Annotated in this window: 100 protein-coding genes, 2 pseudogenes and 1 riboswitch (1 of these 103 only partly in view); of the genes and pseudogenes, 49 read left to right on the top strand and 53 right to left on the bottom strand. The window is 73.8% G+C overall.

The genetic code is table 11. The annotated features are described in order from the left end of the window. A protein-coding gene (locus ACZ56L_RS23015) for a TIGR03943 family putative permease subunit (protein WP_471065929.1) crosses the window boundary here: on the top strand, positions 1 to 713 show its 3' portion. 148 nt of this gene lie to the left of the window's left edge; the window shows 713 of its 861 coding nt (coding positions 149-861); its start codon lies beyond the left edge, outside the window; it ends in the stop codon at positions 711 to 713. 24 nt (positions 714 to 737) lie between these two features. Here the strand turns inward: ACZ56L_RS23015 and ACZ56L_RS23010 are convergent, their stop codons facing one another. Then, positions 738 to 1736 carry a GlxA family transcriptional regulator gene (locus ACZ56L_RS23010; protein ID WP_345219625.1) on the bottom strand — a complete coding sequence of 333 codons (999 nt, stop codon included), beginning with the start codon at positions 1734 to 1736 and terminating at the stop codon, positions 738 to 740. A 216-nt stretch (positions 1737 to 1952) separates the two neighbouring features. Between ACZ56L_RS23010 and ACZ56L_RS23005 the strand changes: the two genes are divergently transcribed. The 3 genes from ACZ56L_RS23005 to ACZ56L_RS22995 all read left to right on the top strand — a co-directional run bounded on the left by ACZ56L_RS23005 (position 1953) and on the right by ACZ56L_RS22995 (position 4612). Continuing rightward, complete coding sequence (locus tag ACZ56L_RS23005; protein ID WP_345219624.1) at positions 1953 to 2537, top strand: isochorismatase family protein; 585 nt, start codon at positions 1953 to 1955, stop codon at positions 2535 to 2537. Further along, entirely contained in the window at positions 2537 to 3277 is a 741-nt protein-coding gene (locus ACZ56L_RS23000; protein ID WP_471065926.1) for a cysteine hydrolase family protein, read from the top strand. Before ACZ56L_RS23005 ends, ACZ56L_RS23000 begins: the two co-directional genes overlap by 1 nt. A 204-nt stretch (positions 3278 to 3481) precedes the next feature. Beyond that, the gene (locus ACZ56L_RS22995) at positions 3482 to 4612 is read left to right on the top strand and encodes a hypothetical protein (protein ID WP_345219622.1); all 1131 of its coding nucleotides are present in this window, start codon (positions 3482 to 3484) and stop codon (positions 4610 to 4612) included. 63 nt (positions 4613 to 4675) lie between these two features. Here ACZ56L_RS22995 and ACZ56L_RS22990 read toward each other — a convergent pair whose 3' ends face one another. The 3 genes from ACZ56L_RS22990 to ACZ56L_RS22980 form a co-directional block, all read right to left on the bottom strand. Then, complete coding sequence (locus ACZ56L_RS22990; protein WP_471065924.1) at positions 4676 to 7645, bottom strand: ATP-binding protein; 2970 nt, start codon at positions 7643 to 7645, stop codon at positions 4676 to 4678. Between the two features lie 604 nt (positions 7646 to 8249). Further along, the gene (locus tag ACZ56L_RS22985) at positions 8250 to 8423 is read right to left on the bottom strand and encodes a CsbD family protein (protein ID WP_345219619.1); all 174 of its coding nucleotides are present in this window, start codon (positions 8421 to 8423) and stop codon (positions 8250 to 8252) included. A gap of 139 nt (positions 8424 to 8562) precedes the next feature. After that, positions 8563 to 8931 carry a winged helix-turn-helix transcriptional regulator gene (locus tag ACZ56L_RS22980; protein WP_345219618.1) on the bottom strand — a complete coding sequence of 123 codons (369 nt, stop codon included), beginning with the start codon at positions 8929 to 8931 and terminating at the stop codon, positions 8563 to 8565. Between the two features lie 81 nt (positions 8932 to 9012). On the opposite strand from ACZ56L_RS22980, the pseudogene ACZ56L_RS22975 reads away from it, so the two are divergent. Continuing rightward, a pseudogene (locus ACZ56L_RS22975) lies at positions 9013 to 9363 on the top strand (carboxymuconolactone decarboxylase family protein); the annotation flags it as partial. Positions 9364 to 9642: 279 nt separating this feature from the next. Continuing rightward, positions 9643 to 9936: a DUF1330 domain-containing protein gene (locus ACZ56L_RS22970; protein ID WP_471066289.1), complete on the top strand. Its 294-nt coding sequence runs from the start codon at positions 9643 to 9645 to the stop codon at positions 9934 to 9936. Between the two features lie 90 nt (positions 9937 to 10026). Here ACZ56L_RS22970 and ACZ56L_RS22965 read toward each other — a convergent pair. Next, a pseudogene (locus tag ACZ56L_RS22965) lies at positions 10027 to 10465 on the bottom strand (glutaredoxin domain-containing protein). Here ACZ56L_RS22965 and ACZ56L_RS22960 point away from each other — a divergent pair. Both ACZ56L_RS22960 and ACZ56L_RS22955 read left to right on the top strand, forming a co-directional pair. Beyond that, positions 10464 to 10796 (top strand): hypothetical protein, encoded by a 333-nt coding sequence (locus tag ACZ56L_RS22960; RefSeq protein ID WP_471065921.1) that lies wholly within the window; start codon positions 10464 to 10466, stop codon positions 10794 to 10796. The pseudogene ACZ56L_RS22965 and the gene ACZ56L_RS22960 sit on opposite strands and share 2 nt — an antisense overlap. 109 nt (positions 10797 to 10905) lie before the next feature. Beyond that, positions 10906 to 11484, top strand: coding sequence for a GNAT family N-acetyltransferase (locus ACZ56L_RS22955; RefSeq protein ID WP_345219616.1), 579 nt, complete (start codon positions 10906 to 10908; stop codon positions 11482 to 11484). Here ACZ56L_RS22955 and ACZ56L_RS22950 read toward each other — a convergent pair. The 9 genes from ACZ56L_RS22950 to ACZ56L_RS22910 all read right to left on the bottom strand — a co-directional run bounded on the left by ACZ56L_RS22950 (position 11470) and on the right by ACZ56L_RS22910 (position 21575). Beyond that, positions 11470 to 11856 carry a hypothetical protein gene (locus tag ACZ56L_RS22950; protein ID WP_471066287.1) on the bottom strand — a complete coding sequence of 129 codons (387 nt, stop codon included), beginning with the start codon at positions 11854 to 11856 and terminating at the stop codon, positions 11470 to 11472. The genes ACZ56L_RS22955 and ACZ56L_RS22950 overlap by 15 nt on opposite strands. A 173-nt stretch (positions 11857 to 12029) precedes the next feature. Continuing rightward, a complete protein-coding gene (locus tag ACZ56L_RS22945) occupies positions 12030 to 12698 on the bottom strand; it encodes an SGNH/GDSL hydrolase family protein (RefSeq protein ID WP_345219615.1) in 669 nt (222 codons plus the stop codon). Between the two features lie 195 nt (positions 12699 to 12893). Next, positions 12894 to 13736, bottom strand: a complete 843-nt coding sequence (locus ACZ56L_RS22940) for a sugar phosphate isomerase/epimerase family protein (protein ID WP_401760144.1) — start codon at positions 13734 to 13736, stop codon at positions 12894 to 12896. A gap of 135 nt (positions 13737 to 13871) precedes the next feature. Then, positions 13872 to 15308, bottom strand: a complete 1437-nt coding sequence (locus ACZ56L_RS22935) for a chondroitinase-B domain-containing protein (RefSeq protein ID WP_471065918.1) — start codon at positions 15306 to 15308, stop codon at positions 13872 to 13874. 67 nt (positions 15309 to 15375) lie between these two features. Then, positions 15376 to 16812 (bottom strand): polysaccharide lyase 6 family protein, encoded by a 1437-nt coding sequence (locus tag ACZ56L_RS22930; RefSeq protein WP_471065916.1) that lies wholly within the window; start codon positions 16810 to 16812, stop codon positions 15376 to 15378. Positions 16813 to 16862: 50 nt separating this feature from the next. Next, entirely contained in the window at positions 16863 to 18254 is a 1392-nt protein-coding gene (locus ACZ56L_RS22925) for an alpha-L-fucosidase (protein WP_471065914.1), read from the bottom strand. A 104-nt stretch (positions 18255 to 18358) separates the two neighbouring features. Beyond that, a complete protein-coding gene (locus tag ACZ56L_RS22920) occupies positions 18359 to 19285 on the bottom strand; it encodes a carbohydrate ABC transporter permease (RefSeq protein WP_345219610.1) in 927 nt (308 codons plus the stop codon). Beyond that, positions 19282 to 20250: a carbohydrate ABC transporter permease gene (locus tag ACZ56L_RS22915; protein WP_468689554.1), complete on the bottom strand. Its 969-nt coding sequence runs from the start codon at positions 20248 to 20250 to the stop codon at positions 19282 to 19284. The genes ACZ56L_RS22920 and ACZ56L_RS22915 overlap by 4 nt, the downstream gene beginning before the upstream one ends. Then, the gene (locus ACZ56L_RS22910) at positions 20247 to 21575 is read right to left on the bottom strand and encodes a sugar ABC transporter substrate-binding protein (protein WP_468689556.1); all 1329 of its coding nucleotides are present in this window, start codon (positions 21573 to 21575) and stop codon (positions 20247 to 20249) included. Before ACZ56L_RS22910 ends, ACZ56L_RS22915 begins: the two co-directional genes overlap by 4 nt. Before the next feature lie 200 nt (positions 21576 to 21775). Here ACZ56L_RS22910 and ACZ56L_RS22905 point away from each other — a divergent pair, with 200 nt between their 5' ends. Next, positions 21776 to 22786 carry a hydroxyacid dehydrogenase gene (locus ACZ56L_RS22905; protein WP_471065912.1) on the top strand — a complete coding sequence of 337 codons (1011 nt, stop codon included), beginning with the start codon at positions 21776 to 21778 and terminating at the stop codon, positions 22784 to 22786. 33 nt (positions 22787 to 22819) lie between these two features. Here ACZ56L_RS22905 and ACZ56L_RS22900 read toward each other — a convergent pair whose 3' ends face one another. The 3 genes from ACZ56L_RS22900 to ACZ56L_RS22890 are packed head-to-tail and all read right to left on the bottom strand — an operon-like array spanning position 22820 to position 26197. Next, positions 22820 to 23986, bottom strand: a complete 1167-nt coding sequence (locus ACZ56L_RS22900) for a hypothetical protein (RefSeq protein ID WP_471065910.1) — start codon at positions 23984 to 23986, stop codon at positions 22820 to 22822. 4 nt (positions 23987 to 23990) lie between these two features. Continuing rightward, entirely contained in the window at positions 23991 to 25247 is a 1257-nt protein-coding gene (locus ACZ56L_RS22895) for a glucarate dehydratase family protein (RefSeq protein WP_468689561.1), read from the bottom strand. Further along, positions 25244 to 26197: a 5-dehydro-4-deoxyglucarate dehydratase gene (locus ACZ56L_RS22890; protein ID WP_345219604.1), complete on the bottom strand. Its 954-nt coding sequence runs from the start codon at positions 26195 to 26197 to the stop codon at positions 25244 to 25246. The genes ACZ56L_RS22895 and ACZ56L_RS22890 overlap by 4 nt, the downstream gene beginning before the upstream one ends. Positions 26198 to 26349: 152 nt before the next feature. Here ACZ56L_RS22890 and ACZ56L_RS22885 point away from each other — a divergent pair, with 152 nt between their 5' ends. Further along, on the top strand, positions 26350 to 27153 hold the full coding sequence (locus tag ACZ56L_RS22885) for an IclR family transcriptional regulator (RefSeq protein ID WP_345219603.1): 804 nt from the start codon (positions 26350 to 26352) through the stop codon (positions 27151 to 27153). 47 nt (positions 27154 to 27200) lie between these two features. On the opposite strand, the gene ACZ56L_RS22880 is transcribed toward ACZ56L_RS22885, so the two are convergent. Both ACZ56L_RS22880 and ACZ56L_RS22875 read right to left on the bottom strand, forming a co-directional pair. Beyond that, on the bottom strand, positions 27201 to 28022 hold the full coding sequence (locus ACZ56L_RS22880) for a hypothetical protein (RefSeq protein WP_471065907.1): 822 nt from the start codon (positions 28020 to 28022) through the stop codon (positions 27201 to 27203). A 92-nt stretch (positions 28023 to 28114) separates the two neighbouring features. Beyond that, positions 28115 to 30001 carry an APC family permease gene (locus ACZ56L_RS22875; RefSeq protein WP_471065905.1) on the bottom strand — a complete coding sequence of 629 codons (1887 nt, stop codon included), beginning with the start codon at positions 29999 to 30001 and terminating at the stop codon, positions 28115 to 28117. Positions 30002 to 30285: 284 nt separating this feature from the next. After that, positions 30286 to 30415: riboswitch (TPP riboswitch) on the top strand. Between the two features lie 406 nt (positions 30416 to 30821). On the opposite strand from ACZ56L_RS22875, the gene thiD reads away from it, so the two are divergent. From thiD to ACZ56L_RS22860, 3 genes are read left to right on the top strand one after another with little or no spacing between them, the layout of a single operon-like run. Beyond that, entirely contained in the window at positions 30822 to 31631 is an 810-nt protein-coding gene (thiD, locus tag ACZ56L_RS22870; protein ID WP_471065903.1) for a bifunctional hydroxymethylpyrimidine kinase/phosphomethylpyrimidine kinase, read from the top strand. Positions 31632 to 31636: 5 nt separating this feature from the next. After that, entirely contained in the window at positions 31637 to 32335 is a 699-nt protein-coding gene (tenA, locus tag ACZ56L_RS22865) for a thiaminase II (RefSeq protein ID WP_468689571.1), read from the top strand. Continuing rightward, a complete protein-coding gene (locus tag ACZ56L_RS22860; protein ID WP_401760109.1) occupies positions 32332 to 33714 on the top strand; it encodes a purine-cytosine permease family protein in 1383 nt (460 codons plus the stop codon). Before tenA ends, ACZ56L_RS22860 begins: the two co-directional genes overlap by 4 nt. Positions 33715 to 33783: 69 nt before the next feature. Here the strand turns inward: ACZ56L_RS22860 and ACZ56L_RS22855 are convergent, their stop codons facing one another. Next, a complete protein-coding gene (locus ACZ56L_RS22855; RefSeq protein ID WP_468689575.1) occupies positions 33784 to 34485 on the bottom strand; it encodes a hypothetical protein in 702 nt (233 codons plus the stop codon). Between the two features lie 301 nt (positions 34486 to 34786). Between ACZ56L_RS22855 and ACZ56L_RS22850 the strand changes: the two genes are divergently transcribed. The 7 genes from ACZ56L_RS22850 to ACZ56L_RS22820 all read left to right on the top strand — a co-directional run bounded on the left by ACZ56L_RS22850 (position 34787) and on the right by ACZ56L_RS22820 (position 48885). Next, positions 34787 to 35506, top strand: a complete 720-nt coding sequence (locus tag ACZ56L_RS22850; protein ID WP_345219596.1) for a hypothetical protein — start codon at positions 34787 to 34789, stop codon at positions 35504 to 35506. Positions 35507 to 35956: 450 nt separating this feature from the next. Then, positions 35957 to 37252, top strand: a complete 1296-nt coding sequence (locus ACZ56L_RS22845) for an MFS transporter (RefSeq protein WP_345219595.1) — start codon at positions 35957 to 35959, stop codon at positions 37250 to 37252. A 78-nt stretch (positions 37253 to 37330) separates the two neighbouring features. Further along, on the top strand, positions 37331 to 38677 hold the full coding sequence (locus tag ACZ56L_RS22840) for a condensation domain-containing protein (protein ID WP_471065899.1): 1347 nt from the start codon (positions 37331 to 37333) through the stop codon (positions 38675 to 38677). Between the two features lie 211 nt (positions 38678 to 38888). Then, positions 38889 to 42074, top strand: coding sequence for a non-ribosomal peptide synthetase (locus tag ACZ56L_RS22835; protein ID WP_471065897.1), 3186 nt, complete (start codon positions 38889 to 38891; stop codon positions 42072 to 42074). 29 nt (positions 42075 to 42103) lie between these two features. Then, positions 42104 to 43969: a non-ribosomal peptide synthetase gene (locus ACZ56L_RS22830; RefSeq protein ID WP_471065895.1), complete on the top strand. Its 1866-nt coding sequence runs from the start codon at positions 42104 to 42106 to the stop codon at positions 43967 to 43969. Then, complete coding sequence (locus ACZ56L_RS22825) at positions 43962 to 46034, top strand: amino acid adenylation domain-containing protein (RefSeq protein ID WP_471065893.1); 2073 nt, start codon at positions 43962 to 43964, stop codon at positions 46032 to 46034. The genes ACZ56L_RS22830 and ACZ56L_RS22825 overlap by 8 nt, the downstream gene beginning before the upstream one ends. Further along, positions 46024 to 48885 carry a condensation domain-containing protein gene (locus tag ACZ56L_RS22820; RefSeq protein WP_471065891.1) on the top strand — a complete coding sequence of 954 codons (2862 nt, stop codon included), beginning with the start codon at positions 46024 to 46026 and terminating at the stop codon, positions 48883 to 48885. The genes ACZ56L_RS22825 and ACZ56L_RS22820 overlap by 11 nt, the downstream gene beginning before the upstream one ends. Positions 48886 to 48913: 28 nt before the next feature. On the opposite strand, the gene ACZ56L_RS22815 is transcribed toward ACZ56L_RS22820, so the two are convergent. After that, positions 48914 to 49339 (bottom strand): SgcJ/EcaC family oxidoreductase, encoded by a 426-nt coding sequence (locus tag ACZ56L_RS22815; RefSeq protein ID WP_345219589.1) that lies wholly within the window; start codon positions 49337 to 49339, stop codon positions 48914 to 48916. A gap of 142 nt (positions 49340 to 49481) precedes the next feature. Here ACZ56L_RS22815 and ACZ56L_RS22810 point away from each other — a divergent pair, with 142 nt between their 5' ends. Then, positions 49482 to 49778 (top strand): hypothetical protein, encoded by a 297-nt coding sequence (locus ACZ56L_RS22810; protein ID WP_471065889.1) that lies wholly within the window; start codon positions 49482 to 49484, stop codon positions 49776 to 49778. 111 nt (positions 49779 to 49889) lie between these two features. On the opposite strand, the gene ACZ56L_RS22805 is transcribed toward ACZ56L_RS22810, so the two are convergent. From ACZ56L_RS22805 to ACZ56L_RS22795, 3 genes are all read right to left on the bottom strand, one after another. Beyond that, positions 49890 to 50093, bottom strand: a complete 204-nt coding sequence (locus ACZ56L_RS22805) for a cold-shock protein (RefSeq protein ID WP_345219587.1) — start codon at positions 50091 to 50093, stop codon at positions 49890 to 49892. Between the two features lie 156 nt (positions 50094 to 50249). Beyond that, complete coding sequence (locus tag ACZ56L_RS22800; RefSeq protein WP_471065887.1) at positions 50250 to 51680, bottom strand: GntT/GntP/DsdX family permease; 1431 nt, start codon at positions 51678 to 51680, stop codon at positions 50250 to 50252. Positions 51681 to 51752: 72 nt separating this feature from the next. Then, a complete protein-coding gene (locus tag ACZ56L_RS22795; protein ID WP_401760075.1) occupies positions 51753 to 52289 on the bottom strand; it encodes a gluconokinase in 537 nt (178 codons plus the stop codon). Positions 52290 to 52435: 146 nt separating this feature from the next. Here ACZ56L_RS22795 and ACZ56L_RS22790 point away from each other — a divergent pair, with 146 nt between their 5' ends. Together ACZ56L_RS22790 and ACZ56L_RS22785 are read left to right on the top strand one after the other, a co-directional pair. After that, a complete protein-coding gene (locus ACZ56L_RS22790) occupies positions 52436 to 53137 on the top strand; it encodes a FadR/GntR family transcriptional regulator (RefSeq protein ID WP_345219584.1) in 702 nt (233 codons plus the stop codon). A gap of 22 nt (positions 53138 to 53159) precedes the next feature. Then, positions 53160 to 54284, top strand: coding sequence for an AI-2E family transporter (locus tag ACZ56L_RS22785; RefSeq protein ID WP_345219583.1), 1125 nt, complete (start codon positions 53160 to 53162; stop codon positions 54282 to 54284). A gap of 85 nt (positions 54285 to 54369) precedes the next feature. Here the strand turns inward: ACZ56L_RS22785 and ACZ56L_RS22780 are convergent, their stop codons facing one another. Then, positions 54370 to 56097, bottom strand: coding sequence for an alpha-glucosidase (locus tag ACZ56L_RS22780; RefSeq protein WP_471066285.1), 1728 nt, complete (start codon positions 56095 to 56097; stop codon positions 54370 to 54372). A 119-nt stretch (positions 56098 to 56216) separates the two neighbouring features. Here ACZ56L_RS22780 and ACZ56L_RS22775 point away from each other — a divergent pair, with 119 nt between their 5' ends. Both ACZ56L_RS22775 and ACZ56L_RS22770 read left to right on the top strand, forming a co-directional pair. Next, a complete protein-coding gene (locus ACZ56L_RS22775; RefSeq protein ID WP_471065884.1) occupies positions 56217 to 56699 on the top strand; it encodes a DUF6314 family protein in 483 nt (160 codons plus the stop codon). A 222-nt stretch (positions 56700 to 56921) separates the two neighbouring features. Then, positions 56922 to 58268: an APC family permease gene (locus tag ACZ56L_RS22770; protein WP_401760069.1), complete on the top strand. Its 1347-nt coding sequence runs from the start codon at positions 56922 to 56924 to the stop codon at positions 58266 to 58268. On the opposite strand, the gene ACZ56L_RS22765 is transcribed toward ACZ56L_RS22770, so the two are convergent. From ACZ56L_RS22765 to ACZ56L_RS22755, 3 genes are all read right to left on the bottom strand, one after another. Continuing rightward, a complete protein-coding gene (locus ACZ56L_RS22765) occupies positions 58246 to 59148 on the bottom strand; it encodes a sucrase ferredoxin (RefSeq protein WP_471065882.1) in 903 nt (300 codons plus the stop codon). The genes ACZ56L_RS22770 and ACZ56L_RS22765 overlap by 23 nt on opposite strands. Before the next feature lie 16 nt (positions 59149 to 59164). Beyond that, positions 59165 to 60370, bottom strand: a complete 1206-nt coding sequence (locus ACZ56L_RS22760) for a cupin domain-containing protein (RefSeq protein WP_471065880.1) — start codon at positions 60368 to 60370, stop codon at positions 59165 to 59167. Between the two features lie 615 nt (positions 60371 to 60985). Continuing rightward, positions 60986 to 62161, bottom strand: a complete 1176-nt coding sequence (locus ACZ56L_RS22755) for a metallophosphoesterase (RefSeq protein ID WP_471066282.1) — start codon at positions 62159 to 62161, stop codon at positions 60986 to 60988. 348 nt (positions 62162 to 62509) lie between these two features. On the opposite strand from ACZ56L_RS22755, the gene ACZ56L_RS22750 reads away from it, so the two are divergent. The 4 genes from ACZ56L_RS22750 to ACZ56L_RS22735 all read left to right on the top strand — a co-directional run bounded on the left by ACZ56L_RS22750 (position 62510) and on the right by ACZ56L_RS22735 (position 65613). Next, positions 62510 to 63418 carry a DUF7916 family protein gene (locus tag ACZ56L_RS22750; protein ID WP_471065878.1) on the top strand — a complete coding sequence of 303 codons (909 nt, stop codon included), beginning with the start codon at positions 62510 to 62512 and terminating at the stop codon, positions 63416 to 63418. A gap of 119 nt (positions 63419 to 63537) precedes the next feature. Beyond that, entirely contained in the window at positions 63538 to 64698 is a 1161-nt protein-coding gene (locus ACZ56L_RS22745) for an alkaline phosphatase PhoX (protein WP_345219579.1), read from the top strand. 44 nt (positions 64699 to 64742) lie between these two features. Beyond that, positions 64743 to 65207 carry an MSMEG_6728 family protein gene (locus tag ACZ56L_RS22740; protein ID WP_471065876.1) on the top strand — a complete coding sequence of 155 codons (465 nt, stop codon included), beginning with the start codon at positions 64743 to 64745 and terminating at the stop codon, positions 65205 to 65207. Positions 65208 to 65292: 85 nt separating this feature from the next. Further along, the gene (locus ACZ56L_RS22735; RefSeq protein WP_401760057.1) at positions 65293 to 65613 is read left to right on the top strand and encodes a DUF6401 family natural product biosynthesis protein; all 321 of its coding nucleotides are present in this window, start codon (positions 65293 to 65295) and stop codon (positions 65611 to 65613) included. Between the two features lie 49 nt (positions 65614 to 65662). On the opposite strand, the gene ACZ56L_RS22730 is transcribed toward ACZ56L_RS22735, so the two are convergent. The 3 genes from ACZ56L_RS22730 to ACZ56L_RS22720 all read right to left on the bottom strand — a co-directional run bounded on the left by ACZ56L_RS22730 (position 65663) and on the right by ACZ56L_RS22720 (position 67689). Continuing rightward, positions 65663 to 66496, bottom strand: coding sequence for a mechanosensitive ion channel family protein (locus ACZ56L_RS22730; RefSeq protein WP_345219576.1), 834 nt, complete (start codon positions 66494 to 66496; stop codon positions 65663 to 65665). A gap of 210 nt (positions 66497 to 66706) precedes the next feature. Further along, on the bottom strand, positions 66707 to 67255 hold the full coding sequence (locus ACZ56L_RS22725; RefSeq protein WP_468689602.1) for an EF-hand domain-containing protein: 549 nt from the start codon (positions 67253 to 67255) through the stop codon (positions 66707 to 66709). Between the two features lie 152 nt (positions 67256 to 67407). Continuing rightward, complete coding sequence (locus ACZ56L_RS22720; protein WP_401760050.1) at positions 67408 to 67689, bottom strand: DUF3253 domain-containing protein; 282 nt, start codon at positions 67687 to 67689, stop codon at positions 67408 to 67410. Between the two features lie 302 nt (positions 67690 to 67991). Here ACZ56L_RS22720 and ACZ56L_RS22715 point away from each other — a divergent pair, with 302 nt between their 5' ends. Beyond that, on the top strand, positions 67992 to 68459 hold the full coding sequence (locus tag ACZ56L_RS22715; RefSeq protein ID WP_345219573.1) for a DedA family protein: 468 nt from the start codon (positions 67992 to 67994) through the stop codon (positions 68457 to 68459). Positions 68460 to 68515: 56 nt separating this feature from the next. Here the strand turns inward: ACZ56L_RS22715 and ACZ56L_RS22710 are convergent, their stop codons facing one another. Further along, positions 68516 to 68713 (bottom strand): hypothetical protein, encoded by a 198-nt coding sequence (locus ACZ56L_RS22710; protein WP_345219572.1) that lies wholly within the window; start codon positions 68711 to 68713, stop codon positions 68516 to 68518. Between the two features lie 211 nt (positions 68714 to 68924). Between ACZ56L_RS22710 and ACZ56L_RS22705 the strand changes: the two genes are divergently transcribed. Next, the gene (locus tag ACZ56L_RS22705) at positions 68925 to 69056 is read left to right on the top strand and encodes a hypothetical protein (protein WP_471065872.1); all 132 of its coding nucleotides are present in this window, start codon (positions 68925 to 68927) and stop codon (positions 69054 to 69056) included. A gap of 113 nt (positions 69057 to 69169) precedes the next feature. On the opposite strand, the gene ACZ56L_RS22700 is transcribed toward ACZ56L_RS22705, so the two are convergent. Continuing rightward, the gene (locus ACZ56L_RS22700) at positions 69170 to 69559 is read right to left on the bottom strand and encodes a peptidase inhibitor family I36 protein (protein WP_471065870.1); all 390 of its coding nucleotides are present in this window, start codon (positions 69557 to 69559) and stop codon (positions 69170 to 69172) included. A 517-nt stretch (positions 69560 to 70076) separates the two neighbouring features. Here ACZ56L_RS22700 and ACZ56L_RS22695 point away from each other — a divergent pair. Together ACZ56L_RS22695 and ACZ56L_RS22690 are read left to right on the top strand one after the other, a co-directional pair. After that, positions 70077 to 73229: an RHS repeat-associated core domain-containing protein gene (locus ACZ56L_RS22695; protein ID WP_425578673.1), complete on the top strand. Its 3153-nt coding sequence runs from the start codon at positions 70077 to 70079 to the stop codon at positions 73227 to 73229. 120 nt (positions 73230 to 73349) lie between these two features. Continuing rightward, on the top strand, positions 73350 to 73619 hold the full coding sequence (locus tag ACZ56L_RS22690; protein ID WP_345219568.1) for a hypothetical protein: 270 nt from the start codon (positions 73350 to 73352) through the stop codon (positions 73617 to 73619). A gap of 68 nt (positions 73620 to 73687) precedes the next feature. Here the strand turns inward: ACZ56L_RS22690 and ACZ56L_RS22685 are convergent, their stop codons facing one another. From ACZ56L_RS22685 to ACZ56L_RS22665, 5 genes are all read right to left on the bottom strand, one after another. Further along, positions 73688 to 74521 (bottom strand): PIG-L family deacetylase, encoded by an 834-nt coding sequence (locus tag ACZ56L_RS22685; RefSeq protein ID WP_345219567.1) that lies wholly within the window; start codon positions 74519 to 74521, stop codon positions 73688 to 73690. A 186-nt stretch (positions 74522 to 74707) separates the two neighbouring features. Beyond that, the gene (locus ACZ56L_RS22680; protein ID WP_468689608.1) at positions 74708 to 75331 is read right to left on the bottom strand and encodes a GOLPH3/VPS74 family protein; all 624 of its coding nucleotides are present in this window, start codon (positions 75329 to 75331) and stop codon (positions 74708 to 74710) included. 92 nt (positions 75332 to 75423) lie between these two features. After that, positions 75424 to 75708 carry a hypothetical protein gene (locus ACZ56L_RS22675; protein WP_468689610.1) on the bottom strand — a complete coding sequence of 95 codons (285 nt, stop codon included), beginning with the start codon at positions 75706 to 75708 and terminating at the stop codon, positions 75424 to 75426. Positions 75709 to 75831: 123 nt separating this feature from the next. Further along, positions 75832 to 78147, bottom strand: a complete 2316-nt coding sequence (locus ACZ56L_RS22670) for a SpoIIE family protein phosphatase (protein ID WP_471065867.1) — start codon at positions 78145 to 78147, stop codon at positions 75832 to 75834. Then, positions 78144 to 78518, bottom strand: a complete 375-nt coding sequence (locus ACZ56L_RS22665; RefSeq protein WP_468689615.1) for an STAS domain-containing protein — start codon at positions 78516 to 78518, stop codon at positions 78144 to 78146. The genes ACZ56L_RS22670 and ACZ56L_RS22665 overlap by 4 nt, the downstream gene beginning before the upstream one ends. Positions 78519 to 78864: 346 nt before the next feature. Here ACZ56L_RS22665 and ACZ56L_RS22660 point away from each other — a divergent pair, with 346 nt between their 5' ends. The 3 genes from ACZ56L_RS22660 (at position 78865) to ACZ56L_RS22650 (ending at position 81823) form a co-directional block, all read left to right on the top strand. Then, positions 78865 to 80133, top strand: a complete 1269-nt coding sequence (locus ACZ56L_RS22660; RefSeq protein ID WP_471065865.1) for a hypothetical protein — start codon at positions 78865 to 78867, stop codon at positions 80131 to 80133. Next, positions 80117 to 80896, top strand: a complete 780-nt coding sequence (locus ACZ56L_RS22655) for an alpha-ketoglutarate-dependent dioxygenase AlkB (RefSeq protein ID WP_471065863.1) — start codon at positions 80117 to 80119, stop codon at positions 80894 to 80896. Before ACZ56L_RS22660 ends, ACZ56L_RS22655 begins: the two co-directional genes overlap by 17 nt. A gap of 330 nt (positions 80897 to 81226) precedes the next feature. Beyond that, positions 81227 to 81823 carry an O-methyltransferase gene (locus ACZ56L_RS22650; protein WP_468689620.1) on the top strand — a complete coding sequence of 199 codons (597 nt, stop codon included), beginning with the start codon at positions 81227 to 81229 and terminating at the stop codon, positions 81821 to 81823. A gap of 53 nt (positions 81824 to 81876) precedes the next feature. On the opposite strand, the gene ACZ56L_RS22645 is transcribed toward ACZ56L_RS22650, so the two are convergent. The 3 genes from ACZ56L_RS22645 to ACZ56L_RS22635 all read right to left on the bottom strand — a co-directional run bounded on the left by ACZ56L_RS22645 (position 81877) and on the right by ACZ56L_RS22635 (position 83816). Beyond that, the gene (locus tag ACZ56L_RS22645) at positions 81877 to 82464 is read right to left on the bottom strand and encodes a hypothetical protein (protein ID WP_345219559.1); all 588 of its coding nucleotides are present in this window, start codon (positions 82462 to 82464) and stop codon (positions 81877 to 81879) included. Between the two features lie 101 nt (positions 82465 to 82565). Beyond that, complete coding sequence (locus ACZ56L_RS22640; protein ID WP_345219558.1) at positions 82566 to 83003, bottom strand: VOC family protein; 438 nt, start codon at positions 83001 to 83003, stop codon at positions 82566 to 82568. Between the two features lie 9 nt (positions 83004 to 83012). Beyond that, on the bottom strand, positions 83013 to 83816 hold the full coding sequence (locus tag ACZ56L_RS22635) for an alpha/beta fold hydrolase (protein WP_468689623.1): 804 nt from the start codon (positions 83814 to 83816) through the stop codon (positions 83013 to 83015). Positions 83817 to 83977: 161 nt separating this feature from the next. Here ACZ56L_RS22635 and ACZ56L_RS22630 point away from each other — a divergent pair, with 161 nt between their 5' ends. Then, complete coding sequence (locus ACZ56L_RS22630; protein ID WP_345219555.1) at positions 83978 to 84853, top strand: PhzF family phenazine biosynthesis protein; 876 nt, start codon at positions 83978 to 83980, stop codon at positions 84851 to 84853. Between the two features lie 50 nt (positions 84854 to 84903). Here the strand turns inward: ACZ56L_RS22630 and ACZ56L_RS22625 are convergent, their stop codons facing one another. From ACZ56L_RS22625 to ACZ56L_RS22605, 5 genes are all read right to left on the bottom strand, one after another. Next, the gene (locus tag ACZ56L_RS22625; RefSeq protein ID WP_471065860.1) at positions 84904 to 87255 is read right to left on the bottom strand and encodes a phosphoketolase family protein; all 2352 of its coding nucleotides are present in this window, start codon (positions 87253 to 87255) and stop codon (positions 84904 to 84906) included. Positions 87256 to 87526: 271 nt separating this feature from the next. After that, a complete protein-coding gene (locus ACZ56L_RS22620; RefSeq protein WP_471065858.1) occupies positions 87527 to 88498 on the bottom strand; it encodes a phosphotransferase in 972 nt (323 codons plus the stop codon). Positions 88499 to 88504: 6 nt separating this feature from the next. Beyond that, positions 88505 to 89452 carry an SGNH/GDSL hydrolase family protein gene (locus tag ACZ56L_RS22615; protein WP_471065856.1) on the bottom strand — a complete coding sequence of 316 codons (948 nt, stop codon included), beginning with the start codon at positions 89450 to 89452 and terminating at the stop codon, positions 88505 to 88507. 4 nt (positions 89453 to 89456) lie between these two features. Next, complete coding sequence (locus tag ACZ56L_RS22610) at positions 89457 to 90809, bottom strand: PucR-like N-terminal domain-containing protein (protein WP_345219552.1); 1353 nt, start codon at positions 90807 to 90809, stop codon at positions 89457 to 89459. Next, a complete protein-coding gene (locus tag ACZ56L_RS22605; RefSeq protein WP_345219551.1) occupies positions 90806 to 90958 on the bottom strand; it encodes a hypothetical protein in 153 nt (50 codons plus the stop codon). Before ACZ56L_RS22605 ends, ACZ56L_RS22610 begins: the two co-directional genes overlap by 4 nt. A 196-nt stretch (positions 90959 to 91154) precedes the next feature. Here ACZ56L_RS22605 and pgfA point away from each other — a divergent pair, with 196 nt between their 5' ends. The 8 genes from pgfA to ACZ56L_RS22565 all read left to right on the top strand — a co-directional run bounded on the left by pgfA (position 91155) and on the right by ACZ56L_RS22565 (position 102411). Beyond that, a complete protein-coding gene (pgfA, locus tag ACZ56L_RS22600) occupies positions 91155 to 92108 on the top strand; it encodes a cell envelope lipid trafficking protein PgfA (RefSeq protein ID WP_471065853.1) in 954 nt (317 codons plus the stop codon). A 340-nt stretch (positions 92109 to 92448) separates the two neighbouring features. Continuing rightward, positions 92449 to 93660 (top strand): glycosyltransferase family 4 protein, encoded by a 1212-nt coding sequence (locus ACZ56L_RS22595; RefSeq protein ID WP_471065851.1) that lies wholly within the window; start codon positions 92449 to 92451, stop codon positions 93658 to 93660. Further along, on the top strand, positions 93657 to 94415 hold the full coding sequence (locus ACZ56L_RS22590; RefSeq protein ID WP_345219548.1) for a class I SAM-dependent methyltransferase: 759 nt from the start codon (positions 93657 to 93659) through the stop codon (positions 94413 to 94415). Before ACZ56L_RS22595 ends, ACZ56L_RS22590 begins: the two co-directional genes overlap by 4 nt. After that, on the top strand, positions 94412 to 98587 hold the full coding sequence (locus tag ACZ56L_RS22585; protein ID WP_471066280.1) for an alpha-(1->3)-arabinofuranosyltransferase domain-containing protein: 4176 nt from the start codon (positions 94412 to 94414) through the stop codon (positions 98585 to 98587). Before ACZ56L_RS22590 ends, ACZ56L_RS22585 begins: the two co-directional genes overlap by 4 nt. Before the next feature lie 526 nt (positions 98588 to 99113). Then, the gene (locus ACZ56L_RS22580; protein WP_471065849.1) at positions 99114 to 100397 is read left to right on the top strand and encodes a condensation protein; all 1284 of its coding nucleotides are present in this window, start codon (positions 99114 to 99116) and stop codon (positions 100395 to 100397) included. 70 nt (positions 100398 to 100467) lie between these two features. Then, positions 100468 to 101295: a class I SAM-dependent methyltransferase gene (locus tag ACZ56L_RS22575; RefSeq protein WP_471065847.1), complete on the top strand. Its 828-nt coding sequence runs from the start codon at positions 100468 to 100470 to the stop codon at positions 101293 to 101295. Beyond that, positions 101295 to 102224 (top strand): hypothetical protein, encoded by a 930-nt coding sequence (locus ACZ56L_RS22570; RefSeq protein ID WP_380837949.1) that lies wholly within the window; start codon positions 101295 to 101297, stop codon positions 102222 to 102224. The genes ACZ56L_RS22575 and ACZ56L_RS22570 overlap by 1 nt, the downstream gene beginning before the upstream one ends. Next, on the top strand, positions 102211 to 102411 hold the full coding sequence (locus tag ACZ56L_RS22565; RefSeq protein WP_345219545.1) for a Trm112 family protein: 201 nt from the start codon (positions 102211 to 102213) through the stop codon (positions 102409 to 102411). Before ACZ56L_RS22570 ends, ACZ56L_RS22565 begins: the two co-directional genes overlap by 14 nt. 29 nt (positions 102412 to 102440) lie before the next feature. Here the strand turns inward: ACZ56L_RS22565 and ACZ56L_RS22560 are convergent, their stop codons facing one another. Then, entirely contained in the window at positions 102441 to 102872 is a 432-nt protein-coding gene (locus ACZ56L_RS22560; protein WP_345219544.1) for a hypothetical protein, read from the bottom strand. A 213-nt stretch (positions 102873 to 103085) separates the two neighbouring features. On the opposite strand from ACZ56L_RS22560, the gene ACZ56L_RS22555 reads away from it, so the two are divergent. Together ACZ56L_RS22555 and ACZ56L_RS22550 are read left to right on the top strand one after the other, a co-directional pair. Then, positions 103086 to 104006, top strand: a complete 921-nt coding sequence (locus ACZ56L_RS22555) for an NAD-dependent protein deacetylase (protein WP_401759987.1) — start codon at positions 103086 to 103088, stop codon at positions 104004 to 104006. Continuing rightward, positions 104006 to 104956 carry an aldo/keto reductase gene (locus ACZ56L_RS22550; RefSeq protein ID WP_471065844.1) on the top strand — a complete coding sequence of 317 codons (951 nt, stop codon included), beginning with the start codon at positions 104006 to 104008 and terminating at the stop codon, positions 104954 to 104956. Before ACZ56L_RS22555 ends, ACZ56L_RS22550 begins: the two co-directional genes overlap by 1 nt. Before the next feature lie 15 nt (positions 104957 to 104971). Here the strand turns inward: ACZ56L_RS22550 and ACZ56L_RS22545 are convergent, their stop codons facing one another. Then, complete coding sequence (locus ACZ56L_RS22545; RefSeq protein ID WP_468689647.1) at positions 104972 to 105913, bottom strand: serine protein kinase RIO; 942 nt, start codon at positions 105911 to 105913, stop codon at positions 104972 to 104974. A gap of 345 nt (positions 105914 to 106258) precedes the next feature. Between ACZ56L_RS22545 and ACZ56L_RS22540 the strand changes: the two genes are divergently transcribed. After that, positions 106259 to 106777, top strand: coding sequence for a GNAT family N-acetyltransferase (locus ACZ56L_RS22540; RefSeq protein ID WP_471065842.1), 519 nt, complete (start codon positions 106259 to 106261; stop codon positions 106775 to 106777). On the opposite strand, the gene ACZ56L_RS22535 is transcribed toward ACZ56L_RS22540, so the two are convergent. From ACZ56L_RS22535 to ACZ56L_RS22520, 4 genes are all read right to left on the bottom strand, one after another. Beyond that, a complete protein-coding gene (locus tag ACZ56L_RS22535) occupies positions 106765 to 107931 on the bottom strand; it encodes a spore photoproduct lyase family protein (protein ID WP_471065840.1) in 1167 nt (388 codons plus the stop codon). The two genes, ACZ56L_RS22540 and ACZ56L_RS22535, sit on opposite strands and share 13 nt — an antisense overlap. A gap of 41 nt (positions 107932 to 107972) precedes the next feature. Beyond that, the gene (locus ACZ56L_RS22530; protein ID WP_345219538.1) at positions 107973 to 108221 is read right to left on the bottom strand and encodes a DUF6479 family protein; all 249 of its coding nucleotides are present in this window, start codon (positions 108219 to 108221) and stop codon (positions 107973 to 107975) included. 134 nt (positions 108222 to 108355) lie between these two features. Continuing rightward, on the bottom strand, positions 108356 to 108829 hold the full coding sequence (locus ACZ56L_RS22525) for a DUF2267 domain-containing protein (protein ID WP_345219537.1): 474 nt from the start codon (positions 108827 to 108829) through the stop codon (positions 108356 to 108358). After that, complete coding sequence (locus ACZ56L_RS22520) at positions 108826 to 109251, bottom strand: Hsp20/alpha crystallin family protein (protein WP_345219536.1); 426 nt, start codon at positions 109249 to 109251, stop codon at positions 108826 to 108828. Before ACZ56L_RS22520 ends, ACZ56L_RS22525 begins: the two co-directional genes overlap by 4 nt. A gap of 164 nt (positions 109252 to 109415) precedes the next feature. Here ACZ56L_RS22520 and ACZ56L_RS22515 point away from each other — a divergent pair, with 164 nt between their 5' ends. Next, positions 109416 to 110090: a LysE family translocator gene (locus tag ACZ56L_RS22515; RefSeq protein ID WP_471065838.1), complete on the top strand. Its 675-nt coding sequence runs from the start codon at positions 109416 to 109418 to the stop codon at positions 110088 to 110090. Positions 110091 to 110092: 2 nt separating this feature from the next. On the opposite strand, the gene ACZ56L_RS22510 is transcribed toward ACZ56L_RS22515, so the two are convergent. Then, complete coding sequence (locus tag ACZ56L_RS22510; protein ID WP_471066278.1) at positions 110093 to 110953, bottom strand: oxygenase MpaB family protein; 861 nt, start codon at positions 110951 to 110953, stop codon at positions 110093 to 110095. Between the last annotated feature and the right edge of the window lie 63 nt (positions 110954 to 111016).

The raw sequence follows: 111016 nt of genomic DNA, 5'->3' as shown, positions 1-111016 counted from the left end.
GGCTGGTGGGGGTGGCGCGCGATGTCGTGCCACGGGTGCGGAAGCGGGTCGCCGGGAAGGGCGCCGAGGAGCCGGCGCCGTCCGGGGCGGGCGGCCCGGCTCCCCGCGCGGGCGCGCCTCAGGACGTGCCCGGGCACGAGGGTGACGGCGGGGGCGGAACCCACGGCGAGAAGCACGGCCACGACCACTCCCGCGGGCCGCGGGTGGCCTGGCTGCTGCTGCCCCCGGCGCTGCTCCTGCTGCTCTTCGCCCCGCCCGCCCTGGGTTCGTACACCGCCTCCCGCGACCAGCCGCAACTCGTCCAGGACTACGGGCGGTTCGACCCGCTGCCCGCCGCGGGACGCCCGGTGCCCCTGTCCCTCACCGAACTGGTCGCCCGGCTCCAGCAGGACGGGAGCGGAAGCCTGAAGGGCCGCACGCTGGTCGTGCAGGGCTTCGTCACTCCCGTCCGGGACCCGGCCGGGGACAAGGCCGGGACCTGGCGGCTGACCCGCCTCCTGGTCTCCTGCTGCGCCGCCGACTCCCAGTCCCTGAGCGTCACCGTGCACGGGGCGCAAGCACCGCCCGCCGACACCTGGGTGCGGGTCACCGGCACCTGGCGGCCGGGCGGCACGTTCGGCACCACCTCCGCCTCGCTCGCGCTCGACGCCGCCTCGGTCACCCGCGTCCCGGACCCCGCGAACCCCTACCTGGACAAGGCTCCCGCCCTCTGAACCAGCCCCTCGGCGGGGCGTCGGTCAGGAGACCTGGGGGACCCGGAACCGGCGCCGGTACTCGGTCGGCGTCGTGTTCAGCCGGCGGCGGAAGGCCCGTACGAGCGTGTCGGTGGTGCCGAAGCCGCACAGGGACGCGATCCGGTCGAGGGTGGCGTCGGAGGACTCCAGTTCGTGGCGGGCCTTCTCGACGCGCACCGACTCGATGTACGCGTGCGGGGTCATGCCCAGTTCGGTCTTGAACAGGCGCGTCAGGTGCCGGTCGCTGACGTGGGCGTGGGCGGCCAGGTCCACGACGGTGAGCGGCTCGGAGAGATGACGCAGGATGTGGTGGCGCAGGTCCTCGATGCGCCGGGTCGTGGAGACCTGTTCCAGCGGAACGCTGAACTGGCTCTGTCCGCTGGGGCGTTTGAGGTACATCACGAGCTGGCGAGCCACCCGCAGCGCGACGGCCTCGCCGAGGTCGTCGGCGATCAGGGCGAGCGAGAGGTCCAGGCAGGCGCTGATGCCGGCGCCGGTCCACACATTGCCCTCGCGGATGAAGATCGGGTCGGCGTCGACCTCCACCTCCGGGTGGTCGGCGGCCAGTTGCTGCGCGGTCGACCAGTGCGTGGTGGCCCGTTTGCCGTCGAGCAGTCCGGCGGCGGCGAGCAGGTGCGCCCCGACGCACACCGAGGTGATCCGCCGCGTCCGCGCGGCGAGTTCCTTCACCCGGTGGACCAGTGCGGGCTCGACGAGGGGGTGGACGCGCCCCTCGCCGTCGACCTCCACCGCGCCCGGGACGATGAGCGTGTCGATGCCGCGCGCGGCGACCTGGTCGAAGGTGAGGTCGGGCAGGACGCGGACGCCGGCGCCGGTGGTGACCGGGTCCATGGTCTCGGCGGCGAGGACCACCCGGTACCCGGCCGCCTCGGCGGTCTCGCGTCTGGCCAGCGCGAACACCTCCGGCGGCCCGGTGACGTCGAGCAGGTCCACGCCCTCGAAGATCACGATCACGACGAGCCGTCGCGCGGTGTCCGCCACTGTTTCCTCCTGCTGGTGCTGCGAATCGTGTTGAGGCTGGTGCTGCCGATGCCGGCGCTGCCGCCGTACGGTTCCGGACCGCACGTCGGTATCTGCATGTTAGAGGTCATTGTTGACATCGGGTTGAGCTCGTAGCGTGGTGGACACAGCCGCCCGACCGGCAGATCCGGGGTGGCGGGCTGTGTCTCTCCCACGCGACACGAAGGCGGTACACCCATGCCCAGGACCACGCTGCGCGAGCTGAACGGCTTCGACCAGGCGCCCGCGAAGCTGGCCGAGTCGACGCTCGTCCTGATCGACTTCCAGAACACCTACACCCGGGGCGTGATGGAGCTCGACGGGTGGCAGGAGTCCCTCGACGCCGGCGCGCAGTTGCTGGCCCGGGCCCGTGCGGCCGGCACGAAGGTCGTGCACGTCATCAACGACGGCGGGGAGGGAACTCCGTACGACATCCGCGCGGAGATCGGCCGGATCCACCCGAAGGTCGCCCCCGTCGACGGCGAGCCGGTCGTCGTCAAGGAGGTCCCGAACGCGTTCGTCGGCACCGACCTGGCCCGTCACCTCACCGAGGGCCAGGACGTCGTCATCGCGGGCTGGATGACCCACATGTGTGTCGCGTTCACGGCACAGGGCGCGTTCCTGAACGGCAACCGTCCCACGGTCGCCGCCGACGCCACCGCCACCCGCTCGCTGCCCGTCGCGGGCACCGAGGTCCCGGCCGAGCAGGTGCACCAGGGCGCCCTCGCCACCATCGCCGACCTGTACGGGGTCGTCGTCGCCTCCCAGAAGGAGATCGTCTGATGAAGCCGCTGCGCACGCTCGTCGCCCTGGGCGCCACCGCTCTGCTCGCGGTCACCGTGACCGCGTGCGGCGGGGAGACCCAGGCCGCCACCGGCACCGACCGGCAGAACGCGAAGGCGTCGCCGTCCGCCGCGCCGACCGCCGGCGAGAACGTCGCGAAGAACACCACGACGCTGCGTCAGCTCATGAAGCTCGACGAGACGCCGGCGACGCTCTCCAACGCCACGCTGGTGCTGGTCGACTACCAGAACGTCTACACCGGCGGAACGATGGAGCTCACCGGCTGGAGCGAGGCGGTGAACAACACCAAGGCCCTGCTGGAGCGGGCCCGCAAGGCCAGGACGCCGGTCGTCCACATCGTCGAGAAGGGCTACGACCTCAAGTCGAAGGCCGGGCAGATCATCCCGGCGCTCAAGCCGGTCAGGGGCGAGGCAGTGGTGGAGAAGGCCGTCCCCAACGGCTTCCACGACACCGAGCTCGACAAGGAGCTCAAGAAGACCGGCCGCAAGAACGTCATCATCGCCGGTTTCATGACGCACATGTGCACCCTGTTCACCACCGAGGGCGCCGTCTACAACGGCTACCGGCCGACCGTGGTCGGCGACGCCTCCGCGACCCGGCCGCTGCCGGTCAACGGCAACCCCGACGGCATTCCCGCGAAGCAGGTCCACGAGGCCGCGCTCGCCACGATCCAGGACCGCTTCGGCGTCGTGGTGCCGAAGCAGGCCGACCTCAAGTAGCGCTCCGCGCAGCCGTCCTCGGCGGGGGAAGGGACCTGGTCTCCTTCCCCCGCCGACGGCCGCGGCAGCGCCCCCGCCCCCACACGCCCCCACACACCCCCACTGCGAAGGTCCCCCCATGTTTTCGCTTCCCCCCAACGCGCCAGTTCCCCCCGTGCAGAACCACCGACAACGTCCCGGCAAGACCTTATGGAGAAAACGAAGATGGCTACCCGCAGAGGATTCATCGGCAGTGCCACCGGTATCGGCGCGACCGCCTTGCTCGGCAGCGCCGCGTCGCCGAGCTTCGCGGACGTTCCGCCGCCCGAGGCCGGCGGGGCCGCCGAGGCGGTGAGCCAGCAGACGGCGCGCTCCTCGATGCTCGCCGTCAACGCCGGAATGCGTTCCAACTACGCCACCCTGAAGGCGGAGCTGATCAAGCACCTCTCCCCCGTGGTCGTCGTGCAGAACGACGCCAAGGGCGGCCGGTTCACCCTCGTGACCAAGGACGGCCAGGAGTCCGCCAACCCGGTGTCCGAGACGTTCGAGCTGGCGAAGTCCATCGCTCACGTCCCGCTCGGCATCTTCTCCGTGATCGCCTCCTACCTGGCGGACAAGATCCCGAACCTGCCCAACGCGAACCGCATCGACCCGCACGACCTCGTCATGGTCGCGTTCAACGACGACAAGTCGACCGCGTGGATCCCGCCGCTCCAGGCGTACGCCACCAGGCTCGCCACCGCCCGCCGCCAGCTCGCCTCCGCCGGCCTGCCCCCGGCGCTGGCGACGTCCTGCGGCAACATCCTGACCGCCGGCCTGAAGTTCATCAGCACCTCCGTCGCGGCCAAGACGTTCGACATGGCGTCGTTCGAGGCGTTCTCCGGCAGCGTCTACCCGGACATCCGCGTCAACATGGAGCACGCCTCGCAGGCCCAGATCAAGGGCGTGCAGGACATCATGAAGACCTGGCGCACCAAGGTCGGCGAGGCGGCGTGGGCCGACCTGTACTGCGTGGTGCTGTCGCAGTGGACCACGAGCGTCCTCAACCAGAACACCATCATCCTCAAGGACTGCATGAACGCGGCCAAGGTCGCCACCCACCTGATCGACCTGCCGGGCCTGGAGACGCCCGCGGACCCGGTCTTCACCGCGCTCGACAACCTCGCGCGGATCGTGCAGGACAACGTCGCCGCCGAGATGGTCTTCCCCAAGGACACCAAGGTCGCCGACGCGCTCAAGGGCCAGCAGGACCTGCTGTCCGACGAGATCCTCAACCAGCTCGGCAAGGGCACGGCCCTGCTGGCCGCGCCCAGCTACAACACGGTCGCCTCGGGGGTGTGCCCCGTCCCGCACTGACCCCGCCCCACCGCGCCCGTCCCCCTGCGACGGCGGCTGTGCAGGGGGACGGCCCGGCGGCGCTCAGGCCGAAGCGCCGGACTCCGGTTCGATCAGGCCCTCGCGGTAGGCGATGCCGACGGCCTCGGTGCGGCTCGCGGCACGCAGTTTGGCGAGGATGTGGGAGACGTGGACGCTCGCCGTCTTGCCGCTGATGTACAGCTCTTCGCCGATCTGGCGGTTGGTGCGGCCCCGGCCCAGCAGCCGCAGCACCTCGCTCTCCCGGGCGGTCAGATCGGCGATCCGCTCCCCGGCGGCCGGTGCGTCCGCCAGCCGTCCGCGTCGTACCAGGGCGTCGAGGGCGTCCCGCAGCGGTACGGCGCCGAGCCGCACCGCCGTGTCCCGGGCCGCGTACGCCTGCTCGGCGGCCTCGTCGCGGCGGCCGGCGGCGAGCAGGGCCTCGGCGAGCCGCCTGCGGCAGCGGGCGAGTTCGTAGGGCTCGCCGTAGCCGAAGGCGGTCACCGCCCGCTCCCAGGCGGCGACGTCCGGGCCGGTGGCGGCGCGCACCGCCTCGGCCCGGGCGCGGGCCAGCCAGGCCAGGCCCTCCGGGCCCAGCTCGGTGCCGTCCCCGTGGGCGGCGGTGGTCCGGGCCAGCTCCTCCAGCTCTGCCGCGGTCCGCGTCCAGCGGCCGGCGCCCTCCGCGTCACCGGCGCGGCGGGCCTCCTCCGCGGCGTCCGCGACGGCCGACAGGGCGAGCGCGGCCAGCCGGACCAGCACGTCGGGCTTGTCGGTGGGCACGCCCGCCGCGAGGGTGTCGACCGCGGCGCCCAACTGCCGTACGCACTCCTCGGCGTCGCCGCGCTGCGCGGCCGCGTCGACGAGCACGACGCTCGTGACGAGCGAGACCATCCAGTCCGGGGGGCCGTCCAGCAGTGCGCGGGCGCCGGCGACCGCCGCGTCCGTCTCGCCGCGCGCCAGGGCGACGTACAGCGCGGGAGCGGCCGCGAAACCGGAGGCGGTGAGCTCGGTGACGTCGGCGGCCGCTCGTACGCACGCGTCCCAGCGGCCCAGGGTGTAGAGCAGCAGGGACCGCAGGTAGTGCAGCTCCACGGCGTACTGCGAGGAGAGGAGGCCCGCGCGGCGGGCGCGGTCGAGTCCTTCGCCGACCCGGGACAGGCACGCGTCCATGACGCCGCACTCGTAGCAGCCGAGGGCCAGGTGGTACAGCGCCCGCATCTCCACCTGGAGGTTTCCCGCGGCACGGGCCAGCTCGCGGGCCTCGTCGAGTCGTTCGCGGCCCCGCTCGCTGCGCCGGCCGGGCGGTTCGAGGGCGACCAGTGAGATCATCAGGTCGGCCCGGGCGTCCGCGAGCCCGAGCCGTTCGGCGACGTCCAGGGCCTGTCGGGCGACCCGCCCGGCGTCCGCGTCGCGGCCCACGGACCGGGCGGCGATCACGTGGGTCGCGGCCGCCCACACCCAGGTGCGGGAGGGCGGCTCGGCCGGGATCAGGGCGAGTGCCTCGCTGCTGTAGGCGAACGCGGCCTCCAACTGGTCGATCCTGATCAGGTTGTCCGCGAGGGTGTAGCGCACCCGGGCGGCGAGTTCGGAGTCGACTTCCGAGCCGCCCCGCGCGAGCGCGGAGCGGGTGAGCTGCACCGCGCGATGGGGGTCCCCGGCGTGCGCGGCGGCGGCCGAGGCGCGCAGGGTGAGCGTGACCGGGTCGCTGTGCCCGGGGCGCGCGGACGCGTCCACCACGGCCAGGAGTTCGAGCGCGGCCTCCAGGTGGCGCAGCTCTTCGGCGGGTGCGCGCAGGTGCTGGGCGTGGTCGGCGGCTTCGAGGGAGGCGGCCAGCGCGTCGGGCAGGTCGTGGCCGGCGCGGGAGTGGTGGGCCCGCTCGGCCGCGCTCGCGGGTGAACGGCCCGGCCCGGCGAGGAGCGCGGCGAACACCCCGTGCAGTCGGACCCGTTCGCCGGGCAGCAGATCCGCGTAGACGGCCTCGCGGGTGAGGGCGTGCCGGAAGGAGTACGTCATGGCGTCGTCGGTGACCAGCAGTTGGTGGCCGACCGCCTCGCGCAGCGCCGCTTCCAGCTCCTCCTGCGGCAGTCGCACGGCGTCGCGCAGCAGGTCGTGCCCGACCCGGCGCCCGGCCACGGCCGCCGTGCGCAGGACCTGCTGGGCGGTCTCCGACAGTTGCTCGACCCGGATGAGCAGGACGTCGGCCAGTCCGCTGGGCATGGCGGCCGGGTCCGCCGCTCCGCCGCCCCCGGGCAGCGCGGCGAGCAGTTCCTCGGCGTAGAAGGCGTTGCCCTCGGCGCGCTCCACGATGCGCCGTACCGCGGTGTCGGAGACGGGGCCCGTGCGGTGGGCGTGCACGAGCCGGGCCACGTCGGCGTCGGCCAGCGGGCGCAGTTCCAGCCGGTCGACGGCGGGCAGCCGGACCAGCTCGGCGAGCAGGGGCCGCAGCGGGTGGCGGCGGTGCAGGTCGTCCGTTCGGTACGAGGCGAAGAGCGCGAGCCGGTGGGGCGGGGCGCCGGGCGTGGGCCGTTGCAGGACGCCCCGGCTCAGCAGGAAGCGCAGCAGGTCCCGGGAGGACTGGTCGGCCCAGTGGAGGTCCTCGACGACCAGCAGGAGCGGGGCGAGGGCCGTCAGGTCGGCGAGGAGGCCGGCGATGCCCTCGAAGAGCTGGAGGCGGCCGCCCGCGTCGGGTGCGGGGCCGGTCCCCGTGGCCGTGCCGATCAGCCGCCGCACCGCGGGGTACGCGGCGAAGGCCGGGGCGAGCCGTTCGTCGGCGGCGGCCGCGCCGAGGATCTCCGTGAAGGGGAGGTAGGGCAGGCCGACGTCCCCGAGGTCCACACAGTGCCCGGTCAGGACGGTCATGCCGGTGGCGGCGGCGCGCGCGGCGGCCACGGTCAGGGTGCGGGTCTTGCCGACGCCGGCGTCCCCGGCGACGAGGACGGCGCGCGGGTCGCCGGCCACGGCCCGCTCCAGCACGCCGGTGAGCCGGGCGAGTTCGTCCGTCCGGCCGACGAACGGGGTTTCGGTTGTCTGGGCCACGGGCCCATCCAAGCACGCCCGGCGGAACCCCTTCCGGCCTGGTCCGGTCGGGCGCGGGCGTCCTCCTCGACGAGCCGAAGCACGGTGCGCGGCGTCGAGCGGCGGGCGTCGAACCCGGCCGGGCCAAGGACGAAGCCGACCCGCGGGCCGGTGGCGAAGCTCTTGGGCGGCCCCGAGACGTGGACGGTGATGTCCGGGACGGTCACGGCCGGCGGCGGGGACGGGTCCTCGGCCGGGCGGGCGCAGGGGGTGTCCTGGGTGAGGAGAGGACCGTACCGCCGGGCGATCCCGATCAGGCGGGCGCGGCCGGCGGCCGGTACGACCCGGCCCAGCGGGTCGTGCGGCGTGGGCACGGTGCGGGTGGATCGTCTCCCGCCCCGTGGGCGAGGCCGCCGCCGAGAGCGCGCTGCACCACGTCGCCCCGGTCGGCGAGAAGGAGGACTGCGTCGCGCGCCCGGCGCGCCATCGGGCGCTGCCTGCCCGCTCCCGCGCCCGTGCCGGCCTGACCGACGACCCGGCCCGCGCATGCGTCCGGCCCCCTCCCGCAGCGGGAGGGGGCCGGACGACGGGGCGACGGAGGTCGCCGGTGCCGGGGAGCCGGAGCTCAGCCCTTCAGCGCGTCCTTGCCCTTTTCCTTGGCCTGGCGGGCGTCGCCCTTGGTCTCCTCGGCGCGGCCCTCGTTCTCCAGGCGCTCGTTGCCGACCACCTGGCCGACGGTCTTCTTGACCTTGCCCTTGGCCTGCTCGGACTTGGCCTTGGACTTCTCGTCTGCTGCCATGATCAGCTCCCGGTGGTGTGGTGGACGACTGTGTACTGGTCCGTTGTGAGGTCGGGTGTCCCCGACGAACCGGTCGAAACGTGCGGACGCCCGTAACGGCAGTGACGGTCGTCACGGTCGTTGCGGGCGCGGTCCGCACCTACGCGTCGTGGCGCGGGGCCCCCGGTGCCGGACCGGCGTCCGACTCCGCCGCCCACCGCCGGCTCCACACGAACAGCGGCTGGAGGGACTCGACGAGGTCCTCGCCGAGCCGGGTGAGGTGATAGCCGTCCTCGCGCAGCGCGACCAGGCGGACATCGGCCAGCTCGCCGAGCCGGGTGCTGAGGACGCTGGAGGACATGCGCCCGCACCGGCGCTGCAACTCGCGGAAGCCGCCCGGGGCCTGGCTCAGCTCCCACAGGATGAGCAGCGTCCAGCGCCGTCCCAGCAGATCGAGTGCGGCCATGACCGGACGTCCCGACGAGGACCCCCGCACCGGTACGCCGGGCCGCGGTGTTCCGGCTCCCATGTTCCCCTCTCCTCCCTTGCGCTTCGCTTCTCGAAGCAGCATAGTGATGCGAAAATCGAAGCACCGCCGACGGGAGTGCCGATGTCGCGACTGGCCCTGCTGGAACCGCCGTTCGACGACCGGGCCGGCGCGCTGCTCGCGCGCATGATGCCCGGGGAGGCACCGCCGATCGGGCTGTTCCGGTTGTTCGCTCGGAACCTCCCGATGGCCGGTGCCATGCACGGATGGGGACGCTACGAGCTGGGCCGGCAGCTCACCCTGAGCATGCGGGAACGCGAGATCGCCATCGACCGGACCTGTGCGCTGTGCGGCTGCGAGTACGAGTGGGGCGTGCACATGATGACGTTCGCCGAACGGGTCGGTCTCACCCGTGCACAGGCGGCCTCCCTGGTGCACGGCGGCCCCGCCGACGCCTGCTGGACGTCCGAGCGGGAACGGCTGCTCGTCCTCGCCGTCGACGCGCTGCACGAGCGCTCCGACATCGATGACGCGCTGTGGACCCGGCTCGCGTCCGTCTTCGACGAGCTCCAGCTACTGGATCTGCTGCTGCTGTGCGGGTGGTACCACGCCGTCAGCTTCGCCGCACGCGCCGCGCGCGTACCGCTCGAACCGGGCGCGCCCCGCTTCGCCGACTTCCGTCCCGCCGGGCCCGGGACGTGTCCGCGTACCACTTCACGGCCGGACGGCTCCGGCCGGACACAGGAGGTGTCCATGCCCAAGGGCTACTGGGTCAGTGTCTACCGCACCGTTTCCGACCCCGAGCGGCTGGCCGCCTACGACAGGCTGGCCGGTCCGGCCGTCGAGGCCGGGGGCGGGCGAGTCCTGGCCAGTGGCGGCCGTGTCGCCGCCCGCGAGGCCGGAGACACGCACCGCGTCGTGCTGATCGAGTTCGACAGCCTCGACCGGGCCGTCGCGGCGTACGAGAGCGAGGCCTACCAGAAGGCGCTGGTGGTCCTCGCCGACTGCGCCGAGCGCGACTTCCGCATGGTCGAGGGCCTCGGCTGACCGACGGGCCGCGCGGACGCGTTCAGGGCGGGCGGATACGCCGAACCAGCAGCCGGGACCCGGCAGTTCTCCGAAATCACGCGCGGAGGATCACGCGGAGGAGGAAAGCCGGTCGCGCACCCGGCCGACATCGGGGTCGGTGTGCGGTCGGCCCGCCACCACGACGGTCGGCACGGTCTCGTTGCCGTCGTTGGCCGCTCTCACCTGTGCGGCTCCTTCCGGGTCGCGCCAGATGTCGACTCAGTGCAACTGCCGGGCGCTGCCCCCCCAGCCGGACGCGCAGCCGTATGCAGTACTTGCAGCCCGGCCGCTGGAGGACCACCGGTCGGCCGTCGACCGCGCTGCGGCGTTCGGCCTCGCGCGCACCGATCGACCTCGGGAAGACCAGGGGCGAGTCCACGCCCGCGAGCGCCAGGAAGGCCAGCAGGAGGGCTGCGCCCGTACCGGGGCTCCCCGTGGCGATCTGCCCGGCCGCGACGGCGGAGCCACTGAGGACGAGGAGCACCGGCAGGATCCAAGCGCGCATCATGGTGATGCAGGCTACCCATGCGGCGAACCGCACCGCCGGGCGCTCGCCCCGGTGCACCCGGCCCTGCGACCTGCTCCGCCCCGGCCGCCAGTACGTCGTCGGCTTCCGCCTCGGCGGCGGCTGCGGCGACGCCCACGCCCGCTGCGCGGAGACCACCGCCGGCACCGGCGCGGCAGCCACGGCCGGGACACGACACATCCGCAGCGCAGCGGCGGCAGCGTCGGCGTCGGACATTTCGGAGACCTGGTGGCGTCTCCGCGGTGGCGACGACGACGGAGCCCGTGCCGGTTCGCCGCCGGAGCGGCCCCCGTTCACGGCGAGGTGGCGGTGACGTCACCGTTCCGCGCCCGCAGCAGCACGCAGTCCGCGCCTTGCCGCCCGGCCTGACGGGTGCGAGGCTTTCGGCCCCCGTTCCGTGTCCCGCCGTGGAGGCCCCCCGGATGTTGACCTGGCGTCGGCTCGCCGAGCACGACTTTCCGCTGCTGACGTCCTGGCTGGAGCAGCCGCACGTGGCCCGTTGGTGGAACCACGAGACCTCGCCCGACGCCGTGTCCCGGGACTTCGGGCCCGCCGCCCGGGGCGAGGAGCCCTCGGAGGACCTTCTCGTCCACCTCGGCGACCACCCCGTCGGCCTGGTTCAGCGGTGCCGTCTGTCCGACTACCCCGACTACCTGGCCGAGCTCGCTTCCCTCATCGAGGTGCCGCCCGGGGCCATGACCATCGACTACCTGATCGGCGACCCCCGCCAGGTGGGCCGGGGGCTCGGCCCCCGGATGATCCGGTCGGTCGTCCGGGCGACCTGGAACGACCACCCCGACGCCCCCTGCGTCCTGGTGCCGGTGTCGGCGGCCAACCGGGCGTCCTGGCGGGCGCTGGAGAAGGCGGGGCTGCTCAGGGTCGCCGAGGGCGAGTTGGAACCGGACAATCCCGCGGACGGACGCGCCCACTACCTCTACCGGATCGATCGGCCGGACGCGACCGGACCGGACGCCCTGCGGCACGGATCAGCGCACGGCTGACCGCCCGCACGGTCGGGCCTCGGTGCCGGGGTCGACCTCGGGGTGCGTGAACCGCACCGGCCTGCCCAGCGACCGGGCGTAGGCGATTTCGGCCCGGGTGCTGTCCCCGACGCAGTCGCCGACCACGAGCACCTCGTCGGCGAGCCGGATCTTCGCCCGGTGCAGGTCGTCGAGCCGTGCCTTCAACGCCTCGGCGTCGGCGGGAGCGGACCAGAGCGGGTGCGGTGACTTCATGTCGCAGCCCGGCTTGACGACGATCCTTCCGGCTGCGGTCTCCCGCAGGTCGGCCTCGTTCATCGCGGCCATGAAACGGGTGGAACCGCAGATCACGACGATGCGCGGGAGGCCCGACAGCTTTTTCGCATCGCTCATCGCCCTCTCGGCGGTCGCCGGTCCGACGGCCGGGCCCGTGGCACGGGCGTCCTCGTCCGGTTCGGCCTTCTCGTGCCCGGGCGGAAGCGGCATGCGTCGGGCATCCCCGACGGAGTGCGGGCGGACAAGGGCCGCGCCGGCGGGGTCCGTGCCGGGGCGGCCGGGATACCTCGTCAGGTGGCGTCCGCGGTGAGCGGGAGGGCGGCGGCGAGCCACGCGTCGGCGATCAGCCGGTGACCGAGGGGGCTCGGATGGACGCCGTCCGGGGCGAGTTCGGCCGCCTCATGGTCCCGTGCCGCGTGCAGCAGGGCGAGGTCGGCGCGGACCACCTGGGCCCCGTGGGCCCGGGCCGCCCGCAGAACGGCGTCGGTGCGGGGCAGGAGGTCGTCGAACCAGCGCTCCTGGTCCGGGGTGACGGGAAGCAGGAAGGGGGTGATGACGACCAGCCGCGCCGCGAGGGTCCGCGTGGTGGCCGCCAGGAGGCGGCCGAGGCACGCCTCGAACTCCTGGACCGGGCTGGGGAGATCGCGGTCGTAGCGCCGCCAGGTGTCGTTGATCCCGATCTTGACGGTGACCACGGTGGGGCCGAGGTCGGTGACGTCGGCGGCCCAGCGGGGTTCGAGGTCGTACACGCGATTGCCGTTGAGCCCCCTGTTGACGACCCGCGGGGGCCGCCCGGCCCCGGCGTCCGCCCGCTCGCGCAGGGTCCGCGCGATCTCGTGGACGTATCCGTCGCCGAGGGATGCGGGGTCCGTCCGGTCGCGGCCCGCGTCGGTGATGGAGTCGCCGATGAACAGGAGCGTGTCGTTCTCGGTGAGGTGCGTGGGTTGTGTGAGGCGCATGTGTCCCTCCCCGTGCGTGGGTTGCGTGAGGCGCGTGTGCCCCTCCCCGTGGGTCTGTTGCTCGCGGTGCACAAGATTCTCGCCGTGCGTCTGTTCCTCGTCGTGCATGTGTTCCTCGCTGTGCGTGTCTGCCGTCCGGCATCCGGCGTACTGCGTGCTGCGCGGAGGCGGGCCCTGCGCTCGCGCGTCCGTCAACTATGGCCGAGGCGCCGCCGGTCGGCCCGCGGCCCGCCGCAGCGTCGCGGCCTCGCGGGCCAGTACGGCCGGATCGTCGCCGGGTACGAATTCCAACAGGGCCTCGATCCCCCGGCCGTTCACCCGGCGCAGGGCCGCGGACCACAGGTCCTCGCGAGCGGCCAGCGGCAGGCGGCTGTTGCCCGGCCACCACGAGAAGACGTGCACGGCCGTGACCCGGTCTCCCAGCTCGGCCAGTCCTGCCAGCGCCTCCTCGTCGGGGGTGTCCAGCGGGGGCTGCCAGTAGGTGCGGACGTTGTCCGCGCCCACCTCGTCCAGCAGCCGGACGGTGGAGGCGACGGTGTCGGTCAGCGTTCCCATGTGGAACTCCGTCGCGAGCTCCAGCCCGTGGTCCGCCGCGATCCGCGCCGCCTCCCGCAGGCCGGCCGCGGTCGTACGCCGTGCGTCCGGCGCGGTGGCGGCCGACCCGGTGCCGCCCGCCCAGACCCGTATCCGTGGCGCGCCGAGGAGCACCGCCGCGCGGGCGACGGCCGGGAAGCCGGCCGCCTCGCCGGGCGAGGCGCGGAAGTAGGAACCGTACGAGCAGCAGACCAGCCCGTGCCGGTCGGTCGCCTCGCGGACCGCGCGGACGGTGGCGGGCTCCCCCGGCGGCGCGTGCACATCGGCTCCCCACTCGACCGCCTCCAGGCCCGCCCGCGCGGCGCACCCCGCGACCTCGGCGGCGGGCAGCCGGCGGAAGGTGACCGAGCACAGGCCGAGCGTGGTCGCGCCCGAACCGGGTCCGGCCGGCGGGCGGGCCGGGGTGTCGTCGTCGGTCATGCCGCACCTCTTCTTCTCGGTCATGCCGCGCCTCTTCCACTTCTCGGTCACGTGACTGCCTCTGGTTGTTCCACGCCCGGCGCGACCTCTCGCGGGAGGCGTCCCCGAGGAGCGGGGGACGGGCGGACCGAATCCGCCCGTGCCCCGCTCCGGGGGCGGTCAGGGGGCGTTCGGGCCCACGTCCGCGGGGGTGAGAGGACGCCGGAGGGCGGGAGTGGTCGCGTACTCGTCGGCGCCGATGTCGCGCGCACTGCCGCGCGGGTCGCCGTCGATGTCGTCGGCGACGGTCGTGCCGGTCAGCGTGGCGGCGCCGATGGCCGGGCTGCCCGCCGACAGGCGCAGGACGCCGTCCGGTCCCGCGACGAGCAGGGGGTCGGCCCGGGTGAAGCCGCCGACGGGAATGTTGCCGTTGGCGGCGCTGCCCCAGAGCATGTTGGACTGCCAGGTGAAACGCGTGGTCTCGCCCATCGCGACGAGGCTGGCCGCGTCGGCGACCAGCAGGTTGTCGGCGACGACCACGTCCTGCGGACGGTGGGTTCGGTTCTCGCCGACGAGCGTTTCGGCGTTGTTCAGCAGGGAGTTGTGCACGATCACCGCGCGGTCGACGGCGTCGTTGCCCCTCCGCTCGTCCTTCGTCTCGTCCTTGTGGTGGTCGCGCGTGGAGCCGCTGCCGATCACCAGGGCACGGCCGGACAGTCCGCTGAGGTGGTTGTTGACGATCAGGTGGTCGTTTCCGTAGAGGCGGATGCCCTCCTTGCCGCCGATCAGGTAGTTGCCCTCCACCCGGTTGCGGTTGCCGTGGCGCAGGACGATTCCGCCGAGGCTGTCGCGGACGGTGTTGTACCGGACGGTGTTGCCCGAGGACTTCACCGAGATCGCCTCGGGGTCGCCGTCGCAGCGCTCGAACAGGTTGTACTCCACCTTCGCCGCCGCGTCGGACAGCGCCCGGCCGCTGTAGCCGAGCCGGATCGCCTCGCCGCCGTTGTCCCCCGGGTAGCTGTGGTCGGAGAAGTGGTTCCTGAAGACGTGCAGGTCCTTGGTCATCTCCGTCGAGGTGGAGCCGCCGGGGCCGTCGAGGACGATGAAGATGCCCGCGGTGGTCTTGTCGTGGAAGTGGTTGCGGTCGATCTTCGTGCCGTTCGCCCGTACGGCCACCCAGTCCAGGTCGCTGGTGCCCGCGAACTGGAAGTCGTTGCGGGTCAGCCGGATCGACGAGCAGCTCGCCGGGATCTCCATCTGCGTGCTCTGGCGCAGCGCGAAGCCGCTGATGACGATGTTGCTCGAATTGCTGAGGACGAAGCCGCGCTCGCCGCGCAGCACGGCGCCGCCGCGGGTCCTGGCGACGATGGTGATCGGCGCGGAACCGGTGCCGTTCTTGCCGGATATCTTGATCGAGCTTCCCGACGGGACGGTGTAGGTGCCGTCGGCGACGACGATGCGGTCACCGGGTACGGCGCCGTTGATCGCGCTCTGGAGTTCGGCCAGGGAGGCGACCGGCTTGTCCGCCGCCGAAGCGCTGCCCGACAGCGCGGTGCCGAGGGGCACGGCGGCGAAGGCTGCCAGCGCGCTGCTTCTGAGGAACGTGCGTCGTTGCATGGGCTCTCCTGGGCATACGGGCGGGTACCGGCGGGGAGGCGACCCCGCCGGGGGGCGGCGGGTGTTCTCAGCGGGCCTGCGGACCGACGTCCGCCGGGGTCAGCGGGCCGCGCCTGGGCGCCCACCGCGCGTACTCGTGCGCCCCCACGTCCCGGGCCCGGCCGCGCGGCCGGCCGTCGATGTCGTGGGTGACGCGCGGCCGACGGAGCGTGCCGGCGTTGACCGCCGGGCTGTCGGCGGCCGGTCGCAGGACGCCGTCGCGCCCCTTCACCAGCTTCGGGTCCTTGCGGACGCCCCCGCCGGCGGGCATGTTGCCGTCGGCGGCGGCTCCCCACAGGAGGTTGCCGGACCAGGTGAAACGTACGGTGTTCGCCATCTCGACCAACTGGCCCGCGTCGGCGACGAACAGGTTGTCGGCCACGGTGACGTCCCGCGGCTCGTGCGGGCGGTGGCTCTCGCCGGAAAGGGTGCCCTGGTTGTTCACCAGCGTGTTGTACGCGACGAGGAGCCGGTCGGGGGCGTCGTTGCCGCGTCGCGCCGCGGGTGTTTCGTCGGGTCCGTGGTCGCGCGTGGAACCGCTCCCGATGACCAGGGCGCGGCCGGAGAGACCGACGAGGTAATTGTTGACGACGACGTGGTCGTCGCCGTAGATCCGGACGCCTTCCTTGCCGCCGATCAGGTAGTTGCCGTCCACCCGGTTGCGGTTGCCGTGGCGCAGGACGATTCCGCCGAGGCTGTCGCGGACGGTGTTGTGGCGGACGGTGTTGCCCGAGGACTTCACCGAGATCGCCTCGGGGTCGCCGTCGCAGCGCTCGAACAGGTTGTACTCCACGACCGCGCCGGCGTCGGACAGGGCCCGGGGGCTGACGCCGAGCCGGATCGGCTCGCCGCCGTTGTCGCCGGGGAAGCTGTGGTCGGAGAAGTGGTTGCGGTACACGTGGACGCGCTGGGCCATCTCCCGCTCGCCCGCGCCCTCGATGCCGAGGTAGACGCCCAGCGTGGTCTTGCCGTGGAAGTGGTTGTGGTCGACGACGCTGTCGTCCGCGCGCACCATCACCCAGTGCAGGCCCGCGACGTCGGCCAGGTGGAAGTCGTTGCGGGTGAGTCTGATGTGCGCGCAGTCCGGGGGGATGTCCAGGGTGCTGCTCTGGCGGAAGGAGAAGCCGCTGAGGGTGACGTGGCGGGACCCCTCCAGGACGAAGCTCTGCGCGCCGTCGAGCACGACGCCGCCGGGGGTGCGGGCGCAGATGGTCACGGGGGCGTGCCGGGTGCCGCGCTTGCCCCGGATGGTGAGGGGCCGGTCCGGCGGGACGGTGTAGGCGCCGTCGGCCACCACGATCCGCTGCCCCGGGCGTGCCCGGTCGATCGCGGCCTGGAGTTCGTCCAGCGAGCCGACGGTGGCCGGGCCCGCCGCCGTCGCGGCGGAGGCCGGCCCTGCTGCGACGGGCAGGGCGGCAAGGGCCGCCCCGGTCGCGGTGCCCAAGAGGAACGTACGACGCTGCATGATGCCTCCGTGAGGTGGTGGGGCGGGGGTCGTCGGGGCCGGGCTGCGGGTCAGCCGTCCGCCGGGTCGGACGGGTCGGACGGGTCGGACAAGTCGGCCGGGTCGGCCGGGTCGGCCGGGGTGTCCAGGAAGAGTTCGATGACCGGCACGGGGGTGTCGGGTCGCCGGACCGGGATCTCCAGGGTGAGGGTGCCGGCGGGCTGTCCGCCCATCTCGGTGTTGACCGCGGGCCGGTCCGGGTCGATGTGGACCCGGACGATCTCGGACGCGTCGTGCAGGAGCTGGGCGTAGCGCACCCGTCCGGCGAGGCCCGGCAGGTGCAGATGGCGCAGCGGCCAGGCGAGGAGGTGGACGTAGAGCCGGTCGCCGCGCTGGGTGTACCGGCATTCGGCGGGCGCGGTGTACGGCGAGGGACCGCAGCCGCGTACCGCCCGCTCGTGCGTCCGCGTCCATCGGCCGATCTCCGCGAGGGCCGCGCTGTCGCGCGGGTCGAGTTCGCCGCGCCCGGTGGGCCCCACGTTGAGCAGCAGGTTGCCGCCCTTGGAGACGCCGTCGACGAGCATGCGGATCAGCAGGTCCGCGCTCTTGTGGTCGAGGTTGTCGCGGTCGTAGCCCCAGCTCCCGTTGAGGGTCTGGCAGGCCTCCCAGAGCACGGGAGACCCGTCGGGGGCGGTCATCGGCCCCGACGGCTGGTACTGCTCGGGGGTGACGAAGTCGCCGGGGAGACCGGTCCTGTCGTTGACCAGGATGTGCGGCTGGAGTTCGCGGACCGTCTTCAGCAGGTTCGCGGAGTCCCAGTCGTCGGGGCCCTTGCCGCCCCACCAACTGCGCCCCGCGTAGGAGAAGTCGAAGAAGAGGTAGTCGATCCGGCCGAACGAGGTGAGCAGTTCGCGGACCTGGCCGTGCAGATAGCGCTGGTAGTCCTGGATGTCCCGGTCCGCGTGGGCGGCCTTGAACTCCTCGTCGTCGCGCTGCGGGTGGGTGCCGTCCACGGGGAAGGAGGGGTGGTGCCAGTCGATCAGCGAGTAGTAGAGGCCGACCTTGAGCCCCTCGGCGCGGCACGCCTCGACGAACGGTCCGACGAGATCGCGCCCGTACGGGGTGTGGGTGACCTTGTACGAGGTGAGGGCGGTGTCCCACAGGCAGAAGCCGTCGTGGTGCTTGGCCGTGAGGACGACGTACCGCATGCCCGCGGCCCGTGCCGCCCTGGCCCACTGGACCGGGTCGTAGCGGTCGGGGTCGAAGTGGTCGAAGTAGACCTGGTACTGCTCGTCGGTCAGTCGTTCCCGGCTCTTGACCCACTCGTGCCGGGCGGCGAGGGAGTAGAGGCCCCAGTGCACGAACATGCCGAACCGGGCGGCGGTGAACCAGGCGGTGTCCGGGGCCTCCTCACGGGCGGGGGCGGCGGGCGGGGGCGGCGGGGTGTCGCTGTGCGCGGGCATGGGGAGGTGCTCCTTGTCGTCGCCGTCCGGTGCGGAGGGGGGTGCACCGGAGGGCCGGTGGTGGTGGGGCGGCGGTGGGCCAGCGGGGTGCGGCGGCTGCCGGGTCAGCCCTTCAGGGCGCCGGAGGACAGCCCGCTGACGAAGGACCGCTGGAAGAGCAGGAAGACGATCACCGAGGGCAGCAGGGCCAGCAGGGCCGCGGCCATCACCACGCCCGGGGTGACGTCGGGATCGATCCGCAGCGTCCGCAGGGCCAGCGGGAGCGTGTACGAAGAGGCGTCGACGGAGACCAGGAGGGGCAGCAGGTACTGGTCCCAGATCATGGTGAAGCCGAAGACCCCGATGACGCCGAGAGCGGGCTTGCACATCGGCAGGATGATCTGGAAGAAGATCCGCAGATCGCCGGCCCCGTCGATGCGGGCGGCCTCCTCCAGCTCCCGGGGCACGTCCCGCATGAACTCGGTCATCACCAGGATGGAGAAGCCCCACGCGCCCAGCGGAACGATCATTCCGGCCAGGGTGCCGATCAGGTTGAAGTGCAGGACCGGCAGGTCGGCGAGGATCAGCGACAGCGGGAGGGCGAGGATCTCCTCGGGCAGCATCAGCGTCGCCAGGACGGCGACGAGCACCAGCGTCATCCCCCGGAAGACCTTTCTGGCCAGCGCGTATCCGGCCAGGACGGACACGGCCACCTGGAGCAGCAGCCCGAAGCCGACGACGAAGAACGAGTTCAGCAGGTACGTGAGCACGCCCTGGTCGAAGGCGATGCCGAAGTTGTCCAGCGTGACGCCCGAGGGGACGACGCTGAGCTGCGTCGGGTCCTTGACGTTGCCGAAGGCACTGACGAGCAGCGCCAGCAGCGGTCCGGCGAAGACGAACAGGACCAGCAGGTAGACGACGGCCTTGAGGGCGCGTCCGCCGACGCTGCGGCTCTCGGTGAGCCCCAGCGCGGTCTCGGTCGGGGCGTTCCCGCCGGGCGCGGACCTGTTCGGCGCGGCCTTGGCCGGGGCGGTCTTGATCGGGGCGGTCATTTGCTTTCCCTCCGCCGCAGCAGTTGGACGACGACGGTCAGGATCAGCGTCGCGACGAACAGCAGGACGGCTCCCGCCGCGCCGACGCCGAGCCGGTTCTGCTCCAGGCCGAGCTTGTAGATGAGGGTCATGACGACCTCGGTGGAGCCGTCGGGCCCTCCGTTGGTCAGCAGGAACACCTCGGTGAACACCCGCAGTCCACGGATCGCGGCGAGGATGAACAGGATCGAGAACACCGAGCGCAGTCCGGGCACCGTCACGTACCGCACCCGCTGCCACCGGGACGCGCCGTCGACCTTGGCGGCCTCGTACAGCCCGCGGTCCACGCCCGTCAGACCGGCGAGGAAGATCATCATGTCGTAGGGCGCGCCCCGCCAGATGCCGGTGACCATGATGGAGGCCATCGAGGAGTCGGGGTCGTTGATGAACCCCGAGGGGCCGAACCCCACCAGGCCGAGGAGGGAGTTGAGCATGCCGTCCTGGGTCGGGTGGTACATGATCCGCCACAGTTCGGCGACGACCGCGATGGGCACCACCACCGGCAGGAAGGCCGCGGAGCGCACGAATCCCAGGCGGCGGCTCTGGCCCTCCATCAGCAGCGCGAGGGCGAGGCCGAGCGCCATCGAGCCGGCCGTCTGCCCGGCGGCCAGGACGACGGTGTGCCACGCGGCCTCGCGGAAGCCGAGGGACTGGAGCACGGTGGTGTAGTTCTGGGCGCCGACCCAGGTGTTGCCCAGGTAGGGCTGGACGTCCTGGAAGGACATGGCCAGCGCACTGGCCATGGGGATGAACTTGAAGTACAGGAAGAGCAGCAGGGCGGGAGCGAGGAAGAGCCAGGGCGTCCACCACCGGCCCGACCTGTGCCCGCGCCTCCGGCCGCCGGGCTCCTCGCCCCGGCGGCCCGCGGCGCGGGTGGCGGGGCGGGCCGCCGGGGGTGCGGCCGGATCGGCCTGGTCGAGACTCATGACGCGGCGATCCCCTGCTCCTGGAGAATGCCGGCGAGCTGCTTGTCGAGCTCGCTCAGCTTGGTCCGCAGGTCCAGGCCGCAGTCGGCCATCAGGGCGTTCACGGTGTCCGCCGTCGCCTGGCGCACCGGGGTCCAGTTGGGGATGGACGGCGCGTAGCGGCCGGAGTTGCGGTACGCGTCGGAGAAGGTCTTCCAGCGCGGGTCGGGGCGGACCTGGGTGATGTCCACGGTCTGGTTGACGGGGAGCTGCACGACGAAGCCGGTCTTGCCCTCCATCCCGACCTTCTGGCCCTCGGGGGAGATCGCGTAGTCGAGGAAGGCGTCCTGGCCCGCCATGTTCTCCGAGCCCGCCATCAGGTAGACCGAGCCGCCCTCGGCGAGGACCGTGGCGTCCTTCGGGCCCTTGGGCATCGGCACGACCTCGTACTTGTCCTTGCCGAGGCTCTCGTCGAAGCGCGGCAGCAGGTACGGGCCGACGACGTACATGCCGGCCTTGCCCGCCTCGAACGTCTCGTTCGTCGGCGGGGTGTCCATGGTCACGGAGCCGGGCTGGACGGACTTGTCCCGGCAGCCCAGGTCACGGAACCACTGCATGGTCTCGACGGACGCCTTGCTGGTCATGGCCGGCTTGTACGTGCCCTTGCCGGACTCGGTGATGAAGTCGCCGCCGGCGGCCCACAGGAAGTTGGAGAAGTACCAGGAGGCGTAGCCGCGCTTGGTGGAGAGCGGGGCGGCGAGCCCTGCGGTGTTCGCCTTGCCGTCGCCGTCGGGGTCCTGGGTGGTGAAGGCCTTGGCCATCGCGGTGAAGTCGGCCCAGTTCCGCGGGACGTCGAGCTTCAGCTTCTCCCGCCAGTCCTTGCGGATCAGCAGGGCGGATGCCTGGGCCGAGTACGGGAGGGAGTACTGCTTGCCGTCTCCGCTCTTGCCGGAGTCCAGGCCGCGTTCGATGACGTCCTTGCTGTTCTTGATCCTGCCCAGGTCGATCTCCCGGAGCAGTCCCTGGCTGTGCATCGCGCCGAGCTGCGTCACGTCGTTCATCACGATGTCGGGGAGGTTCTTCTGGGCGGCCCGCTGCTGCAGCTTCGTCTCGAAGTCGTCGAAGATGGCCGTGACCTTGACCTTGTGGCCGGTGGCCTTCTCGAAGCCCTGGGCGAGTTTGAGCGCCCCCTTCTCGCCCGGACCGCCCGGCGTCGTCCTGGTCCAGAGCTCCAGGGTCGCCTTGGTGTCCTGCTTGGCGTTCACTCCGGCGGGACCGGACGTACAGCTGGTGAGGACCAATGACGAGGCGAGGAAGCCCGCGCCGATCCATCGCGATGTGTGCATCACAACTCCTGTTTCGCGGCTGACCAGTTGACCCAGAAAGCGCTTGCTCGGAAGGTAACGGGGTACGAAAGGGCGGTCAATACTCCGATGAATACGAAGATTTCTGTGATCTACGGGTGACTTTCACCCGGACGACATTTCAGAGATCCGATGTATGGTCCCTGCGAGCCGCCCGTGAACAGGCAGAGAAGAGAGACGACATGAGTGAGCCGGCCACCGTCCCGACCGCCCTTCTGGTCATGGAGGAAGAACGCCGGGCGGACGTCTATCCGCCCGAGGCCCTGGCCGGGATCGGCCGGCTGGTGCACTGGCAGGGCCCACCCCGCACCCGGGAGCAGCTCGCCGCGGACCCCTCCGTACTGGACGGGGTCGAGATCCTGCTCACGGGCTGGGGCGCGCCCGTGCTGGACGCCGGCCTGTTGGCGCACGCCCCGGCGCTGCGGGCCGTACTGGTCGCGGCGGGCTCCGTCCGGCACCTGACCACGCCCGCCTTCTGGGAGCGCGGCATACCGATCGTCTCCGCGGCGGCGGCCAACGCCGTCCCGGTGGCGGAGTTCACCCTCGCCCACGTCCTCCTCGGCCTGAAGCAGGTGCACCGGGTGGCGCGGGACACGGCGAGCAGCCGCGCCTTCCCGCGCGACGTGGCCGTGCCGGGCGCCTACCGGTCGCGGGTGGGCCTGCTGGGGCTCGGGCACATCGGGCGGCTCGTCGCGGCCCACCTGGCCCGTTTCGACGTGGACGTCCTCGCCACGGACCCCCTCGCCACCCCGGAGTCCGCCCGGCGGGCGGGCGTGCGGCTCGTCGGCGTCGAGGAGCTGTTCGCCACCTGCCACGTCGTCAGCCTGCACGCGCCCCTGCTGCCCGAGACCCGGGGCACGGTGGGGGAGCGGCTGCTGGGCTCCCTGGGGCCGGGCGCGACGCTGATCAACACCGCGCGGGGCGCCCTGGTGGACGAGGCGGCGGCGGTGCGGGTGCTGCGCGACAGGCCCGACCTCACCGCCGTGCTCGATGTCACCCACCCGGAGCCTCCGGACCACGACTCACCCCTCTTCGACCTGCCCAACGTCGTTCTGACGCCTCACATCGGCGGCGCGGTGGGCGCCGAGCGCAACCGCCTGGGACTGCTGGTCCGCGACGAACTGGACCGCTTCGTCCGGGGCCTGCCGCTCCAGCACGCCATCGACCCCGGCCACGCGGCTTCCCTGGCCTGACCCCGTACGAGCTCGTACGGGGGGCGTGGCCGGTCACGGGCTCCTCCTGCGCGCGGTGCGCGCCGCGCGCGCGGCGGCGCGCAGGTCCCGGTGGCGGCCGGGGCCGGCCAGCCCGAGGTGGTAGAGGTGCAGTTCGTCCGCGCCGGCCCCGGCCAGGTCCGTGACGTACGAGGCCATGTCGGGGACCGCCTGCGCCGCGACGGCGGTGACGTAGCTGCCGACGGCCACGGTGGGCGGAAGGCTGCGGCGGGCGTGCGTGACGGCGTCCGCGCCGGCCGCGCCGGGGGTCCAGTTCTGGAGCACCACCGCGTCGACGCCGGCTGCGGCGGCCGGGGTCAGGCCCGGGAGCGCACCGGTCTCCCACGGGTCGAGCGAGCCGTGCAGGACGATCCGGGTGCCGGCCCCGACGGCGGCGAGCACACCGCGGCGGAGCCGGTCGGTGCTCCGCTGCCGGGTGGCGAGGACCGTGGCCCGCACCGCGGCGGGCAGTTCGTCCCGGGCGGCGAGCAGGTCGCCGCCGTCCATCAGCCGGCGGACCTCGGTCCGCAGGGCCCCGCGCACGTCCTCGGCGCGCGCGCCGGACCCGGCCCAGCCGGCGGCGCAGGCCGGGCAGCAGCACACCGAGAGCAGCCGTGCGACGGCGGGGGACCAGACGCCGTCGGTCTTCTCGTGCTGGTGCTGGTGCACCGCGCCGAGCGGGCCGCAGGCTTCGAGGACGACCGAGGCGAGGTCGAGTCCCGCCACGCACTCGGCGGTCAGCGTCGCCGCGTACGCCCGGACCTCCGGCTGCGCGGGGCACAGCGCCCACGGGTAGCCCTCGCCGAAGCAGTTGCGCACGGCCAGGTGCGGGAAGGCGGTGCCCAGCCGGGAGTTGTGGGTGAGGACGATCCAGGCGGCGGCGGGCATCCCGGCCGCGTTCAGCGCGCGGACGGCGTCCCCCGCGCTGTCGGGGCCCGCGACCCAGTCCGCCGCGGCCGGGCGCAGCGCCGCCGCGCGCCAGGCCTCCTCCCGCACCGGGCGGTAGAGCGCCGCGTGCCGGGCGAGCACCGAGGTGCCGGTGGGCGACCAGGGGGTCGCGGCGCGGGCGCTGTGGTAGGACACGGCGACGGCGACCTCGTCGACGCCCGTCTCCCGCGCCCGCTCCACGAACCCCGGTGCGTCGAGCACGTCCCACGGATAGGCGTAACCGACTACGCGCACCGCTTCACCACCGTGCCGTGTGCGGCTGGAAGGAGGGGTCGAAGTTGCGCATGTACGTCACGTCGTCCCGCTTGGTCTGCCCGCACCGGAGGTAGTCCTCGTGCGCCCTGGCCAGGGCGTCCGGGTCCAGCTCGACGCCCAGGCCGGGCCCGTCGGGGACGGCGACCGCGCCGCCCTCGAACTCCAGCGCGCCGGGGGCGACCACGTCGACCTCGCGCCACGGCCAGTGCGTGTCGCAGGCGTACGTCAGGTGCTCGGTGGCCGCGGCGACGTGCACCATCGCGGCGAGGCTGATGCCGAGGTGGCTGTTGGAGTGCATGGAGAGCCCCACGCCGAAGGCCTCGCAGGTCTTCGAGAGGGCCTGGGTGTCGCGCAGGCCGCCCCAGAAGTGGTGGTCGGAGAGGACGACGCCGACGGCCCCGGCCCGGAACGCGGGTGCGAGGTCCTCGAAGCGCACCACGCACATGTTGGTGGCCAGCGGCATGCTCGCCCGCGCGGCGACCTGCGCCATGCCGTCGATGCCCGGGGTCGGGTCCTCCAGGTACTCCAGGACGCCGTCCAGCTCCCGGGCGACGCGGATCGAGGTCGGCACCGTCCAGGCCGCGTTCGGGTCGATGCGCAGCGGGTGGCCGGGGAAGGCGTCGGCGAGCGCGAGGACGCCGTCCCGCTCCTGGTCGGGGTCGAGCACGCCGCCCTTGAGCTTGATGGAGGTGAAGCCGTACCGGTCGATCATCTGCCGGGCCTGGCGGACCAGCGCCTCGGGGGTGAGGACCTCCCCCCAGTGGTCCTGGGTGCCGTCCGCGTGGGCCCCGTACTTGTAGAAGAGGTACGCGGAGAAGTCGACCTCCTCGCGCACCCGCCCGCCGAGCAGGTCGACCACCGGCCGGCCCAGACGGCGTCCCTGGGCGTCCAGGGCGGCGACCTCGAACAGCGCGTACACGCTGGCGACGGTCTTGCTCACCGAGAAGCCGCCGGTCAGGCCGTGTTCGTCGGCGAACACCGCCCCGCCCAGGGTCCGTGCCACGGTGCGGCGCAGGCCGGGCAGGTCGAACACGTCGCGCCCGGTCAGCTCCGGCGCCACCTTCCTGATCTGGTCGAGGAAGGCGAGGTCGCCGTAGGACTCGCCGAGCCCGACCACGCCGTCCTCGCAGCGCAGTTCGACCACGCTGCGCAGGGCGTACGGCTCGTGCACGCCCATCGCGTTGAGCAGTGGCGGGTCGCGGAAGGCGACGGGGGTCAGGACCACGTCGACGATCTTCATCGGCGCGCCCCGTCCCCGTCCAGGGCGGCGAGCAGCGCGTGGCCGTCCTGGACGATCCTTTCGAGCCGCTCGATCTGTCGCTCCCCCGGTTCCACGAGCGGTGGCCGTACGCCGCCGACCCGGTCGCCGCGCAGTCGTGCGGCGGCCTTCACCAGGGAGACCGCGAAACCGGGGGTTTCGTCCCGCAGCGCCACCAGCGGCAGGTAGAACCCGGCCAGCAGCGCCTCGACGACCGTGTCGTCCCCGGCCGCGAGCGCGCCGTGGAAGCGGACCGCGATCCGCGGCGCGAAGCAGTGCACCGCCGACGAGTAGCGGGGCACCCCGATCGCCTTGTACGCGCGGGCGGAGACCTCGGCCGTCGGCAGTCCGTTGAAGAACAGGAAGTCGTCGGCCCGCGGCGCGCCCGAGCTGCGGATCGAGGTGACGATCCGGGACATCAGCTCGACGTCGCCGACCCCGTCCTTGAGGCCGACCACGGACGGGAGGTCGAGCAGCTCCACCGCCGAGGCGGGGGTGAACGCGCCGTTGGAGCGGTGGTAGACGACGACCGGGACGCCGGTGTCGCGCACCGCGTACCGCACGTGGTCGACGAGGCCGGACGGCGGCCCCGACACGAGGTACGGCGGCAGGAGCAGGACGCCGTCGGCATTGCCCTCCTGAGCCGCCAGGACCCCGGCCCTGGCCGTCGCCGCGCCGCCGCCGGCCCCCGCCCAGACCGGCACCCGGCCGGCAACCACCTCGCGCGCCCTGCGCAGGAGGGCGGCGTGCTCGTCGGCCGTCAGCGCGCTGAACTCCCCCGTCCCGCAGGCGATGAACAGGGCTCCGGCGCCGCCTGCGACGTGCCCCTCGACCGTTTCGGCGAAGGCGTCCAGGTCCAGGTCCAGGTCGCGGGTGAAGGGGGTGAGGGGAAAGGCGAGCAGGCCGTCGAGTTCCGGGGGTGGTTGCGCCATCACGTTGCCGCTCTTTCGTCGGGAGGCGTTCACACGATTCATGTATGTGAACTGCGTCTGCTATCGTGAGCAGTATTCATGGACCCGAATACTGTCCCGGGACGTTAATGTGGCGTGACGTACGTGTCAACGGCTGGCTGGAGGAGCATCCTGTGCCGCAGAAGGCGAGAACCCCGGCGGGCGAGACGGCCGTCGAACCGGCGGGGGTCAAATCGGCGCGCCGCGCCATCGAGCTGCTGGAGACCTTCGCGGCCAACGGCGCCTGGCTGTCGCTGTCCGACGTGCAGACGCGCACCGGCTTTCCCCGGTCGAGCCTGCACGGCCTGCTCCGCACCCTGCTCGACGCCGGGTGGCTGGAGGCGGACGCCCACTCCGGGCGCTACCGGCTCGGGGTCAGGGCGCTGATCTGCGGCACGGCGTACCTCGACCGGGACCCGGTGATCCCGTACGCGACGGAGGCGCTCGAACTGGTCCGCGAGAAGAGCGGGTTCACCGCGCACTACGCGCGCCGCGACGGCGCGGAGGTGGTGTACCTGGAGACGCGCGAGTCGGTCAGGTCCACCCACCTGGTGTCCCGCGTCGGCCGGACCCTCCCCGCGCATGCCACCGCCCTCGGCAAGGCGCTGCTCGCCGAGCTGACGCACGAGGAGATCGAGGCCGTCCTGCGCGGCCCGCTGACGGCGCTGACCCCGAACACGATCACCTCGGTCGAAGCGCTCCACGCCGAGTGCGCCCTGACCCGGGAGCGCGGCTACGGCGCCGAGACCGAGGAGGGCGGACTCGGCGTGCGGTGCGTCGCCGCGGTGGTCCCGTACCGGATTCCCGCGACGGACGCGATGAGCTGTTCCATGCCCGTCGACCAGGTCACCGACGCCGACGCCGCACACGTCGGCGAACTGCTCGCCGAGGCCGCCGCGGATCTGGGACGACGCCTGCGGCGCGCGGGAATCCGCTGAACCGCCCTCCCCCGGGGCCCGTCGTCCCGCACGCGGACCGGCCCCGCCTACGTCCGCGCGAGGCCCTCGGAGGGGTCCGGCAGGACGGCGACCAGGCGGTCGCTGAACGTGCGGGGCGGCCGGGCGGACCCCTTCGCACGGTGGGCGCGTAAGCCGGGGTCGGTGAAGGTGAGCAGGAGGGACGGGCATGCCTCGGCGGGGGCGTCGGCGTCCTCGGCCGAGCAGGCGATCACGTCGAGGGGGGTGCGGCCGGGGCACACGGCCTCGGCGGGCACGTCCACTTTCAGCAACAGGCGCTCGCCCGGGGCGAGTCGGTGCACTCCGGAGGCGGGGGGTTCGGCCGGTGCGGCGTCCGGTCCCTCCTGGACGACCGTCGCGGTCAGGCCGTCCGCCGAGGCGCTGAGACCCGACCCGAACGGTGCGACCACGTCCACCGTGCCCCGGCCCGCGAAGAGCGGAGCCGCCGTCCGCAGCGGCCGCTCCCCGGCACGCAGGGCGGCGAACACCGTCAGCGACACGTCCGCGCCGGCCCGGCCGGCGGCGGCCGTGGGTTCGGGACCGTTCGTGGTCCACGAGAGCACGGTCAGCGCGGGCTCCCCCGACCGCTCCCCGGCACCGCGCGCGGCGGGGCGCACGTCCCCCCGCAGGCCGCACCGCGACAGCCTGGCCGTCGCCCCGCCGGCGAGCTTCCGGTCGGGACGCGGCGCGACGGCGGGCGCGGACCCGCCCCCGGCATCCGCACCATCGCGGGAGGAACGTTCCTCCCGCACCGCGGAGTTCGGCAGTCCCACCAGGAGCAGCAGGGTCGCGGTGAAGACCACGAGGATCAGCCAGGACCGGGGGCTCAGGCCCCGGAAGTGTCGCGCCACTGTTCCCCCCGCTCGGCCGGCGTCCGAGGATTGTGCCAGACCGCAGGCCGGGCCCCGCAGCGGGCGGGTTCCCGTCGTCCGGGCGCCTCTGGTCAGTCGAGGCGCAGGCGCAGGCGGCAGACGGCCGCGTCGGTGTCCCTGCGGACGGCGTGGGCGACGACCGCGCCGCGCTGGTTGTGCAGGAGCCGCTGCCAGAAGTGCGCGGGTTCGGCCTCGGGGATGAGCACGGTGACGCGGGTCCCGGGCTCCGCGCTGCCGAGCTTCTTCGCGTACGAGGCGACCGGCCGCCCGACCGTACGGCGCTCGGAGGTCAGCGTGACCAGGGGGACGCCGGGGTTCCAGCGGGCCCAGTCGCGTTCCAGGGCCTCGGTGCGGGCGCGGTCCTCGGCGTCGGGGTGGCACACGGTGACCGCGTGCACCTCGTCGCCGAGGGACACCGCGGCGCCGAGCGCCTCGCCCGTGAGCCGGGACAGCGAGGAGACCGGAACGAGCACCACGGACCGGGCGCGGCGAGGGGCGCGGGGAACGCGGCCGACCTCCAGGCGCGCGCCGATCTCCTCGTACGCACGGCGCACCCGTGCGAAGAGCGCCGTCAGCAGCGGCAGGGCGACGACGATCAGCCAGGCGCCGTCGTGGAACTTCGTCGCCGTGACGACGACCGCGCTGACGCCGGTCAGCAGGGCGCCCAGCCCGTTGAGCGCCGCCTTCCCGGCCCAGCGCGGCCCGCGGACCTTCCGCCAGTGCAGGACCATCCCGCCCTGCGCGACGGTGAAGCCGATGAACACGCCGATCGCGAAGAGCGGCACGAGGGTGTTGGTGTCGCCGCCGGACAGGACCAGGAGGACGGCGGAGACGACGGCGAGGGTGAGCACGCCGTGCCGGCGGACCTGCCGGTCGGCCTTGAGGCCGAAGACGTGCGGGAGGCAGTGGTCGCGGGCGAGGAGCTCGAGGAGTACGGGGAGCCCGCCGAAGGAGGTGTTGGCGGACAGCGCGAGCAGGGCGACGGTCGCGAACTGGACCAGGTAGAAGGCCCAGTTGTGGCCGAGGGAGGCGTCCGCGAGCTGGGCGAGGACGGTGACGCCCGCCACGGGCTGGAGGCCGAAGCGCGAGATGAGGACGGCCAGGCCGATCAGCATCACGCCGAGCAGCGCCCCGAGGGCGACCTCGGTGCGCTGGGCGCGGCGGGCGGCCGGTGCGCGGAAGGAGGGGACGGCGTTGGCGATGGCCTCGACACCGGTGAGGGCCGAGCAGCCGGACGCGAAGGCCTTCAGCAGCAGGAGCGCGCCGACGGCGGTGGCGTCGTCGCCGAGCACGGAGGCGTGGCCCGCCGACGCCGCGACGGAGACCGGGGCGTCCCGCGTCAGCCCCGCCACGATCATGGTCAGGATCGAGCAGACGAAGACCGCCGCGGGGACGATGAACGCCCGGGCGGAGTCGACGATGCCCCGCAGGTTCACGGCGGTGACCAGGACGAGCACGGCCAGACACAGCCACAGCCGCTCCTCGTGCAGGGCGGGGAACGCGGAGGTGAGGGCGGCGACCCCGGCGGTCACGGCGACGGCCACGTTCAGGACGTAGTCCAGGACGAGGGACGCGGCGGCCAGCAGGCTCGTACGGGCGCCGAGGTGGGCCCTCGCCACCGCGTAACTGCCGCCGCCGTCCGGAAAGGCGGCGATGACCTGCCGGTACGAAGCGACCAGCACGGCGAGCAGCACGGCGATGCCCAGCGTGACGGGAAGCGTGAACCCGAGTCCGTGACCGCCCGCCGCGGCCAGCACCAGGACGATCGCCTCGGGCCCGTACGCCACCGACGCCATCGCGTCGAGGGACAGCGCGGCGAGGCCGGTGACGGCGGTCAGCTTGTGGCGGGAACCGGGGTCCGCCTGGGCGCTCCCCGCCGCTCGCGCACCGGGAGAGCTCTCGGCGCGGCCCGGGGGCGGATGCTCCACGGAGCAGGGGGACAGGGGGCTGGCGGACATGGACGTGCTCCTTCGACGCGAGTGCGCCCAGCATCGGTACGGCTCGGGCGGCGGCCGGCGTTCCTGGCGCGTTCTTGCCGGTCAGGGCGGCTGTCTTCACGGATTCTTGATCCTTGCGCCGGCTCTGCGGTCCGCGGCGGCTGTGCGGTCCGCGGTCCGCGCCGTCTCTGCGGTCTGCGCCGACTGCGCGGTCTGCGCCGTCCGCCGTCGGCCGGACGGCGAACGGGGCGGCCGGGCCGGTGCCCCGCGTGCGAACTCCCGTTCGCGGGGGAGGTACATTGCGTAGCGACCACCGCGGGAGCTCGGGAGCAGCCGGGCTGAGAGGGCGGACGGGAGTTCATCGCTCCCCTTTTCGCCGACCGCATGAACCTGGACCGGGTAATGCCGGCGTAGGAAGGGTGTTGACGATGGCTCCTGTCTCCGTACCTGGCCGATACGGCCCCGCTGTGTCCTCCGACGCCCCGGCGGACGTGATCGCGTCGCCGCGGTCTGCGGCTCTCCTGATGCGGGCGGCCGGGTCCGTCAACCCGGGCTGAGAGCACGGGTGTCGACGGGCCGTGCGGTGAGCGGTGGCGTGAGCTCCGCCCGCTGAACAGCCCTCGCCCGCGCGCGGGGGGACTCCCCCCGCTCCCATGCCCGACGCCGCCCCGCCCGCATGGTGCGGGAACGCCCGTCGGCCCTGCGTGGCCGTCGGCGGAATCGGCACGGCTCCCCGGCGACCGCCCTCCCGGAGCGCGGCACGGCCATGCGGGCAGCGCGACCCCGTGGCCGCGGCCCCTTACCCCTTCCCTGTCCCTGTCCCGAGCCAGGAGTTCGTCCTGTGACCACCCCGCCCATCGCCCTCACCATCGCCGCCAGCGACCCCTCCGGGGGCGCCGGCATCCAGGCCGACCTGAAGGCGTTCTCCGCCAACGGCGCCTACGGGACAGCGGTCCTGACGGCCCTGACCGCGCAGAACACCCGAGGCGTCACCGGCATCCACACCCTTCCCCCGGAGTTCGTCACCGAGCAGCTCGACACGCTCTTCGCGGACATCGCGGTGGACTCGGTCAAGATCGGGATGCTGGCCGACGCCGCCGTCACCTCGGCCGTCGCGGACGCCCTGGAGCGCCACCGGCCCCGGTACGTCGTCCTCGATCCCGTGATGGTGTCGACCAGCGGCCACCGGCTCCTGGAGACGGACGCCGTGGCGGTGCTGCGCGACCGCCTGCTGCCCCTCGCCGACCTGATCACCCCCAACCTTCCCGAGGCCGGCGACCTCCTCGGCACCGCCGCCGCGCACAGCCGTGCCGAAGCCGTCGAGCAGGCCCGCGCCCTCCTGGCCGCCGGCGCCCGGCGCGTCCTCCTCAAGGGCGGCCACCACACCCACGACACCGAGTCCGTCGACGTGCTCGCCGCCGGCGACCGCGTCACCGAGATCTCCGCACCCCGCGTCACCACGCGCAACACCCACGGCACCGGCTGCACCCTGTCCGCCGCGATCGCCGCCCTCCGCCCGCAGCACGACGACTGGCACACCGCCGTCCGCGCCGCGAAGGAGTACCTGACCGGAGCCCTGCGCGCGGCCGACACCCTGCGCGTCGGCCACGGCCACGGCCCCGTCCACCACTTCCACCAGTACTGGAGCTGATCCCCATGCCCACGACGCCCACCCCCTTCTGCGACGAACTCTGGGCCGCCATCGCCGAGATACGCGCGGCCATCGACGAACTGCCCTTCGTCACCGGCCTCGGCGACGGCACCCTGGACCGGGACAAGTTCGTCTACTACCTCGCCCAGGACGCCCACTACCTGCGCGACTACGCCCGCGCGCTGGCCGGCGCCGCCGCGAAGGCGGACCTGCCCGAGGACATCGCGTTCTTCGCGCAGCACGCGCACGACGCCATCGTCGTCGAGAGCTCCCTGCACCAGAGCAACGTCGTCGACGTGGACGCCTGGACGCCCTCCCCCACCTGCACCGGGTACACCTCCTACCTGCTCTCCGTGGCCCACACCCAGGGCTACGCCGAGCTGGCCGCCGCCGTCCTGCCCTGCTTCTGGATCTACGCCGAGGTGGGCCGGGCACTCCTCGAACACGCCGGCGACCTCGCCGCCCACCCGTACGGCGACTGGATCGGCACGTACGCCGACGACGAGTTCGAGGCCGCCACCGCGAAGGCCCGGAGCATCGTCGACCGGCTCGCCGGCCAGGCCGACCCGGCGACCCGCGCCCGGATGCGCACCGCCTTCACCACCGCGTCCGCCTGGGAGTGGATGTTCTGGGACGCCGCCTGGCGCGTCGAGTCCTGGCCCTTCGACCTCTCGCCCGCCCCGGCCGCGGAGCCCGCGAAGTGACGACGAGCACCGGACCCGCCCCGGGCACGGCCCCGGCCAACGAGGCTCCGCTCACCCTGGACCAGCCCACGCCCAGGGTCCTGTCCGGCTGGGACCAGGGGACCTTCTGGGCCAACCTGGGCGTGAGCCTGCTCGGCTTCAGCGGTGTGCTGGTCGTCCTCGACCCCCTGGGCACCGGCAGGCCGACCCTGTCGTTCGCCGCCGCCGTCACCGCGTCCGTCGTCGGCACCCTGATCGGCACCTTCGCCCTCGGCCTCGCCGCCGTCACCGGGGCCCGCACCGGCGCGCCCTCGATGGTGCTGCTGCGCGGCCTGTTCGGGGCGAAGGCGTCGTATCTGCCGACCGTCCTCAACGTGCTGCAGATGGTGGGCTGGGCCGTCTTCGAACTGGTCGTCATCTCCACGGGGCTGAAGATCCTGGCCCGCCAGGTCTTCGGCGAGCCGGGGCCCGGCTGGCTGTACGTCCTCGTGGCGGGCGCGGTCACCACCGCGCTCACGCTCCGCCCACTGGGCGCGCTGCGCGTCATCCGCCGTTACGTGACCGTCGCCGTGGTCCTGGCCATCCTCTACCTGGGGTGGGACCTGGCCGGGCGCGGCGTCCCGATGGAGGGCGGCTCGTGGAAGGACTTCTGGTTCGCCACCGACAGCGTGATCGCCGTGTCGATCTCCTGGCTGCCGCTGGTCGCCGACTACGCGCGGCACTCCCGCAGCGAGAAGGAGGCGTTCGGCGGCCTGGTGGTCGGCCAGACCCTCGCGGGCATCGCGGGCTCGGTCCTCGGTGTGGCCGCGCTCGCCATGATCGCGTTCGACAGCACGGACCCGTACAAGGTCTTCGACCCCTTCACGGCCACCGGTGTCGGCGTGGTCTGCTTCGGCGTCCTGGTGCTGCGCGAGGTCGACCAGTCCTTCGCCAACGTCTACTCCACCGCCGTCTCCGCGCAGAACCTGCTGCCCCGGGCGGACCGGCGCGTCCTGTGCCTGATCAGCGGCGCCCTGGCCACCGGTCTCGCGCTCCTGGTGGACATGGACAGCTTCGCCGGCTTCCTCTATCTGATCGGCGCGGTCTTCATCCCGATGTTCGCCGTGCTGGTCGTGGACTTCTTCGTGCTCGGCGGGCACCGCGACTGGGACGTCTCCGAACAGGCCCCGACCCGCTGGGTCATGCTGCTGCCCTGGGCCCTCGGCTTCGCCACCTACCAGCTCATCGCCCCGACGGGCATCGCGGGCTGGTCCGACGCCTGGGCCTGGTTGCAGGGCGCGGTGGGCCTCACCGTCCAGCCCTGGATGAGCGCCTCGCTGCTGTCCTTCGCGGTGGCCGCGCTCACCACCCTCGCGGTGGGCCGCGGGCACCGCTCCCGTCACCGAACCGGTGCCGGGTGAGGGCGGTCCCGGCACGGACGTCGGCGCGGTGTGCCCGGAGCGGGCGGCGGACCGCGCGGAGGCCGTTCCTCAGTCGGCGTCCGGCGCTTCCGCGGTCCGGTCGCGCGGGCGGGGCGGGCGGGTGACCGGACTGCTCAGTCCGCTTCCGGGCGGCAGCCGCCGGGCGAGGAGGGCGAGCTCCGTGCAGGTGTCGAAGTACTCGGCCCGGTCGCGGAGTTCCTGGTTGCGCACGTCGTCCTCGCCGTCCAGGAAGAGGGGAATGCGGTAGCCGACGACCTGGTCGAACGCGGGGGCCCCCGCCTCGGGCACGGCCTCGCACCAGTGGGCGTACGCCTGCCGCGCGAACGGATCGGGTTCGGCGTCCTCGTCGGCCGCGGCGGTGAGCCAGCCGTCCAGGCCGAGTCCCGTGGCCAGGCCGGTGCCGCTGCCGGGGTCGACGACGAGGACGGGCCGGTCCGCTTCCCCGTCCGGCTCCCGCACGTCGAGGGCGATGTCCAGGGCGAACTCCCTGCCCTGCCAGTCGAAGGCGAAGGGGTAGAACCGCTCCTCGACGTCCGGGACGAGCCGCGTGCACGCGAGGTACGCCTGCCGGGACGACGCCGGGGTGTGGACGCGCAGCAGCCCGCCGGCCAGCGTCGCACCGGCCAGCTCCGCGAACAGGCCGGCCAGCGGGGGCGGTACGTACGCCTCGTCGTCCGGGTCGGCGGAGATCGCGGCGCCGGTACCGGGGGCGGTGACGGGGAAACGGCCGAGGAATGCGGCGAGAGGCATGGGAGGGCTCCTTCACCGGTCGCTTGACGTCCGCGGGCCTCGCGGGCCGTGCGGACCCGGGGACCGGGCGGGCCCGCGGGCTCCGGCAACCGGGTACCCGCCACGCCCGGCGCTCACCCGTCCCGGGGCACCGGTCCCGCCACTTGTTGTCAGGATCACATCACGCATGCCCGGATTCCGGCGCAGGGCGGCACGCACACCGCCACAATGAGGGCCGGAACCGGTGACCTCCGCCCCCTGGGGGAATCCTCGGCGCACACCAGCCGGAGGAGAACTGTTCCTCCGGGAAACGGAGTTGGACATGTCGGCAGCCATCAGTCCGGGTCGAGCCGTTCTTGCCGCCGCAGCCGCCGCCGTCCTCCTGGCGGGCTGCTCCGAGGAACCGCCGCCGGCGCTGGAGTTCGGCACGGCGAAGCCCTCCGGGCCACGGCTCGACGCGCAGGCCCCGAAGGGGGGTTCGCTGCCGCTGGCCCAGTGGCCGGACGCCTGCGAGGTGCTCCGGGAGGAGGAGATCCGCGCGATTCTGCCGCAGGCGAAGGACTTCCAGCGGGACCCGATCAAGGTATCCGTCCTCAACTTCAACCCCCTCGCCAAGCCCGCCCCCGGAACCACGGGAGAGGTGCCCAAGGGCGGCTGCGAGACCGAGTTCGGGCTTCCGAGCACGTACGAGAGCAAGCAGAACAGCAGGATCACCATCGTCTTCCAGGGCCTCGCCGACCCCGCTCTCGTCGCCGAGGAGTACGCGGAGGACCTCGCGTACGAGGTGAAGAACGGCACCAGGTCCAGCGCCAAGGGGGCCGAGCCGTTCAAGGACTTCAAAGCCTCGCTCGGGCCGACGGGCTGCTTCACGAAGCGCTCCTCCGGACTGGTCTGCCACCAGGGTCCCTACGCGTTCGAGGTGGACGGCTCCTCGACCGCGGACGGCGTCGGCCCGTACGCCGAGTCCAGCAAGAACTGGCGCGAGAAGGTCCTGATCCCGGTGGTCCGCACCCTCAGCGCCCGCATGCCAGGCGGCGCGTGACGGGCACGGCGTGACCGGTGCCGGGTACGGCGCGCCCGGTGCCGGTCGCGGCATGACCGATGCCGCTCGTGGCGTGACCGGTACCGGTCGCGGTTCCCCGGCCGGAGGGCGCGGGCCCGGCCGAGGGCGTTCCACGGCCGGACAACTCCGGACGGAAGGCGGGGCGTTGAGGTTGCCCCGGTGATCATCTTTCGATCTCCGCACGGCACCGCATGACTACTTTCGGACATACGTGCCTACGATGCGTGATCGACCCGTTCCGGCCCCTCGGGAGGCGCGCACAGCCCCGCCACACGCCCTCCCTCCCGTGCGGCACATCCTCACCGTTCATCTCCACGTAGCCCATATCTGCCAAAAAATTTGCGGAACTTGGGCTGATCGGCAGGAAGAACGACCGAATTTCTCCGTTCTCTTTTGACTCTGGATCTTCCTTTCGTGAAGGTCTCGTGCATGCCCACCTCATCTCCCGCCGCCTCCCGCGGCCTCCTGCGGCTGCGCGACTTCCGCCTCCTGCTCGCCGGGGCCGCGGCCGGTCAGGTCGGTGCCCAAGTCACTTTGGTCGCCCTTCCGTTGGTGGCGGTGCTCGAGCTCCGTGCGCCCGCCTTCCAGGTGGGCCTGCTCACGGCGGCCGAGACGGCCGCGTTCCTGCTCATCGGGCTGCCCGCGGGCGCCTGGGTGGACCGGATGCGCAAGCGCGCGCTGATGATCCGGGCCGACGTGGTGCGGTGCGCGGCCATGGCGAGCGTTCCGCTCGCCGCGCTCGCCGGTGTGCTGACGATGGCGCAGCTGTACCTGGTGGCGCTGGTCACCGGTGCCGCCACGGTCTTCTTCGACGTGGCGCACCAGAGCTATCTGCCGCAACTCCTGCCCAGGGAGCGCCTGGTGGCGGGCAACGGCGCGCTGGAGACCGTGCGGTCCTCGGCCCAGGTGGCGGGTCCCGGGCTGGGCGGCGGTCTCGTGCAGGCCGTCGGCGCGCACCTGGCGATCGTGGCCGATGCCGTCGGGTACGCGGTCTCCGCGCTGTTCCTGCTGGCCATCCGCACGCCGGAGGACAAGCCCGCACCCGTGCCGGGGTCCTCGGTGCGCAAGGACGTCGCCGAGGGGCTGCGGTTCGTGTTCGGCAGTCCGCTGCTGCGGGTCATCGCCGCCGCGACCGGCCTCGGCAACTTCTTCAGCGCGATGCTCCTGGCCACCCAGACCGTGTTCCTGGTCCGCGTGCTGGAACTGCGGCCCGGCGCGGTGGGGTTGATGCTGTCCGCGTCGGCCGTCGGCGGGCTCGCCGGTGCGCTGTGCGCGGGCAGGCTGGCACGCCGACTGGGGCAGGCCCGGCTGATCTGGCTGTCCTGCCTGGTCACCGGCCCGTTCGCGGTGCTGTGGCCACTGGCGGGCAAGGGGGCGGCGGCCGTTCTGTTCGCGGTGGCGTCCGCCGTGGTCTTCTTCGGCGCCGTGGTCTACAACGTGGCCCAGGTGAGCTTCCGTCAGATGCTGTGCCCGCCGAGGCTGTTGGGCCGGATGAACGCGACGCTGCGGTTCCTGATGTGGGGCACCCTGCCGCTGGGCGCCGTGGTGGGCGGGACCGTCGCCGACGCGTTCGGGGCGCGCGCCGCGCTGTGGGTGTGCGCGGCCGGCTTCCTCCTCGTACCCCTGCCCCTGCTGCTGTCGCGGCTGCGGGGCATGCGGGACCTGCCGGACGCGGAGAGCGAGCCCGTGGACGAGGCCCCGGCCGCGTCGGGGGCCACCCGCTGAGTCGGCTCCCCCCCCAGCCCCACCTCCCCCCCCACTCGAACCTGTCCGAAGACCTTCCGAGTTCCGAGAGAGGATCCCGTGCACCGCAGCATCACCGGCTCGTACCTGGACCGCTACCAGCGCCTCGCCGGGGGCGGTGACGGCGCGGACCTGCTGCCCGTCACCGGCGCCCAGCGCCGCTTCGTCCTGGTGCGGGCCATGGACCCCACCGGACGGCCCGACACCGTCCCCCTGTTCTTCGCCTTCCCGTCCGGCAGCGTGGACGCCGGACGGCTCCGGGACGCCGCCGAGCACCTGGCCGCCCGGCACCCGGTGCTGCGCGCACGGGCCGGGGTGTTCCGGGGGACGCCCGTACTGCGGGCCACTTCGCCGTCCGTACCGCTGGAGGAGGTGCGTCCGGCCCCCGGCGAGGGGGTGCGGGACGCGCTGCGCCGGGCGCTGGGGGCGTGGCACCCGGACGGGCCGCCGCTGCGGCTGTTCCTCGCGCGGGACACGGGCGTACGGGACACGGGCGTACGGGACACGGGCCTGCGGGACGCCGACGCGAGGGACGCGGGCGAAGCGCACCCGGCGGAGGACGTGGTCGCGGTCGTCCTGGACCACGCCGCCTGCGACGGGCAGTCCCTGGCCCGCATCGTGGCGGACCTCGGCGAGGCCTACCTGTCCCGGCTCGGCGCGGCCGACGTACCGGCGGACGAACAGGTCTCCGGGCTCGCCGAGTACCGGGAGGCGGTCCTGCTCCAGTTGGAGGCGGAGCACCGGGCCAGCTCCCCGGACGCCCTCGCGTACTGGGGGGAGCGGCTGCGCCCGGTGGGCGAACGCGCGCCCCGGTCCGGCAGGCCCCTGCCCACCGGCGCCGCCGAACGCGACGTCGCAGGCGATCCGTCGGGCGTCCCGTTCGCCACCCTGCTCGACGCCTGCCGGTCCGCCGCCCGCGTGCTGTACGGCGCGGGGCATGTGCCGCCGATCGGCTATCCCTGGGGCGGCCGGCCCGCCGGGGCCTCCCCCGTGGTGGGCTGCTTCCTCAACACGGTGGTCTTCCCCGCCGGTACGGACGAGGCGCGCCCCGCCCCCGAGCTGACCGCCACCCAGTGGTGGGACGACCTGGACCGCGCCGACACCCCCTTCGACGAGGTCGTGCACGCGGCCCGCACCGCCGGGTCCCGCTGGTCGGGGGCGCTGGACGGCCTGCTGACCGTGGACGACGCCCGCCGCCGGCCCGCGCTGCGCCTGGGCGGGGTGACGGGCCGCGAGACGTACGTCGACGGGCGGCCGGTGCGGGCCCCGTTCGCCGTCTCCGTGGTGCAGGGGCCGACGCTGCGGCTGCGGATGGTCTGGGACCGCGCCGTGCTCGACGACGATCTCGCCCAGGACGCGTTCGCCGCGCTGGCCGGGGAACTGCGGGCGGGGCTGCCGGTCGGCTGAACCACCGCACGCCTCCCGCACCTCCACCCCGCACCCCGACACGACCTCACGACTTCACGACTTCGCTCCGGCGGACCCCGCGCGACCCGCGGGACCGCCGAAGACCGCCGGGCGGCCCGGGTGACACCGCGCCGCCGCCCACCGGGCGCAGGGCCCGCATCCGTGCCCTCCCGCCCTCCTGTCCCACGACCCGACAACCCCAGGGATCGCCATGCTCCCCCTCTCCTCCTCGCAGGAGATCGTCTGGCTGCACGAACAAGTGCAGCCCGGCAGCCGCGCCTACAACTTCACCGCCTCCCTCGACCTGTGGGGCGACCTCGACGCCGACGCCCTCCGCGCGGGCCTCGCCGCCACCCTGAACCGGCACCCGGGCCTGCGCCTGGAGCTGGTGCCGGTGCCCGGCGCCATGCCGGGGCAGCGGGTCGCCGCCGAGTGCCCGACCCGGCTGCACCGGGCCGACCTCGGCGACCACACCGACCCCGAGGCCGCCTTCCAGGAGCTGCTGCGGGCGGAGGCCGAGCGTCCGCTCGACACCTTCGAGGCGCCGCTGCTGCGCTGGACGCTGGTGCGGATGGCCGACGGCCACCACCGCCTCATCCACGTCGAGCACCACCTGATCCACGACGGGCACTCCTTCGCCATCCTCCTCGCCGACGTCTTCGGCACCTACCGCGCCCGGGTCCTCGGCGAGCAGGCCGCGCTGCCCCCGGCGTCCTCCTACGCGGACCACGTGCTCGCCCAGTCGGGCCCCGGCCGCGCGGACGACGTACGGGCGGGCCTGGAGTTCTGGACGCGGGAGCTGGCGGGCGCCTCGTTCGACCTGCCGCTGCCGGGGCTGCTGCAGCCCGGGGCCGCCCGGCGGCACCACGGCGGTCAGCTCCGCCAGTCGATCGGCGCCGACCTCGCCGAACGGCTGCGGGCGCACGCCAAGGAGCGCGGGCTGACCCCGTTCGCCACTCTGCTGGGGCTGTTCGCGGAGCTGCTGCGGCGGCACTCAGGGCGCTCCGAGATGGTGGTCGGCACGGCCGTCGGCAACCGTCCGCTCGGCTTCGAGGACGCCGTGGGGATGTTCGTCAACACCATCCCGCTGCGGCTGCGGCTGGACCCCGACGCCCCGGCCCAGGACACGATGGACGAGGTGACGGACACCCTGGTGCGGGCGCTGCCGTACCAGGAGGTGCCGGTCCAGGAGCTGACCCGCTCGCTGGGGCTGCACACCTCGGGGGCGGACAACCCCCTGTTCGACGTGATGTTCAGCGCGCACGACGCGGTCCTGCCCGACCTGGAGGTGCCGGGCCTGGAGGTGTCCCTGTTCGAGGGGTTCAACACCGGGACCACGCGCTTCGACCTCGATGTCGTCCTGCTGCCGGACGACCGGCGCGGGGTGGGCCCGCGACCCGGCGCCGGGGGCATGACGCTGGTGTGGGACTACGACGTGGACCTGTACGGCGAGGACGTGGCGAAGCTGCTCGCCGCGCGCTTCCTGGACCTGCTGCGCGCCTACCTGGACTCCCCCGGCACCGCGCTGGCCGCCCTCGCCCCCTGTGCCGTCGCCCCGCTCCCCGAGCCGGCGGCCGCGGCCCTGCCCGGCCGCGACCCGCTGGACCCCCTCCCCGCCCACGACCCGGCGCTGCCCGCCCTGCTGGTGGGGGCCAGGCGGATCACCTACGGCGAGCTGGACGCACGGGTGTCCGCTCTCGTACGACGGCTGGACGCGGCCGGGGTCACCGCCGGGCAGCCGGTGGCGGCGGTGCTGCCGCGCGGGGTGGACTCGGTGGTGACGCTGCTGGCGTGCCTGCGCAGCGGCGCGGTGTACTGCCCGCTGTCGCCGTCCGATCCGCCCGCCCGGCTGGAACTGCTGCTGGAGCGCCTGGCCCCGGCGGTGGTGCTCACCGCGCCGGACACCGGGGTGCGGATTCCGCGGGGGCTGGCGGCGGGGTCGGTCGTGGACGAGGTGCTGCCGCCCGCGACGCCCGCCGAGGCGGTGCCGTCGGCCGCGTACGTCATCCACACCTCGGGCTCGACCGGCGTCCCCAAGCCGGTCGCGGTCGGCCACGGCGCGCTGCGCGCCTATGTGACCGGGGTCGCCGAACGGTTCGGTCCCGCGGCCGGGGACCGGGTGCTGCTGTTCGCGCAGCCGTCCTTCGACGTGGCGCTGGAGGAGGTGCTGCCGTCGCTGTACGCGGGGGCCTGCCTGGTGGTGCCCGAGGTCGAGGTGCCGACCGGCGCGGAGCTGGTCGGACTCCTCGCCGCCGCCCGGGTGTCGGTGGCCAATCTCCCCACCAGCTACTTCCTGGCGACGCGCGAGGAGCTGCGGGCGGCGTTGTCGGAGGGCCGCTGGTCGCCCCGGCTGCTCGTCCTGGGCGGTGAGCGCCTGCCGGCCGACGTGCTGCGGGAGTTCGTGCGCGGCGTCGACGGCGGGGGCGACGGCGGCGTACGGGTGTTCAACGCGTACGGCGTGACCGAGGCTTCGGTCAGTTCCACGGTGTACGAGATCGACCCGGCGGCGCTGCCGGGCCTGGCCGAGGTACCGCTCGGCCGCGAGCTGCCCGGTGAGCGCGTCCACGTGCTGGGCGCGGGACTCCAGCCGCTGCCCGACGGCGCGGTCGGCGAACTTGCCGTCGCCGGAGCCGGGTTGGCGGAGGGCTACCTCGGCAACCAGGAGGCCACCGCCGCACGGTTCGTGCACGTTCCGGCCCTGGACGGGGCCCGGGTCTATCTCACCGGAGACCTCGGGTACCGCGGCCGGGACGGTCTCCTGCGCTTTCTGGGGCGGCGCGACAACCAGGTCAAACTGCGCGGCCACCGCATCGAGTTGGAGGAGGTGGAGGCGGCCGCCTCCGCCGTGCTCGGCGGCCGCTCCTGCGCCGTCGTCCTCGACGCGTCGACCCCCGGCAGCCCCCGGCTCGTCGGCTTCCTGGAGGACGGCGGGCCCGAAGAGGCGTGGCAGGAGCAGGAGTTGCACCGCGCGCTGAGCGACAGGCTGCCCGGCGCGCTCGTGCCCGGCGCCTGGGTGCGCCTGCCCGCCATGCCGACGCTGCCCGGCGGCAAGCCGCACCGTGCGGCGCTGGCGGAGCTGGCCGCCGCACAGCCCCGCGCGGCGGAACCCGCCGGGGCCCCGGACTCCGCGCCCGCCCTCGCTCCGGACGCGTCCCCCGCGCTGAAGCTGCTCGCCGACGGCTGGCGCGAGGTGCTCGGGCACGGCAGGTTCGCGGAGGGCTCGCACTTCTTCCGCGTGGGCGGGCACTCCCTGCTGGCCGCGCAGCTCGCCGCCTGGCTGGAGCCGCGTCTCGGCAGCCGCCCGCCACTGCGGGTGCTCTTCCAGCACCCGGTGCTCGCCGATCAGGCCCATGCGCTGACTGCCACGACCGCCGCCACCGCTTCGCCGAATTCATGAGGACCCCCATGCCGAAAGGACATCAGGACGTGACGCGAAGTGTGCTGTACGGACCGGCCGTCGACCCGGACGGGACGGAGGTGCTCGGCCGGTACGAGGAGTGGGTGCGCCGCACCCCCGACGCCCCGGCGGTGCTCGACGGCCCGCACTCCTGGACGTACCGGGAGATCGACGCGGCGGCCGACGCGCTGATCCGGGCCTGGGGCAGCCGGGTGCGCCCCGGTGACCTGGTCGGCGTCTGCCTGGACAGGTCCGCCGCGCTGGTGGTGACCGCCGTCGCGCTGGCCCGCGCCGGCGCGGTGTACCTGCCGCTGGGCCCGCGCCCCGGGGAGCGCAGGCTCGCCGCCGTCGGCGAGGACGTCGGCGTCTCCTGCCTGATCGGGGCGCCCGAGGTGCTGCCGGCCGCGCACCGGGCGGCGGAGCAGCTCGCGCTGCCGCTGCCCGGGTCGGGGGTGAACGCGGCGGCCGGTGCGGTCGCGGCGTTCCTGCCGCCCGCGCCCGGCGCCCACCCGGCCCCCGAGGGCGCGCTCTACGCGGTCCTGACCTCGGGTTCCACCGGCCGCCCGAAGGCGGTCGCCGTGGCGGAGGCCGCGCTGGCCCCGCTGCTCGCGTGGTACCGGCGGGAGACCGGGGTCGGTCCGGGCGAGCGGCAGTCGCTGCTCATCGGCGTGGCCTTCGACCCGCACGTGCTGGAGCTGTGGGCCGGGCTGACCTCCGGGGCGGCGCTGGTGCCCGCGCCGGACGCGGTGCGCTGGGACCCGGCGGCGCTCGTGGACTGGTGGCGCGCGGCGGAGGTGACGGTCGCGGTGACGGCGACGCCCATGACCGAGCCGCTGCTCGACGCACCGTGGCCGCAGGACCTGGCGCTGCGCCAGCTCGTGGTCGGCGGCGACCGGATGCGCCGCCGTCCGGGCCCGGACGTGACCGCCGTGGTGCACAACGCGTACGGTCCCGCCGAGGCGACGGTGATCACCACCGTGCACACCATGCGGGCCACCGACGCCGACGCGCACCAGGACGCGCAGCCGCCGATCGGTGTTCCGCTGCCGGGGGTGGGCGTGCTGGTGACGGACCCGGAGGGCCGGGTCGTACCGCGCGGCGAGGACGGCGAACTGCGCATCGCGGGCGTCCAGTTGGCGCTGGGATACCTGGACGCCGAGCTGACGCGGGACCGGTTCGTCACGACGCCCGGAGGGGCCGGTGACGGCGAGCGGGTGTACCGGACCGGGGACCGGGTGCGGATGCGCGCCGACGGGGTCGTGGAGTTCCTGAGCCGTCTGGACGACCAGGTGAAGATCAGCGGCGTACGGATCGAACCGGCCGAGGTGGAGGCCGCGTTGGAGCAGGACCCGGCGGTCCGCAGCGCGGTGGTGGTGGCCCCGAGGGACGCGGAGGGCCGCGCCAGGCTCGTCGCGTTCGTGCTTCCCGTCGCCGGGGCCGCCGCGCCGCCGGACCCGGGGGCGCTGCTGGCCGCCGCGCGCACCTGGCTGCCGGAACAGGCGGTGCCGTCGGCGGTGGAGGTCGTGGCGTCCTTCACGCTCGACGCCAACGGCAAGGTCGACCGGGCGGCCCTCCTGAAGGAGCTGCTGGAGCGGGAGGAGGCGGGCGCCGGCCCGGTCGCCGCCGACCAGGACGGCGCGTCCGCGAACGAGCGGCTGGTGCTGGGCACGGTACGGGTACTGCTCGGCCGCGCCGACGTGGCACTGGAGGACAACTTCGCCGACATCGGCGGCACCTCCCTGGTGGCGGCCCGGTTGCTCGCCGCCGTCGAGCGGGAGACCGGGGTGCGGCTGCGCGCGCCCGAACTGCTGCGCCAGCCCGACCTGAAGTCGGTCGTCGCCGTGCTCGACGCACGCTGCGCGGCGGCCGGGACGACGGAGGCCCGCGATGTCTGAGGCGTACGCGTCCCCCGGGACGCCCCCCGATCTGACCGCCCTGTTCGCCGAGCGGGCCGCCCGGACACCGGACGCGCCGGCCCTGATCGACGGCGACTGCTTTTTGACGTACCGTCAGCTCCTGTGTGCGTCGAGGAACTTGGCGGCACACCTCGCGCACCACGGGGTACGGTCCGGTGAGCCCGTGGCGCTGCTGACCCGGCGGTCGGCCCGTACCGTGGTGGCCCAGCTCGCCCTGTGGTGGGCGGGCGCGGTGTGCGTCCCGCTCGACCCGGCGCACCCGCAGGCCCGCACGCGGGCGGTCCTCGCCGACTCCGGGACCGTGCTCACGGTCGGGGACGGCGACCTGCTGGACGCCTCGGGGGTGAGCGGACCACGGCTGCCGCTGCCGGCCGGCGCGCTCTCGTACGACACCCTGCACGACGACGCCTCGTCCTCGCTGCCGGGACCGGTTCCCGACGCGACGGCGTTCATCATGTTCACCTCGGGCTCCACCGGCCGCCCCAAGGGCGTGGCCGTCCGCCATCGGGCCGTCGCCTCGCTGGTCACGGAGCCTTCGTACGTCACGGTGGGTCCCCGAGACCGGGTGCTGCTGCACTCCCCCGCGACCTTCGACGCCTCGACCTTCGAGGTGTGGCTGGCCCTCGCGGCCGGTGCGGCCGTGGTGGTCTGCCCCGCCGACCGGCCGTCCTTCGAGGACCTGGCCAGGACCGTGGAGCGGCACTCCGTCACGGTGGCCTTCCTCACCACCGCGCTCTTCCACCAGCTCGCTTCCCGCCGTTCGCGGATCTTCGCGCTGCTGCGGTCGGTGGTGGTGGGCGGCGAGGCGCTGTCGGTCCAGCACGCGGGCTCGGTGCTGGGGGCGTATCCATGGCTGGAGCTGGTCAACGGGTACGGGCCGACCGAGACGACGACCTTCGCGACGGCCCACCGCGTCACGGACGCGGACCTCAAGGGGCCGATGCCGGTGGGCCGCCCGATCGCCGGGGCGAGCGCACACGTCCTGGACGAGGACGGCGGTGCGGTGGCCACGGGCGCGGTGGGCGAGCTGTGGATCGGTGGTACGCGGCTGGCCGCCGGATACGTGGGGCAGCCCGCGCTGACCGCCGAGCGGTTCGTCGAGCTCCCCGGGCTCGGCCGTCTCTACCGCACCGGTGACCTGGCCTCGGTCCGGGCCGACGGGGTGCTGGACTTCCATGGGCGGGCGGACGACCAGGTGAAGGTGCGGGGACACCGCGTCGAACCGGGCGAGGTCGAACACGCCCTGCGGGAGCTTCCCGGAGTGGAGGACGCGGCGGTGACGGTGCGCCGGGCGGCGCGGGACGACGTACGTCTCGCGGGCTTCGTGGTGCTGCGGGCGGGGGCGGCGGACACCGCGGCCCTGCGCGGCGCGCTCGCCGAGCGGCTGCCGGAGTACCTGGTGCCGGACGAACTGACGGCGGTGGACCGGCTGCCGCTGACCGCGTCCGGCAAGGTCGACCGGGGGGCGCTGGCGGGCCGCGGTCCCGCACCGGCGTCGGAGTCGGAGCACTCGACGGAACGCGGGGCCGCGCACGAGGCGGAGCGCGGGCCGGAACGCGATGCGGCGCACGAAGCGGGGCCGATACCGGACACGGGCGAGCCCGCGGGCACCCGCACTGCCACCGGCCTCGTCTCCTCGGACCCCGGTGCCTTGGCACCCGGCTCCTCGGGCCCCGACACCCCGGCCCCCGCCACCCCGGACCCGGCCGCCGCCGTCGCCCCCGGCGCCCCGCCCCCGCTGACACCGCTCCAGGCGGTCGTCGCCGAGGTGTGGGAGCGGTCGCTGGGATGTGCGGTGGGCTCGTCCGACGACGACTTCCTCGCGCTGGGCGGCCACTCGCTGCTCGCCCTCGTCGTCATCGACGACCTCCGTGAGGACCTCGGCGTGGAGCTGACGCCGGCCGAGTTCTTCGCCGCACCCACCGTGGCCGGTCACGCCGCCCTCGTCGAGCGGGCCCTGCTGGCGGCCCACGGCGACCCGCACCCCGCGCCCGCACCTTCCTCCGCCCACCACGACGCGCCGGAGCACACCGATGTCCCCTGACACCACCACCGCCCTCCAGCAGGAACTGCTGCGCCGGGCCCGCGCCCGCACCGCCGCCGCCCCGCCTCCGCCGCAGCAGCGGGCCGGCGCCTCGGAGGCCGAGGCCGTGCCCGCACGCGCACCGCTCTCGCACGCCCAGCGCCGCATGTGGCTGATGGACCGGCTCGGCCGGAGCGACGGCGCCTACAGCGTGCCCTTCGCGACCCGGCTGACCGGCCCGTTCGACCTCGACGCGTTCGGTGAGGCGCTCACCGCGCTCGTGGCCCGGCACGCGATCCTGCGCACGCGGTACGGGCAGCAGGGCGACGAGCCCTACCAGGAAGCGCTGCCCGCGCCGGACGCGGTGCCGGTGCGCGTGGTCGACACGGGGAGCCCGGAGGCGTCGGACCTGGCCGACGTGCTGTCCGCCGAGGCCCTGCTCCCCTTCGACCTCGCCGCCGGAACGCCACCGCGCGCCCTGGTGCTGCGGCACGGTCCCGAGGACCACACCGTCATGCTGACGTTCCATCACATCAACATGGACGGGCACGCGTTGGAGGTCGTCGCCGACGAACTCGCGGTGCTCTATGCACGGGCGACGGGCAAGGCCGTGCCCGCGCTCCCCGCGCCGCCCCAGTACGCGGACCACGCCCGGCACGAGCACGCCGCGGCCGCCGGGTTCGGTGCGAGCCTGGACCACTGGTCCCGCCGTCTCGACGCGGCCGCACCGCCCGCGCTCCCCCGCCCCGCCGCCCCGCCCGCCGACCTGGCGGAGCGTCCGTCGGCCACCTGCCTCACCCCGCTGGGCGACACGGTCCTGGACGGGCTGCGCGGGGTGGGCAGGGATCGCCGGGCGACCCTGTTCACGGTCCAGCTCGCCGCCGCCTTCGCCGCGTTGCACCGGCTGACCGGGGAGAGCGATCTGGTGATCGGCTGTGCCGCCGGACTGCGGGAGGGCCGGGAGGCGGCCGCCCTGGTGGGCCTGTGCGTCAACACGCTGCCCATCCGGGTGGACCTCGGCGGCGACCCGGCGTTCGGGACGCTGGTGGAGCGCGTACGGGACGCGGTGCTGGAGGCACAGCAGCACCGGCACGTTCCGTACGACCTGGTCATGGAACGGCTCGGGGCGGCCGCGCGCGGCGGTGACGGTGCGGCGCTGGTACGGGTGACGGCCGACGTGCTGGGCGAGCCGACCGCGCTGCGCCTGCCGGGCCTGCACGCCGAGGCCGTCGATGTCGCCCTTCCGCAGGCCAAGTTCGACCTGTCCTTCGGGCTGGTGGGCACGGCACAGCCGGCGGGCCTGCTCCAGTACGCGCGGGGCGCGCTCGACGACACGACGGGTCAGGAGCTGGGCCGGTCCTTCGCGGCGCTGCTGACCGCGGTCGCCGCCGATCCCTCGCTGCGGCTCTCCGACCTGCCCGGCGCGGCCTCCCCCGCACCGGACCGGCATCCGGTGGAATCGGCACTGCGCGCGCGGCCCGGGGTCGCGGACGCCGCGGCCCACCGGGCGCCGGACGGAACGCTGTGGGCGTACGCCGTACTGCGGGAGCGGATGGGCCCCTCCCCCACCCAGCTCCGTGCCGCACTGCGGTCGTCGCTGCCCGAGCGGGACATGCCGGTCGCGGTGACGCTGCTGGACTCGCTGCCGCGCCGGGCCGACGGATCGCTCGACCCCGGCGCGCTGCCGGGCGGTCCCGGGGCGCTGCCCGCGCCGGGCGGGCCGCGTGCCGACGCCGTGACGGAGGCGTTCGCGCACGTCCTGCGCCGCCGTCCGGCGGCGGACGACGACTTCTTCGCCCTGGGCGGGCACTCGCTGGCCGCCGTGCGGCTCGCCGAGCGGCTGCGGACCGGGCTCGCGCTGCCCCTGACCGGGCTCGACGTCATGGAGGCCCGTACTCCGCGCGCGCTGACGGCACTGCTGGAGACCCGCGCCGCCGCCCGTGCGGCCGCCGTGGCCGTACGGCCGGCCGGCCGCCGCGCGGTGCGGGCGGGCACCGTCCTGGTGACCGGGGGCACGGGCGGCGTCGGCTCCTTCGTCCTGCGGGAGCTGGCCGCGCAGGGGCGGCCCGTGCTCGCGCTGGCCCGTCCCGAGTCCGCGCACCTCGTGGCCGGTGACGGCGTGGAGGTGGTCGAGGGCGACCTCACCGACCTGGACGGCCTGCGCCGGGCGGTCGCCGGGGCGGACGCGGTGATCCACGCGGCCTGCACCTTCACCCGGCCCGAGGTGGACGTCGCGGCGATGCGGGCGATGACCGAGGCCTGGAGCGGGGGGCCGTTCGTGTTCGTGAGCAGTGTCGACGCGTACGGCCGCCCCGACGGCGCCGAGGTGGCCGAGGAGGCCCCGCCCGGTCCGCCGCTCAGCCCGTACGGGCGGGGGAAGCTCGACTGCGAGGCCCTCCTGCTGGCGGCCGCGGGCACCGGGGGGCGCGGCGGGGCCAGCGCGGTGCGGTCCCCGCTGGTGTGGGGCGCGCACGACCGGCTGCGCGACCAGCTCCGCTGGGGTGCGCTCGGGCTGCTCTACCAGGGGCTGCGCGCGAACACCCCGGTCACGCTGCCCGCACCGGGCACGCACGGCCACCCGTGGTACGGGGCGGCCTGGGTGCACGCGGCGGCGCTGGCCCGCGCGGTGACCGCCTGCCTGGACGCTCCGGTGCACGGCGTGGCCAACGCGGTGAGCGGGCACACCGGCTGGCCGGAACTCACCGCCGAGCTGCGGACCCTGCTGGGCAGCACGAGCGAGGTGCGGTACGCGGACCACGTCCACCCCGACCTCGACCACCGCTGGCACTACGCGGCCGGCCGGCTGGCCGGTGCGCTGCGCGCCCGGCCCGGCGAGGACTTCCGTACGGTACTGGCCGCGATGACCGGCTGAGCACCGCCCCGGCGGCGCGCGGACCGGCCTACCCGGGAAGCTGCTCGGTGTTCTGGTTGGCCGTCAGCAGCCAGCGGCCGTCCTCCTTGGCCATCACGTAGAGCGGCGAGGTCGGGTTGCCGGTCGGCTCGCCGTCCAGCGTCAGGTACTGGCCGCGCGCCTTCACCGCCGCGACGTCGGGGCGGATGAACAGGACGTCGACCAGTTCGTAGCGGACCGATCCGTTCGCCATCGAGCCGGGCAGTGCCCGGCGGGTGAACGCCGCGATCTCGTCCAGGCCGGTGAGCAGCTTGCCGTGGGCGGTCGTCCAGATGGCGTCGGAGCGGAAGAGGCCCAGGAACTCGTCCGGGAGCTCGTGGACCTGGGAGTGCTCGATCGTGGCGACGACCTGCTCGATGGCCTTGAGGTCGGCGGCCCGTACGGATGCGTCGGTGGGTGCTGTCGTGGAGTTCATGCACCGGAGTCTGCTGCCTCAACCGCGGTTGAGGTCAAGGCCGTTTCCCGGGGCCGGCCGGCCCCGCCCGCGGGCGGCGCCCCGCTCTCACGGCGCCACGCGCCGGCATCGCCAGGTCGCGTTCGGCGGCGTCCTTGAGGCGGTGCGCCGGGCGTCCGCCGCCGGGCCGGACGGTGAACGCCTCCTCACCGCAACGGGCCGGCTCCTCGCTGAGCACCGCCGAGACGGCGGCCAGGCCGAGCAGCCCTTCGAGGGCATCCCGGTGGGTGCGCGCCCGCGGCGCGGCCGTGTACCGGGGCGTCAGGGCGTGCGGTTCCTCGCGTACGGAACGGTCGTGTACGACGTCGAGGCCCTGGAGGTGCTGCCCGAGGGCGTCCGTGGCGAGGAGCACGCCGCCGCGCTGATCACGTCCTGCGGCCGGCGCACCAGCGGCTGCTGACACGCGGACGTGCCCGGACCGGCCGAGGCCGGTCCGGGCACGTCCGTGCGGATCGCGTCCGCACCCGCTCCCCCGGCGAGCGGACGGTCGCGGGGGAGCCGGTCGGGAGGGTCAGGCGGGGGTGATGTTCTCCGCCTGCGGGCCCTTCTGCCCCTGGGTCACGTCGAAGGTGACCTTCTGGCCCTCCTGGAGCTCACGGAAACCGGAGGCGTTGATGTTGGAGTAGTGGGCGAAGACGTCGGGGCCCCCGCCGTCCTGCTCGATGAAGCCGAAGCCCTTTTCCGCGTTGAACCACTTCACGGTTCCAGTTGCCATGCTCAATGCCTCTCACGTGTTGCAGAGCCCGCACTGCGCAGGCCCGGGATGGATCATCCCCCGGCAGTGCCCGAAAAAACAGGGCTTCCCGGGGGAGATGCCGAACTCCTCTCCCGTATGGCCCTGCCGGGCGGTCCTGAAACGGGCGGCGCCCGGCTAGAGGACCAGTGACAGCAGGAGCACCAGCGCGCCGGCGACGACGGAGATGATGGTCTCCATGACCGACCAGGTCTTGACGGTCTGGCCGACGTTCATGCCGAAGTACTCCTTGACCAGCCAGAAGCCCGCGTCGTTGACATGGCTGAAGAAGAGCGAGCCCGCACCGATCGCGAGAACCAGCAGGGCGGCGTGCGCGGTGGTCATGTCGGCCGCCAGCGGCGCGACCAGACCGGCGGCGGAGACCGTCGCGACGGTGGCCGAACCGGTGGCCAGACGGATGACGACGGCGATCAGCCAGGCGAGCAGCAGTGCGGGGATCGCCCAGTCCTGGGAGATCTGCAGGACCATCTGACCGACGCCGGAGTCGATGAGGGTCTGCTTGAAGCCGCCGCCCGCGCCGACGATCAGCAGGATGCCGGCGATCGGGGCGAGGGACTTCTCGACGGTCGCGGTGATCCTCCCCCGGGTGAACCCGGCGGCCCGGCCCAGCGTGAACATGGCGACGAGCACGGCGGCGAGCAGGGCGATCAGCGGCGATCCGATCACGTCGAAGACGCGCTGGACCGTGTGCTCGGGGTCGTCCACGACGATGTCGACGAGTGCCTTGGCCAGCATCAGGAAGACGGGCAGCAGCACGGTGGCGATGGTCGCGCCGAAGCTGGGGACCCGGCCGGCGGCCGCTCCCGGCTCGCCGCCGGCCCCGTCGCCCTCTTCGGACGGGCGGCGCGGGATCATCTTCTCGGGGGCCGGGATGTCCACCCAGCGGGCGGCGACCTTGGAGAACAGCGGACCGGCGATGATCACGGTCGGGATCGCGACGAGCACGCCGAGGGCGAGCGTGACGCCCAGGTTGGCGCCGACCGCGTCGATGGCGACGAGCGGGCCGGGGTGCGGCGGGATCAGGCCGTGCATCACCGAGAGCCCGGCGAGCGCGGGGATGCCGATGCGCATCAGCGAGTAGTTGCCGCGCTTGGCGACCATCAGGACGACCGGGATCAGCAGCACGATGCCGACCTCGAAGAACAGCGGCAGCCCGATGACGCTGGCGATCAGCACCATCGCCCAGGGCATGGAACGCCCGCCCGCCCGGGCGAGGATGGTGTCGACGATCTTGTCCGCGCCGCCGGAGTCGGCGAGGAGCTTGCCGAGGATCGCGCCGAGCGCGATGAGTACGCCGACGCCCGCGACCGTCGAGCCGAGCCCGTTGGTGAAGCTGGTGATGGCCTTGTCGAGCGGGGCGCCCGCGAAGGCCCCCAGGGCGAGCGATCCGATGGTCAGCGCGAGGAACGCGTGCACCTTGAACTTCGTGATGAGCAGGACGATGACGGCGATGCCCGCGAGAACGGCGATTCCGAGCTGCGCGTGGCCCGCCGAGGTGATCGGCTCTGCGGCACCCGCTGCCAGCGTCTCGACGCTGAGACTGGTCACGGTTTCTTCCTTGCAGGAGAGGTGGTTCGGGGGGAGGGGTTCAGGAAAGCCCAGGAAAGGGATGGAGGGGGGTTACGGAACACGCAGCGGCGTGCTGCCCGTGTCCGCCCGGGCGCGCAGGGCTGCGGCGGCCCGCTCGGCGATCTCCGCGGGGCTGCCCACGACGTCGACCTCGACGCCCGTCTCGTCGGGGCCCAGCGGCTGGAGCGTGGCGAACTGCGAGTCGAGCAGCGCGGTGGGCATGAAGTGCCCCCGCCGCTGCGCCATCCGGTCCGCGATGAGTTCGCGGGAGCCGGTGAGGTGGACGAAGACGAGGTCCTCCCCGGCCGCGGACCGCAGCCGGTCGCGGTAACTGCGCTTCAGCGCCGAGCTGCTGACCACGCCTCCGCGGCCCGCCCTGCCGCGGATCCAGGCGCCGATGGCGTCCAGCCACGGCCACCGGTCGTCGTCGGTCAGCGGGATGCCGGCCGACATGGTGGCGATGTTCGCCGGGGGATGGAAGTCGTCTCCCTCGGCGTAGGGAACGCCGAGCTGTGCCGCGAGCAGGGGGCCGATCGTGGTCTTGCCGGTTCCTGCCACGCCCATGACGACGACGTGGGGAGTATGCATGCGCTGCCTCGCTGTCTTCTTCGACATTTCGCACGGCGGCCGGTCGTGCGTCACGCCACTGAAACCCATCTGGTCAGACAAATTCAAGAGCCTGTGACTTAAAAGTCATACTTAATCTGCCGGAGGGCGCCTCGTAGTCTGGTGCCATGACTGCACAGGCCCGATGGCTGCACGCCCGCGTTCTGGAGACCCTCGGGCCCGCCATCACCGGAGGCGCGTACCCCCCGGGAAGCGTTCTGCGGACGGACGAGCTCGCCCAGGAGTTCGAGGTGTCGCGCTCCGTGATGCGCGAAGCGGTCCGGGTCCTGGAGTCCATGCACCTCGTGGAGTCGCGGCGCCGCGTCGGCGTCACCGTGCTGCCCACCGAGGAGTGGAACGTCTTCGATCCGCAGGTGATCCGCTGGCGGCTGGCCGGCGCCGACCGGCCCCGCCAACTGCGCTCCCTCACCGTGCTGCGCTCGGCGGTGGAGCCCGTGGCCGCCGGCCTCGCCGCCTCGCAGGCCACCGCCGAGCAGTGCGCGGCCCTCACCGAGTGCGCCATCGGAATGGTCGCCAACTCCCGGGGCGGGCGGCTGGAGGGTTACCTCCTGTACGACATCGAGTTCCACCGGACGATCCTGAAGGCCTCGGGGAACGAGATGTTCGCCCGCCTCGGCGACGTGGTCGCGGAGGTGCTCACCGGCCGCACCCACCACCGCGTGATGTTCGAGGACCCCGACCCGGCGGCGGTCACCCTGCACGTCAAGGTCGCCGAAGCGGTACGGGAGCGGGACGCGGCACGGGCCGAGGAACTGACCCGCCGGATCACCGTCGGCGCCCTGGAGGAGCTGGACGTCCTCGCGCCCTGACCGGCCCGCGGGAGCTGACAGGATGTCCGGCATGCTGAGTTCCGCCAAATCTGCCGCCGCCCTCCGCCGGGTGGCCCGTATATCTCTCGATCTGCTGCTGGTACTGGTGACCGTCGCGGCGGCGCTGTGGCTCGTGGGCCGGATGTGGTCGGTGTTCTGGCCCGTCGTGGTGGCGCTGCTGCTCACCACCCTGACCTGGCCGCCCGTACGTTTCCTGCGCCGTCACGGCTGGCGGCCCGCCGCGGCCGCCGGGGTGGTCACACTGCTCTTCCTGCTGGTGGTCGCCGGTGTCGTGACGCTGATCGCGCTGCCGGTGGCGTCCCAGGCGGGCCAGCTCAGCGACAGCGTGGTCGCGGGCATCCAGCAGGTGCGCGAATGGGCCGCGGGGCCGCCGCTGAACATCGGCGACGACCAGATCACCCGTGCCCTGGACGAGGCGGTCAAGCGCGTCCAGGACAGCGCGGGCAGTGTGCTCACCGCCTTCGGCACCGGTGTCAGCACCGTGGTCAACGGTCTCGTCACCGCGGTCCTCGCCCTGTTCCTGATGTTCTTCTTCCTCAAGGACGGCCCGCGTTTCCTGCCCTGGCTGGGCCGTCAGCTTCCGGGCCGGGCCGCCGTCGACGTCCCGGTCGTGGCGAAGCGGTGCTGGCGCACGCTGGGCACGTTCGTGCGGTCCCAGGCCCTGGTGGGCGCGCTGGACGCCGTCTTCATCGGCGTCGGCCTGTGGGTGCTGGGCGTTCCGCTGGTGCTGCCGCTGGCCGTGCTGACGTTCGTCTCCGCGTTCGTGCCGATCGTCGGCGCCCTGTTCGCGGGCTTCGTCTCGGTGCTGATCGCCTGGGTGTCCAACGGCTTCACGGACGCCCTGATCGTTCTGGTGATCATCGTGGTGGTCCAGCAGCTGGAGGGCAACGTCTTCCAGCCGATGATCCAGAGCCGGGGCCTGGGGCTGCACGCGGGCGTGGTGCTGATGGTGGTGGTGCTGGGCGGCAACCTGGCCGGAGTGGTCGGCAGCCTGCTCGCGGTGCCCGCCGCCGCCCTGCTGGCGGTGGTCTGGGCCTACCTCCGCGAACAGCTCGTCCCCGCCGTGCCCGAACCGGCGGCCGTCGCACCGGGGCCGGGGGACCCCGCCGCGGCGGACGAGGCGTGACCCGGCGGGCCTCCCCGGGGCAGCGGGCGGGTGACGCGCGCCCCGGCCGCTCCCCGGGGACCCCGCCGCCGGAATCAGCCGGAAATCAGATGGTCCGGCGGTGCACCCGGGCCTCCCAGGGGCCCAGCACGTCCGGGGCGCCCCCGAGCGCGTCCCCGGGGACGTTGGTGAGGAGGGTCGGGCTCTGCTCCCAGCCCTCGGGCAGGTCGACGGTGAGGTCGGTCGCCCCGAAGTTCGCCAGGACCAGCAGCTCGGTGCCGGATGCGGCGTCGCGGCGGGTGAAGGCGTAGAGCTGCTCGTGGTCCGGGTGGAGCAGCCGGAAGTCGCCGTGGGTGAGGGCGGGTTCGGTGTGCCGCAGGGCGATGAGGCGCCGGTAGTGGTGGAACACCGAGTCCGGGTCCGCGCGTTGGGCCTCCGCGTTGACGTGCGCGTGGTCGGGGTTCACCGCGATCCACGGGGTGCCGGTGGTGAATCCGGCGTGGCGCGTGCCGTCCCACTGCATGGGCGTACGGGCGTTGTCCCGTCCGCGGTGCCTCAGCCCGGACAGGATGCGCTCCTCGTCGACGCCGAGCGCGGACTGCTCGCGGTGGTGGTTGAGCGATTCGATGTCGCGGAAGTCGTCGAGGGAGGCGAAGGGGGCGTTGGCCATGCCCAGTTCCTCGCCCTGGTAGACGTACGGCGTGCCGCGGTGCAGATGGAGCACGGTGGCCAGCAGCTTCGCCGAGCGCTCGCGGTGGGCGGGGCTGTCGTCGCCGAAGCGGGAGACGGCGCGGGGCTGGTCGTGGTTGTTCCAGTACAGGCTGTTCCAGCCGGTGTCGCCCAGGCCGGTCTGCCAGCGTGCGAGGCTCGCCTTGAGGTCGGCCAGCTCCAGCGGGCGGACGTCGAACTTGCCGCCGGGGCCCTGGTCGAGGCCCACGTGCTCGAACTGGAAGACCATGTCGAGCTCGCGGCGGGCGGGGTCGGTGAACAGCCGGGCCTCCTCGACCGTGACGCCGGGCATCTCGCCGACGGTCAGCAGCCCGCGCGGGTGGTCCGCGAAGACCTCGCGGTGCATCTCCGCCAGGTACGTGTGGACGTGCGGGCCGCAGACGTAGTACGGGCTGCCGTCCCCGTACCGGGCGCCCTCGGGGACGACGCCGTCCGGCAGCCCGGGGGCCTTGGAGATCAGGTTGACGACGTCCATGCGGAAGCCGTCGACGCCCCGCTCCAGCCACCAGCGCATCATGGCGTACACCGCCTGCCGGACCTCGGGGTTCTCCCAGTTGAGGTCCGGCTGCTTGCGGGAGAACAGGTGCAGGTAGTACTCGCCGCTCTTCTCGTCGTACGTCCAGGCCGGGCCCGTGAAGAAGGAGCCCCAGTTGTTGGGCTCCGCACCCGGGGCGCCGGGCTCCTTCCCGTCGCGGGCCGGACGCCAGACGTACCAGTCGCGTTTGCTTCCCTCCCGGCCCCCGTCGCGGGAGGCGGTGAACCAGGGGTGCTCGTCGGAGGTGTGGTTGACCACCAGGTCCATGACGAGCTTCATGCCGCGCTCGTGGACGGCGGCCAGGAGCCGGTCGAAGTCGGCGAGGGTGCCGAAGAGCGGGTCGATGTCCTGGTAGTCGCTGATGTCGTAGCCGTTGTCGTCCTGCGGGGACGGGTAGACCGGGGAGAGCCACAGGACGTCGACTCCGAGCAGGGACAGGTGGTCGAGGCGCTCGGTGATGCCGCGCAGGTCGCCGACGCCGTCCCCGTTCGAGTCGGCGAAGCTGCGCGGGTAGATCTGGTAGACCACCGCCCGGCTCCACCAGGCGCGGCCGGGTCCGTCCTCGTCCATGGGCACGACGTACCTCCTGGTGTTCCTCGGTCCCGGTGTTCGCTCCGGGACATGCCCTCGCCACGGTCGCCGACCGCACCGCCCGCGTCCGCACCCCGCCGGCGCGGGACAATGGGCGGATGCCCCGTGAGCGTACGTCCCAGTCCTCTGCGGGCCGCCGGTATCCGGTGGCCGACGCGGCTGCCTACCTCGTCGGCCGCTGGAGCGTCGAGCGCGTCGTCCGCGACCTGACGGGCGGCGCGGAGGGGCGGTTCTCCGGGACGGCCGACTTCCGCGCCGCCGACGGGGCGGGGACGCTCGCGCACGTGGAGGAGGGCCGGCTCGACTGGGACGGCAGGACGTTCCCGGCCGGCCGTACGCTGCGGCTCCGCCCGCGCGGCGACGGGACGGCGGAGGTGGAGTTCGCCGACGGCAGGCCCTTCCACGACCTCGACCTGCGTGAGGGCCGCTGGCACACCGTGCACCCGTGCGCCGCGGACCGGTACGAGGGCACGTTCACGGTCCGCTCGGCGGACGAGTGGCGGCTGGAGTGGCGGGTCACCGGCCCCGCCAAGGACCAGTTGCTGCGGTCGGTCTACCAGCGGCGGCACACGGGCTGCTGACGGCCCCTCCCCCTCGGTGTGCGGCAGAGGCGTGCGGCACAGGCGTGTGTCAGAGGCGTGGGTCGGGACCGGCGGACATCCGGAGTGCGCGGGCGGGCCGGTGGCTGCCCGGGGGGCGCGGCCGGACGCCCCGGAGGCCGACACCCGGGGGCGGCGGCCAGGTGGCCGATCGCTTTCCCGCCGCACCGGGACAACCGCAGCTCAGCGGGTATACGGCCGTGCGTGACTTCCTCATCCGACCGGCCCGGGACCTCCGAGTCCCCGGCGGCACTCAAGAAGGCGCTGACCACGCCGCTGCTCTATTTCTTCATCCTCGGCGACGTCCTGGGCGCGGGCGTGTACGTGCTGGTCGGGCAGGTCGCCGCCGACAGCGGGGGCGCGGTGTGGGCGCCACTGGTCGCGGCGCTGTGCCTGGCGCTGCTGACCGCGGCCTCCTATGCGGAGCTGGCCACCAAGTACCCGCGTGCGGGTGGTTCGTCGCACTACGCGACGCTGGCGTACGGGCCCTTCCTCGGGTTCGTCGCCGGGTTCTGCATGCTGGCCGCCGGAATCGTGTCGGTGGCCGCGCTGGCCCGGGGGTTCGGCGGGGACTACCTGGCGGAGTTCGTCACCCTTCCCCTGGTGCTGGTCCTGGTGGTGTTCCTGGTCGCCCTCGCGCTGCTGAACGCGCGCGGCATCAGCGAGTCGACCCGGGCCAATGTGGTGGCCACGGTCATCGAGGTGGGCGGGCTGCTGCTGGTGATCGGTCTCGGCGCCTGGATCGTGCTGCGCGGCGACGGCGACCTGGGGCGGCTGACGCAGTTGGGCACCGCCGACAAGGGGCCCGTGGCGGCCCTGCTGAGCGGTGCGGTGCTCGCGTACTACTCCTTCGTCGGGTTCGAGACCTCCGTCAACGTGGCCGAGGAGACCCTGAATCCCCGGCGTTCGTTTCCCCGGGCGCTCTTCGGGGCGCTGCTCACCGCGGGCGCGGTGTACGCGCTGGTCGGCGCCGCGGCCGCCGCCGCCGTGCCGACCGAGAAGCTGGTGCGGTCCAGCGGGCCGCTGCTCGAAGTCGTCCGGGCCGCGGGCGCGGTTCCCACCGAACTGTTCAGCGTCGTCGCCCTGGTGGCCGTCGCGAACGGGGCGCTGCTCACCGGCATCATGTCGTCGCGGCTGGCGTACGGCATGGCGCAGGACGGGCTCCTGCCCGGATTCCTGACCAGGGTGCTGCCCCGGCGGCGCACCCCGTGGGCGGCGATCGGCGCGACGACGGCCCTGTCGCTGCTGCTGGCGCTGACGGGCCAGGTGGACACACTCGCCTCCACCCTGGTGCTGCTCCTGCTGGTCGTGTTCTTCCTCGTCAACACCTCGCTCCTGGTGCTGCGGCGCGACCGGGTCGACCACGACCACTTCCGGGCGCCGACCGCCGTGCCGGTGCTCGGCGCGCTGTCGTGCGTGCTGCTCGCGACGCAGATCGAGGGCGAGGTCTGGTTCAGGGGGCTCGTCGTGCTGGCCGTCGGCTGCGCGCTGGGGGCGCTCGCCGCGTTCCGCAAGCGCCGTCGGGGGGTCACACCGGGCGCAGGCGGGTGATCTCGTAGGTGAGGGCCGAACTGGGGGCCCGTCCGTTGCAGGTGAGCCGGAGCGCCGGGGTGCGCTGGGACCGTACGTCCACGTCGTACGCCGACAGGCCCGGCGCGCGGCCCGCGATGCGCAGGGACCACCGGTCGCCGTCGCGCGTGGCGCGTTGCACCGTGTACGCGTGGCGGCCCGCGGGACCGGCCCGGTGCAGCACTGCCGAGAGGGCGGCCTGTTGCGCCGGCGGGAGGTCGGTGTACCCGCGCAGGTGGGCGGGGTGGATGCGGTCGGCGAGGTGTTCCTCCACGGTGGTGGGGGCCGTACCGGCGTCGAGATTGCCGTAGTACACGCCGTCGGGGGCGACGAGGACGTTGGCGGCGAACCGGTCGCCGCCGACGTGCGTGCACTCCCACACCAGCTCGGGCCAGCGCTCGCTGAGGGCCCGGCCCACCGGGCGGCCGCGCACCGCGCAGCAGGTGTCGTGCACGCCGTGGGTGCACACGAGCAGGACGGGTGGGTGTCCGGTTTCGCCCGGTGCGACGAGGGCGTCGGCGATCGCGGCGAGGTCCTCGTCGCGTTGCCAGGTGCCCCACCGCTGGCGGTGGGCGCCGTCGGGCTCCCCGTGCAGGACCGCCCACCGGCGCGGCGCGTCGGGCCGGCGGCGGCCGTGGCGCCGGATCAGCAGGATGCGGGCGCGCAGGGACTGGGCGGCGGCGTAGACGCGGGCCTTGGTCGCGGGTTCCAGGGCGAGGCCGTCGAAGCCGTTGGCGGGCCAGCCGCCGTGGTACTCGACGAGAACCCAGATCGAGCCGTACGGCGCGGTGCCCGCCAGTGCGTCGCCGCGCCGGCGGGCGGCGTCCGCGCAGGAGAAGCGGGGCGGTGGCGTCGTCGTCATCGCGCGGGTGCCCGCGTCAACCCGTCGCGGGCACCACGACGCCCGCGCGCAGCAGTCGTACGACCAGTTCCCGGCCGAGTTCGTCCGCGGTGTGCTCCCCGCCGTCGAGCAGTCGCCGTACGCGCGGCAGCTCGGGCTCGGAGAAGTCCAGCCAGCCGGCCCGGGTGTTCAGGCGCCGCCCCTCCAGCCGTGCGGCGAGCGCTCCGCGCAGACGGACCGAGGTGTCGGCGGCGAGCTGTTCGGTGGCCGCGAGCTGGGACAGCGGGCCCATCGGCTCCGGACGCCCCTGGCTTCTGCGGGCGCGGTGGAACCGGGGGGCGGGATCGCTCGCGGCGAGGGCGGCGGCGAGCCGCTCCCGTACGAAGGCGAGTTCGTCGTCGGGCGCGTCCACGCCCAGCGGCAGCGAGGTCCGCATCGCGGGGTCGTCGCGCAGCAGCTCCAGGGCGGAGGAGACGAGTTGTTCGGCCAGCGCGTGGCGGGTCCAGTTGTGCACGCCGAGCGTGAGGTGGACGGAGACCTCGCCCTGTGCCTCGGCGGCGTGCAGCCAGCCCCGGGGCAGGTAGAGGACGTCGCCGGGTTCCAGCAGGGTGTCGATGGCCGGCTCGCCCCGGGCGGCTTCGGCGACGGCGGCCCGGTGGCCGGTCCAGGGCTGGTCGCGGAGCGGGTCGGGGTGGACGGGCTCATGGATGACCCAGCGCTTGGTGCCGGCGATCTGGAGCACGAACACGTCGTGCACGTCGTAGTGGGCGTCGAAGCCGCGGTTCTGGGGCGGGGTGACGTAGGCGTTCGCCTGCACCGGGTGGCCCAGTTCGGTGCCGAGGCGGGCGGTGAAGTCGGTGAGCGGCTGCCAGGTGCGCTGGAGCGCTTGCAGGACCAGGGTGGCTCCGTCGGCGAACGCGCGCCACAGGGCCGTGTCGTCCAGTTGGTCGCCGACGGTGGCGCCGACTCCGCCGGGGGCGGTGAAGGCGGAGTCGGGGAGGGTGGTTCCGTTCTTGGCGACCCGCAGGAACGGGGTCCGCAGGCCGCGCCGGGCGATGAGGTCGTCCACGGCGGCGGTGGAGAAGAGGTCGGAGAAGTCGCTCGCCCGGCGGGTGAGGAGGGGGGTGCGGGCCCAGACGTCGCGGGCGAAGTCGGCCGGGTCGAGGCTGATCAGACGCGACTCCAGGACACCGCGGCCGTGGTCGGCCGCGGTGTCCTGGAGGTCGGGGGAACCGATGCTCAACGTGCCCCGCCGTCTGCTCCGCCGTCGTGCACACCCGGAGTACCGGCGGCACCGCCGTCCGCGGGACCCTCGGCCCCGCCGTCCGCGCCACCGTCGTGCACGCCCGGAGTACCGGCGGCACCGCCGTCGGCAGGACCCTCGGCCCCACCGTCCGCGCCACCGTCATGGACACCCGGAGTACCGGCGGCACCGCCGTCCGCGGGACCCTCGGCCCCACCGTCCGCACCGCCGTCGTGCACGCCCGGAGTACCGGCGGCACCGCCGTCCGCGGGACCCTCGGCCCCACCGTCCGCGCCACCGTCATGGACACCCGGAGTACCGGCGGCGCCACCGTCCGCGGGACCCTCGGCCCCACCGTCCGCACCGCCGTCATGCACACCCGGGGTGCCGGCGGCTCCGCCGTCCGCGGGACCTTCTGTCTGGTTGGGGTCCTGGTCGTGGTGGGTCATGCTTCCTCCTGCGCGTCGGGGATACCTGCTGAGGGCCGGATGATGTTCGTCTTCGGCTCCCAGTACCCTTCACAAGCTCGCCCACTCCCGTCCCGGCGGCAACCGGAGATTCCGGGGCCCCCGCACCGGCCGTCGTCGACTCCGGTGGCCGGGCCCGGACCGTGGATCACCCGGCCGGGGCCTCGGCGGTGGGGACGGCGGCTCCCGGGGAGCGCAGGACCAGCAGGGTGATCTCGCTGGGGGCGAAGATCCGGAAGGGCGGTCCCCAGAAGCCGGTGCCGCGGCTGGTGTAGAGCAGGGTGCGGTCGCCGTGGCGAGTGAGGCCCGCGAGGGCGGGCTGGTCGAGGCGGACCAGGTGGTGGAAGGGCCAGATCTGGCCGCCGTGGGTGTGTCCGGAGAGCTGGAGGTCGACGCCGCCCGCCGCCGCCCGGTCGACGAACTTGGGCTGGTGGGCCAGGAGCAGGACGGGGTGCCCGGGGTCGGCGCCGTCGAGCGCCCCGGCGAGGTGCGCGCGGTGACCGGCGAGGCCGGAGGATTCGGCGGTGACGTCGTCCACGCCGGCGACGACGAGGGTGTCGCCGCCGCGTTCCATCAGCAGGTGGCGGTTGCGCAGCGGCTCCCAGCCCAGTTCGTCCATCAGGTCGACCCAGCCCTGGGCCTCGCTGTAGTACTCGTGGTTGCCGGTGACGTAGACCCGGGCCCGGGAGGCCCGCACGGTGCCGAGCGGGGCGGCCTGGGCGCGGCGGCGTTCGGCGGTGCCGTCGGCGATGTCCCCGGTGTGGCAGACGAGGTCGGCCTCCAGGGAGTTGACCGTCTCGCAGACGCGTGCGGACCACCGGGCGCGGTCGAGCGGGCCGTAGTGGGTGTCGGTGATCAGGACGACGCGCGTGCCGTCCAGACCGGCGCCCAGGCGCGGGAGCCGTACGTCGTGACGGCGCACCCGGGGGACCCGGCGGGCCTCCGCGCAGCCCCAGCAGAGCAGTACGACGGCTATGCCGAGGGTCGCCCAGGTGACGGTCCTGGCCCGGTCCTGGCCGTCGCCGACGCCGGTCACGGTCAGGGCGAGCCGCAGCAGGACGCCGAGCAGCACGGACCAGGTGAACAGGACCCAGACGGCGCCCAGCAGAGTGTCCCCGACGATCGCCGCCCGGTCCCGCTGCCGCTTGCCGTGACCGCGCACCATCGCGACCGGCATGCCGACCAGGCCGGCGGCGCACAGGACGGTGCCGGTCAGCGTGACGGGGAACGGCCAGTGCTGGCCCGCGTACAGCAGCAGCCAGCAGGGCACGGCCCACAGGAGCACGGGCGCGATGAGGGGCAGGTACCGCATCAGACGCTGCAACCCGCCGGGGCCTGCGGCGTGCGATGCGTCGGCCGACGCGGTGCCGGGAGACGCGTGCTCGGCCGACGCGGTACCGGGGGACGTGTTGCTGGCCGACGCGGCACCGGCGGGCGTGGCACCGGCCGCTGCGGTGTCGTCGGATCGGGATGCGCTGGTTTCGGTCACCGGTTCCCTCCCTGAACGGCCCTGAACGGCCTGGCTGCCGTCGCGCGCACTGTAGCCGGTCCGTTCGCGCGAGCCCGCAGCCGTCCATGACCGGTCTCCTCCCCCCTCCTCGGGCCGGAAGTCCCCCCGTTCACCTCCGAAAGGTCCGGCACCCGACAGCATCCGCGCTCTTACGGTGGAACCATGACGAATGCCCCGGAACCCCGCATCCTCGATCTCGACCGCGACCAGCTCGCCGCCCTGCGCGGGCGGGCCCTGACCCGGGCGGTGGCCGCCGCCGAGGGGCGGACCATGGTCGCCGAGGTCTTCGCGGAGCGCGCCGCGCTCTCCCCGCACCCCGACGGCCGGGGCGTGCACAACGCCGAGCTGGTGGCCGCCTTCGGCGCGGACGTCGTCGTGCTGAACCTCATCGAGCGCGCCTGGGACGGGGAGCGGCTGACGCTGCCCGGACTCGGCACCTTCAGCACCTTCACCGAGCTGGCCCGGGTCGTGGGCCGTCCGATCGGCGTCAACCTGGAGCCGGGCGACGTGCCGGAGATCCGGCGGGCCAGGCCCGAGTACGCCAAGCGGCTCGTCGACATGGGCGCGGCCATGCTCTGCATCACCGCGAACCCTGGCACCGGCGGGTCCTTCGACGCGATGGCCCGGGTCACCGAAGAACTGCGTACCGGCCTGGGCGACGACGCGGCCCTCTGGTCGGGCAAGATGCACCACGCCGGGCACCCGGAGCGGGTCACCACCGCGCGGCTCACCGCCCTGGTGGACGCGGGCGCCGACGGGGTCGTCATGCCGCTGCCCGGGACCCTGCCCGGCGTGACCCGGGAGCTCGCCGCCGAGGCCGTGGCCGCGGTGCAGGACGCCGGGGCGGTCGTGATGGGCGCCATCGGCACCAGCCAGGAGGGCAGCCACGCCGACGTGGTGCCGCAACTGGCCCTGAACGCCAAGGAGGCCGGGTTCGACGCGCACCACTTCGGGGACTCCTACCTCCCCGGCATGTGCGACCCCGAGGTCATGTACGCGTACTCGGTCGCCGTCCGGGGCCGCCGTCACACCTGGAACCGCATGGCCCTCTCGGGCCGCCGCGCCCGCTGACGGCGGTCCCGGTCCGCGCGCTCTCTTTCCCGGCCGTTCAGGACGCGTTGCCGTGCAGGCAATCCCGGAACCCTAGGTTCTGGGCTGTCAACCGGCCCCGGAACCTGGAGTGATCGCCCATGGAACGACGTACCTTCCTGCGTGCCGCCGTCATCGGTTCGTCCGCGACCGCCTTCAGCGGTTCCCTCTGGCTGGGCGCCGCCCACGCCGACCCGGCGCAGCCGGGCGCGGGTCCCTACGGGGCGCTCGGCAGCGCCGACGCGAACGGCGTCCGGCTCCCCGCCGGGTTCCGCAGCCGCGTGGTCGCCCGCACCGGACAGAAGGTCGCCGGTACGTCGTACACCTGGCACCCGGCCCCCGACGGCGGCGCCTGTTACGCCGACGGCACCGGCTGGATCTACGTCTCCAACTCGGAGGTCGAACCGTCCGGCGGCGCGGGCGCGATCCGCTTCTCGTCGACCGGCGCGATCACCGGCGCGTACCGCATCCTCTCCTCCACCCGGCAGAACTGCGCGGGCGGCAAGACCCCGTGGAACACCTGGCTGTCCTGCGAGGAGGTGGACCGGGGATACGTGTACGAGACCGACCCGTGGGGTGTGAAGAGCGCGGTGCGGCGGGACGCGATGGGCCGGTTCAAGCACGAGGCGGCCGCCGCCGACCCCGACCGCAAGGTCATCTACCTCACCGAGGACGTCTCCGACGGCTGCTTCTACCGCTTCATCCCCTCCACCTGGGGCAACCTGGCCTCGGGCCGGCTGGAGGTGCTGAAGATGGGCTCCGGCACCAGCGGTCCGGTCACCTGGGCCAAGGTCCCCGACCCGTCCGGCGCGTCCAAGTCCACCCGCAGCCAGGTCTCCGGCGCGAAGCGCTTCGACGGCGGCGAGGGCTGCTACTACGCGGACGGCGTCTGCTACTTCACCACCAAGGGCGACAACCGGGTCTGGCGCTACGACGCCGCCGCCTCCACCCTCGCCCTGGCCTACGACGACTCCCTGGTCACCGGCGGGAGCGCCCCGCTGACGGGCGTCGACAACATCACCGGCACCGCCTCGGGCGACCTGTTCGTCGCGGAGGACGGCGGCTCGATGGACATCTGCGTGATCACCCGGGAGAACGTGGTGGCCCCGTTCCTGCGCCTGACCGGCCAGTCCGGCTCGGAGATCACGGGCCCGGCGTTCTCCCCGGACGGCTCGCGGCTGTACTTCTCCAGCCAGCGCGGTACGAGCGGCAGCTCCTCCGGGGGCATCACCTACGAGGTGACCGGCCCCTTCCGCACCTGACCGGCCCGCGGTCCGGAAACCGCCGGAGCGGGTAGGGATCCGGGATGCAGACATTTCTCACGCATCCCGGCTTCTCGGACACGGCGGCCGTCCTGGACGCACGGCGGCTCGGCAAGCAGCGGGTCGAGACCCTCCAGGTGTTCCGCGGTCTCACCGTGCCCGGCTACGGGTGGCGGCGGCACCCGGCCGTGCGGATGTGGGCGGGGTACGAGGAGGCGCTGGTCCGGTACGGCCTGGACGTCTGCGCGGTGTGGACCGCCGGGGACCGCGCCGACACCTGCGCCGCCACCCTCGTCCGGGACTACCTGGCGTGGCGGCCCGGCGGCCCGCCGAGGGAGCAGCGGGACCTCGCGGCGGCCGGGGAGCTGCCGCCCTGGCTCGGCGACGAGGCGTTCCACCGCAGCCACCGGTCCGCGCTCGTGCGCAAGGCCCCGGAGCTCTACCGGGGCCTCTTCCCGGACGTGCCGGACGACCTGCCGTACGTGTGGCCCTCGTCCGACCGCGCCTGAAGGCCGGGGGTTTCGGCCGGAGGGGGGCCCGGCGGCCCGGGCCGGGGCCGGGGCCGCGCGGGGGGTCCTGTACGCTCGCGGGGTTATGTCCTGTGTTCTGACCACGGTGTGCGCCGGTTACGAGGCGCGGTTCGCCGAATTCTCCTTCGAGCCCGGTTTCGCCGCCGCGGTCGATCAGCACGCCGCCGAGATCCGCGACCGGCTCGGGGCGCGTTCGGCGGGCCTGGAGCCCGCCGCCCCGGACCGCGAGGCGCTCGCCGACTACGCGCTCGGCTTCGTCGACGCGCTGACCGAGATCGACTGGCGGGAGCCGGTGGCGTACGACTACGCGGTGTGCCGGCTGACCGCCCTGACGTACCTCGTCCGGCGTCACCGCCTCGTCGCTCCGCGCCGCGGCACCCCCTGACGTGCCCGGACGCCCGGCCCCGAGCGGGGCCGGGCGTCCGGGGCGCACGTCACATGGGGTCGACGCGCTCCGGGTTGACGACGGGCTGGTGACGCAGCGCGTCCTCGCGGCCCGACTGGTAGGCGCCCTCGCGTGCGCTGTCGGAGCCCTTGGCGGCCCGGACCCGGCCGGTCTCGGCCTCCGCGGTGTCCATCCAGCCCTCGATGCGGTCGCGCATCGGCTGGATCAGCGCCCCGCCGACACCGACGATCAGGATGCCCGCGACGGCCGCCAGCGCGGCGATCAGCACCGGCTGGGTGACGGTCGTGGCGATGCCGACCTGGCCGAGGGCCGCGATCACGCCGAGGGCGACGATGACCGCCCAGACGACACGGGCCACCATCGGCCCGTACGAGGCGGCCGACAGCACGCCGGAGACGATGCCCCGCACGGCGTTGGCAATGGCCATGGACACGACCACCAGCACCAGGCCGATCAGCGCCCTCGGCAGCCAGGCGACGATGCCGTCGATCATGCCGCTGACCGGGTTGGGGCCGAACACGCCGAACGCGAGCTGGAGGGTGACCAGCAGCAGCGCGTAGTAGACGACCTTGCTGACCAGGGAGGTCGCGTCGTACTTCGAGTTGTCGAAGATCTTGGCGGAGCCGGCCCGTTCGCTGAGCCGCTCGAAGCCGACCTTGCGCAGGACCCGGTCGAGCACCCTGGCGATCATCTTCGAGACGAACCAGCCCACCAGCATGATCACCAGGAATCCGGCCAGCTTCGGCACGAACTGGGCGACCTTGGACCAGGCGTCGGAGACGCCCTGCTGGAAGTCCACCGCGAGCGCCAGGTCCCCGGGGGACGGGAACGTGGCAGCGGCCACGATCTGGGATGAAAGCACGATCAGACCTTCCGTCGATACGGCACTTCTCCGCTCCGTGCCTATCAACGAACGGTCCGGTCCGCCCCTCGTGGAAGCCGGGGCAGCGCCATTCGGGGGACGAACGAGCCCTATGGCGGATGCCCGCCCCCCGCGGACCCGGCCGAGCCGCCGGCCCCGCCGCGGCGGGCGGGACCGGCGCGGGGGCGGGGCCGCATGGTGCGCGGTGGGTCAGGCGACCGCGCCGAGCAGGGTGCTGCCCGGGGCCTGGGCGTCCTCGTCCAGCAGGAAGTCGCTCCAGCCCGCCACGTACTCGTCCCGGGTGATCCAGCCGTCGCCGTTCTGGTCGAGGCCGGTCGCCGAGGCCCACGCCACCTCGTGCTCCAGGCCCCAGGCGGTGAGGAACGCCGACATCTGCTCCACCGTGGCGACCCCGTCGTCGTCGGCGTCGATCGCGGCGAACTCGGCGTGCAGCCCGTCCCGCAAGTTGCGCTCCAGCAGCGAGGGGTCGCCGAACGCGCCCGACATGGCCCGGTGGAACTCCTCCCGGCTGATCCGCCCGTCTCCGTCGGCGTCGGCGTGCTCCAGCAGCAGGGCCCAGCAGCGCTGCCGCTCCAGCACCAGCGTCATCCCCTTGGGCGAGGAGTCGCCCACGCCCGTGGCGCGGGCGATGGACCGGGCGAGCGTGACGAAGTCCTGCTCCTCCAGCACTCCGTTGAGATCCACATCGAGCATGTCGAACATGCGGTCGTACTTGAGTCCGATCGCGTCAGCGGTCATGGAAGGCCTCCCGAGGGTCGTGCGTCGACTCCAGCAGGATGGGCGTCCGCCGGTCACCACCGGGCCCCGGGACACGAACGGGTCAGTGGATGGCACACGATGGCGGTACCCCGGGGCCGCCGCCTTGACCGCGCGGACCGGCCGCCGCGCGCTCAGCGCAGGCGGCGGACGCGGATCGGGCCGCGGGCCGTGTCCGGGTCGACCCGGCGGCCTCCCTGCGTGATCTCCACCTCGCCCGCCGCGACCAGCCGCCGGGCGGCGCGGCGCACGGGTTCCATGAGGGCGCGCCAGCCGTCGCCCTCGCCGTCGAAGGCCGCCCGGGCGGCGTCCGAGGGGCAGATCGTCGCCGCGGCGTCCCGGCTGTCGAGGAGGTCCAGGACGGCGCGCTCCAGCCGCCGGTCCAGCTCCGGGTCCTCGGGCACGTCGTCGGTCATGCGGCCAGTGTCGCCCGCCCGGTCAGCACCGCCCACCTGGAACTCCTCCGCCGAACTGGCGAACCACCCCTGCGGCATGCACCGTTCCACGCGCCGGAGAGCCGCCAACCGGGCCTGCCCGCAGGGAGGTTGACGTCGGCCGCGGTCCGGGGCCGAAGCGGACCGGCAGGCCCCTCCGCCGCCGCCGGGCCCCCGGCCCTCAGGGCACAAGCGTTCGTTTAACCTTGCAGGGTCAGCCGGCGGTGGTTCCTGGTCGTAGGAAGGCCTCTCTATGCAGCACGCGCCCCCGAGGGCGGCTCGTCATGGGTGAGGTCATGCTCACGGCGGCCGGGCTCTATGTGATCGTCCTGCTGCGGGCCGGCGGGACGTACGCCGTCGGGCGGCTCGCCCACGCCGGGGCGCAGCGCAGCAGGTTCGCCGAGCGGATGGCCGCGCCCAGGTTCCAGCGGGTCGAGCGGGCGATCCAGCGGTGGGGCGCGCCCGTGGTCGCGGTCTCGTTCCTGACCGTCGGCTTCCAGACCGCCGCCAATTTCCTGGCGGGCACCATGCGCATGCCGCTGCCCCGTTACCTGCCGGCGCTGTTCCTCGGCGGAGCGGCCTGGGCGCTGGTGTACGCGACGGTGGGCGTCGGCGCGCTGAAGGTGCTGGGGAAGCTGTTCAGCGAGAACACGGCCCTCGCCGTGGGCCTGGTCGCCGCCCTGCTGCTCCTGGCGGCCGGTTTCGTGGTGCACCGCCGCAGGAACGCGGCACGGGCGACCGACGAACCCTGACCACACGTGTCACCCCGGCCGCCCGCGCGGAGCGCGGCCGGCGCCGTGCGGGCCCTTCAGGTGCGCCGGGCGCGTGCCGCCGCGACGCCCGTGGCCGCCGCCACCGCTCCGGCGAGGGCCAGTGGCACCCAGCCGTTGCGCAGTCCCCGGGCCACGCCCGTGCGGCCCGTCGGCCGAGCGCGGCCGTCCTGTGTCTGGACCGCGAGCCGTTCCACCAGGTAGAAGAAACCGAGATCGTGCACAAGTCCTCCCATACCGCTTCCGCGCGCCCGGCCGGCGGGCACCCTGCGGAATGCACTTCTTCCCGCACACCGCCGGGTGAACCGCGATGGGCGGCAGGGGCCTCCGTTCGGCCTCCCGCGCCGGCCCGACGGCGGCACGGGGAGGTACGGGGATACCGTCCCGGGCCCGGGGCACCCGCACTGCACGGCGGCCCCGGCACGTGCCGGGGAGAGGAGGCGCAGCGTGGAGGCACAGTCGTCTGTCGAGTTGGCCAGGATGTGGACGTCGGGCACGGGCGCGACGGTGTTCGTCATCATCTTCGTGGTGTTCGCGATCGTCCTGGTGACGCTGCTGGTGCGGCGCAGGAACCGGTGACGGAACGCATGGACGGGAACTCGTGATCAGAAACCGGTGACCGGCCGGTCACCGGTGACGCGTGCGCGGGGGCGGTCCCGGGGTCGTCCCCGGGACCGCCCCCGCGCACGGACTCAGCACTCGCCGCGCCAGACCGCCTTCGTGACGGCCGTGCCCTCGGCGAAGTTCAGCTTGTAGGGCTGATCGGGGCCCGGGTTGTAGTGCAGGCACTCCTCGTAGGTGCCGCCGTTGTAGGTCCAGGTCAACTGGATGTGGTCGGCGTTCGGGTAGGCGATGCCGTTGTTGAACACGGAGCGGGCCGCGACGTTTCCGGTCCAGTTGCCCTTGGTCTTGACCAGGAGCTGCCCGGTCTGGCCCTCCCCCGCGTACACGCAGAAGTACTCCTTCTCGCAGCCGGGCGGGTTCGGCTCCGCGGCGGCCGCCGGGGCCAGGGCGAGCGAGGCGGCGAAGAGCGCGGAGAAGGTGACGGGCACCGCGGCGAGGGCGCGGAGGTGCAGGGGCATGCGGGCTCCAGGTGTGAGGGCACTACGGGGGATTGGGTTCCGCTTGTGAACGGCGGACGGTCGCGCCGACTGCGTGACCGCTTTCACGATCCCGGCGGAGGGACACGTTCCGGGGAGCCGATCCCGCCTTTCTCCGGAAGGCCGCCGTCGTGCGGCGGCCCAGGTCAGAGCGTCCCGGTTGGGCGTGCCGGGCTCATGACCTGCTCACGTTTGGCGTGTTCCTGACCACATGGAAAGCAATTCCGGGGGAACGGCGGCGAGTTGACCCGGCGACGGATGTCACTTTGAGGGACGCCTGTGACCACAAGGGCCACAGTTCTTTCATTTTGGGGACGAAGTGTCAGCCTTCCGCAGATCCCGAAGATCCCGCCTCTCCCACACGTCCCGGCCCTCCGGGGTGCTGGCCGCGGCCGCGCTCGCCCTCGCGCTCGGCGCGTCCGTGGTGAGCCCCGCGCTGGCAGCCCCTCCCCCGCCGCCGCCCGACGCCTCGCACTGGGGCGACCGGGGCCGGGCCGCGATGCCTCCCGTGCGCACCGGGAAGACGGTTCCGCCCCGCTCGATACCGTCGGCCCCGCCGTCGGGCGGCATCCAGCGCTACGTCCCGCGCGACCAGGGCGACGTCCCCTGGCACCGGATCTCCAACTTCCGCATCACCGACTCCCTGGTCGGCCGGGTCAGTTACTCCACCGGCAACCTGATGCTCGCGGCCACCGACTTCGAGGTCAGCGGCGTGGGCCAGTCGCTGCGCCTGACCCGTACGTACAACTCCTTCGACGCCCCCTCGGGCCAGGTCTCCTCGCCGTGGTGGCTGGGGTACGAACGCAACCTCGACCTGAGCTTCAGCGGCATGGTCCTGCACTACGACGAGTCCGGCGCCACCGTGGAGTACACCAAGAACGCGGACGGCTCACTGACCACGCCGAGCGGGTACTCCAAGGACCTGGTGCGCAACGCCGACGGCACCCACAGCCTCACCGACCGCAAGTCCGGCACCGTCGACACCTACGACGCGAGCGGCCGGCTCACGAAGACCACCGACCGCAACAAGGGCGAGATCACCGTCGCCGCGCACAGCGCCGACGGCTCCGACACCGGCTTCAAGGTCACCGAGACGCGCTCCGGGCGCTGGGTCGACCTGGTCCGCTCCACCGCCACCCGCTGGCAGGCGACCGACCACACCGGCCGCACGGTGAGCTACGAACTCGACGCCGCGCACGGCAACGTCGTGCGCACCACGGACACCGAGGGCGAGTCGACCCGCTTCGGGTACGACGCGGACGGCCGCCTGATCAAGGTGACCACCCCGGAGAACCGTTCCACCTCCTTCACCTACGACGCCGAGGACCGGGTCACCTCGATCCGCCGGTACGCCGAGGGCAGCACCGGCGGCCCGACGTACACGTACACCTACAGCGCCGCGCAGTCGTACGAGGCGGGCACCACCAAGGTCGCCGACCCCCTCGGCCACACCACGACGTACGACCACAACGCCGACGGCGAGGTCACCAAGGTCCTCGACGGCCTCGGGCACACCCGCTCGACGACGTACCAGAACCACCTGGTGCAGACCGCGACCGACGCCATGGGCACCGGCAGCGGCGGCATGGGCGGCAACGTCACCACCTACGGCTGGGACACCCGCAACAACCCGGCCTCGGCCAAGCTGCCCACCGGCGCGACCGCCACCGGCAGTTGGCAGACGATCGCCGGCACCGAGCGGCAGAAGAGCAGCACCGGCGCGGACGGCGAGAAGACCGACTACACCTACGACGGCGCGGGCAACACCACCTCGGTCGCCACCCTGGGCACCGGCGGCGCGACCGTCACCTACACCTACAACGAGGCCGCCCCCACCTGCGGCGGCTTCCAGGGCCAGCGCTGCACGGCCAGTGACGGCAACGGCAAGAAGACCTCCTTCCGCTACGACGCGAGCGGCAACCTCCAGACCGTCACCCCGCCCGCCCCGCTCGGCGTCACCAAGTTCACCTACGACGCGCTGGGCCGCACCGCGACGGCCACCGACCCGCGCGGCGTGAAGACGCTGTACACGTACGACAAGCGGGACCGGATCACCAAGGTCGACACCTCCGGCTACGCGACCGTCGCGTACGCCTACGACGGCGACGGCAACCTGTCCTCGCGCACGGACGCGACCGGCGTGCAGACCTACCAGTTCGACGCGCTGAGCCGGGAGACGATCCGCACCCTCCAGGACGGTTCGCAGACCGTGCTGGCCTACACCGCGGACGGCGACGTCGACACGTACACCGACCCGGGCGGCGTCACGGACTACGCCTGGGACGCGGCCGGGCGGCTGAGCTCGCTGACGGACCCGCAGGGCAAGAAGACGACGTACGAGTACAACAACAACGACGAACGCACCAAGACCACCTATCCCGGCGGCACGGTGCAGAGCCAGCGGCTCGACAACTCCGGGCGGCCCGAGAACATCCGGGCGATCGCGCCGTCCGGCGTCGTCCTGAGCGACCTCTCGTACACCTACGGATACGTCGCGGGGACCGAGACCCTGGACGGCACCAAGATCCGCTCCCGCACCGACAACCTCACCAAGGCCCGCACCGCGTACTCCTACGACGGCCCCGGACGCCTCTCCCTCGGCGCGGAAACCCTGTCGTCGGGGACCCGCACGTCCTGGCAGTACTGCTTCGACGGGGCCGGCAACCTCACCTCGCAGGGCGACGCGCCGGGCTGCCGGGCGGCCACCCAGTACACGTACAACGACGCCTCTCAGCTCACCGCGAAGAACGGCGTCACCACCGGCTGGTCGTACGACAGGGCGGGCAACGAGACGGCGGGCGCGCCGACGCCCGAGGCCGCGCGCAGTGCGGAGAAGTACACCGACTTCGGGCAGCTCTCGTCCGTGACGGTGGGGGCCACCGCGTACACCGGCGCCTACGCGAGCACCGACAGCAGCGAGCGCACCCGGTTCGGCGACACCGTCTTCCACAACGGTCCGCTGGGCCTCTCGGGCCAGACGGTGGGCGTCAAGGACACCGAGTTCATCCGGGAGCCGGGCGGCACCCTCAACTCGGCGCGCACCGGCGGCAAGAGCTACTACTACCTCACCGACGTGCTCGGTTCGGTCATCGGGCTGGTCGACGAGGCGGGCAAGCGGGTCAACACCTACCAGTACACGCCGAGCGGCGTCGCCAGGACCGGCACCACCGAGACCGTGCCGCAGCCGTACCGGTTCGCGGGCGGCTACCAGGACCCGACGGGGCTCTACCACTACGGGGCCCGCTACTACGACCCGGTGCTCGGCCGGTTCACCCAGCCCGACCCCTCGGGCCAGGAGAAGAACCCCTACCTGTACGCGGAGGGCGACCCGCTGAACCGGATCGACCCGTCCGGTCTGGTCACCGGCTCGATCAAGGGCGAGCTCTGCTACGGCGTCTGCGTCAGCCTCGGCGGCAAGACGGACGGCAACCAGATCAAGCCCACGCTCGGCTTCGGCTTCGGTTCGCCCGGCGCCAGCCTCGGCATCGGCGCGGACAGCGGTGACATGGAGAGCGGCGGCCAGGTCGGCGCGTCCTGCGGCTTCGGCGGCGGCAGCGTCACGGCCGCGACGGACGGGCAGGGCGTGGACGTCGGGGTCGAGACGGGCGGCAGCACGGGCAAGTGCTCGGCGACGGCGGAGTACACCTTCTGATCCGGCGCGCCGGGCGGGAGTCCCGCACGTGAACTCCCGTGCCCCGGGCGGGAGTCCCGCACGCGAATTTCCTTGCCCCGGGCGGGAGTTCTCCGGCCCGCCCGGGGCATCCGGGGGTGCATGAGCACTCACGAGGAACACACCGTGCGGGACCTCGGTCCCATGGAACGCGGCACGTCGCAGCGCGTCGCCTCGCGCCACCGCATGTGGACGGTGGCCTGGAGCGCGCTGTGCGTGCTCGCCGCCCTGTGGTCGGGGGCCTGGGCCGTCGGGGCGATCGCCGGGGACGTCGACGGGTGGGCGTTCGCCCTCGCCGGGCTGGTGCTGCTCGCCGGGGCGCTGTGGGCGCGGCGGTCGGTCGTCCGCAACAGTCCGCCGCGCCACCTGTGATCCCGGCCGGCCCCCGGGCGTCCTCCGGCCGGCCCCCGGGCGTCCTGCGGCCGGTGCCGGGCGGAGGGTCAGCGCAGGCCGGCGAAGAGGTCGGTCTCCGGCACGGCCGCGCCGGTGGAGTCCTTGACCCGTACGAAGGTCTCCGTCCCCATCAGCTCGCCGAACTTCTCCTTGCCCATCTTCAGGAAGAAGATGTTCTCGCCCTGGCTGGCGTGCGCGGCCAGCGAGTCGAACTTCTGGTCACTGAACCCCGCCGTGTCCACCCACGTGGTGATCTCCTCGTCGGGCAGGCCCAGTTCGGCCAGCTCGGCGGCCTCGGCGGGGTCCGGCTCCGGCATGCCCGGGTCCAGCTCGCGCATGGCCTCGCCGAAGCGCCGCATCGCCGAGTGGGGGATCGTGGTCCAGTAGACCTTCGGCGTCAGGTCGGTCAGTTCCAGGGCCGCCATGGTGATGCGGTGGGCCTGGATGTGGTCGGGGTGCCCGTAGAAGCCGTTCTCGTCGTACGTGACGACGACGTCGGGCCGGTAGTGGCGCATGAGGTCCGCGAGCCGGGCCGCGCCCTCCGCCACGGGCGTCCGCCAGAAGGAACCGGGGGCGTCGTTGCTGGGCCAGCCCATCATTCCGGAGTCGGCGTAGCCGAGCGTCTCCAGGTCGCTGATCTTCAGGACCTCGCAGCTCTCCCGCAGCTCCTCACCGCGCATCCGCGCGACGGCCGCCGGGTCGTGCCCCGGCTCTCCGGGCTTGACACCACCGGGTCCGTCTCCGCAGCCGCCGTCGGTACAGGTCACCAGCACCGTGCGGACGCCTTCGGCCGCGTAGCGCGCGAGGACCCCTCCGGTGCTGGTGGCCTCGTCGTCGGGGTGTGCGTGCACTGCCATGAACGTCAAAGGCCGGTCAGTCATGAAAAGGGTCCTCCAGCAAGGCGTACGTACGTATCGCTCGGTCAACCGAGGCGACGGGCTCGGATGTTCCCGGTACGGCCATCCGATTCTCCGTGCGGCGTGCGACATGCGGCGTGCGATGTGCGACGTATGACTGCTGGGCGCGCCCCCCTGCCCCGGCGGCCGGTCCCGGTGGTGCCCGTCGGCTCAGGGGCCGCGCCAGACGTTGGCGAAGGCCGCGTTCTCGATGGAGCGCCGCTGGCGTACCGCCTCCAGCTCCATCAGCGCGTCGAGGACGGCCGCCACCACGGCCGTCGTCGCCTCGTCCGCCCCGAGGTCCGGTTCGTTCCTGGCCTCCGCGCCGTCGGGCTCCGCGGCGTCGACGCCCAGCGCCGAGGCGAGGGCGAGCAGGACGGGTTCCCGCTCGTTCCAGCGGTCGGCCGCCGAGCGCCGCGCGGGCGTGTCGGCGGGCGTCACGCGCTTCGTGCCGAAGAACAGCCGGCCGCCACGCTCCCGCGCCAGCTCGCCGTCCTCCTCCAGGGCCGCCTGGTACGCGGCGGCGAGGCCCTGGCCCCGGCGCCACAGCCAGTCCTCGATCCGCTCGTGCGGCGCCTCCCGGACGAGGCCCGCCGCCGCTTCGTCCAGGACGCGGTCGTACGGCTTCGGGTCCTCGCCCGGCAGGACGAGTTCGCCGTCGACGGCAGCCGCGCCCGCGCCGATCAGGTCGATCAGCTCGGCTCCGGCCAGGGCCAGTGAGAGGTCGCCCTGCCCGACCGGGTCGTCGGGCCTCTGGTCCATGACGGTGATGAACAGGTCTTTCGCCGTGCTCATGAACGGCTCCCCCTCAAGGCGTCGGCAGCAGTACGGCCAGTATCGCCCCGGCGGGTGAAACGCGCCGTAAGGAGCCGCCCGCCCCTGCCGAGCTACTGGAGGGCGCCCTGCGGGACGCAGACGTGTCCCGGGCCCCAGACGTTCGGCTCGACGCGGCTGGGCGGCAGACAGCCGGCCCAGACCTCCCGGTACCGCGGGTTCTGCTCGATCAGCCGCTGCTCGTGGGCGGGGGCGGCCAGGTAGCGCGCGAAGTCCTCATGGGAGAGGACGAGGGTGCCGGCGGGCTCGTGGCCGTCGGCCGGGGCCGGGGCGGCGATCCCGAGGGAGGCCGCCGCCGCGAGGACCAGCGCGGCCAGGGGCGTACGCGTACGGGACATACGGAACACGGGAACTCCGGGGTGGGATCGGGAACGAAGGGTCACCCCTCCAACTGGCCGGGCGTCCGGAGGTCACGTGAACCCCGCCGAGCCCCGCACCGGGCGGCGCGGCGGCTCCTTGCGTCAGGCGCGGGGCGAAGGACTCCGCCCGGTGGCCGTCAGCACCAGGGTCGCCTGGTCGTCGTCCGTCTCGTGTCCGTCGGTGAAGGCCTGGACCGCGTGGCTGAGGGCCTTCAGGATGCCCTGCGCTCCGGACGGCGGCGGCGTGAGGGCCCGGATCAGGCGGTCCTCGCCGAACTGCTCGCCCGCGGCGTCGCGGGCCTCGGTGATGCCGTCCGTGTAGAGCACCAGGCTCTCGCCGGGGGCCAGCCGCAGGCTGCGCGCGGCCAGGGCGGGACTGCCGAGGATGCCCAGCAGGGAGCCCTCGCTGTGCACCGGCCGGGGGCCGTCGGCGGTGAGGTGCACGGGCAGGGTGTGTCCCGCGCGCACGAGTTCGATGTCCAGTCCGTCGGCGGTCGGCGTGAAGTGGCCGTACACGAGCGTCACGAAGCCGGTGTCGTGGCTGTTGTGACGCTTGGTCAGGGCCCGGTTGACGGCGTGGACGACGGCTTCTGGGCCGGGCAGCAGCGGGGCCACGGCGCGGGCGGTGTTGCGCACCAGGGCGGTGGTCGCGGCGGCGAGCGCGCCGCGGCCGCAGACGTCGCCCAGCATGAAGGCCCAGCGGCCGTCGTCGAGGGGGAAGACGTCGTAGAAGTCCCCGCTGATCTCCAGGCCCTCGCCCGCCGGGTGGTACGAGGTGGCCAGCTCGGCGCCGGGCAGGGTGGGCAGGTCCGGCAGCAGGAGCCCGGCCTGGAGGTCGCGGGCGAGGGTGACGCGCTGGGTGTACTGGCGGGCGTTGTGCGCGGCGGTGGCGGCGCGCCGGGCGAGCTCCTCGGCGAGGGTGACCGCGTGCCCGTCGAAGGTGTGGTCGCCGGTGCTGAGCAGGGTGAGCGTGCCGAAGGTCTGGCCGCGGTCGGTGAGCGGGGCGCACAGGTAGCCGGTGACGTTCAGGTCCTGCCAGGGTCCGGGGCCGGTCGGGGTGCGGCGGGCGACCTCGGTGAGGGAGGAGGCCAGGACGCGGGCGACGGCGTCGTCGCCGCTGTCGTAGACCGGGATGTGGGAGGCCAGCAGGGCGCGTTCGTACGCCGTGGGGGCGGCCGTCGCGATACGGCGCACCCGGCCGCCCTCGATGACGTCGACGGCGCAGAGCGGGGCGAGCGTGGGGGCGCACAGGGTGGCGAGGCGTTGCAGGGTCTGGGCGTGGTCGAGGTCGGCGCTCAGCGCGTTGCTGGCCCGGAGCAGGAAGGTCAGGTCGTCGCGGGCGGCCTTCTCGCGGGCCTCGGCGGCGAGGCGGGCCCGTTCGGCGTGGTGGCGCTCGATGGCCAGGGCGGCGGTGCCGGCGAAGATCCCGGCGAGCGCGAGGTCGGACTCGCTGGGGCTGCGCGGGGTGCGGTGGTACATCGCGAAGGTGCCCAGCAGGTGGCCGTCGCGGGCCAGGATGGGCGTGGACCAGCAGGCCGCCAGCCCGGCGCGCACGGCGAGGTCGCGGAAGTCGTCCCAGAAGGGGTCGGTGGCGATGTCGGTGACGACGACCCGGCGGCGGCGGTGCGCGGCGGTGCCGCAGGAGCCGACGCCCTCACCGGTGGCGATGCCGTCGATGGCGCGGTTGTAGAAGCCGGGCAGGCTCGGGGCGGTGCCGTGCCGCAGGTGGCGGCCGTCGGGGTCGGCGAGCAGCACGGAGACGAGCACCCCGGGGGACAGGGTCTCGATGACCTTGGCCATGCCTTCGAGGACTTCGTCGAGCGGGGCCTGCCGGGCGATCTGCTCCAGCAGGGCCCGGTGTTCGGCCGTGAGCCGCTGGGCATGCTTGACCTGGGTGGTCTCCACGCCGATCATCCGTACGCCCATGACGTTGCCGCCGGCGTCGCGGCGCGGTTCGTAGTGGAAGTCGAAGAACGCCTCGCGTGCTGTGCCGCCCTCGCCGAGCAGCACCCGGGCGTCCCGCACGGAGCAGGGCAGGCCGGTGCGGTAGGCCCGGTCGAGCAGGGTGAGGAAGCCCTGGCCCGCCAGCTCCGGCACCAGTTCCGCGAGCGGCAGGCCGGTGCGCGCGTGCTCGGTGCGGCCGATGGCGGCGAAGAACGCCGGGTTGGCCGCCTCCAGGAGGTGGGCGGGGCCCGCGACCGAGGCGAAGACCGCCGTCGACTCGCCGAACAGCGCCCTCAGGTCCTCCTCGGCGCCGGACACCCGGTCGGCGCCGGGCACGTGATCGGCGCCGGGTGCGCGGCCGGTGCCGGGCGATCGGTCGTGCGGCCGGCCGGCGTCGGGCGCCCAGTCGGCGCCGCACACCCGATCGGCGTCGTGCCGCGCCGGAACGCCCGGTCGCCGCGGTGTGCTGGTCATCCTGTCCGCCCCTCCCGAACCACCCCGTCCTCCTCCCCTGCCCCGGGATACGCACAGGCATTCCCCTGGGTCACGTCGGCGAGGGCCGCCCCGGTGCTGTCGTACACCGGGATCGCCCGGTCCAGCCCGGTCAGCTCGAACGCGCGGGCCACCGAGGCCGGTACGGCGGACATCCGCAGCCGACTCCCCGTGTCCGTCAGCCGCAGGTAGAAACGGACCAGCTCGCTGATCCCGGAGGAGTCGCAGAACTCCAGCCCCGCGCAGTCGACCACCACCAGCTCCGGCACAGCGCCGCCCGCGAAGAGGGCCGCCGCCGCCTCCTGGAACTGCACCACGCTCTCGAAGTCCAACTCGCCACGAAACCGGAGCACCGCCCCCGGCCCACCTGCTACGACATCCGCCGAGAACACGCGCCGCCGAACCTCCCGCCCATTTCCACCCGTCCCGATTCGCCCACCTTAAACGTCCGCCGCGCCGTCCCGTGCCCGCCGCTCCGCCGGTGCCGCGCCGTGCCGGACGCGTGCGGCCGACGAGGTCGCCGGCACGGGCCGCCCACGGGGCGGGGCCGCCGCGCTTTTCCCGTTGCCCGCGGCCGAACCCCCGTGAGAACATCACGCCTCGACGGCCCGTCTCCTCTCTCCCGCGCTTTCCGGAACATCCGCGGAAGAGGAAATGCGGGCCATTGACTTGTCCACGGGGAACGGCAGGTGCCGCGCGATGCGTACGACAGAGGCGATCCGTACGACAACAGAGGCGATCCGTACAACAGGGGCGACGGAAGCACGCGTTGACGACGCGGGCCATGTCCTGATCGCCCCTTCGGCGCTCCACGACCACCCGTTGCTGCGGGACTTCTTCGGAGCCCGCGTCGCCCCGGAAGACCTCTCCCCGGGTTCTGCGGACCTCGCGGGGCGGACCGTGTACGCGTGCGGCGACGTTTCCGTTCTCGACGCGGCCCAACTCCGTTCCGCAGCCCGGGTGTTCGTCGTACGGGGCCTTTCGCGCGATGACGACGAGGCCCCCAGCGGCCCCTGGCCCGTCGTCGGCGCCGGCCGGGTCCCCACGCGCGTGCACGGCGCGGGCGTCTACTACCGCCGCTACTTCAGCCCCGACGACGGCCACTTCGGGCGCATCAGCTCGGAGCACGCCTTCCAGTCCCTGACGGAATCCACCAAGCCAGGAACGGCCCACCGCAGCGGAATCTATCTGACGCCCGTCACGCGCGCCGGCGACGCACTGCATTTCCGCCTGCTCCGCTGCTCCACCAACCTCTCGGGCCCGACCGAGAATTTCCGCCGCACCGACACGGAAATCGTCGCGGCCCTCAACCGCGAGGCCGAGTCCGTGTTCCGCCGACACGCCCCGCTCAATCACGTCCTGGCGCAGATCTACCACAACACCGTCGCCACGACCGGGCGCAAGCAGTCCAAGGCCAGGATCTCGGCGCACGCCGACAAGACCAAGGACATGCCGGCCAACGGCGTCATGGCCTTCTGCACCTTCTACGACGGCCTGGACAAGCTGCGGCCCCTGGCCGACGACCCCTTCGACCTCGGGGTGAAGAGCACCAGCGGCCTGACCCGGCTCCGCTTCCGCCGCAAGGACCCGCTCACGGCACGCGACGAGGCCGTGTTCCCGGCGCAGTTCACCGTGACGCTCCACCCCGGCTCCGTCTTCCTGATGCCTCTGTCCACCAACCGCCTCTACACGCACGAGATCCGGCCGTCGTCGCTCGACGCCGAGCTGCTGCCGACCCGCCTGGGCTACGTGGTGCGCTGCTCCGCCACCGAAGCCGTGCACAGGAACGGCGAGACCCATCTCAAGCGGGGCGACTCCCTGGCGCGGCTGGGGGCGCCCACCGAGGAGGGCATGAGGGAATTGCGCAGGCTGTACGCCGAGGAGAACAGGACCTCCTCCCCCGTCGACTACGGCGACGCGTTCCTCTTCAGCATGAACACGGGAGATTATCTTGCCCCCCGCCTCTGATCCCGCGAACGCGTTCACCTCGTGGGCACTGCCGGGCGGCGACGACCTCTTCGCGGAACTGTCCGCTTCGGTGACCTGGGAGGAGCTGGGGAAGGGCCGCCGAGGCGCCGTGCTGACCAAGGTGGACGAGGCGGGCGGGGTGCCCCTCGTACGCACCACGAGCCGCTACCGCAATCCGGCCCAGCGTTTCCTGCCGCTGCACGCACGGCTGGCACAGCGCATTCAGGAGCAGGCCGCGCTGCCGGTCGCCTTCAACAACGCCCTGGCCGAGCACTACACCGACGCCTACCGGACGATGGGCAGCCATTCCGACCAGGCTCTCGACCTGGCCGACGACTCCTTCATCGCTGTCTATTCCTGCTACCAGTACCCCGCATCGGGCTCGTCGAGGAAACTGGTCGTCGAATCGAAGGAGTCCGCCGGCGCCACGGTCGACCTGCCTCTCACCCACCACGGATTCGTCCTGTTCTCGGTCGCGTCGAACCGGCGTTACAGGCACAGAATCGTGCTGGACACCTCCGCCGCGGCACCGGAGAACCCGTGGCTGGGCCTCACCTTCCGCACGTCGAAGACCCTCCTCCGCCATCGCGACGGACAGGCCCACCTCCCCTGCGGCACCCGTCTCTCCGCAGCCGACGACGAACAGCGCCGCGAGTTCTACCGGCTACGACGCCGTGAGAACACGGAGACGGATTTCGACTACCCCGCGCTGACCTGCACGATCAGCGAGAGCGACCTCGTGCCGCCGACCGGGAGCGGCTAGAGCTCTGGTACGGGGCGGGGTGATCCGTACCTCGCCGCACAGCCGCCGTCCTCCGGTCCCGCACAGGAACCCCCGCGCGCCCCGGCGACAGAGGCCGGAGGCCGTACGCTCAGGCGTGTCGGGCGAGTTCGGCCGCGGACACGAGCAGGATCGCGGCCGGCGCCGGGAGGAGGACCAGGTCCGGGATCACGCCGAGGAGCAGTCCGCCCACGAAGGAGACGAGCGAGAAGCCGCTGCCCGGCCGTGCGGCGGGTCGCGGTACGTCGTTGCCGTATCCGGTGAAATGCAGGAAGGTGGCGGCTGCACCGGCCGAACGCCTCTGGGGGGAACATGTCCGTTTCGGGAACAGACGCCTACGCGGGGGAAGTCGGCCTGCCCGATCTCGTGGTGGCGGCCGTCGAGCTCGCCCGGCGGCTGGGTTTTCCGTCCTCGTGCCGCCCCCAGCAGGGCCGTCTGCTGCACGCGTTGGCCGCCGGCGCCGCTCACAGCATCGGCGAGACCGGCACCGGATGCGGTGTCGGGCTGGCCTGGATGGTCGCGGCGCGGCGGCCCGGTGTGCGGGTGGTCAGCGTCGAGCGGGACGAACAGCGCGCCGAGGAGGCCGCGAAGCTGTTCGCGGGCGTCCCCGACGTGGAGATCCTCTGCGGCGACTGGACGCGTATCTACGAACGCGGCCCGTTCGACCTGCTCGTCACCGACGGCGGCGGCAACGGCAAGAAGACGCCGGCCGCGGATCCGCAGCGGCTGCTGCGTCCGGCGGGCACGGTCGTCATCGACGACTTCACGCCCCTGACGCAGTGGCCGCCGCTGATGGACGGCGAGCCGGACACGGCGCGGCTGGCCTGGCTGGAGCACCCGGACCTGCTCGCCACCGAGGTACGCCTGGCACCGGACCTGTCGACGGTCATCGGCACCAGGCGGCCCTGAGCGGCCCCCGTCCCCCGGGCGGGTCCCGCCCGGGGGCGCCGAAGTCCCGGCCGTCAGCCGAAGACGTCCAGGGCGTCCGCCCACGAGCCCCCGTCGGACGTGCGGCGCGGCTGCGGCGGGCGCGGATCGGGGTAGGTCTCCGCGGCCGCCCTCGCGCGGACCGCGTCCGGACCGCCGCAGGCCGCCACCGCGAAGGCGCCGAAGACCTCGGCGAAGGCGGCCGGGTCACGGAACTCCACGCCGAACGCCCGCCCGCCCCGCAACGGCACCCACACCACCCGGTCGCGACGCCGCCACTCCCGCACCGGCAGGCCGTCCAGCGTCGACCGCCCGTCCAGCCACAGCCGTGCCACGTGCAGCAGGTTCACCGTCTCCATCGGCAAGCGCCTGCGGCGCACCCGCAGTTCGCGTGTCGTCAGCAGGACCCGCTGGTCCTTCCTGGGGTACCAGGCGACGCCGATCCCGAACGGCACCCACAGCACGACCCCGATCAGCGGCCAGACCAGGGCGTCGCCCCAGGTCCGCAGCAGCCCGCCGTCCAGCAGGGCCGGAGCCCCGAAGACCACGGCCCACTTCGCCGTCATCCGCCAGAATCCACTGCCCTGCCGGTACAGGACCCGCCGCTTCCCCGAGATCGCCATGCCCGCACGCTATACGCCGCCCCTCGGTCCGCCCGGTCCGGCCCGGCCTCGGCCGGGTGCCGCGCGAGGGCCCCGGCGCGGCGGAGGACGTCAGCTCTTCTTCAGCTCTTCCTCAGCTCCTCGGCGAGCATCACCAGGATGCCGGAGGGACCGCGCAGGTAGGTCAGCCGGTAGACGTCCTCGTACGTCGCCACCCCGCGCAGCGGACGGCATCCGTGCTTCGCGGCGGTCTCCAGGGCCGCGTCCAGGTCGTCGACGGAGAAGGCGACGCGGTGCATGCCGATTTCGTTGGGGAGCGTCGGCGCGGTCTCGATCGCCTCGGGGTGGAGGTACTCGAAGAGCTCCAGGCAGCCGTTCCCGTCGGGTGTGCGGAGCATCGCGATCTTGGCGTGGTTGCCGTCGAGGCCCACGGCGGTGTCGGTCCACGCGCCGCTGACGGTGTCCCGGCCGACGACCGTGAGGCCGAGGTCCACGAAGAAGGCGACGGCTGCTTCGAGGTCGCGGACGGCGATGCCGACGTTCTCCAGTTTGATGCCCATGCCCGCAGGTTACCCAGTCGCCCCCCGCCGGTTCAGGAACTCCGTGATGCGGTCCAGCCAGACATCGGGGTTCTCCGCGAACGGGAGGTGCCCGGTGGGCAGTTCGGCGAATTCGGCGGCGGGGATCGCGGCGGCCGTCGCGCGGTGCAGGTCGGGGGAGACGAGGAGGTCCTCCGTCGTGGAGAGGACGAGGGTCGGCACGGAGACGCGGGCGAGGTCTTCGCGTACGTCGATACGGGTGACGAGGTCGGCGTGGTCGGCCGAGCCGGGCGGCAGGGTCCGGGCCGTCTCCCGTACCACGGCGTCGAGTTCGTCCTCGGAGAGCGCCTCCAGGGCCGAGGCGCCCAGGGCCAGCGGCACGAGGAACCGCGCCAGTTCGACGTGTGCCCCGGACGCGTGGAGGTCGCGCCAGAGTTCGGCGTGCAGCCGCAGGCGGGCGGAGGGCCGGGCCACCGGGGCGGTCAGCACGAGGGCCGTGACGCGCTCCGGGTGGCGGGCCGCGGCCCGGACCGCGACGGCGGTGCCCAGGGAGTAGCCGAGGACGGCGAAGGTGTCCAGGCCCTCGGCGGTGGCGGCGGACACGAGCTGGTCGGCGAGGTCGTCCAGGAGGAGCGGCCGGGTGGAGCGGGGGGTGTCGCCGGTGCCGGGGTAGTCGACGCCGACGACGCGGTGCTCCGCGGCGAGCCGGTCGAGGAGCGGCCCGTAGTTGGCCTCGACGCCGCCGCCGGCGCCGTGCGCGAGCAGCAGCCCCGGGCCCGTGCGGCCGCGCACGGTGCGGGCGAAGGCGGGCGCGGGCAGGGCGAGTTCGGGCATCGGGGTCCCCCAGGAGTTCTGTAGCGGTCGTTACGGATGTGACCGTAGCATATTGTGTAGTGGTCGATACAGAAAGAGCGGACAGAGCCGATGGCCGCCGCCGGGAAGACCGGGCCGCCCCCGCGCGTTCCCCCTCCGTCCCCGCACGAGAGGCTTCACCCATGACGCAGCAGACCACTCCCCCGGCCCTGCCCTCCGACGTGCTCCACTACACGGCCTTCTCCACCGACCCTGGGGGCGGCAACCGGGCCGGGGTCGTGCTCGACGCCTCCGCGCTCGACGACGGCGACATGGTGGCGATCGCCGCCGGGCTCGGGTACTCGGAGTCCGCGTTCGTGACCCCGGCGCCCGACGCGGACCGCGAACGCGCCTTCCGCCTCCGCTTCTTCAGCCCCGAGGCGGAGGTCGACTTCTGCGGTCACGCCACCGTCGCCACCGCGGTGGCCCTGGGCGAGCGGCTCGGCGCGGGCGACTACGACTTCCTCACGAACGCCGGGCACGTGCCGATCACGGTCACCGCCTCGCCGGCCGGGCTGAAGGCCACGCTGACCAGCGTGCCGCCCCGGGTGCACGACGCCGATCCGCAGGACGTGGCCGAGGCGCTGGCCGCGCTCGGCTGGCGGGAGGGCGAGCTGGACGCCGCGCTGCCGCCGCGGATCGCCTACGCGGGGGTCCGCCACCTCGTCCTCGCCGCGGCGACCCGCGAGCGGCTGGCCGACCTGGACTACGACTTCGACCGGCTGCTGGCCCTGATGCGCGCCCTGGACCTGACCACGGTCCAGTTGGTGTGGCGCGAGTCGCCCACCGTCTTCCACGTGCGCGACCCGTTCCCCGTCGGGGGCGTGGTGGAGGACGCGGCGACGGGCGCGGCAGCGGCGGCCTTCGGCGCGTACGCCCGCGAACTCGGCCTCGTACCGGCGCAGGCGGCGCTGACCCTGCACCAGGGGCACGACCTGGGCAGCCCCTCCCTGCTGGAGGTGGAACTGCGCGACGGCCAGCCGGGGGTGCGGGTGACGGGCGCGGCCGTACGGGTCTGAGCCGGCCCCGCCGGTGGGCGGGGCCGGGCGGCAGGAGGGACGGCGGCGGGTCAGCCGGTCCAGGTCCAGTCGGCGACCTCGGGGAGGTCGAGGCCGTGGGCGCGGACCCAGTCGTGGTGGCGGGTCCGCACGTCGGCCATGGCCTGGCGGACGGCGGCGGCGCGGACCCCGAGGCCCGGAACCCGGTCGATGACGTCCATGACCAGGCGGTACCGGTCGAGATCGTTGCGCACCACCATGTCGAAGGGGGTCGTGGTGGTGCCGGACTCCTTGTAGCCGCGTACGTGCAGCTGGGCGTGGCCGGTGCGGCGGTAGGCAAGGCGGTGGATCAGCCACGGGTAGCCGTGGTACGCGAAGACCACCGGCCGGTCGGGGGTGAACAGGGCGTCGTACTCGGGGTCGGTCATCCCGTGCGGGTGCTCCTCACGGGGCAGCAGCCGGGCCATGTCGACGACGTTCACGACGCGCACCGACAGGTCGGGCAGGTGCTCGCGGAGCAACTGGGCGGCGGCCAGCACCTCGTGGGTGGGCACGTCGCCCGCGCAGGCCAGCACCACCTCGGGGCCCTTCGCCGGGTCCTCGGTGCCGGCCCACTCCCAGATGCCCGCGCCCCGGGCGCAGTGCGTACGGGCGTCGTCGAGGGAGAGCCAGTCGAAGGTGGGCTGCTTGCCCGCGACGACGACGTTGACGCAGTCGCGGCTGCGCAGGACGTGGTCGGCGGTGGCCAGGAGGGTGTTGGCGTCCGGCGGGAAGTAGACGCGGACGACCTCGGGGCTCTTGTTGAGGACGTGGTCGACGAAGCCGGGGTCCTGGTGGGAGAACCCGTTGTGGTCCTGCCGCCAGACGTGCGAGGTGAGCAGGTAGTTGAGGGAGGGCACGGGGGCCCGCCAGGGCAGTGTGCGGGAGGTCTTCAGCCACTTGATGTGCTGGTTGACCATGGAGTCCACGATGTGGACGAAGGCCTCGTAGCAGGAGAAGAGGCCGTGGCGGCCGGTGAGATGGTAGCCCTCCAGCCAGCCCTGGCAGGTGTGTTCGGACAGGACCTCCATGACGCGGCCGTCGGTGGCCAGGTGTTCGTCGGTGGGCAGGGTCCCCGCCTGCCAGGCCTTGCCGGTGGCCTCGAAGAGCGCGCCGAGCCGGTTGGACTCGGTCTCGTCGGGGCCCACCACACGGAAGTCGCGGCGCTGCGCGGTGTCCCGCATGACCTGGGCGAGCAGGCCGCCCAGGACGCGGGTGGGCTCGTGGACGGCGACGCCCGGCTTGTCGACGGGTACGCCGAAGTGCTCCAGCGGCGGCAGCGGCAGGTCCCGGGTGAGCAGGCCGCCGTTGGCGTGCGGGTTCGCCCCGAGCCTGCGCGTGCCCTCGGGCACGCAGGCGAGCACCCGCGCGGTGGGCCGTCCGTCGGTGTCGAACAGTTCCTGCGGACGGTAGGAGCGCAGCCATGCCTCCAACTGCCGCAGATGGTCCGGGTTCTCGCGTACGGACGACAGGGGCACCTGGTGCGCGCGCCAGGTCCCTTCGACCGGCACGCCGTCCACTTCGGCGGGTCCGGTCCAGCCCTTGGGCGTACGGAGCACGATCATCGGCCGACGGGTCCGCGCGCGCGTTCCCTTGGTGCGGGCGGCCTGCTGGTCCGCGGTGATCAGCTCCAGGGCCCGGTCCAGGGCGTCGGCCATCGCGGTGTGCACGCTGCGGGGGTCGTCTCCCGTGACGTGGATCGGGTCGTGTCCGTGACCGCGCAGCAGGGAGTCGAGTTCGTCCTCGGGGATGCGGGCGAGGACGGTCGGGTTGGCGATCTTGTAGCCGTTGAGGTGGAGGATCGGGAGGACCGCGCCGTCGTGGACGGGGTCGAGGAACCTGCTGGAGAGCCAGGACCCGGCGAGCGGCCCGGTCTCCGCCTCGCCGTCGCCGATCACGCAGGCGACGAGGAGGTCCGGGTTGTCGAAGGCGGCGCCGTAGGCGTGCGAGAGGGAGTAGCCGAGCTCGCCGCCCTCGTGGATCGAGCCGGGGGTCTCCGGCGCGACGTGGCTGGGCACGCCGCCGGGGAAGGAGAACTGCCGGAACAGCCGGCGCATGCCGTCGGCGTCCCGGCCGATCGTCGGGTACGTGTCGCTGTACGAGCCGTCCAGCCAGGAGTTGGCGAGCACGGCCGGACCGCCGTGCCCGGGGCCCCATACGCACATCGCGTCCAGGTCGTGCTCCCGCACGAGGCGGTTGAGGTGGGTGTGCACGAGGTTGAGGCCGGGCGAGGTGCCCCAGTGGCCGAGGAGGCGCGGCTTGATGTGCTCGGGGCGCAGGGGTTCGGTGAGGAGGGGGTTGTCGAGGAGGTAGATCTGGCCGGCGGCCAGGTAGTTGGCGGCGCGCCAGTGGGCGTCGAGGTCGGCGATGCGGTCGTGGGGCACGTCGGCTTCTCCGTCTTCGGGTGGAAAGGGCGGGGCTCGGTCGTACGGGTTCGGACGGCGCGCCGGAGTGCCCCGTGGGGCGGCGGGCGGTGGTGGCCGGCGGCTCCGTCCACCTCCACCATCAGTGATGCCGTCCGCGATGCGCGCACGCGACACCCCCTTCCCGGGCCGCCCCCGGCGGGGGCCCTGCCGCGGGCCCTGCCGCGGGCCCTGCCGCACGCCGCCTCCGCGGAACGCTTCCCCGCGGGAGGCGACCCCGGCCCCGCCCGGCTCAGCGCCCGTCGGCGGCGAGGACCGCCCGCAGCCGCCGACGGCATTCGGCGACGAAGGCGGGGAGGGTCTCCCCGTAGTGGGCGATGCCGCTGACCCCCACCGCGACGGCCCAGGCGCGAGCGCGGGCCCAGGTCGCGTCGTCGAGGTCCACGGCGTTCCAGTACGCCTCGCGTGCCCGGGGCGGCAGGTCCCAAACGGCGGCGTGTTCGGCGTCCGGCAGCCCGACGGAGAGGCAACCGAAGTCGACGACGGCGTGCAGCCCGCCGTCCCGGACCAGGAGGTTGCTCGGCTTGAGGTCGCCGTGCAGCCAGCCGTGCGGCGCACGGGACCCGGGAAGCGCGAGCGCGCCGCGCCACAGCCGTTCGAGGGCGTCGAAGTCGAGCGGGCCCGCGTCGGGCGGGCCGGAGCCGGGTGCGCCGTCGTCCGGTGCGTCGGCGTCGAGGGCGTCCGCGTCGCCCGTGCCCGCCCGGCAGTCGTCGAAGCAGCCGCTGATCCACCGGTCGCAGGCCCGCAGACCGCCGCCCCGGTACCAGCGGAGGCCGCCGGTGCGCGTGGCGCCCATGAGGTCGGTGCGGCGCAGGTCCCGGACGAACTCCGCCAGGTCGGTCCCGAAGGCGGCCCAGTCCCCGACGGTGTCCGGGCCCGCCTCCTCGCCGTCGATCCAGCGGTACAGGGACCAGGGCAGGGGGAAGGCGTCCGTGGGCGTCCCGGCGTGGACGGGCTCGGGGACGGGGCGCGGGAGACGGGGTGCCAGGCGGGGCAGCCAGGTGTGCTCCTTCTGCACGGAGCGCCCGGTGGCGGCGGTGCGCGGCAGCCGTACGAGAAGGCCGGCGCCCAGCCGGTACAGGGTGTTGTCGGTGCCCGCGCCCCCGGCGGACAACGGCAGGTCCGCCCACTGCGGGCACTGCTCCTTCAGCAGCGACCGGACCAGTGTCGCGTCCCGGGGGACCTCGTCCGCGTGCAGGGGCACGCCGTGTCAGTCCACGTGCCGGGCGACGGCGTCGGCGATGGCCCTGGTGTAGCGGGTGATGCCCGGCGAGGGGGTCGGGCACGGGCGTGGTGTCGTGGAGGTGGGGGCCAGGCAGAAGTGGAGGGGGTCGTCCGTGCGGTGCAGGGCGGCGAGTCCGTTGCGGCAGGCGTCCGGGGTCTTGGTCTCGGCTGCCGTGCACGGGAGTTGGCGCCGCCAGACGTAGCGGGCGCCGGGGGCGCTGACGGCCTTGCCCGCGTCGGCGAGCGCGTCGCCGGAGGCCGCCGCCCGGGCCCGGTAGAGGTCGTTGATGCGGGGGATGCGGTCGGAGGAGAAGGCGTCGGGCCCCTGGAGGACCCAGAGGATCGTGGGGCGCGGGATGCCCGCGCGGCGGGCGGCGGAGGCGATCTGCCCGGTGAGGGCCTCGGCGTCCTGGGCGTACCGCTCGTAGTAACGGGCGCTGGACTGGGGGATGCCGTCCATGCAGGGGGTGTACCCCCAGGCGTTGCCCCAGAACTGGAGGACGACCACCCGCGGGCGGTGCGCGGCGACGAGCGCGGCCGCCTTGTCCCGGGCGGGCACCAGGGAGCGCACGGGACGTCCGGTGAGGTAGTCGCAGAGGGTCGTGCCGGAGTACGGGGCGCTGTGCACGGTCGCCCGTCCGCCGGCGTCGACCTCGTCGGCGAGGGAGAGCTGGCTCTCCATGGCGAGGGAGTCGCCGAGGTAGAGGACGGTGGGGCGCTCGCCCCGGGGCCGTGGCGCGTCGGGTACGGACTGGGGTGCGGCGGCGCGCGTCCGGTCCGCCTCCGGGGTGGGGCGGGCCGCCGCCCTGGGGGCCGGGGGCGGCGGGGGCTCCTCCTGCGGCGGCTCCGCGAAGAAGGCGCACCCGGTGGCGCACCACAGCAGGAGGAGGACCAGCGCGACGGCGCGGGAGCGCCGGGGGCGTCGGGGGCTCATTTCCTCAGCCGCCCGTCGTGTCGTTGCGGTGCGGGGGCTCGGCCAGTTCGCCGCGCAGGCGCTGGGCGCGCAGCACCAGTTCGAGTTCGAAGCGGCGGTCCGGGTCGTCCACTTCGTCTCCCCACAGCTCCCGGATCTGCCGCATGCGGTAGCGGACCGTCTGCGGGTGCACCCCGAGGCGGGCCGCGACCTCCGGGGCGCCACCCCTGATCTCCAGCCAGGCGAGCAGGGTCTCCGCCAGCCGGCGGCCCTGGGTGGGGCCGCAGTGCGCGAGGGGGGCCAGGCAGCGGGCCGACAGGTCGCCGATGAGCGCCTCGGGCGGCAGCAGGACCAGGGCCTGGGTGTGCTCCGTACAGGACAGGAGGCCGTCGGAGGGGAGCAGGCCGCGTTCCATGAGGCCGACGGCGGCGGTCGCCCAGCGCAGGGACGTGGCGGCTTCGCCCAGCGGGACGGAGGGGCCGAGGGCGCCCGTCCAGCCGGCCGTGGCGCGCTTCAACTGTTCGGTGCGGCCCACCTGTTGGGGGTCGGGGACCACCATCAGGGGTTGTTCGCTCTCCATGTCGAGGAGGACTTCGGGGCCGACGGCCGGGGCGACGCTCTCCCGGGAGGGTCGGATCAGCACGCCGACGGCCAGCCGGTCGGGGAGTGTCCAGCCGATGCGGGCGGCGTGCGCGGACAGTTCCGCGAGGGACTTCGTGGCGTCGGAGGCTCCGGCCGCCGACTCGTGCAGGATGGCCTGGGTCAACTTGCGTTGCAGGCGCAGCCGTTCGCCCGCCTGGCGTGCCGCCGCCTCCGCGTAGCCGCGCAGGGACTCGTCGACCAGGCCGTCCAGGAAGGCGAAGCCCGACTCGGCGAGTTCGTACATCGCGGGCGGCGGGATGGCGACCTGCTGGCCGATCTCGGCGAGGCGCCGCCAGGCGAGCCGCACGCCGAGGCGGTAGACCGCCTGGAGGGAGTTGAGGGACCTGCCCTGGAGTCCTTCGCCGCGGCCGAACTCCTGGAAGACCTCCAGGTCGAGGTGGGGGCGGCGGCCGTCCTGGCGGACCAGGTGCCGGACGAAGTCCTCCAGGGCGCGGCGGATGCCGACGAGCGCCATGAGGTCGCCGTGTTCGTCGCGGATCAGCGGCATCCGGGGGTGCTCGCGGCAGATCTCGTCGAGGATCTCGCGGGCCAGGGCGGGCACTTCGGCGAGCGCCAGGTCGGCGAACTGCCGGATCTGGAGCGCGGGCACGTTGGCCCAGGCCGATTCGGACGGCGCGGCGCCGGGAGCCGGGGGGCCGCCCGCGGCGCCGGGCGACCGGGGGCCGCCCGTGGCGCCCGGGGCCGGGGGGCCGGTCGTGGTGCCGGTCGTCTTCATCGTCGCGGTGCCCCCGTCTCGTAGCTGACCAGAGGCACGTTGGGCTGCTCCGGGGTGGCATCGAGCAGGGCCACGATGCCGAACGCCGCGCCCACCGCGAGCGCGGCGGCGACGAGGGAGGTCAGGAGCGCTGAGATCAGTCTGGGCATGGTGGGAAACCTCTCCGACGCTGGTCCCCACCGGCGGCCTGACAGCAAGCCCACAGTCTCACGCGGCCCCGATGGGACGTCAAGGCCGCGCCCGCGGGGGAATTGACAGCCCGTCAAGACCGCGCTTACGGTTCCCGGCCCATACGCACCGTGCACGTGTTCACCTCCGCCATGGCACCCCCCTGGAGCGCCCCGTATGCGTCGCACCGCCTCTCCCCTGTCGCTGATCCTGCTCGGCACCGGCGTGTTTCTGCTGGTCCTGGCCCCGCTGTTGGTTTCGTACGTCAGTCCTCGCGCCAAGAAGAACCCGATCGACATCAGCACCACCACCGTGTTCACCGGCACGGGGAGTTACTTCGACACCAAGTCCCTGGAGCTCGCGCGCGACAAACCGCTCACGATCACCCGGCAGGTGCGCGGCGACGTCGCCGACAGCGTCCGCAGCGGGCGGGCCGTCTGGGACGTGTCGACGTCCATCGACACCGAGGAGACGCTGCCCGCGGCCGACACCACCGACTCGCTCCAGTGGACGCTGGAACGCTGGGTCACCGACCGCAGGACCAATGAGCCGGTGCACTGCTGCAAGGAGCAGCCCGTCTTCGACGGCGAGGCCTACCTGAAGTTCCCCTTCGATGTCGAGAAGCGCACCTACCGCTGGTGGGACGGCACGCTCGGCTCCACCGTCTCCCTCCGCTTCAGCGGCACGAAGAAGATCCAGGGGTACGAGGGCTACCGCTTCACCGGGACGGTGGCGCCCGCGAAGACGGGCACCCGGATGGTGCCGGGACGCCTGGTGGGGCTGCCCGAGCGGGGCCAGGTCCTGGCCGAGGAGTGGTACGCCAACCACGGCGTGGAGCTGGTCGTGGACCGGCGCACGGGACGCATCGTGAACGCGATGATCGGCCCGCGCAAGACGCTGCGGGCCCCCGGCGGGAAGAAGGACGCGCTGGTGCTGCTGGACAGCCGGCGGATGGAGTTCACCCCGGCCACCCAGCGCGCCCAGGTGGCGCAGGCGAGTGCGGACAGCGACAAGCTGCGGCTGGTGGGCGAGACGCTGCCGGTGGGCGGCGGCGCGGCGGGGATCACGCTGGCGGGGTCGGGGCTGTTCCTGGTCGTACGGGGCCGCAGGGACACCCCGGACCAGGGCTGAGCCGTCCTCCGGCGGCCGGGAAGCGCCCCGCGGCAGGGCCGCGCGCGCTCCCGGCCGGGCCGTGGGACGCGGCCGACGTGCTCCCGGGGGGCCGAGGTCAGCAGCATGACCCCGCCGAATGGCTTACCGAGTGCGGGATGTGATGAGGCGTCAGCCGATATCCGTGCGGAATTTGTCACGCACGTGAGTAGCCGCCCCGCACCCGGTGGCGAAAACTGCCTAACCACCCCACCGCACACGCAACGCCGTACGTCCCCACCCGTCAACCACCGCCAGGCCGCCCGCGGCCGCTCATCGGTCAGTCATCGGTTCCGCACCCTCGACACGAGTTGGAGCCCGGATGCCCCAGCACGGACCCCCCACGCCGCCCCTCGCGGCGCCCCCCGCGCCCCGCACGTCCCTGCGGCCCCCACAGCCGCAGGAGCCAACGGTACAGCCCCGCCGCATCGTCTTCCTGTCCCGGCGGGACCTGGGCAATCCCGCCGCCGGCGGCTCCGAGCTCCTCGTCGACCGGCTGGCCGACGGACTCACCGCCCTCGGCCACGAGGTCACCCTGCTGTGCGGCGGCCCCACCGCCCGCCGCAACTACCGGGTCGTGTCGGCGGGCGGCGACCTCGGCCACTTCCTGCGCGCCCGCCGCACCTTCGAGAAGCACATCGGCGGCTGCGACCTGCTGGTCGAGGTCTGCAACGGCCTGCCCTACCTGACTCCGCTCTGGCACCGCGGCCCCAGTCTCTGCCTGGTCAACCACGTGCACACCGAGCTGTGGGGAATGCGCTTCCCCGGCCCCGCCGCCGGACTCGGCAGACGCCTGGAGCACTGGGCCCTGTCCGCCGCCCAGCGCGACAACCTCCTGGTCGCCGTCTCGCCGTCCACCGCGAACGCCCTCGGCGCACTCGGCGTGGACCGCGAGCGCATCCGCGTCGTGCACAACGGCGTCGAGAGCCCGCAGGCCCTCACCGCCCGCTCCCCCGAGCCGCTGTTCCTCGCGGTCGGCCGCCTGGTGGAGTACAAGCGCATCGACCTGCTGCTGCGCCTGTGGGAACGGGTGCGCCCGGTCACCGGGGGCAGGCTGGTCATCGTCGGCGACGGCCCCGAACGCCGCCGGCTGGAGGCGATGGCGGGCCCCGGTGTCGTCTTCAAGGGATACGTCTCCGAGGCCGAGAAGCACGAACTGCTCTGCGCTTCCTGGCTGTTGCTGCACCCGTCGGCCGTCGAGGGCTGGGGCCTGGTGGTCACCGAGGCCGCCACCCGCGGCACCCCGTCCGTCGGTTTCGACGTGCCTGGGTTGCGGGACTCCGTCGAGGACGGGGTCACCGGCGTCCTGGCGCGCGGCGAGAGCTCGTTCGCCGCCGCCTGGTGCGCGCTCGCCCTGAGCGCCGAGCGGCGCACCGCGATGGGACGGGCGGCGATGCGCCAGGCGGAGCGCTACCGCTGGTCGGGCACGGTGAGCGCGTTCCGCGCGGTGGCCGCCGAGGCCGTGGGCGCCGCCGTACCGCAGCAGCCGAAGACGCCGGGGCCGGTGCCGGCCGGGGCGGTCGCCCTGCGATGAAGGACGCCAGCCGCACTCCGCCGCCGCTCCGGGACCCCTCCTTCCGGCGCTCCGCCGCACTCCTGCGGGCCTTCCTGAACGAGCAGGAGGACCCCGAGCACTGCTACACGCTGCTCGCGCGGGACGCCGCCGACCAGGTGCAGCGGTACGTGCCGCTCAAGGACCGGGTCGTGGTGGACGTCGGCGGGGGCACCGGGTACTTCGCCCGGGAGTTCCGGCGGCGGGGCGCGGAGACGTACCTCTTCGAACCGGACCCCCGGGCGCTGACGCCCGCCGGGCACCGGCCGCCGGAGGGCTCGGTGCTGGCCGACGGCTATCTGCTGCCGCTCGCCGACGGGGCCGCCGACGTCTGCTTCTCCTCCAACGTGCTGGAGCACGTCGCCGACCCGCAGACCTTCCTCAGCGAGATGGTGCGGGTGACCCGGCCCGGCGGGCTGATCTACGTGTCGTTCACCAACTGGTTCTCGCCGTGGGGCGGCCACGAGTGGGCGCCCTGGCACTACCTGGGCGCCGACCGGGGCCGCCGCCGCTTCGAGCGGCGCACCGGCCGCAGCGCCAAGCACACCGTCGGCGAGAACCTCTTCCCGATCCACGTCGGGACCACCCTGCGCCAGGTCAGGGAGCGGGAGGACGTCGCCGTCGTGTCGGCGCGCGCCCGCTACTGGCCGCTGCTGCCCTCGCTCCCTCCGCGGATCCCGGTCCTGCGGGAATTCGTCACCTGGAACCTCCTCCTCATCCTCCGGCGGTGTCCATGACCAGCACGCTCCAGGCTCCGCCCGGCCCGCCGTCGCACGCCGCGCCGGTGCCGGACGGGCGCGGCCCCGACGACGCGCCCCGCTCCCGCAAGTGGCTGCTGGGTTTCTGGGCGGTCGTCCTCGTGGCGTTCCTGGCGGTGTCGCCGGGGCGCATGACGTTCGAGACGAAGCTCGGCGTGGCCGCCGCCCCGTTCACCTTCCTCGCCGACCTGGGCGAGCTGTGGCACGCGCGGGCCGGGTTCGGCGGGATCTTCGACCAGTACATCGGCTACGCCTTCCCGATGCTGCCGTTCTACGCGCTGGCCGACCTGGTGCAGCTGCCGGTGTGGCTGGCGGAGCGTCTGTGGCTGTCGCTGGTGGTGTCGGTCGCGTTCTGGGGTGCGCTGCGCCTGGCGGAGCGGCTCGGGGTCGGCTCCGCGCGGAGCAGGCTGCTGGGCGCGGCCGTGTACGCGCTGTGGCCGACGTACACGATCGTCATCGGCTCCACGTCGGCGGCGGCGCTGCCGGGGGCGTTCCTGCCCTGGGTGCTGCTGCCGCTCGTCAACCCGGCGTTCAGCGCCCGGAGTTCGGCGCTGCGCTCGGCGCTGCTGATCCCGTTCATGGGCGGGGTGAACGCCGCCTCCACCCTCGCGGCGCTGCTGCCGGTGGGCCTGTACCTGCTGAGCCGCCCGGCCGGGCCGCGCCGCCGCACCCAGCTCCTGTGGTGGGTGCCGGGGGTGCTGCTGGCCACCCTGTGGTGGGTGGTTCCGCTGTTGCTGCTGGGCATCCACGGCGAGAACTTCATGCCGTACGTCGAGCAGGCGAGCACCACCACCGACACCATGTCCGCCACCGAGCTGCTGCGCGGCGCGGGCAACTGGACGGCGTACCTGAACTTCGGCGAGCCGTGGCTGCCCGCCGGGTGGACGGTCGCGGCCTCCGTGCTCGCGATCCTCGGCTCGGCCTGCGCGGCGGCGATCGGGCTCGCGGGGCTCGCCCGGCGGGACGTGCCCGAGCGGCGCTGGCTGCTGCTGGTCGTGCTCTCGGTCGTCCTCATCACCCTTGCGGGATACGGGGGTTCGCTGGGCGCGCTGTTCCCCGGCACGGTGCAGGACTGGCTGAACGGGTGGCTGGTGCCGTTCCGCAACATCTACAAGTTCCAGTCGGGTCTGGCGCTCGTCCTGGTGCTCGGCCTGGTGCACGCCGTCGCGGTGGTCTCGGAGCGGCACGGAACCCGCCGGGTGCCCGGCCGCTCCCACCTGCCCGCGCTGGCGGCCCTGCTCGTCCTGCCGGGCCTGCTGCTGCCGTACGTGAACGGCAGCATCCTCCAGCCGGGAGCGTTCCGGAAGCTCCCCGACCACTGGGCGCAGACGGCCGCCTGGCTCAAGGAGCACTCCCGCGACACCCGGGCCCTGGTCACGCCGGCGACCGCGCACGGCATCCACACCTGGGGCTCCACCATCGACCAGCCGCTGGACGTGTTGGCCAAATCCCCGTGGGCGCAGCGGGACTTCGTGCCGTTCGGCACCCCCGGCAACCGGCGGGTGCTCGACGCGGTCGAGCAGTCCCTGATGTCCGGCGGCGAAGTCCCGGGCCTGGCCGCCTACTTGAACCGGGCCGGGCTGCACTACGTCGTCGTACGCAACGACCTCGACCCCGACCAGATCGGCTACGTGCCGCCGCAGACCGTGAAGCGCACCCTGGAGTCGTCCGGGTACCGGCGGGTGACCGGCTTCGGTCCGGTCCTCACCGGCGGGCGCATCCCCGACGACACGCCCGTGCAGGTCGAGGGCCTGTACCCGAGGCAGCAGGCGGTCGAGGTGTACGAGCCCCCGTCCGGCACCCGTGACCCGGGGCGGGCGGCGCTCAAGCCGGTGGCCGACACGATGACGCTGGCCGGCGGCCCCGAGTCCCTGCTGCGGCTGTCCGCCGACCCCTCGCTGCGGGACCGGCCCGCCGTGCTGACCGGGGACAACGCCCCCGGGCTCGGCGAGCCCCCGGTGCGGGCGGCGGGCGACGGGCTGCGCCGGGCGGACACCCGGTTCGGGCTGGTGAACACCAACACCTCGTACACGTACACCGAGAAGGAGCGCAATCAGCCGGGCAGCGCGCAGGACCCCGGCCGCGAACCCCGGCAGATCCTGCCCGACGACGATCCCCGCCGCCAGACGACCGCCGTGCTGCGGGGCGCGAAGTCGGTGACCGCGTCCAGCAGCGGGAACTGGCTGTTCCACCTCCCCCAGTACGACCCGGTGAACGCCTTCGACGGCAACCCGGAGACCGCCTGGGCGGAGGGCAGCGCGGCCCGGCCCGCGGGCCAGTGGCTGCGGGTCGACTTCAACGCCCCGGTGACCATGCCCGGGACACTGCGCCTGACCCCGCTGCCCTCCGACGGGATGCGGGCCGCGCCGACGGTGGTCCGGGTGGAGACCGACCGGGGCGGCGCGACCAGCCCGCTCCAGCCGAACGGGCAGCCGCAGACCGTGGACGCCCCGCCCGGTGAGGCCAAGTGGCTGAAGATCACCATCGAGGAGGCCCAGCAGGGCCGCCCCGGCCTGATGGGCGCGGGCTTCAGCGCGGTGGACGTCCCCGGCGTGACGGTGACCCGGCTGCTGTCCCTCCCCAAGGACGCCGCGGACGACGGCACGGACCCGAACGTGCTCTCCCTGCACCGGGGCAGCGACCCCGGCGGGCTCTCCCCGGTCTCGGCGGAGGTGGGGCTGCACCGCCAGTTCACCACCCTGCGGGACGGGGCGTACTCGCTGAAGGCGAAGGCCCTGCCCGTTCCGGGCGAGGCCCTGGACGAGCTGCTGTACCGCCAGGCGCCGGACCAGCGGCGGCAGTTGCTGGTGAGCGCCGAATCCACGGCGAAGCTCGGCACCTCGCTGAGCCCCCGCAACCTCGTGGACGGCGACCTGAGCACCTCGTGGATCTCCGGCAACAAGGCCGTCCTGCACCTGCGGTGGCCGGAGAAGCGGCCCGTCGGGCAGATCGTCTTCGCGGCGGCGGGCGGCCTCTCCACCCGCCCCGAGCAGGTCGAGATCAGCTCCCCGGACGGCGCGGCGACGGCCGCCGTCGACCCCAACGGCCTGGCGAGCTTCCAGCCGATCACCACCGACCGGCTGGACATCACCCTCACCAAGGCGGCGCCGCTGACCATCCACAACCCGGTGGCGCAGGGCGAGCTGCAGCTCCCCATCGGACTGAGCGAGGTGTACGTCCCGGCCCTGGAGGACTACCGGGTGCCGCAGCCCGACCCCTCCCGCGCCTTCTCGCTCCCCTGCGGCCAGGGCCCGGTCCTGTCCGTCGACGGCACGCTGCACGCCACGAGCGCCCGTGGCACCCTGCGCGACCTCACCGAACGCCGCCCGATCGAGGTCTCGCTGTGCGCGGGCGAGCAGCGGGACGGCGTGGCCCAACTGGCCGCCGGCACCCACCGGTTGGAGGCGGGTGACACGGGTCCCCTCGCCATCACCGACCTGACGCTGACGCGGGGCGCGGTCTCCGCGCCCTCCGCCGACCGGCGCGCGCTGGACTTCAAGGACTGGTCGGGCGACGCGCGCGAGGTGAGGGTCGGGGCGGGCGCGGCCTCGTACCTGCAACTGCACGAGAACGCCAACCCCGGCTGGCGGGCCACCCTGAACGGCAAGGAGCTCAGCCCGGTCCGGCTGGACGGCTGGCAGCAGGGCTGGCTGGTGCCGGAGGGCGAGGGCGGCACGGTGCGGCTGGAGTTCGCCCCGGCGCGCTGGTACGTCGGCGGTCTCATCGCGGGCGGTGTCGCGCTGCTGGCGCTGGCGGGCCTGGTGCTGTGGACCCGGCGGGACGCCCGCGAGCCGGACGGGCCCGTGCCGGCGCCGCCCGCCCCCGGTGCCGTGCTCGGCCTGGCGGCGCTGACGGTGATCATGGTCCTGGTGGCGGGGCCGCTGGCCCTGGCCGTGCCCGTCCTGGCACTGCTGGCCCGTTGGCGCCCGGCGCTGCTCCCGCTGGTCGCCCTGGCGGCGATGGCGGGCGCGGGAGTCGCGGCGGCCTGGGGCGCGGGAACGCCGGTGGCGGCCCAGGCGGGCGCCTTCGGCCCGCTGGCCCAGTCACTGGCCGTGGTGGGCGTGGTGGCGGCGGTGGTGACCCTGGGCTCCGCGGCGGCGCCGGACTCCGGAGGCACCCTGCGGTGGCCGTGGCGTCGGAGGGAGGGGTGACGGCACGAGCACGCTCGCGCCGGGGGGACGTCCCACACCGCCGGGCGGGGGTTCCGGCCCGGCGGGCGGGGGTTCCGGCCCGGCGGGCGGGGGTTCCGGCCCGGCGGGCGGACGTCCCGCTCCGCCGGGCAGGGGTTCCGATCCGGCGGGCGGACGTCCCGCTCCGCCGGGCAGGGGTTCCGATCCGGCGGGCGGACGTCCCGCTCCGCCGGGCAGGGGTTCCGGCCCGGCGGGCGGACGTCCCGCTCCGCCGGGCGGAGTCCGTCTGCTTCCGGCGGGCGGACGTCCCGCGCTGCCCGGCGGACGTTCTGGTCCGGCTCGCGGACGTTCCGCTCCGCCGGGCGTTGTCCGTCTGCTTCCGCCGGGCGGAGTCCGTCTGCCTCCGGCGCGCGGAGTCCCCCTGCGTCCCGCGGATGGCGGCCCGGCGCCGCACCGTCCGCGCTGCCGCGGCCCGCGGCGTCGGGACGGCCACCGCTCACCCGTGCCCCCGGGCCCGGCCCCACGTCGATCACCCGAGGAGCCCGTGATGCGCGCCCCGAACTCCACCACGCCCTTCACCGTCGTCGACGAGATCACCCGGCACTGTCTCGACCCCGCCGAGCCCGAGACCGTGCACCTCGAGGTGCACCTCCCCGAACCACCCGATCCGGAACGGCTGCGGAAGGCCTTCGTGCAGGCCCTGCGGCAGCATCCCCGCGTCCTGATGCGCGAGGCCCCCGGACCCTGGTACCGCCGCCGGTACGAGTGGGAGCTCACCGCGCACCCGGACACCACGGGCGTCGTCGTCCACCACCCCGACGCGTCGCCCGGCGTGCTGGAGGCGGCCAGGGCACGGGCGCTCACCCACGCCCCGCCGCTCTCGCTGTCGCCGCCGGTACGGCTGGAGATCATCGGGAACGTACTGCTGCTGGTCCTCAACCACACCGCCCTCGACGGGCCCGCCTGCCTGCGCGTCCTCGCCACCACCGCCGAGCTCTACGGAGGCCGCGACAACTCCCCCGCCGCCTCCGCCACGCCCGAGCGGCCCGAGCACCGCCCGCGGCAGCCGGTCCCGGGGACCGGGTTCGCCCCGGTGGCGCGGGTCGCCGCCGGACCGCACCGGGGCACCAAGGCCACGGGCAACGGCATGCTGGCCGTGGAGCTGCCGGTGCCCCGCCGGCCGCCCGGCGTCCTCTACACCGTCAACGACCAGTTGATGGTCGCCACCGCCCGCACCATCGCCGAGTGGAACGCCGAGCGGGGCGCGCCCCCGCGCCCGATGCGGATCACGATGCCGGTGGACGACCGCCCCCGGGGCATGGACATGCCCATCGGGAACGGCACCCGACTGGTGGAAGTCCCCTTCCTGCCCGAGGAATTGGCGCAAGCGGACACACCGGGGCTGCTGATGCGGACCGCCGACCGCACGCGCGCGCTCAAGGCCCTCTCGCGGCCCCAGCTCGGCCACGGGGCGCGGCTGCTCACCGCACCGGTCGTCCCCGTCGCCCTGCGCGCCGCCGCCACCCGGCAGCTCCGGCGGGCCGTGGCGGCATGGACGTCGACCACCCTGCTCAGCAACATCGGCCGGGTCCCCTACCCCCTGGACTTCGGCGACGGGGCGGGCCGGGCGAGCGCGGTGTGGTTCTCGGCGCCGGCCCGCATGCCGCGCGGGCTGACCGTGACCACCGCGGCCACCGCCGGCCGCCTGCACCTCTGTCTGCGCTGGTCGGGCGCGCTGCTGGGCCGGGCGGACGGCGAGCACCTGCGCGAACTCTTCGAGAAGCACCTCCAGTCGACCTCCGCGCTCGCCCCACCCGCCACCACCCCCTGAAACACCGTCCCCGCCACCGCCCGACGACGCACCTCCCCCGCCCCTTTGACCCCGAGGAGGGATCGCCGCCATGACGGCTCCCACCGCCGACCCGCACCTGCCCCGCGACGCCGCCCACGAGGAGCCGCGCGACGGACTGCGCGACTTCTACGAGAACCCCGCCGTGCCCGTCGCCTCCGGCGACCCGCGCAGCCGCCGCCAGGCCCTCATGCTCGCCGCCGCCCTCGCGGGCGCCCCCGGCGCCACCGTCCTCGACGTGGGCTGCGGCGACGGCACCGCCGCCGCGACGGCCGCCCCGCTCCTGCCCGGCCACCGGATCGTCGGGGTGGACTGGTCGCAGGACGCCCTGCGCAGGGCGTCCCGGCGGTTCGCCGCTGCCAAGGGCGAGTTGTCCGCCGTGCGCGGCCAACTCACCGACGGCGGACTGCCGTTCGCGACCGCGTCCGCCGACGCCGTCCTGTTCAGCGAGGTGATCGAACACCTCGTGGACCCCGACAGCGCGCTCGACGAGATCCGCCGCGTCCTGAAGCCCGGCGGCCACCTCATGCTGTCCACCCCCAACCTCGCCGCCTGGTACAACAGGGCACTCCTGCTCGCCGGGGTCCAGCCGGTCTTCTCCGAGGTGAGTCTGCGCGGCATCCACGGCCGCCCGGGCCGCGAGGTCGTCGGCCACCTGCGGCTCTACACCGCGCGCGCCCTGCGCGGCCTGCTCACCGCGTCCGGCTTCGAGGTCGTCCGCACGGCCGGCGCCCCCTTCCACGGGGTGCCCCGCCCGCTGCGCACCCTGGACCGGCTGGCCTGCGCCGCGCCGTCCGCCGCCTCGATCCTCCTCGTCCACGCGCGCGTACCCGGACGACGCACCGCCCCCGCTCCCGGCCGGGGGAGTCGAGAGCCGTGATGTGGTGGGGCGTGCTGGCGGCACTGTGCGCGAACGTCCTCTACAGCGGAGGCTTCGTCCTCCAGAAGCGCGCCCTGGGCGACCTGCCGGGCCTGGACGTGCACCGCCCGCTGCGCGCGGTGCGGCTGCTGCTGGGCAGTCTGCCGTGGGTGGGCGGGTCGCTGGCGCTCGCGGGCGGGTTCGCCGCGCAGTTGGTCGTCTACCGGACCCTGCCGATGACCGTCGCGCAGGCCCTGTTCATCTCGGGCCTGGTGCTGCTCCTGCTGCTGTCCTCGCGCACCCTGGGCGAACGCGTCTCGGTGCGCGAGCGGTACGCGATGGGCGCGGTGGTGCTCGCGCTGCTGATGGTGGTGCTGTCGCTGGACTCGGGCGGCGAGGACGTGGGCGCGTACTCGCCGCCCGCCCTGATCCTGCTGCTCAGCGGGGTGTCCATCGGCGCGGGCATCTGGGTGTACGTCGTCACCGACCGGCGCGACGCCGTCCGCACGCCGCCGGCCGACGGCGTCCCGCACCGGACCAGCGGTGTGCCGTACGGGGTGGCCGTCGGGCTCGTGTACGGGGTCAGCTCGCTGGCGATCAAGGGGCTCTCGGCGCTGTTCGACGCCGGGAACCTGCCCGGCACGGTCACCGCCGTGCTGACCTCCCCGTACCCCTATCTGCTGCTCGTGACCGGCGGCACCGGTCTCGTCCTGTCGCAGACCGCGCTCCAGCGCTGCCGGGCCTCGCTCGTGGTGCCGGTGTGCACCACCACGTCCTGCCTCTACACCGCCACGCTCGGCAGCCTCGCGTTCGGTGAGTCGCTGCCGGGCGAGCCGCTGCGGCTGGTGCTGCGGGTGGCGGGGGCGGCCCTGGCGGTCGCCGTCCTGCTGAGCCTTTCCTCGTACGAACAGCCCTCACCCGAAAAGGACCTCACCCGTGAACCCCACTGACCCGCTGCTGAAGATCCTGGCCTGCCCGATCGACAAGGGCCCCCTGTCCCTGGTCCCGGACGGGAGCGCCCTCTACAACCCGCGGCTGCACCGCCGGTACCCGATCGTGGACGGCGTCCCCCAGCTCCTGCCCTCCTCGGGCGAGCAGTTGGACGAGGGCGAACACCGCCGCCTCATGTCGTCCTGACGCGGGGCGGCGGGGCGCGGCGGGGAGCCTCAGGGGTAGACCCGCACGGAGTTCGTGGAGGTCAGGCTGGTCCACAGTCCGGTGCTGCAGTTGTTGACCGTGAGGTCCCAGGCGACGCTTCCGGTGCCGTTGTAGCCGGTGCGTCCCTGGACCTTGGCACCGCCCGTCTGGCAGTTCTTGACGGTGTAGTCGCCGACGAGGTTGGCGACGTTGTACGTCCCGTAGCGGTAGAAGCTGTAGACCATCGGGTGGTTGGGGCTGCCGTCGAAGATGTCGCCCTGGTAGATGCAGACGTAGCCCGGACTGCAGGAGGCGGTCGCTCGCGCCTCGGCGGCCGAGGCCGTCGACGTGGTGGTGAGGGCGGTCGGCACGGCCAGGGCGAGCGCCGCGCCCAGGGCGGCCGGGGCGCGGCCCCTCCGGGTCGCCCGTCGGGGTCGAAGAGGGGTGCGGGTGACGTTCACGTGCTCTCTCCCATTCGTCGTGCCGGGGTACTGCGCGGTACGGAAGTGGTCCGTCCGGAAGCAGTATGGGTCTTCGCCCGGCCTCCGTCACCGGCACGACGGGGCGAAGGCGCGAACGGGCGCACGCATGGCCGTCGGGACGCCGGCGGGCCCGCGACCTGCGGGGCTCCGCGGAGTCCGTGGCTGAGCCACCCTCTTCCGTACCCTGGCAGCATGCAGATGCGCCCCACCTTGAACTGGGTTCCCGACGGTGACCTGCCGCCCGCCGTCTCCGACTGGACGCCCGTCGCCGACCTGCTGGGCCGTGGCGGCGTGCTGGTGCTCAGCGGTGCCGGGATCTCCACGGAGTCCGGCATTCCGGACTACCGGGGCGAGGGCGGCAGTCTGAGCCGCCACACCCCGATGACGTACCAGGAGTTCACCTCCGACCCCCGGGCCCGGCGCCGCTACTGGGCGCGCAGCCACCTGGGCTGGCGGGTCTTCGGCCGGGCCCGCCCGAACGCCGGGCACCGGGCGGTGGCGGCCTTCGCCCGGCACGGCCTGCTCTCGGGCCTCATCACGCAGAACGTCGACGGGCTGCACCAGGCCGCGGGCAGCGAGGACGTCGTGGAACTCCACGGCAGCCTGGACCGCGTCCGGTGCCTGACCTGCGGCACCGTCGAGCCGCGCGGCGCGCTCGCCGTCCGCCTGACCGAGGCCAATCCGGGTTTCGCGCCGGTGGCCGCCGGGATCAACCCGGACGGCGACGCCGACCTCACCGACGCGCAGGTCGGGGACTTTCACGTGGTGCCGTGCACGGTCTGCGGCGGTGTCCTCAAGCCGGACGTGGTGTTCTTCGGCGAGCCGGTCCCGCCGCAGCGGGTCGAACAGTGCCGGGAGCTGGTCCGCGGGGCCGCGTCGCTGCTGGTCCTGGGCTCGTCGTTGACGGTGATGTCGGGGCTCCGGTTCGTACGCCAGGCCGCTCGGGCGGGCACGCCGGTGGTGATCGTCAACCGGGACGCGACGCGCGGCGACCGCGAGGCGCGGGCCCGGGTGGCACTGCCGCTCGGGCAGACGCTCACGGAGGTCGCCGACCGGCTCGGGGTGGAGGTCGACCAGGCGGAACCCGTACCACACCGAGGAGAGCACCACTGATGCCGACCCCGTCCGGCCCCCACCCGCACTCCCGCCCCCTGTACGGCTGCATGGGACTCGGCGGCGCCTGGGACCCCACCCCGTACACGGCGGCGGACATCGCCGAGGCGGAGGCCGCCGTCGAGGCCGCGCTGTCGGCCGGCATCACCGTGTTCGACCACGCCGACATCTACCGGCACGGCAAGTCCGAGGCGGTCTTCGGCGAACTCCTCGCCCGGGACGCCGGGCTGCGCGGCCGCATCACCCTCCAGACCAAGTGCGGCATCCGCCTGCCCGACGGCGACGGCGGCGGCCGGTACGACCTGCGCGGGAGCAGCATCGTGCGCCGCGTCGAGGAGAGCCTGACCCGCCTGCGCACCGACGTGCTCGACGTCCTGCTGCTGCACCGGCCCGACCCGCTGACCGGCCCCGAGGAGATCGCGGAGGCGCTCGGCTCGCTGCACGCGCAGGGGCTCGTACGGCGCTTCGGCGTGTCGAACATGAGCGCCGCCCAGATCGAGCTCCTCCAGTCCCACCTGGACGTGCCCCTCACCGTCAACCAGCTCGAGATGAGCCTGGCCGCCCGCGACTGGGTCGAGTCCGGGGTCCTGCTGAACACCCGGGCGGCGGCCGACAACGGCTTCCCGCACGGCACCGTCGAGTACTGCCAGGGCCGGGGCGTCCGGCTCCAGGCCTGGGGCGCGCTCGCCCAGGGCCGCTACACCGGCCGCACCCCCTCCTCCCCCGCCGCGCGGCTCGTCTCCGGCATCGCCGCCCGCAGGGGCACGACACCGGAGACGGTCCTGCTGTGGTGGCTCCAGCGCCACCCGGCCCGGATCGCCCCGGTGATCGGCTCCAGCCGCCCCGAGCGCATCCTGCGCTGCGCCGACGCGGTGCGCCGCGCACCGGAGCTCACCCACGAGGAGTGGTACGAGCTCTGGACCGCGGCCCGGGGCGAGCCGCTGCCGTAACGGCGCTCAGGACGCTCAGAAGGCGTGCGCCATCAGCTCCGCGAACAGCGCGTCCTCGTCGGCGTCGAGGCCCCGCGAGCGGAACCAGGCGCAGATGTTGGCGCAGTCGCGCTGGAGGAAGGCCATCCCGTTGAGGTTGCCGACCAGGTCCACGATCTGGGGCAGATCGATGATCACCAGCCGCTCGCCCGCCGCCAGGATGTTGTACGCGGACAGGTCGCCGTGCACGAAGCCGTTCTGCACCATCGTGGCCAACGCGTCGGTGAGCTGCTCGAAGTACGAGGCGAGCAGTGGGGGCGAGGGCCGGACCTGGGCGAGCCGGGGCGCGGTCACCGCCGCGCCCTCCTCGTCGGGAACCGTGATCCACTCCATCAGGATCTCGGTGCCGTCGATCTGGACGGGGTACGGAACGGGCAGCCCGAGGCCCCACAGCCGCACCAGCGCGCCCCACTCGGACACGGCCCACTCCCCGGCCGCGACCTGCCGTCCGAAGGTGCTCTTGCGCTTGAGGGCGCGCTCGTCGCGGGAGCGCCGCATGGAACGGCCCTCGGTGTAGGAGGCGGCGCGGTGGAAGCTGCGGTGCTCGGCGGAGCGGTACCGCTTGGCCGCCATGACCGCGCCGGCGCCCGGATCGAGGGGGTCGGCCCGCTCGACGAGGTGGACGTCGGCCTCCTTGCCGGTCTTGAGGACGCCGAGTTCGGTGTCGATCGCGCCCTGCGAGGTCACGACCCAGTCGGGGCGCGGCTCGGGGCCCCGGCTCAGCGGTTCGACGCTGAGCCAGGTCGACCAGCGCTGGCCGTCCTTGAGGTCGTCGTCGTACGCCTGGAAGTCGAAGACGAAGCGTTCGTCGACCTCGCCCGGATCGGCCGCGGGCGGGACCCGGCGGGAGGAGTCGACGGCGGAGAGGTCAGGAAAGGCCGGGAACTGCGGGTACTGCGGGAAGTCGTCGCGAGACATCGCTGAAGGTGCTCCATGAGATGAGGGAAGACAGGACTGCGGGCAGCCCGAGAACAGTCGTGATCACGGTCGTGCCTCCTCTCGCGAAGCACCGGGCGGTTCCCGGCGTCCCGCCCATGGTGCGGTGCGGACGCGGGGGCGGCAACCGAATTGATGCGGCGCCCCGTCGGCTCCGTCCCGCCGGGCTCACCGAGCGGGTGTTATGATCACTCCAGCAGCCTTTCGGGTCCGGACGCTTCCGGCCGAGAGGCTTTTTTTGTGCCCCGAGGCAGCGGGCACGTCTCCGCAGGGCTTCTCCGGGCGTTCCGCCCGGACCCCTGCCCGCCCCTCCCCCGAAGGAGCCCCGTGTCCGACTTCTCGGTGCGTCCTGCGTACGAGGCCGACCGCCCCGTGCTGGAGCGTCTCTGGCTGATGTTCCGTCACGACCTGTCCGAGTTCGGCGGGCAACTGCCCTTCGCGGACGGGACGTACAGGAGCGATTGGCTCCGGATGGCCTTCGAGGACGCCGACCGGGCGCCGTACCTGCTGCTGAGCGGCGAGCACCCCGTCGGCTTCGCTCTCGTCCGCGGGCTCGACGGCACCACGCGTGTGCTGAACGGCTTCTTCGTGGTGCGCGGGGCCCGCAGGTCGGGGATCGGGCTGCGCGCGGTCGCGGAGGTCGTCGCCCGGCACCCCGGCCCCTGGGAGATCGCCTTCCAGGACGCCAACGCGGGCGCCGTGCGCTTCTGGCGCCGGGTCGCCGCCGAGATCGCGGGCGACGCGTGGACGGAGGAGCGCAGGCCGGTCCCGGGCCGGCCCGACCTGCCGCCCGACGTGTGGATCTCCTTCGTACGGCCGGGGCCGCGCCCCCCTCAGAAGGCGTAGCGGACGCGCAGCCAGGGGGCGTGGGTGGCCAGCAGGTGCTGGAGCTGCTCCAGGGAACGGCGTTTGACGTCCGGGCAGTAGCGGACGTTCAGGGCGCCGTTCTGGGAGCGTTTGGTCTCCTGGGCGGCCGGCTGCCAGAGCAGGTCTTCGGCGCGGGGGTGCCAGCCGAGGTTGACCTCGTGGAGCTGTTCGTTGTGGGTCAGCATGATGATCTCGGCCGCCGCCTGCTGCTTCACCCGGGCGGGCAGGACGTCGTCGAGGTGGGTGAGGAGGTCGGCCCAGTCGCGCTGCCAGCCGGGGCGCAGGACGACGGGCGAGAGGTTGAAGTGGACCTCGTACCCGGCGTCGAGGAAGTCGGGGGCGGCGGCGATCCGCTCCGCGACCGGGCTCGTACGGATGTCGAGCACGCGGGCGTCCGCCGACGGCATCACGGAGAAGCGCACCCGGGTGCGGCCCCGCGGGTCCAGGGCGAGCAGGTCGGGGTTGACGAACTTGGTCGCGAAGGACGCCTTGGCCGTGGGGAGGGTGCGGAAGGCAGCGATCAGGTCGGCCGTGTTGTCGCAGACCAGGGCGTCGACGGAGCAGTCGCCGTTCTCGCCGATGTCGTAGACCCAGGCGTGCGGGTCGCACTGGTTGGGCTCCGGTTTGGGGCCCTGGGCGCGGACGTGGCGGCGGACGTGGGCGACGATCGCCTCGATGTTGGTGAAGAGGGTGATCGGGTTGGCGTATCCCTTGCGGCGCGGGACGTAGCAGTAGGCGCAGGACATCGCGCAGCCGTTGGAGGCGCCCGGGGCGATCCAGTCGGCGGACCGTCCGTTGGGGCGCGTCTCCAGGGTGCGCTTCACGCCAAGGACGAGGGTCTCTGTCTTGACCCGGACCCAGCGGGCGACGTTGCCGTCGTTGCCGTGCAGGGAGGGGATGCGCCAGTGGCTCGGCACCTCGGTCACCCGGGCGTCCGGCAGTCTCGCCATGATCTGCCTGCCGCGCGGCGAGTCGAGGGCGGCGGGTTCCGCGTAGACCTCGCGCACGTCGAGCAGGCGGCGGGCCTGCGCGCTGTCCGCGAAGGCGGAGGGCCGCGGGGCGGCGTCGGACCAGTCGAACAGGGCCTCCTGTTCGGGCCGGTCCGGCGGCGGCCCCGTGCTCGGCCGGTCCACGGGCGTCTCCTCCGACGAGCGGTATGGGGGGAAGCGAGCCGTCAGCGGTGCGGGTTGCCCTGGTCGGGATCGTCGTCGATGGTCTGCCAGGTCTCGCCGCGCTGGCTGCCGCCGCTGGGCTGCGGGGGCGACCCGGCGCCCTGTCCGGGCACCTCCGACCGCTTCTTGTTGCCCGCACGACGGCTGCCGAAGAAGAACGCCCCCAGCAGGAAGAGCACCACCACGACGCCCACCACGATCAGCAGCAACGAAGGCCCGCCCTCGGCGGCCAGGATCTGAGAAGAGTTCATGTCCTCCTGCCTACCCCCGATTCGATCAATCAGCGACCGGAAGGGCGTCCTAAATGGCGCCGCCCCGCCCGCACACGACGGCTCCGGGAACATCGCCCCTGGTCAGGGCGGCATTCCCGGAGCCGGGTGAAAGGTCAGCCCACCGGCACCCGGTTGCGCGGAACCAGTTGGGCCACCCCGAACAGCAGGGCGTACCCCTCCGGGAGCCCGGCCAGGAGCCGCTCGCTCAGACGGGGACCCGCCAGCCGGGCGACCTGACGCAGCACGGACCCCGCGTCCCACCGGGCCGGCCCCGGTCCGGTGCCCCGGCGGGCGGCCAGGTCCTGGACGAAGCCGAACCCGGTGAGCGGGCGCGGGCCCGGGGCCCGGGAGACGAGGGCCTCGGCCGCCTCGCGGGGCAGCCGGGCGGCCAGCTCGACCCGTTCGTCCCCGGTGAGCTGCGCCCCCAGGCAGGCCAGCACCGTACGGGTGACGTCCTCGGCGTGCGCGGCCGACCGGTACAGGCCGTCGGCCCGCACCCGGGCCACGAACTCGCGGAAGTCCGCTCCGTGCTCCCGGGGCACGGCGTCGGGCGTACGCGTGCGCCCGGGAGTCGCGGTGGCGGTCATGCGTTGATCTGCCGGGGCTGCTCACCCGTGCCGCTGATCGAGATCTTGCGCGGCTTCGCCTTCTCGGTGACCGGGATGCGCAGACTCAGCACACCCGCGTCGTAGCGGGCGTCGATCCGCTCGGTGTCCAGGGTGTCCCCGAGGATCAGCTGCCGGGTGTGGGTGCCCGACGCGCGCTCGGCGGCGATCATCTCGGCGCCCTCCGGGGCGGCGGAGCGGCGCTCGGCGCGCACGGTCAGCACATTGCGCTCGACGTCCAGGTCGATCGACTCCGGGTCCACGCCCGGCAGGTCGAAGTGCACGACGAACTCGTCGCCCGACCGGTAGGCGTCCATCGGCATGGCCGCCGGGTGCGCCGCCGTTCCCCACATCTGCTGGGCGAGCCGGTCCAGTTCACGGAAAGCGTCGGTACGCATGAGCATCACGGTGACTCCTTTTCTCTCTGCGGCTGCGATGCCCTGACGTCTTCTTATATAGCTCACCAACCAGAATGTTGACAAGCCCCGACTCAACTAAAGTGCGGGCCCGGAACCCGGGGTTGGCATCGGCCCGTGGGGGAACCCGCACGCCGACGATCGGAGAGCGGATGCAGGTGGACCTCCTCGGCTTCCTCGGCGTGGTGCTGGTGGCGTACGTGGTGCCGGGACCCGACTTCCTGGTGGTGGTCCGGTCGGCGACCGAGCACCCGTCGAAGGGGCGCGCCGCCGGCCTCGGCGCGCAGACCGGGCTGTGCGTGCACATGCTCGCCGCCGCCGTCGGCCTCTCGGTGGTGGCCGCCCGCTCCCCCGTGGTCTTCGACGCGATCAAACTGCTGGGCGCGGCCTACCTGGTGCACCTGGGCGTACGGGCCGTCCTCGCCGCCCACCGCGCCGCCCGGGAGCGCCGTACACACCGGGAGGCGACTGCGGAGGCCCCCTTGGTGGCTGGGCCGACCGGGCCGACCGGGGGAGAAACCGGCCGGGGCCGGTGGCGGTCCGGCTTCTCCCAGGGCTTCCTGACCAATGTGCTCAACCCCAAGGCGGCGCTGTTCTTCCTGAGCATCCTGCCGCAGTTCGCGCACGGCACCGGCTCGCTCACCCGGGAGATCTTCTTCCTCGGCGCCCTGGACGTCCTGATCGGCGTGGGCTACTGGTTCGGCCTGGTCGCCGTCGCCGCGCGCCTCCAGGCGTTCCTGGCGCGTCCGAAGGTCCGCCACCGCTGGGAGCTGACCACCGGGTGGCTGTTCATCGCGATCGGCGTGGGGGTGGCGACCGCCGCCTGAGGCTACCGCTGCCGCGCCGGGGCCATCGCCCAGCGGATGACGCCCGTCACCGCCGTCCCGGAGGCCCGGGTCAGCGGCGCGAGGCGGCGCGGGCCCGCGCTCAGGTCCAGTTCCGTGCGGGCCCAGGCGGGCATCAGCGCGGCCGCGTTCGCGGTCAGGGCACGGTAGGGGACGCGGGCGGGCCAGGGCAGCGGGGGCTCGGTGACGATGAACCGGGCGGCCTCCCGCGCCGCCCGCGTCGCCCGCAGTTCCGGGCGGTATCCGGCGAGCACCTCGCGCAGTTGGGCCACGTCCGAGGGCGGCCGCTCCGCCCCGAGCGCCTCGGCGATGCGGGCCGCGTCCCGGACGTACGCGTCGCAGTCGGCCCGGGACAACGGGTGCGCGCCGAAGGTTTGGTGGGCGGTGAGGAAGCTGTCCACCTCGGCGGCGTGCACCCAGGCCAGGAGGTGCGGGTCGTCCGCGCGGTAGGGGCGGCCGTCCTCGGCCGTTCCCCGCACCCGGGCGTGCACCGCGCGCACCTGCGCGACGGCGGCCGACGCGTCGGCGTCGGTGCCGTACGTGGTGACCGCGAGGAAGGTGCTCGTACGGGCGAGCCTGCCCCAGGGGTCGCCCCGGTAGCCCGAGTGCGCCGCGACCGCGGCCATGGCCAGCGGGTGCAGGGACTGCAGGAGCAGGGCGCGCAGCCCGCCGACGAACATGGAGGCGTCCCCGTGCACGGTCCGGATCGGCCGCTCGGGGCCGAACCAGCGGGGGCCCTCGGTGCCGTGGATGCGTTCCCGGTTGGCCGGCCCGTCCTCCCCGGCCACCTGGGCGAACAGCAGGCCGCCCAGGCGGTTGCGCAGAGCCTCGCCGGTGCGTCGGATCACGTCCGTGCCTCCCCTGTGCCATCGTCGGTGCCTCCAGTGTGCCTCCGGAGACGGGCGTTC

The organism is Streptomyces sp. NPDC039736 (assembly GCF_055596485.1).
Note: the sequence above shows the minus strand (reverse complement) of the source record. Positions and strands in the feature narration are given on the sequence as shown.

Bases quoted from the DNA above. Each gene is read 5' to 3' on its own strand.
- ACZ56L_RS22935 (WP_471065918.1), bottom strand. From the start codon at position 15,308: ATGCAACGACGCACGTTCCTCAGAAGCAGCGCGCTGGCAGCCTTCGCC.
- ACZ56L_RS22635 (WP_468689623.1), bottom strand. From the start codon at position 83,816: ATGCCCGAACTCGCCCTGCCCGCGCCCGCCTTCGCCCGCACCGTGCGC.
- ACZ56L_RS22615 (WP_471065856.1), bottom strand. From the start codon at position 89,452: ATGAGCCCCCGACGCCCCCGGCGCTCCCGCGCCGTCGCGCTGGTCCTC.
- ACZ56L_RS22650 (WP_468689620.1), top strand. From the start codon at position 81,227: ATGTCCGTTTCGGGAACAGACGCCTACGCGGGGGAAGTCGGCCTGCCC.
- ACZ56L_RS22630 (WP_345219555.1), top strand. From the start codon at position 83,978: ATGACGCAGCAGACCACTCCCCCGGCCCTGCCCTCCGACGTGCTCCAC.
- ACZ56L_RS22825 (WP_471065893.1), top strand. From the start codon at position 43,962: ATGTCTGAGGCGTACGCGTCCCCCGGGACGCCCCCCGATCTGACCGCC.
- ACZ56L_RS22610 (WP_345219552.1), bottom strand. From the start codon at position 90,809: ATGAAGACGACCGGCACCACGACCGGCCCCCCGGCCCCGGGCGCCACG.
- ACZ56L_RS22765 (WP_471065882.1), bottom strand. From the start codon at position 59,148: ATGACGACGACGCCACCGCCCCGCTTCTCCTGCGCGGACGCCGCCCGC.
- ACZ56L_RS22785 (WP_345219583.1), top strand. From the start codon at position 53,160: ATGTCCGGCATGCTGAGTTCCGCCAAATCTGCCGCCGCCCTCCGCCGG.
- ACZ56L_RS22955 (WP_345219616.1), top strand. From the start codon at position 10,906: ATGTTGACCTGGCGTCGGCTCGCCGAGCACGACTTTCCGCTGCTGACG.
- ACZ56L_RS22855 (WP_468689575.1), bottom strand. From the start codon at position 34,485: ATGCCTCTCGCCGCATTCCTCGGCCGTTTCCCCGTCACCGCCCCCGGT.
- ACZ56L_RS22745 (WP_345219579.1), top strand. From the start codon at position 63,538: ATGGAACGACGTACCTTCCTGCGTGCCGCCGTCATCGGTTCGTCCGCG.
- ACZ56L_RS22890 (WP_345219604.1), bottom strand. From the start codon at position 26,197: ATGGCGCAACCACCCCCGGAACTCGACGGCCTGCTCGCCTTTCCCCTC.
- ACZ56L_RS22790 (WP_345219584.1), top strand. From the start codon at position 52,436: ATGACTGCACAGGCCCGATGGCTGCACGCCCGCGTTCTGGAGACCCTC.
- ACZ56L_RS22940 (WP_401760144.1), bottom strand. From the start codon at position 13,736: ATGACCGAGAAGAAGAGGTGCGGCATGACCGACGACGACACCCCGGCC.
- ACZ56L_RS22580 (WP_471065849.1), top strand. From the start codon at position 99,114: ATGCGCGCCCCGAACTCCACCACGCCCTTCACCGTCGTCGACGAGATC.
- ACZ56L_RS22995 (WP_345219622.1), top strand. From the start codon at position 3,482: ATGGCTACCCGCAGAGGATTCATCGGCAGTGCCACCGGTATCGGCGCG.
- ACZ56L_RS22555 (WP_401759987.1), top strand. From the start codon at position 103,086: ATGCAGATGCGCCCCACCTTGAACTGGGTTCCCGACGGTGACCTGCCG.
- ACZ56L_RS22815 (WP_345219589.1), bottom strand. From the start codon at position 49,339: ATGAACTCCACGACAGCACCCACCGACGCATCCGTACGGGCCGCCGAC.
- ACZ56L_RS22660 (WP_471065865.1), top strand. From the start codon at position 78,865: ATGCGTACGACAGAGGCGATCCGTACGACAACAGAGGCGATCCGTACA.
- ACZ56L_RS22915 (WP_468689554.1), bottom strand. From the start codon at position 20,250: ATGAGTCTCGACCAGGCCGATCCGGCCGCACCCCCGGCGGCCCGCCCC.
- ACZ56L_RS22520 (WP_345219536.1), bottom strand. From the start codon at position 109,251: ATGCTCATGCGTACCGACGCTTTCCGTGAACTGGACCGGCTCGCCCAG.
- tenA (WP_468689571.1), top strand. From the start codon at position 31,637: ATGCCCACGACGCCCACCCCCTTCTGCGACGAACTCTGGGCCGCCATC.
- ACZ56L_RS22740 (WP_471065876.1), top strand. From the start codon at position 64,743: ATGCAGACATTTCTCACGCATCCCGGCTTCTCGGACACGGCGGCCGTC.
- ACZ56L_RS22925 (WP_471065914.1), bottom strand. From the start codon at position 18,254: ATGCCCGCGCACAGCGACACCCCGCCGCCCCCGCCCGCCGCCCCCGCC.
- ACZ56L_RS22850 (WP_345219596.1), top strand. From the start codon at position 34,787: ATGTCGGCAGCCATCAGTCCGGGTCGAGCCGTTCTTGCCGCCGCAGCC.
- ACZ56L_RS22910 (WP_468689556.1), bottom strand. From the start codon at position 21,575: ATGCACACATCGCGATGGATCGGCGCGGGCTTCCTCGCCTCGTCATTG.
- ACZ56L_RS22780 (WP_471066285.1), bottom strand. From the start codon at position 56,097: ATGGACGAGGACGGACCCGGCCGCGCCTGGTGGAGCCGGGCGGTGGTC.
- ACZ56L_RS22795 (WP_401760075.1), bottom strand. From the start codon at position 52,289: ATGCATACTCCCCACGTCGTCGTCATGGGCGTGGCAGGAACCGGCAAG.
- ACZ56L_RS22895 (WP_468689561.1), bottom strand. From the start codon at position 25,247: ATGAAGATCGTCGACGTGGTCCTGACCCCCGTCGCCTTCCGCGACCCG.
- ACZ56L_RS22920 (WP_345219610.1), bottom strand. From the start codon at position 19,285: ATGACCGCCCCGATCAAGACCGCCCCGGCCAAGGCCGCGCCGAACAGG.
- ACZ56L_RS22670 (WP_471065867.1), bottom strand. From the start codon at position 78,147: ATGACCAGCACACCGCGGCGACCGGGCGTTCCGGCGCGGCACGACGCC.
- ACZ56L_RS22905 (WP_471065912.1), top strand. From the start codon at position 21,776: ATGAGTGAGCCGGCCACCGTCCCGACCGCCCTTCTGGTCATGGAGGAA.
- ACZ56L_RS22685 (WP_345219567.1), bottom strand. From the start codon at position 74,521: ATGACTGACCGGCCTTTGACGTTCATGGCAGTGCACGCACACCCCGAC.
- ACZ56L_RS22640 (WP_345219558.1), bottom strand. From the start codon at position 83,003: ATGGGCATCAAACTGGAGAACGTCGGCATCGCCGTCCGCGACCTCGAA.
- ACZ56L_RS22945 (WP_345219615.1), bottom strand. From the start codon at position 12,698: ATGCGCCTCACACAACCCACGCACCTCACCGAGAACGACACGCTCCTG.
- ACZ56L_RS22700 (WP_471065870.1), bottom strand. From the start codon at position 69,559: ATGCCCCTGCACCTCCGCGCCCTCGCCGCGGTGCCCGTCACCTTCTCC.
- ACZ56L_RS22715 (WP_345219573.1), top strand. From the start codon at position 67,992: ATGGGTGAGGTCATGCTCACGGCGGCCGGGCTCTATGTGATCGTCCTG.
- ACZ56L_RS22970 (WP_471066289.1), top strand. From the start codon at position 9,643: ATGCCCAAGGGCTACTGGGTCAGTGTCTACCGCACCGTTTCCGACCCC.
- ACZ56L_RS22680 (WP_468689608.1), bottom strand. From the start codon at position 75,331: ATGAGCACGGCGAAAGACCTGTTCATCACCGTCATGGACCAGAGGCCC.
- ACZ56L_RS22725 (WP_468689602.1), bottom strand. From the start codon at position 67,255: ATGACCGCTGACGCGATCGGACTCAAGTACGACCGCATGTTCGACATG.
- pgfA (WP_471065853.1), top strand. From the start codon at position 91,155: ATGCGTCGCACCGCCTCTCCCCTGTCGCTGATCCTGCTCGGCACCGGC.
- ACZ56L_RS22570 (WP_380837949.1), top strand. From the start codon at position 101,295: ATGTGGTGGGGCGTGCTGGCGGCACTGTGCGCGAACGTCCTCTACAGC.
- ACZ56L_RS22605 (WP_345219551.1), bottom strand. From the start codon at position 90,958: ATGCCCAGACTGATCTCAGCGCTCCTGACCTCCCTCGTCGCCGCCGCG.
- ACZ56L_RS23005 (WP_345219624.1), top strand. From the start codon at position 1,953: ATGCCCAGGACCACGCTGCGCGAGCTGAACGGCTTCGACCAGGCGCCC.
- ACZ56L_RS22545 (WP_468689647.1), bottom strand. From the start codon at position 105,913: ATGTCTCGCGACGACTTCCCGCAGTACCCGCAGTTCCCGGCCTTTCCT.
- ACZ56L_RS22875 (WP_471065905.1), bottom strand. From the start codon at position 30,001: ATGTCCGCCAGCCCCCTGTCCCCCTGCTCCGTGGAGCATCCGCCCCCG.
- ACZ56L_RS22980 (WP_345219618.1), bottom strand. From the start codon at position 8,931: ATGGGAGCCGGAACACCGCGGCCCGGCGTACCGGTGCGGGGGTCCTCG.
- ACZ56L_RS22515 (WP_471065838.1), top strand. From the start codon at position 109,416: ATGCAGGTGGACCTCCTCGGCTTCCTCGGCGTGGTGCTGGTGGCGTAC.
- ACZ56L_RS22525 (WP_345219537.1), bottom strand. From the start codon at position 108,829: ATGACCGCCACCGCGACTCCCGGGCGCACGCGTACGCCCGACGCCGTG.
- ACZ56L_RS22750 (WP_471065878.1), top strand. From the start codon at position 62,510: ATGACGAATGCCCCGGAACCCCGCATCCTCGATCTCGACCGCGACCAG.
- ACZ56L_RS22595 (WP_471065851.1), top strand. From the start codon at position 92,449: ATGCCCCAGCACGGACCCCCCACGCCGCCCCTCGCGGCGCCCCCCGCG.
- ACZ56L_RS22710 (WP_345219572.1), bottom strand. From the start codon at position 68,713: ATGGGAGGACTTGTGCACGATCTCGGTTTCTTCTACCTGGTGGAACGG.
- ACZ56L_RS22590 (WP_345219548.1), top strand. From the start codon at position 93,657: ATGAAGGACGCCAGCCGCACTCCGCCGCCGCTCCGGGACCCCTCCTTC.
- ACZ56L_RS22775 (WP_471065884.1), top strand. From the start codon at position 56,217: ATGCCCCGTGAGCGTACGTCCCAGTCCTCTGCGGGCCGCCGGTATCCG.
- ACZ56L_RS22675 (WP_468689610.1), bottom strand. From the start codon at position 75,708: ATGTCCCGTACGCGTACGCCCCTGGCCGCGCTGGTCCTCGCGGCGGCG.
- ACZ56L_RS22575 (WP_471065847.1), top strand. From the start codon at position 100,468: ATGACGGCTCCCACCGCCGACCCGCACCTGCCCCGCGACGCCGCCCAC.
- ACZ56L_RS22530 (WP_345219538.1), bottom strand. From the start codon at position 108,221: ATGAACTCTTCTCAGATCCTGGCCGCCGAGGGCGGGCCTTCGTTGCTG.
- ACZ56L_RS22820 (WP_471065891.1), top strand. From the start codon at position 46,024: ATGTCCCCTGACACCACCACCGCCCTCCAGCAGGAACTGCTGCGCCGG.
- ACZ56L_RS22930 (WP_471065916.1), bottom strand. From the start codon at position 16,812: ATGCAGCGTCGTACGTTCCTCTTGGGCACCGCGACCGGGGCGGCCCTT.
- ACZ56L_RS22985 (WP_345219619.1), bottom strand. From the start codon at position 8,423: ATGGCAGCAGACGAGAAGTCCAAGGCCAAGTCCGAGCAGGCCAAGGGC.
- ACZ56L_RS22735 (WP_401760057.1), top strand. From the start codon at position 65,293: ATGTCCTGTGTTCTGACCACGGTGTGCGCCGGTTACGAGGCGCGGTTC.
- ACZ56L_RS22845 (WP_345219595.1), top strand. From the start codon at position 35,957: ATGCCCACCTCATCTCCCGCCGCCTCCCGCGGCCTCCTGCGGCTGCGC.
- ACZ56L_RS22695 (WP_425578673.1), top strand. From the start codon at position 70,077: ATGCCTCCCGTGCGCACCGGGAAGACGGTTCCGCCCCGCTCGATACCG.
- ACZ56L_RS22835 (WP_471065897.1), top strand. From the start codon at position 38,889: ATGCTCCCCCTCTCCTCCTCGCAGGAGATCGTCTGGCTGCACGAACAA.
- ACZ56L_RS22720 (WP_401760050.1), bottom strand. From the start codon at position 67,689: ATGACCGACGACGTGCCCGAGGACCCGGAGCTGGACCGGCGGCTGGAG.
- ACZ56L_RS22950 (WP_471066287.1), bottom strand. From the start codon at position 11,856: ATGAGCGATGCGAAAAAGCTGTCGGGCCTCCCGCGCATCGTCGTGATC.
- ACZ56L_RS22690 (WP_345219568.1), top strand. From the start codon at position 73,350: ATGAGCACTCACGAGGAACACACCGTGCGGGACCTCGGTCCCATGGAA.
- ACZ56L_RS22805 (WP_345219587.1), bottom strand. From the start codon at position 50,093: ATGGCAACTGGAACCGTGAAGTGGTTCAACGCGGAAAAGGGCTTCGGC.
- ACZ56L_RS22550 (WP_471065844.1), top strand. From the start codon at position 104,006: ATGCCGACCCCGTCCGGCCCCCACCCGCACTCCCGCCCCCTGTACGGC.
- ACZ56L_RS22960 (WP_471065921.1), top strand. From the start codon at position 10,464: ATGGTGATGCAGGCTACCCATGCGGCGAACCGCACCGCCGGGCGCTCG.
- ACZ56L_RS22645 (WP_345219559.1), bottom strand. From the start codon at position 82,464: ATGGCGATCTCGGGGAAGCGGCGGGTCCTGTACCGGCAGGGCAGTGGA.
- ACZ56L_RS23000 (WP_471065926.1), top strand. From the start codon at position 2,537: ATGAAGCCGCTGCGCACGCTCGTCGCCCTGGGCGCCACCGCTCTGCTC.
- ACZ56L_RS22585 (WP_471066280.1), top strand. From the start codon at position 94,412: ATGACCAGCACGCTCCAGGCTCCGCCCGGCCCGCCGTCGCACGCCGCG.